Source organism: Rhizobium sp. 007, assembly GCF_015353075.1.
Lineage (GTDB): Bacteria > Pseudomonadota > Alphaproteobacteria > Rhizobiales > Rhizobiaceae > Rhizobium.
Genome location: NZ_CP064188.1, coordinates 568,575 through 681,647, shown reverse-complemented (window position 1 = coordinate 681,647; position 113,073 = coordinate 568,575). Strand labels below are relative to the sequence as shown.

The 113,073-nt window shown below is 59.4% G+C and carries 109 protein-coding genes and 10 pseudogenes (2 of these 119 running past the window's edge); 49 read left to right on the top strand and 70 right to left on the bottom strand.

Annotation, left to right across the window (positions count from 1 at the left end; translation table 11 throughout):
- From ISN39_RS24350 to ISN39_RS24335, 4 genes are all read left to right on the top strand, one after another.
- Positions 1-1,206: the 3' portion of a beta-N-acetylhexosaminidase gene (locus ISN39_RS24350; RefSeq protein ID WP_194730788.1), read on the top strand. Its footprint begins 711 nt before the window's first position; the window shows 1,206 of its 1,917 coding nt (coding positions 712-1,917); its start codon lies beyond the left edge, outside the window; it ends in the stop codon at positions 1,204-1,206.
- Between the two features lie 24 nt (positions 1,207-1,230).
- Positions 1,231-2,667 (top strand): M81 family metallopeptidase, encoded by a 1,437-nt coding sequence (locus tag ISN39_RS24345; RefSeq protein ID WP_194730787.1) that lies wholly within the window; start codon positions 1,231-1,233, stop codon positions 2,665-2,667.
- Between the two features lie 179 nt (positions 2,668-2,846).
- A complete protein-coding gene (locus tag ISN39_RS24340) occupies positions 2,847-3,146 on the top strand; it encodes a hypothetical protein (protein ID WP_194730786.1) in 300 nt (99 codons plus the stop codon).
- Positions 3,143-4,345, top strand: coding sequence for an MFS transporter (locus ISN39_RS24335; protein ID WP_194730785.1), 1,203 nt, complete (start codon positions 3,143-3,145; stop codon positions 4,343-4,345). The genes ISN39_RS24340 and ISN39_RS24335 overlap by 4 nt, the downstream gene beginning before the upstream one ends.
- A 95-nt stretch (positions 4,346-4,440) precedes the next feature.
- Here ISN39_RS24335 and ISN39_RS36710 read toward each other — a convergent pair.
- The 7 genes and pseudogenes from ISN39_RS36710 to ISN39_RS24305 all read right to left on the bottom strand — a co-directional run.
- Positions 4,441-4,638 (bottom strand): annotated as a pseudogene (locus tag ISN39_RS36710) (hypothetical protein); the annotation flags it as partial.
- A gap of 27 nt (positions 4,639-4,665) precedes the next feature.
- On the bottom strand, positions 4,666-5,949 hold the full coding sequence (locus ISN39_RS24330; protein ID WP_194730784.1) for a neutral trehalase: 1,284 nt from the start codon (positions 5,947-5,949) through the stop codon (positions 4,666-4,668).
- Positions 5,950-5,970: 21 nt separating this feature from the next.
- Positions 5,971-7,029 (bottom strand): ABC transporter ATP-binding protein, encoded by a 1,059-nt coding sequence (locus tag ISN39_RS24325; protein WP_194730783.1) that lies wholly within the window; start codon positions 7,027-7,029, stop codon positions 5,971-5,973.
- Between the two features lie 45 nt (positions 7,030-7,074).
- On the bottom strand, positions 7,075-7,905 hold the full coding sequence (locus tag ISN39_RS24320) for a carbohydrate ABC transporter permease (RefSeq protein WP_022718149.1): 831 nt from the start codon (positions 7,903-7,905) through the stop codon (positions 7,075-7,077).
- Positions 7,902-8,753 (bottom strand): sugar ABC transporter permease, encoded by an 852-nt coding sequence (locus ISN39_RS24315; RefSeq protein WP_074072358.1) that lies wholly within the window; start codon positions 8,751-8,753, stop codon positions 7,902-7,904. Before ISN39_RS24315 ends, ISN39_RS24320 begins: the two co-directional genes overlap by 4 nt.
- Positions 8,754-8,815: 62 nt before the next feature.
- Positions 8,816-10,093, bottom strand: coding sequence for an ABC transporter substrate-binding protein (locus tag ISN39_RS24310; RefSeq protein WP_194730782.1), 1,278 nt, complete (start codon positions 10,091-10,093; stop codon positions 8,816-8,818).
- A 24-nt stretch (positions 10,094-10,117) separates the two neighbouring features.
- Positions 10,118-11,128, bottom strand: a complete 1,011-nt coding sequence (locus tag ISN39_RS24305) for a substrate-binding domain-containing protein (RefSeq protein ID WP_194730781.1) — start codon at positions 11,126-11,128, stop codon at positions 10,118-10,120.
- 71 nt (positions 11,129-11,199) lie between these two features.
- Here ISN39_RS24305 and ISN39_RS24300 point away from each other — a divergent pair, with 71 nt between their 5' ends.
- Both ISN39_RS24300 and ISN39_RS37990 read left to right on the top strand, forming a co-directional pair.
- Positions 11,200-11,400, top strand: coding sequence for a hypothetical protein (locus ISN39_RS24300; RefSeq protein WP_194730780.1), 201 nt, complete (start codon positions 11,200-11,202; stop codon positions 11,398-11,400).
- A gap of 115 nt (positions 11,401-11,515) precedes the next feature.
- Positions 11,516-11,908 carry a hypothetical protein gene (locus ISN39_RS37990; RefSeq protein ID WP_348651987.1) on the top strand — a complete coding sequence of 131 codons (393 nt, stop codon included), beginning with the start codon at positions 11,516-11,518 and terminating at the stop codon, positions 11,906-11,908.
- A gap of 54 nt (positions 11,909-11,962) precedes the next feature.
- Here the strand turns inward: ISN39_RS37990 and ISN39_RS24290 are convergent, their stop codons facing one another.
- The 6 genes from ISN39_RS24290 to ISN39_RS24265 form a co-directional block, all read right to left on the bottom strand.
- Complete coding sequence (locus tag ISN39_RS24290; RefSeq protein WP_246763416.1) at positions 11,963-12,823, bottom strand: MBL fold metallo-hydrolase; 861 nt, start codon at positions 12,821-12,823, stop codon at positions 11,963-11,965.
- Between the two features lie 546 nt (positions 12,824-13,369).
- Complete coding sequence (locus ISN39_RS24285) at positions 13,370-13,762, bottom strand: RidA family protein (RefSeq protein ID WP_194731905.1); 393 nt, start codon at positions 13,760-13,762, stop codon at positions 13,370-13,372.
- Between the two features lie 271 nt (positions 13,763-14,033).
- Positions 14,034-15,272 (bottom strand): MFS transporter, encoded by a 1,239-nt coding sequence (locus ISN39_RS24280; protein ID WP_348651986.1) that lies wholly within the window; start codon positions 15,270-15,272, stop codon positions 14,034-14,036.
- 125 nt (positions 15,273-15,397) lie between these two features.
- On the bottom strand, positions 15,398-16,186 hold the full coding sequence (locus ISN39_RS24275) for an SDR family oxidoreductase (protein ID WP_194730777.1): 789 nt from the start codon (positions 16,184-16,186) through the stop codon (positions 15,398-15,400).
- Positions 16,183-17,187 (bottom strand): D-2-hydroxyacid dehydrogenase family protein, encoded by a 1,005-nt coding sequence (locus tag ISN39_RS24270; protein WP_246763415.1) that lies wholly within the window; start codon positions 17,185-17,187, stop codon positions 16,183-16,185. The genes ISN39_RS24275 and ISN39_RS24270 overlap by 4 nt, the downstream gene beginning before the upstream one ends.
- A gap of 4 nt (positions 17,188-17,191) precedes the next feature.
- On the bottom strand, positions 17,192-17,938 hold the full coding sequence (locus tag ISN39_RS24265) for an RraA family protein (protein ID WP_194730776.1): 747 nt from the start codon (positions 17,936-17,938) through the stop codon (positions 17,192-17,194).
- Between the two features lie 154 nt (positions 17,939-18,092).
- On the opposite strand from ISN39_RS24265, the gene ISN39_RS24260 reads away from it, so the two are divergent.
- Entirely contained in the window at positions 18,093-19,034 is a 942-nt protein-coding gene (locus tag ISN39_RS24260; protein ID WP_194730775.1) for a LysR family transcriptional regulator, read from the top strand.
- 94 nt (positions 19,035-19,128) lie between these two features.
- Here ISN39_RS24260 and ISN39_RS24255 read toward each other — a convergent pair whose 3' ends face one another.
- The 3 genes from ISN39_RS24255 to ISN39_RS24245 all read right to left on the bottom strand — a co-directional run bounded on the left by ISN39_RS24255 (position 19,129) and on the right by ISN39_RS24245 (position 20,490).
- Positions 19,129-19,455, bottom strand: a complete 327-nt coding sequence (locus ISN39_RS24255) for a DUF3861 family protein (RefSeq protein WP_194730774.1) — start codon at positions 19,453-19,455, stop codon at positions 19,129-19,131.
- A gap of 110 nt (positions 19,456-19,565) precedes the next feature.
- A complete protein-coding gene (locus ISN39_RS24250; protein ID WP_194730773.1) occupies positions 19,566-19,922 on the bottom strand; it encodes a hypothetical protein in 357 nt (118 codons plus the stop codon).
- Between the two features lie 13 nt (positions 19,923-19,935).
- The gene (locus ISN39_RS24245) at positions 19,936-20,490 is read right to left on the bottom strand and encodes an NAD(P)H-dependent oxidoreductase (protein WP_194730772.1); all 555 of its coding nucleotides are present in this window, start codon (positions 20,488-20,490) and stop codon (positions 19,936-19,938) included.
- Between the two features lie 111 nt (positions 20,491-20,601).
- On the opposite strand from ISN39_RS24245, the gene ISN39_RS24240 reads away from it, so the two are divergent.
- Positions 20,602-21,108 carry a PadR family transcriptional regulator gene (locus ISN39_RS24240; RefSeq protein WP_210388718.1) on the top strand — a complete coding sequence of 169 codons (507 nt, stop codon included), beginning with the start codon at positions 20,602-20,604 and terminating at the stop codon, positions 21,106-21,108.
- Positions 21,109-21,258: 150 nt separating this feature from the next.
- Here ISN39_RS24240 and ISN39_RS37690 read toward each other — a convergent pair whose 3' ends face one another.
- The gene (locus tag ISN39_RS37690) at positions 21,259-21,381 is read right to left on the bottom strand and encodes a hypothetical protein (protein ID WP_281438323.1); all 123 of its coding nucleotides are present in this window, start codon (positions 21,379-21,381) and stop codon (positions 21,259-21,261) included.
- Positions 21,382-21,473: 92 nt separating this feature from the next.
- Here ISN39_RS37690 and ISN39_RS24235 point away from each other — a divergent pair, with 92 nt between their 5' ends.
- Positions 21,474-21,899 (top strand): hypothetical protein, encoded by a 426-nt coding sequence (locus tag ISN39_RS24235; protein ID WP_348651985.1) that lies wholly within the window; start codon positions 21,474-21,476, stop codon positions 21,897-21,899.
- 202 nt (positions 21,900-22,101) lie between these two features.
- Here ISN39_RS24235 and ISN39_RS24230 read toward each other — a convergent pair whose 3' ends face one another.
- The gene (locus tag ISN39_RS24230) at positions 22,102-23,013 is read right to left on the bottom strand and encodes a LysR family transcriptional regulator (protein WP_194730769.1); all 912 of its coding nucleotides are present in this window, start codon (positions 23,011-23,013) and stop codon (positions 22,102-22,104) included.
- 95 nt (positions 23,014-23,108) lie between these two features.
- On the opposite strand from ISN39_RS24230, the pseudogene ISN39_RS24225 reads away from it, so the two are divergent.
- A pseudogene (locus ISN39_RS24225) lies at positions 23,109-23,992 on the top strand (aldo/keto reductase family oxidoreductase).
- Positions 23,993-24,248: 256 nt separating this feature from the next.
- On the opposite strand, the gene ISN39_RS24220 reads toward ISN39_RS24225, so the two are convergent.
- The 9 genes and pseudogenes from ISN39_RS24220 to ISN39_RS37980 form a co-directional block, all read right to left on the bottom strand.
- Positions 24,249-24,701 carry a hypothetical protein gene (locus ISN39_RS24220; protein WP_246763414.1) on the bottom strand — a complete coding sequence of 151 codons (453 nt, stop codon included), beginning with the start codon at positions 24,699-24,701 and terminating at the stop codon, positions 24,249-24,251.
- Positions 24,702-24,951: 250 nt separating this feature from the next.
- The gene (locus ISN39_RS24215; RefSeq protein WP_194730768.1) at positions 24,952-25,857 is read right to left on the bottom strand and encodes a PhnA-like protein; all 906 of its coding nucleotides are present in this window, start codon (positions 25,855-25,857) and stop codon (positions 24,952-24,954) included.
- A 196-nt stretch (positions 25,858-26,053) separates the two neighbouring features.
- On the bottom strand, positions 26,054-27,280 hold the full coding sequence (locus ISN39_RS24210; protein ID WP_194730767.1) for a bifunctional alpha/beta hydrolase/OsmC family protein: 1,227 nt from the start codon (positions 27,278-27,280) through the stop codon (positions 26,054-26,056).
- Between the two features lie 253 nt (positions 27,281-27,533).
- A complete protein-coding gene (gene msrA, locus ISN39_RS24205) occupies positions 27,534-28,040 on the bottom strand; it encodes a peptide-methionine (S)-S-oxide reductase MsrA (protein ID WP_194730766.1) in 507 nt (168 codons plus the stop codon).
- Positions 28,041-28,484: a peptide-methionine (R)-S-oxide reductase MsrB gene (gene msrB / locus ISN39_RS24200; RefSeq protein ID WP_194730765.1), complete on the bottom strand. Its 444-nt coding sequence runs from the start codon at positions 28,482-28,484 to the stop codon at positions 28,041-28,043.
- Positions 28,485-28,597: 113 nt separating this feature from the next.
- On the bottom strand, positions 28,598-29,473 hold the full coding sequence (locus ISN39_RS24195) for a LysR family transcriptional regulator (RefSeq protein ID WP_194730764.1): 876 nt from the start codon (positions 29,471-29,473) through the stop codon (positions 28,598-28,600).
- A 237-nt stretch (positions 29,474-29,710) separates the two neighbouring features.
- Positions 29,711-30,104 (bottom strand): annotated as a pseudogene (locus ISN39_RS36705) (hypothetical protein); the annotation flags it as partial.
- Positions 30,105-30,153: 49 nt separating this feature from the next.
- Positions 30,154-30,525, bottom strand: a complete 372-nt coding sequence (locus ISN39_RS37985; protein ID WP_348651984.1) for a hypothetical protein — start codon at positions 30,523-30,525, stop codon at positions 30,154-30,156.
- A gap of 97 nt (positions 30,526-30,622) precedes the next feature.
- A pseudogene (locus tag ISN39_RS37980) lies at positions 30,623-31,255 on the bottom strand (aldose epimerase family protein); the annotation flags it as partial.
- A 398-nt stretch (positions 31,256-31,653) separates the two neighbouring features.
- On the opposite strand from ISN39_RS37980, the gene ISN39_RS24185 reads away from it, so the two are divergent.
- Positions 31,654-32,400 (top strand): class I SAM-dependent methyltransferase, encoded by a 747-nt coding sequence (locus tag ISN39_RS24185; protein WP_246763413.1) that lies wholly within the window; start codon positions 31,654-31,656, stop codon positions 32,398-32,400.
- A 186-nt stretch (positions 32,401-32,586) separates the two neighbouring features.
- Here ISN39_RS24185 and ISN39_RS24180 read toward each other — a convergent pair whose 3' ends face one another.
- The 3 genes from ISN39_RS24180 to ISN39_RS24170 all read right to left on the bottom strand — a co-directional run bounded on the left by ISN39_RS24180 (position 32,587) and on the right by ISN39_RS24170 (position 35,684).
- Positions 32,587-33,615, bottom strand: a complete 1,029-nt coding sequence (locus tag ISN39_RS24180) for an ionic transporter y4hA (RefSeq protein WP_246763498.1) — start codon at positions 33,613-33,615, stop codon at positions 32,587-32,589.
- 222 nt (positions 33,616-33,837) lie between these two features.
- Positions 33,838-34,254, bottom strand: a complete 417-nt coding sequence (locus ISN39_RS24175) for a DsrE family protein (RefSeq protein WP_194730761.1) — start codon at positions 34,252-34,254, stop codon at positions 33,838-33,840.
- An 89-nt stretch (positions 34,255-34,343) separates the two neighbouring features.
- Positions 34,344-35,684 carry a tetratricopeptide repeat protein gene (locus ISN39_RS24170; protein ID WP_194730760.1) on the bottom strand — a complete coding sequence of 447 codons (1,341 nt, stop codon included), beginning with the start codon at positions 35,682-35,684 and terminating at the stop codon, positions 34,344-34,346.
- A 178-nt stretch (positions 35,685-35,862) separates the two neighbouring features.
- Here ISN39_RS24170 and ISN39_RS24165 point away from each other — a divergent pair, with 178 nt between their 5' ends.
- Both ISN39_RS24165 and ISN39_RS24160 read left to right on the top strand, forming a co-directional pair.
- Entirely contained in the window at positions 35,863-36,810 is a 948-nt protein-coding gene (locus ISN39_RS24165; protein ID WP_194730759.1) for an AraC family transcriptional regulator, read from the top strand.
- 102 nt (positions 36,811-36,912) lie between these two features.
- Positions 36,913-37,128 (top strand): hypothetical protein, encoded by a 216-nt coding sequence (locus ISN39_RS24160; RefSeq protein WP_074072383.1) that lies wholly within the window; start codon positions 36,913-36,915, stop codon positions 37,126-37,128.
- 507 nt (positions 37,129-37,635) lie between these two features.
- On the opposite strand, the gene ISN39_RS24155 is transcribed toward ISN39_RS24160, so the two are convergent.
- Complete coding sequence (locus ISN39_RS24155; RefSeq protein WP_194730758.1) at positions 37,636-38,964, bottom strand: PLP-dependent aminotransferase family protein; 1,329 nt, start codon at positions 38,962-38,964, stop codon at positions 37,636-37,638.
- Positions 38,965-39,068: 104 nt separating this feature from the next.
- Here ISN39_RS24155 and ISN39_RS24150 point away from each other — a divergent pair, with 104 nt between their 5' ends.
- The 8 genes and pseudogenes from ISN39_RS24150 to ISN39_RS24115 all read left to right on the top strand — a co-directional run.
- Positions 39,069-40,058 carry a nitrate ABC transporter substrate-binding protein gene (locus ISN39_RS24150; RefSeq protein WP_194730757.1) on the top strand — a complete coding sequence of 330 codons (990 nt, stop codon included), beginning with the start codon at positions 39,069-39,071 and terminating at the stop codon, positions 40,056-40,058.
- A gap of 36 nt (positions 40,059-40,094) precedes the next feature.
- Entirely contained in the window at positions 40,095-40,985 is an 891-nt protein-coding gene (locus ISN39_RS24145) for an ABC transporter substrate-binding protein (RefSeq protein WP_194730756.1), read from the top strand.
- On the top strand, positions 40,982-41,950 hold the full coding sequence (locus ISN39_RS24140) for an amino acid ABC transporter permease (protein ID WP_194730755.1): 969 nt from the start codon (positions 40,982-40,984) through the stop codon (positions 41,948-41,950). The genes ISN39_RS24145 and ISN39_RS24140 overlap by 4 nt, the downstream gene beginning before the upstream one ends.
- Positions 41,947-42,726 carry an amino acid ABC transporter ATP-binding protein gene (locus ISN39_RS24135; protein WP_194730754.1) on the top strand — a complete coding sequence of 260 codons (780 nt, stop codon included), beginning with the start codon at positions 41,947-41,949 and terminating at the stop codon, positions 42,724-42,726. The genes ISN39_RS24140 and ISN39_RS24135 overlap by 4 nt, the downstream gene beginning before the upstream one ends.
- Positions 42,727-42,812: 86 nt before the next feature.
- Positions 42,813-43,991 (top strand): M20 aminoacylase family protein, encoded by a 1,179-nt coding sequence (locus tag ISN39_RS24130; RefSeq protein WP_194730753.1) that lies wholly within the window; start codon positions 42,813-42,815, stop codon positions 43,989-43,991.
- Positions 43,992-44,149: 158 nt separating this feature from the next.
- Positions 44,150-45,178, top strand: coding sequence for a GH25 family lysozyme (locus ISN39_RS24125; RefSeq protein ID WP_194730752.1), 1,029 nt, complete (start codon positions 44,150-44,152; stop codon positions 45,176-45,178).
- 159 nt (positions 45,179-45,337) lie between these two features.
- On the top strand, positions 45,338-46,249 hold the full coding sequence (locus ISN39_RS24120; RefSeq protein ID WP_194730751.1) for a nucleotidyltransferase and HEPN domain-containing protein: 912 nt from the start codon (positions 45,338-45,340) through the stop codon (positions 46,247-46,249).
- A gap of 415 nt (positions 46,250-46,664) precedes the next feature.
- Positions 46,665-46,908 (top strand): annotated as a pseudogene (locus ISN39_RS24115) (DDE-type integrase/transposase/recombinase); the annotation flags it as partial.
- A gap of 306 nt (positions 46,909-47,214) precedes the next feature.
- Here ISN39_RS24115 and ISN39_RS24110 read toward each other — a convergent pair.
- Positions 47,215-48,234, bottom strand: coding sequence for a serine protease (locus ISN39_RS24110; protein WP_194730750.1), 1,020 nt, complete (start codon positions 48,232-48,234; stop codon positions 47,215-47,217).
- 229 nt (positions 48,235-48,463) lie between these two features.
- Positions 48,464-50,056, bottom strand: coding sequence for a caspase family protein (locus tag ISN39_RS24105; protein WP_246763412.1), 1,593 nt, complete (start codon positions 50,054-50,056; stop codon positions 48,464-48,466).
- Positions 50,057-50,499: 443 nt separating this feature from the next.
- Between ISN39_RS24105 and ISN39_RS24100 the strand changes: the two genes are divergently transcribed.
- Both ISN39_RS24100 and ISN39_RS24095 read left to right on the top strand, forming a co-directional pair.
- Positions 50,500-52,668 (top strand): caspase family protein, encoded by a 2,169-nt coding sequence (locus ISN39_RS24100; RefSeq protein WP_194730749.1) that lies wholly within the window; start codon positions 50,500-50,502, stop codon positions 52,666-52,668.
- Positions 52,669-52,732: 64 nt separating this feature from the next.
- Positions 52,733-53,482, top strand: coding sequence for a hypothetical protein (locus ISN39_RS24095; RefSeq protein WP_194730748.1), 750 nt, complete (start codon positions 52,733-52,735; stop codon positions 53,480-53,482).
- A gap of 558 nt (positions 53,483-54,040) precedes the next feature.
- On the opposite strand, the gene ISN39_RS24090 is transcribed toward ISN39_RS24095, so the two are convergent.
- The 6 genes from ISN39_RS24090 to ISN39_RS24065 form a co-directional block, all read right to left on the bottom strand.
- Positions 54,041-54,388 carry a hypothetical protein gene (locus ISN39_RS24090; RefSeq protein ID WP_194730747.1) on the bottom strand — a complete coding sequence of 116 codons (348 nt, stop codon included), beginning with the start codon at positions 54,386-54,388 and terminating at the stop codon, positions 54,041-54,043.
- Positions 54,389-54,819: 431 nt separating this feature from the next.
- A complete protein-coding gene (locus ISN39_RS24085) occupies positions 54,820-58,080 on the bottom strand; it encodes an error-prone DNA polymerase (protein ID WP_194730746.1) in 3,261 nt (1,086 codons plus the stop codon).
- Positions 58,077-59,591 carry a DNA polymerase Y family protein gene (locus tag ISN39_RS24080; RefSeq protein ID WP_194730745.1) on the bottom strand — a complete coding sequence of 505 codons (1,515 nt, stop codon included), beginning with the start codon at positions 59,589-59,591 and terminating at the stop codon, positions 58,077-58,079. The genes ISN39_RS24085 and ISN39_RS24080 overlap by 4 nt, the downstream gene beginning before the upstream one ends.
- Positions 59,509-60,267: an ImuA family protein gene (locus ISN39_RS24075; RefSeq protein WP_194730744.1), complete on the bottom strand. Its 759-nt coding sequence runs from the start codon at positions 60,265-60,267 to the stop codon at positions 59,509-59,511. The genes ISN39_RS24080 and ISN39_RS24075 overlap by 83 nt, the downstream gene beginning before the upstream one ends.
- Before the next feature lie 812 nt (positions 60,268-61,079).
- On the bottom strand, positions 61,080-61,502 hold the full coding sequence (locus ISN39_RS24070) for a type II toxin-antitoxin system VapC family toxin (protein WP_194730743.1): 423 nt from the start codon (positions 61,500-61,502) through the stop codon (positions 61,080-61,082).
- On the bottom strand, positions 61,499-61,753 hold the full coding sequence (locus ISN39_RS24065) for a type II toxin-antitoxin system Phd/YefM family antitoxin (protein ID WP_194730742.1): 255 nt from the start codon (positions 61,751-61,753) through the stop codon (positions 61,499-61,501). The genes ISN39_RS24070 and ISN39_RS24065 overlap by 4 nt, the downstream gene beginning before the upstream one ends.
- 493 nt (positions 61,754-62,246) lie before the next feature.
- Here ISN39_RS24065 and ISN39_RS24060 point away from each other — a divergent pair, with 493 nt between their 5' ends.
- The gene (locus tag ISN39_RS24060) at positions 62,247-63,092 is read left to right on the top strand and encodes an SHOCT domain-containing protein (RefSeq protein ID WP_194730741.1); all 846 of its coding nucleotides are present in this window, start codon (positions 62,247-62,249) and stop codon (positions 63,090-63,092) included.
- Between the two features lie 151 nt (positions 63,093-63,243).
- On the opposite strand, the pseudogene ISN39_RS24055 reads toward ISN39_RS24060, so the two are convergent.
- The 5 genes and pseudogenes from ISN39_RS24055 to ISN39_RS24035 all read right to left on the bottom strand — a co-directional run.
- Positions 63,244-63,339: pseudogene (locus ISN39_RS24055) on the bottom strand (transglutaminase-like cysteine peptidase); the annotation flags it as partial.
- A gap of 271 nt (positions 63,340-63,610) precedes the next feature.
- Entirely contained in the window at positions 63,611-64,015 is a 405-nt protein-coding gene (locus ISN39_RS24050; RefSeq protein WP_194730740.1) for a type II toxin-antitoxin system VapC family toxin, read from the bottom strand.
- Entirely contained in the window at positions 64,012-64,245 is a 234-nt protein-coding gene (locus ISN39_RS24045) for an AbrB/MazE/SpoVT family DNA-binding domain-containing protein (RefSeq protein WP_194730739.1), read from the bottom strand. The genes ISN39_RS24050 and ISN39_RS24045 overlap by 4 nt, the downstream gene beginning before the upstream one ends.
- 154 nt (positions 64,246-64,399) lie before the next feature.
- Positions 64,400-65,359 (bottom strand): DUF2950 domain-containing protein, encoded by a 960-nt coding sequence (locus ISN39_RS24040; RefSeq protein WP_194730738.1) that lies wholly within the window; start codon positions 65,357-65,359, stop codon positions 64,400-64,402.
- Positions 65,360-65,378: 19 nt separating this feature from the next.
- A pseudogene (locus ISN39_RS24035) lies at positions 65,379-66,733 on the bottom strand (DUF3300 domain-containing protein).
- Positions 66,734-67,123: 390 nt separating this feature from the next.
- On the opposite strand from ISN39_RS24035, the pseudogene ISN39_RS24030 reads away from it, so the two are divergent.
- Together ISN39_RS24030 and ISN39_RS24025 are read left to right on the top strand one after the other, a co-directional pair.
- A pseudogene (locus ISN39_RS24030) lies at positions 67,124-68,754 on the top strand (glucosidase); the annotation flags it as partial.
- 294 nt (positions 68,755-69,048) lie between these two features.
- A complete protein-coding gene (locus tag ISN39_RS24025) occupies positions 69,049-69,465 on the top strand; it encodes a potassium channel family protein (RefSeq protein WP_246763411.1) in 417 nt (138 codons plus the stop codon).
- A gap of 192 nt (positions 69,466-69,657) precedes the next feature.
- On the opposite strand, the gene ISN39_RS36700 is transcribed toward ISN39_RS24025, so the two are convergent.
- A complete protein-coding gene (locus tag ISN39_RS36700) occupies positions 69,658-70,128 on the bottom strand; it encodes a hypothetical protein (protein WP_246763410.1) in 471 nt (156 codons plus the stop codon).
- 193 nt (positions 70,129-70,321) lie between these two features.
- Here ISN39_RS36700 and ISN39_RS36695 point away from each other — a divergent pair, with 193 nt between their 5' ends.
- On the top strand, positions 70,322-70,663 hold the full coding sequence (locus ISN39_RS36695) for an AI-2E family transporter (protein WP_246763409.1): 342 nt from the start codon (positions 70,322-70,324) through the stop codon (positions 70,661-70,663).
- A gap of 320 nt (positions 70,664-70,983) precedes the next feature.
- Here the strand turns inward: ISN39_RS36695 and ISN39_RS24015 are convergent, their stop codons facing one another.
- From ISN39_RS24015 to ISN39_RS24005, 3 genes are all read right to left on the bottom strand, one after another.
- Positions 70,984-72,012 (bottom strand): DUF2955 domain-containing protein, encoded by a 1,029-nt coding sequence (locus ISN39_RS24015; protein ID WP_194730736.1) that lies wholly within the window; start codon positions 72,010-72,012, stop codon positions 70,984-70,986.
- Positions 72,002-73,135, bottom strand: a complete 1,134-nt coding sequence (locus ISN39_RS24010; RefSeq protein ID WP_194730735.1) for an HlyD family secretion protein — start codon at positions 73,133-73,135, stop codon at positions 72,002-72,004. The genes ISN39_RS24015 and ISN39_RS24010 overlap by 11 nt, the downstream gene beginning before the upstream one ends.
- A gap of 80 nt (positions 73,136-73,215) precedes the next feature.
- Positions 73,216-73,497: a hypothetical protein gene (locus ISN39_RS24005; RefSeq protein ID WP_194730734.1), complete on the bottom strand. Its 282-nt coding sequence runs from the start codon at positions 73,495-73,497 to the stop codon at positions 73,216-73,218.
- A gap of 444 nt (positions 73,498-73,941) precedes the next feature.
- Between ISN39_RS24005 and ISN39_RS24000 the strand changes: the two genes are divergently transcribed.
- The 5 genes from ISN39_RS24000 (at position 73,942) to ISN39_RS23980 (ending at position 81,180) form a co-directional block, all read left to right on the top strand.
- On the top strand, positions 73,942-75,201 hold the full coding sequence (locus ISN39_RS24000; protein ID WP_348651983.1) for an alpha/beta hydrolase: 1,260 nt from the start codon (positions 73,942-73,944) through the stop codon (positions 75,199-75,201).
- Positions 75,202-75,252: 51 nt separating this feature from the next.
- Positions 75,253-77,424 (top strand): mechanosensitive ion channel family protein, encoded by a 2,172-nt coding sequence (locus tag ISN39_RS23995; protein ID WP_194730733.1) that lies wholly within the window; start codon positions 75,253-75,255, stop codon positions 77,422-77,424.
- Between the two features lie 63 nt (positions 77,425-77,487).
- Positions 77,488-78,135: a MarC family protein gene (locus ISN39_RS23990; protein WP_194730732.1), complete on the top strand. Its 648-nt coding sequence runs from the start codon at positions 77,488-77,490 to the stop codon at positions 78,133-78,135.
- A gap of 116 nt (positions 78,136-78,251) precedes the next feature.
- Positions 78,252-80,042: an adenylate cyclase gene (locus ISN39_RS23985; protein ID WP_246763407.1), complete on the top strand. Its 1,791-nt coding sequence runs from the start codon at positions 78,252-78,254 to the stop codon at positions 80,040-80,042.
- 976 nt (positions 80,043-81,018) lie between these two features.
- Positions 81,019-81,180 carry a Thivi_2564 family membrane protein gene (locus ISN39_RS23980; protein WP_194730731.1) on the top strand — a complete coding sequence of 54 codons (162 nt, stop codon included), beginning with the start codon at positions 81,019-81,021 and terminating at the stop codon, positions 81,178-81,180.
- 149 nt (positions 81,181-81,329) lie between these two features.
- On the opposite strand, the gene ISN39_RS23975 is transcribed toward ISN39_RS23980, so the two are convergent.
- Together ISN39_RS23975 and ISN39_RS23970 are read right to left on the bottom strand one after the other, a co-directional pair.
- A complete protein-coding gene (locus ISN39_RS23975; RefSeq protein ID WP_194730730.1) occupies positions 81,330-81,731 on the bottom strand; it encodes a pyridoxamine 5'-phosphate oxidase family protein in 402 nt (133 codons plus the stop codon).
- Between the two features lie 788 nt (positions 81,732-82,519).
- Complete coding sequence (locus ISN39_RS23970) at positions 82,520-83,632, bottom strand: AI-2E family transporter (protein WP_194730729.1); 1,113 nt, start codon at positions 83,630-83,632, stop codon at positions 82,520-82,522.
- 361 nt (positions 83,633-83,993) lie between these two features.
- On the opposite strand from ISN39_RS23970, the gene ISN39_RS23965 reads away from it, so the two are divergent.
- Positions 83,994-84,158, top strand: a complete 165-nt coding sequence (locus tag ISN39_RS23965) for a DUF3309 family protein (RefSeq protein WP_194730728.1) — start codon at positions 83,994-83,996, stop codon at positions 84,156-84,158.
- Between the two features lie 48 nt (positions 84,159-84,206).
- Here ISN39_RS23965 and ISN39_RS23960 read toward each other — a convergent pair whose 3' ends face one another.
- The 3 genes from ISN39_RS23960 to ISN39_RS36015 form a co-directional block, all read right to left on the bottom strand.
- Complete coding sequence (locus ISN39_RS23960; RefSeq protein ID WP_194730727.1) at positions 84,207-85,985, bottom strand: SLC13 family permease; 1,779 nt, start codon at positions 85,983-85,985, stop codon at positions 84,207-84,209.
- 167 nt (positions 85,986-86,152) lie between these two features.
- On the bottom strand, positions 86,153-86,698 hold the full coding sequence (locus tag ISN39_RS36690) for a hypothetical protein (RefSeq protein WP_246763406.1): 546 nt from the start codon (positions 86,696-86,698) through the stop codon (positions 86,153-86,155).
- A 231-nt stretch (positions 86,699-86,929) separates the two neighbouring features.
- Positions 86,930-87,121 carry a hypothetical protein gene (locus ISN39_RS36015; protein ID WP_210388717.1) on the bottom strand — a complete coding sequence of 64 codons (192 nt, stop codon included), beginning with the start codon at positions 87,119-87,121 and terminating at the stop codon, positions 86,930-86,932.
- Positions 87,122-87,696: 575 nt separating this feature from the next.
- Between ISN39_RS36015 and ISN39_RS23945 the strand changes: the two genes are divergently transcribed.
- The 3 genes from ISN39_RS23945 (at position 87,697) to ISN39_RS23935 (ending at position 88,401) form a co-directional block, all read left to right on the top strand.
- The gene (locus tag ISN39_RS23945; protein ID WP_194730725.1) at positions 87,697-87,846 is read left to right on the top strand and encodes a hypothetical protein; all 150 of its coding nucleotides are present in this window, start codon (positions 87,697-87,699) and stop codon (positions 87,844-87,846) included.
- Positions 87,847-87,908: 62 nt separating this feature from the next.
- A complete protein-coding gene (locus tag ISN39_RS23940; protein ID WP_194730724.1) occupies positions 87,909-88,091 on the top strand; it encodes a DUF2934 domain-containing protein in 183 nt (60 codons plus the stop codon).
- Positions 88,092-88,206: 115 nt separating this feature from the next.
- A complete protein-coding gene (locus tag ISN39_RS23935; protein WP_194730723.1) occupies positions 88,207-88,401 on the top strand; it encodes a hypothetical protein in 195 nt (64 codons plus the stop codon).
- 126 nt (positions 88,402-88,527) lie between these two features.
- Here the strand turns inward: ISN39_RS23935 and ISN39_RS23930 are convergent, their stop codons facing one another.
- From ISN39_RS23930 to ISN39_RS23920, 3 genes are all read right to left on the bottom strand, one after another.
- A complete protein-coding gene (locus tag ISN39_RS23930; RefSeq protein ID WP_194730722.1) occupies positions 88,528-88,830 on the bottom strand; it encodes a hypothetical protein in 303 nt (100 codons plus the stop codon).
- Between the two features lie 226 nt (positions 88,831-89,056).
- Positions 89,057-89,344 (bottom strand): hypothetical protein, encoded by a 288-nt coding sequence (locus tag ISN39_RS23925; protein WP_194730721.1) that lies wholly within the window; start codon positions 89,342-89,344, stop codon positions 89,057-89,059.
- Between the two features lie 161 nt (positions 89,345-89,505).
- On the bottom strand, positions 89,506-89,808 hold the full coding sequence (locus tag ISN39_RS23920; RefSeq protein ID WP_194730720.1) for a hypothetical protein: 303 nt from the start codon (positions 89,806-89,808) through the stop codon (positions 89,506-89,508).
- 1,026 nt (positions 89,809-90,834) lie between these two features.
- Here ISN39_RS23920 and ISN39_RS23915 point away from each other — a divergent pair.
- Together ISN39_RS23915 and ISN39_RS23910 are read left to right on the top strand one after the other, a co-directional pair.
- The gene (locus ISN39_RS23915) at positions 90,835-91,191 is read left to right on the top strand and encodes a hypothetical protein (protein ID WP_074072450.1); all 357 of its coding nucleotides are present in this window, start codon (positions 90,835-90,837) and stop codon (positions 91,189-91,191) included.
- Positions 91,191-91,385: a hypothetical protein gene (locus ISN39_RS23910; RefSeq protein WP_194730719.1), complete on the top strand. Its 195-nt coding sequence runs from the start codon at positions 91,191-91,193 to the stop codon at positions 91,383-91,385. The genes ISN39_RS23915 and ISN39_RS23910 overlap by 1 nt, the downstream gene beginning before the upstream one ends.
- A gap of 177 nt (positions 91,386-91,562) precedes the next feature.
- Here the strand turns inward: ISN39_RS23910 and ISN39_RS23905 are convergent, their stop codons facing one another.
- Entirely contained in the window at positions 91,563-91,820 is a 258-nt protein-coding gene (locus ISN39_RS23905) for a GAD-like domain-containing protein (protein ID WP_194730718.1), read from the bottom strand.
- Between the two features lie 213 nt (positions 91,821-92,033).
- Here ISN39_RS23905 and ISN39_RS23900 point away from each other — a divergent pair, with 213 nt between their 5' ends.
- Together ISN39_RS23900 and ISN39_RS23895 are read left to right on the top strand one after the other, a co-directional pair.
- On the top strand, positions 92,034-92,507 hold the full coding sequence (locus ISN39_RS23900) for a VOC family protein (protein WP_194730717.1): 474 nt from the start codon (positions 92,034-92,036) through the stop codon (positions 92,505-92,507).
- Positions 92,500-92,742, top strand: a complete 243-nt coding sequence (locus ISN39_RS23895) for a hypothetical protein (RefSeq protein WP_194730716.1) — start codon at positions 92,500-92,502, stop codon at positions 92,740-92,742. The genes ISN39_RS23900 and ISN39_RS23895 overlap by 8 nt, the downstream gene beginning before the upstream one ends.
- Positions 92,743-92,781: 39 nt before the next feature.
- Here the strand turns inward: ISN39_RS23895 and ISN39_RS23890 are convergent, their stop codons facing one another.
- Both ISN39_RS23890 and ISN39_RS23885 read right to left on the bottom strand, forming a co-directional pair.
- The gene (locus ISN39_RS23890; RefSeq protein WP_194730715.1) at positions 92,782-92,967 is read right to left on the bottom strand and encodes a hypothetical protein; all 186 of its coding nucleotides are present in this window, start codon (positions 92,965-92,967) and stop codon (positions 92,782-92,784) included.
- Positions 92,968-93,442: 475 nt separating this feature from the next.
- Complete coding sequence (locus tag ISN39_RS23885; protein ID WP_239603203.1) at positions 93,443-94,717, bottom strand: c-type cytochrome; 1,275 nt, start codon at positions 94,715-94,717, stop codon at positions 93,443-93,445.
- A 383-nt stretch (positions 94,718-95,100) separates the two neighbouring features.
- On the opposite strand from ISN39_RS23885, the gene ISN39_RS23880 reads away from it, so the two are divergent.
- The gene (locus tag ISN39_RS23880) at positions 95,101-96,618 is read left to right on the top strand and encodes an FAD-dependent oxidoreductase (protein ID WP_194730713.1); all 1,518 of its coding nucleotides are present in this window, start codon (positions 95,101-95,103) and stop codon (positions 96,616-96,618) included.
- A gap of 376 nt (positions 96,619-96,994) precedes the next feature.
- Here ISN39_RS23880 and istB read toward each other — a convergent pair whose 3' ends face one another.
- A complete protein-coding gene (gene istB / locus ISN39_RS23875) occupies positions 96,995-97,750 on the bottom strand; it encodes an IS21-like element helper ATPase IstB (RefSeq protein ID WP_194730712.1) in 756 nt (251 codons plus the stop codon).
- Positions 97,751-97,762: 12 nt separating this feature from the next.
- On the bottom strand, positions 97,763-99,298 hold the full coding sequence (gene istA / locus ISN39_RS23870) for an IS21 family transposase (RefSeq protein WP_194730711.1): 1,536 nt from the start codon (positions 99,296-99,298) through the stop codon (positions 97,763-97,765).
- Between istA and ISN39_RS23865 the strand changes: the two genes are divergently transcribed.
- A complete protein-coding gene (locus ISN39_RS23865) occupies positions 99,273-99,560 on the top strand; it encodes a hypothetical protein (protein WP_194730710.1) in 288 nt (95 codons plus the stop codon). The two genes, istA and ISN39_RS23865, sit on opposite strands and share 26 nt — an antisense overlap.
- A 170-nt stretch (positions 99,561-99,730) precedes the next feature.
- On the opposite strand, the gene greA is transcribed toward ISN39_RS23865, so the two are convergent.
- Together greA and ISN39_RS23855 are read right to left on the bottom strand one after the other, a co-directional pair.
- Positions 99,731-100,213, bottom strand: a complete 483-nt coding sequence (gene greA / locus ISN39_RS23860) for a transcription elongation factor GreA (protein ID WP_194730709.1) — start codon at positions 100,211-100,213, stop codon at positions 99,731-99,733.
- Between the two features lie 221 nt (positions 100,214-100,434).
- Positions 100,435-100,704 (bottom strand): hypothetical protein, encoded by a 270-nt coding sequence (locus ISN39_RS23855; RefSeq protein ID WP_246763405.1) that lies wholly within the window; start codon positions 100,702-100,704, stop codon positions 100,435-100,437.
- A gap of 431 nt (positions 100,705-101,135) precedes the next feature.
- Between ISN39_RS23855 and ISN39_RS23850 the strand changes: the two genes are divergently transcribed.
- Entirely contained in the window at positions 101,136-101,393 is a 258-nt protein-coding gene (locus ISN39_RS23850) for a YMGG-like glycine zipper-containing protein (protein ID WP_194730708.1), read from the top strand.
- Here ISN39_RS23850 and ISN39_RS36685 read toward each other — a convergent pair.
- From ISN39_RS36685 to ISN39_RS23835, 4 genes and pseudogenes are all read right to left on the bottom strand, one after another.
- Positions 101,390-101,626, bottom strand: a pseudogene (locus ISN39_RS36685) (hypothetical protein); the annotation flags it as partial. The gene ISN39_RS23850 and the pseudogene ISN39_RS36685 overlap by 4 nt on opposite strands.
- A 36-nt stretch (positions 101,627-101,662) precedes the next feature.
- Positions 101,663-101,782: pseudogene (locus tag ISN39_RS36680) on the bottom strand (LysR family transcriptional regulator); the annotation flags it as partial.
- Between the two features lie 332 nt (positions 101,783-102,114).
- The gene (locus tag ISN39_RS23840) at positions 102,115-102,531 is read right to left on the bottom strand and encodes a cupin domain-containing protein (protein ID WP_194731897.1); all 417 of its coding nucleotides are present in this window, start codon (positions 102,529-102,531) and stop codon (positions 102,115-102,117) included.
- 86 nt (positions 102,532-102,617) lie between these two features.
- Entirely contained in the window at positions 102,618-103,370 is a 753-nt protein-coding gene (locus ISN39_RS23835) for an SDR family oxidoreductase (RefSeq protein WP_194730706.1), read from the bottom strand.
- Positions 103,371-104,058: 688 nt separating this feature from the next.
- Here ISN39_RS23835 and dinB point away from each other — a divergent pair.
- On the top strand, positions 104,059-105,153 hold the full coding sequence (gene dinB / locus ISN39_RS23830; protein ID WP_194731896.1) for a DNA polymerase IV: 1,095 nt from the start codon (positions 104,059-104,061) through the stop codon (positions 105,151-105,153).
- A 103-nt stretch (positions 105,154-105,256) separates the two neighbouring features.
- Here the strand turns inward: dinB and ISN39_RS23825 are convergent, their stop codons facing one another.
- Positions 105,257-105,445: a hypothetical protein gene (locus tag ISN39_RS23825; protein WP_194730705.1), complete on the bottom strand. Its 189-nt coding sequence runs from the start codon at positions 105,443-105,445 to the stop codon at positions 105,257-105,259.
- Between the two features lie 178 nt (positions 105,446-105,623).
- Positions 105,624-106,169, bottom strand: a complete 546-nt coding sequence (locus tag ISN39_RS23820) for a DUF4440 domain-containing protein (protein ID WP_194730704.1) — start codon at positions 106,167-106,169, stop codon at positions 105,624-105,626.
- 108 nt (positions 106,170-106,277) lie between these two features.
- On the opposite strand from ISN39_RS23820, the gene ISN39_RS23815 reads away from it, so the two are divergent.
- Positions 106,278-107,252, top strand: coding sequence for a LysR family transcriptional regulator (locus ISN39_RS23815; protein ID WP_194730703.1), 975 nt, complete (start codon positions 106,278-106,280; stop codon positions 107,250-107,252).
- A gap of 1,101 nt (positions 107,253-108,353) precedes the next feature.
- Here ISN39_RS23815 and ISN39_RS23810 read toward each other — a convergent pair.
- A complete protein-coding gene (locus ISN39_RS23810; protein ID WP_194731895.1) occupies positions 108,354-109,142 on the bottom strand; it encodes a hypothetical protein in 789 nt (262 codons plus the stop codon).
- A gap of 437 nt (positions 109,143-109,579) precedes the next feature.
- On the opposite strand from ISN39_RS23810, the gene ISN39_RS23805 reads away from it, so the two are divergent.
- The 4 genes in view from ISN39_RS23805 to ISN39_RS23790 are tightly spaced (at most 57 nt apart) and all read left to right on the top strand, a layout consistent with a single transcriptional unit that may run on beyond the window.
- Positions 109,580-110,464: a peptidylprolyl isomerase gene (locus ISN39_RS23805; RefSeq protein WP_194730702.1), complete on the top strand. Its 885-nt coding sequence runs from the start codon at positions 109,580-109,582 to the stop codon at positions 110,462-110,464.
- On the top strand, positions 110,461-111,468 hold the full coding sequence (locus ISN39_RS23800; RefSeq protein WP_194730701.1) for a HupE/UreJ family protein: 1,008 nt from the start codon (positions 110,461-110,463) through the stop codon (positions 111,466-111,468). Before ISN39_RS23805 ends, ISN39_RS23800 begins: the two co-directional genes overlap by 4 nt.
- 21 nt (positions 111,469-111,489) lie before the next feature.
- Positions 111,490-112,608 carry a hypothetical protein gene (locus tag ISN39_RS23795; protein ID WP_194730700.1) on the top strand — a complete coding sequence of 373 codons (1,119 nt, stop codon included), beginning with the start codon at positions 111,490-111,492 and terminating at the stop codon, positions 112,606-112,608.
- Between the two features lie 57 nt (positions 112,609-112,665).
- Positions 112,666-113,073, top strand: the start of a protein-coding gene (locus ISN39_RS23790) for a DUF3604 domain-containing protein (protein ID WP_194730699.1). 1,554 nt of this gene lie beyond the right edge of the window; 408 of the gene's 1,962 nt are visible here — the first part of the coding sequence; the start codon lies at positions 112,666-112,668; its stop codon lies beyond the right edge, outside the window.

Sequence of the window (113,073 nt, the reverse complement as noted above, 5' to 3'; positions counted from 1 at the left end):
CGCCAGTATGGCCTGACCTCGCTTGCGCAATTGCTCAACGGGGCGCGCACGACAAAGGGCAGGTTCCGCTTTCCGGTCTCCGGCAGCATCTCCGACAAGCCGCGTTACGGCTGGCGCGGCTGCCATCTCGACGTGTCGCGTCAGTTTTATCCGGTTGCCGACGTCAAGCGGCTGATCGATATCCTTGCCTGGTTCAAGCTCAATATCTTTCATTGGCATCTGACCGACGACGAGGCATGGCGGTTGGAGATCAGGGCCTATCCGCAGCTGACCACCACCGGCGTCCTGCGCGGTCCGAACGAGCCGCTGCTGCCGCAGCTCGGCAATGGCGCTGAGCCCGTCGGCGGCTTCTATTCGCAGGACGATATCCGCGACATCGTCGCCCATGCCCAGGTATTGAATGTAGAAGTCGTGCCGGAGATCGATATTCCGGGTCACAATGCCGCAACGCTGGCCGCTCTGCCGGAACTCACCGATGGCCAGGAGGCACCGGACAGCTATCATTCCGTTCAGGGCTATCCGAACAACGCCTTGAACCCGGCCGTGCCCCTCACCTACGAATTCCTGGAAAAGGTCTTCGACGAGATGGTCGAGCTCTTCCCCTCCTCCTACATTCATGTGGGCGGTGATGAAGTGGCGAACGGTTCATGGCTTGCCTCTCCGCTGGCAAAGAAGCTGATGGCCGAGGAAGGCATTTCCGGCACGTTCGGCCTGCAGTCCTATTTCCTGAAACGGATCAAGGACATGCTGACGGCGCGCGGACGCAAGCTTGCCGGCTGGAACGAGGTGGCGCATGGCGGCGGGGTCGCGGCGAAAGACACGCTGCTGATGGCCTGGGAAAATCCGCAGGTCGGCATCGATCTCGCAAGGGAGGGCTACGACGTCGTCATGACGCCGGGACAGGCCTATTATCTGGACATGGTGCAGGCAGAAGCCTTCCAGGAGCCGGGGGCGAGCTGGGCAGGCACAGTGCCGCCGGCACATACCTATGCCTATGAAGCGGAAGGAGAGTTCCCCGAGGATCTCAAGGACAAGATGAAGGGCGTACAGGCCTGCATCTGGTCCGAACACTTCCTGTCGCGCGGCTACTTCAACCGCCTGGTCTTTCCGCGCCTTCCGGCGATCGCCGAAGCGGCATGGACCCCGAAGGCCAAGAAGGACTGGAACCGCTTTGCGGCCATCGTCCCCCTGAGCCCGGCACTCTAGGCGCGAAACTCCAGGACGGTAGCGATGCGGATTGCGGTCGGCGGAATTCACACGGAATGCAGCACATACTCGCCGGTGCTGATGGCGATCGAGGATTTTCGCGTCATGCGCGGGGCAGATCTCCTCGGTTCCGACTATTTCAACTTTCTGAACGCGGAAGGGGTCGACCACCTCCCGCTTCTCCATGCGCGTGCCATTCCCGGCGGACCGGTGTCGCGTGCCGCCTACGAGGAGTTCAAGACGGAGTTCCTCGACCGGCTGCAGGCGTCCACGCCGCTTGATGGTCTCTATCTCGCCATGCACGGCGCAATGAACGTCGAGGGCATGGATGACGCCGAAGGCGACTGGATATCGGCGGCCCGGGCTGTCGTCGGTCCGGACTGCATCGTCGCTGCGAGCTACGATCTGCATGGCAATGTCAGCCAGAAGATTGTCGACCAGCTCGATATTTTCGCGGCCTACCGCACGGCGCCGCATATCGATGTGCGCGAGACCATGGTGCGAGCCTGGTCGATGCTCGTCGACGCGCTTACGAGCGGGAACCGGCCGGGCGTGGCCTGGGCGCAGGTGCCTGTCCTGTGGCCAGGCGAGCGGACTTCGACTGAGGATGAGCCGGCAAAGAGCCTCTACCTACGGCTTGCGGACTTCGACCGCCGCGACGGCGTTCTCGATGCCAATCTGATGATCGGTTATGTCTGGGCCGACGAGCCGCGGGCGACGGCCTGCGCCGTGGTGACGGCCTCGGACAAAGCTGCTGCCGCAAAAGCCGCGGAGGAGATCGCACTTTCCTATTGGAATGCCCGAAAGGATTTTCGTTTCGGACCGGTCACCGGTCCGCTCGACGACATGCTCGATATCGCAGCAGATACGAAGACTTTGCCGGTCGTGCTTGCGGATTCGGCGGACAATCCGACCGGCGGCGGTGTGGGCGACCGGGCCGATGTCCTAAGCGCGGTTCTTTCCCGCAAGCTCGAAAACACGCTCTTTGCCGGCATCACCGACCGGCCGGCCGTCGAGGCCTGCTTTGCCGCCGGCAGGGGAGCGGTCGTGCCTCTATCAATCGGCGGTAGTCTCGATCCGGCGAGCTTTCCCGTTCGCATCGAGGCCGAGGTGATCCTACTCGACGATCCAGGCTCCGAGGCCGAACGCCAGGCGGTGATCCGGACCAGCGGCGTGACGGTGGTTCTTGCCGCCCGCAGGCGCCCCTATCACAACATCGCGGATTTCGCGCGCCTTGGGCTCGATCCCAGATCGGTTCGGCTGCTTGTCGTAAAATCGGGCTATCTTTCGCCCGAGCTTGCGCCGATTGCCAATCCGAATCTCATGGCACTGACAGAGGGCGTCGTGAACCAGGACATCGAAAGTCTGGCGAGCCATCGCCGAACCCGGCCGATCTTCCCGTTCGACCGCAAATTCGTATACCAACCGCAGGCGCGTCTTTCGGCGCGCTGGCAGGACTGATTATGCCCGGGACGAAGGCCACCATCCGGTAGGGATCTGCACCTTGCGGAACGAGGATATGAGGTTCCTGGCGGGTCGGGCAATCGCCGAGCGTGCGTCAAATGAGATCGCAAACGCGTGCGTTTCGCTGACAACCATCCAGAGCGGCGCACACTGAATCATGCGAGCATAACTGGACAATGCAGCGCAAGGCGAACTGTTCGGAGGAGCTCATGTGCGATGATTATCCTCTGATCGTGGGGACCGCGTCCATCGCCGAGAATTTCGCGGAATTCAGATCAAGGCTCGCTTTGTCGATGTTTGCCGGGCGCGGGCGATCCTCCCGTTCGACCGCAATCTCGATTGCCAGCCGCAGGCGCACTTTTCGGCGCGCCGGCGGGATTGACATTTTGCATCATCAAATCGCGTGGCGGGCGGCGCATTGCCAGAACGCGCGCCGTGTGACCACCACATCGTTCCTTTCGTTGATATCCGCATGAACCGCCTTCTTCCCGATGTCTTTCGCAATCCGGCAATCCGCGTCAGCATGATTGCCATCTTTTTGTTCGGGTTTGCGGGGGCGACAACATCGCCCTATCAATCCGTCGTCGGCATTCGCGAGCTGGGATTGAGCAACGGTCTTTATTCAGCCCTGATCTTTGTGGCCGCGGCCGTCAATGTCCTCGTGAGCATCCTCCTCGGCAACCTTGCCGACCGTCTCGGCGAATATCGTTCGATGATGCTGGTGGCTGCCAGTTTCGGCATTTTCGGCTATGGCGCGATATATATCGTTCCGACCCAAACGAGCTTCATCGCCTGCTCGCTTCTGTTGCTACCGATCTATGGTTCGCTCAACTCCCTGCTTTTTGCCAATGTCCGGGCCGCCACCGCGAAAATGCCCAAAAACGAGGTCAACACCGTCAACTCAGGCGTCCGGGCAATGATCTCGCTGTCGTGGGTGCTGGTACCTGGCATGACAGGTGTGCTGCTTTCCGCGTCGACGAGCATGCTGCCCACCTATCTTTTCGCCTGTCTCTCTTGCATGTTCTGTTTTGCCCTGATCAGCGCATTCCTGCCGCGCCAGAAGGGCACGGACAAAGCAGCAACGCATCATCTCTCTCATCTTGCAGCTCTCGCCGAAGTGGTTTCGCCGAGAATCTTCACGCCCTTGATTGCCGTTGCGCTCATTACGAGCACGCTCCATGTCAACGGGGCGATCCTGCCCTTGATCGTCACCGGAGCGGTTCACGGGACGGTGGCCGATGTCGGCATTCTCGTCGGCATCGTTGCTTTCTTCGAGATCATCTTCATCATCGTCTGGGCGCGACTTCTCAGGCAGATGGGTCAGGTCGCAGCACTGGTGACCGGCACCATCATTTATGCCGCCTACCTGTTGCTGCTCGGCCTTGCTTCAGAGCCCTGGCACGCTTACGCCCTGACAGTCATCAGCGGCATTGGCGCTGCAGCGTTGATCAGCATCCCCATCACCTACCTCCAGGACCTCATTGCAGAGCGGCCAGGTCTCGGCAGCGCCCTGATATCCGTCAACATTTTTCTCAGCGCAGGCGTGAGCGCACTCGTCTTCGCCATCGGCAGTTGCATCACAACCTATTCGGGGACCTCAATTATTGGCGCGCTGTTCGGGCTCGGCGGCATTGGGCTCCTGATATACTGCAGCACCAGACGTCGAGCTGTTTGATGGAGGACTACCGGCCGGATGAAGACGGCAGGCGGCTAAGCCCAAGGATGAGGCGACGGCCGATCTCCCACCAATCTTTCAAAGCCCACAGGTGCGTAGGGATAGCGCTTCATCGAAACGCTCCGCAGGTCAGGAAATCCCAACTCATATACATACCGCAATGATCCGGCCTCCGGATGGCTGGCGATCAGATCATAAGCAGCTTGAAGAGCGTCGATAAAGCCGAGAGCAACCGTTCCAGCTTCGTGTGCAACCGCGACCACGGGCCATGTCGGGCTCCTCCAGCCGGGTATAGGATATCGGGGTTTTGGTGCTGGCTCCTACTGAATTGCGGAACTGTCCGCCTTTTCAAGAGCAATGTAAGCCGCTGCCGTCCATGAGAATCCGAGCCCACCGCATCCTTCGCCGGATTTCGGATCGAAATATTCGGCAAAGCCTTCGGTCTCGATCGCGCTCATCGTCGATTGGCGCAGTTCCTCTGCAAATCCTGCGTGGCCGTTGCGGTGTAATCCGTTGATCAGGAGCCAGTTGATGATCGCCCAGGCCGGACCGCGCCAATAGCGCTTGGCCTCAAAACTCGCGGAAGTAGGCTCGGTCGTCGGGAAGACGACTTTCATGCCCTTGCACCATCTTCGCATTTCGCCGGCTGCAGCGTCGGCTGTCGCCTCATCAAGGTCGAGCGCAAGAAGAGGAATGAAGCCGGCCTGCGTGGCTGCGGCGACATCCTCGCCGGCCAGCAGATCCCGCGAGACGAAACGCGAAAGATGAGAACGCCATTGCGCCTTCAGGGCCTGCCGCGTGCGCTCATTCAGCGCTGCAATCTCATCGGCTTCGCCTCCGCGCCCGAAGACACCTGCAAGATAATGCAGATCTTCGCCGGCCTTCAGCAGGATCGCGCTGGTCTGGATATCCGCGATCTTGAACTCGGCCTTTTGCCATTGCTCGACGGGGTCCCAGCCGCATGCCGCATAGGTATCCAGGAGATGGATGAAGCGGCCATAGTCCTCGTCACGCGGGCGCATTTCCGGGTTCACATGCCCTATGTCTTTTCGCACGACCGGCGTTTCGGTCGTCGTCGGAACACGCGCAAGGGCGATGTCCCAGGCAGGCGAGTTGTCGCTGCCGCTTTCCCAAGGATGCAGCAAGGCGACGAGACCGGTGCCTTCCGGATCACGCGCGCGGTACCACCACCGGTGCCACTTCAAGGCGGCTTCGTAGAGCGTAAGGGTTCGCTCGTTTGCGACAGAGCCGGTGGCGACCGCCGTTTCGTAAATCTTGCGAAGAGCCATCGCGAAGACCGGCGGCTGCGTGATACCGGAGGTCGGAATGACATGGTTCGTGCGCCAGACGTCGGGGCCGGGGAAATAGCTGTCGCTCGGCTGATGGAACACGATATGGGGGATCATGCCATCGGCCCATTGTCCCTCGGCCAGGCGTTCGAGTTCACGATAGGCGCGATCGATGTCGTAGGCGGCAAACCCCATGGCGACGAAGGCCGAATCCCAGTTCCACTGAAAGGGATAAAGCCTGTCGGTCGGTACCGTGTAGCCGCCGCGGTCATTCGCCGCCAAGATCGCCTTGGCTTCATCGATGTATTTCGTCATGCCATTTACTCCAGATATTCGTCAGGCAGCGGCCGCCAGGTAGGCCTTGCCGCTATCGGGTGCGAGCCAAGAAATGCGCGCGGGATCAGGTTTCAGGCCGATGACGTCGCCGCTTGCGACCTTTTCGGCGGCCGGCAGGATGACGCGAACGGGCTGGTTTTCGATCGATCCCGTCAAAAGAAGATGCGAACCCATCGGCTCGGCGACGCGAACGCGCATTTGAAATCCCTCTGACGGCGGCGCAAGCACCACGGCTTCGCCGCGCAGCCCGAGGATGATCTCGGGCCCGGATTCCGGCGGCACCGAAAAGCGCTCGCTGCCCGCGATCACGTGCCCGTCGGTCACGGGCATGCGGATGAAATTCATCGGCGGATTGCCGATGAAGCCGCCGACGAACCGCGTGGCGGGATGATTGTAGATGTCGACGGGATGGCCAACCTGCTCGATCTGGCCGTCGTGCATGACGGCGATCCTGTCCGAAAGGCCCATCGCCTCGGTCTGGTCGTGCGTCACATAGATCGTCGTCGTGCCGGAAGATTGCAGGACCGTCTTCAGTTCCGTGCGCATTTCCAGGCGCAGCAGCGCATCGAGATTGGAAAGCGGCTCATCCATCAACAGGACCTTCGGCTCGACGGCGAGCGCCCGAGCAACGGCTACGCGCTGGCGCTGGCCGCCCGACAGCTTGTTCGGATAGCGGTCGAGATAGGGCTCGATATGCAGAAGAGCTGCCGCTTTTTCCACCTGCTGCCTGACGCGCGCCTCATCGGCCTTTTGCATCCTGAGGCCGAAGGCGACATTTTCAAAGACGGTCATATGCGGGAAGACGGCGTAGTTCTGGAAGACCATGGCAAGGCCGCGGTCCTTCGGCTGAAGCCCGACGACCGAGCGGTCTCCGATCCGAATGTCGCCGGCACTTTCGGATTCAAGACCGGCGATGATGCGCAGCAGCGTCGTCTTTCCGCAGCCAGAGGGGCCGAGAAGTGAAACGAATTCCCCGTCGTTGACTGTCAGCGAGACCTCCTTCAGCGCCTGGAAGGTCCCGAAGTTCTTCCGGATGCGGTCGATGACGATGTTGGCCATGAAACTGTTCCCGTTACTTGGATGACCCGTTACTTGGATGACCCGTTACTTGGATGAAATGCCCCAGATCGCGAAAAGGTAACGCCTGACCGCGAAGATGAAGACCACGGATGGCAGGATGAGCATGAGGCCGCCCGCAAAGCGGTAATGCATCGGGCTTTCCGCCAGCACGGTCAGTAGATAGGCCGTCAGCGTCCGATTTCTGACGGTGAGCACGGACGCGGCGAAAACCTCGTTCCAGGAGATGACGAAGGCAAAGACGGCGGTCGCGGCGATACCTGGAAGGGCGAGCGGAGCGACGATCTTGAAGAATGCCTGGATACGCGAGCACCCGAAGACCCATGCCGCTTCCTCGAGTTCTCTCGGAACGCCAAGAAAGATGCCTTGCGTCACCAGCACGGCGAAAGGCAGAGCAAGGACGGTATGGACGAGCCCGACGCCCGTTACCGTATCGTAGAGGCCGAGACGGATGAAGGAAACGGTGAGCGGCAGAGCAAGGATTGCCAAAGGAAAGGCGCGGGTCAAAAGGACCATGAGCCGGAAGGAATCCTTGCCGTGAAAATTATAGCGTGCCAGCGCATAGCCGGCGGGCGCTCCGAGAAGCAGGGACAGGGCAACCGTGATGGCTGCGGCTCCGAGTGAGTTCAGGAAGGAGCCGAGAACGCCTTCCGTTCTCAGGAAAAGCAGGAAGGGCTCGAAGGAAAGGCCCGTCGGCAGACCGGTCTTCGGCCAGAGGTAGACGGCGCTGCGTCCGCCGAAGGCGCCGAGCGCGATCAGATAGATCGGCACCAGGACCCAGGCGCAAAGGACGGCGATCCCGCTCCAGAGCAGAATGCGGCGGGACGAGACGAAGTTTGCGGCGCGGGTCGTGCTCATGGAAGACGCTCCGGATCGACCTTGATGGCCTTCAGATAGAACATTGTGGCCGCAAGCGAGATGAGCATGATGAGAACCGCGTAGGCTGCGGCAACGCCATAGTTCTGGTTCTGGTTCTGCCAAGTGTAGGCCTCGCCGACGAGCACCGGGAAATTGCGGCCGCCGAGGGCATATACGACGGCAAAAACCTCGAAGGCCAAAACGGTGCGCAGGATGAGCGCCGACTGCAGCGCCGGCCGGATGAGCGGCAAGGTGATGCGGAAGAAGCGCGTCCACGGACCTGCGCCGAAGATTTCTGCCGCTTCCCGGTATTCCTTCGGCACCTGGTTGAGGCCGGCAACGATGACGACCATGACGATCGCCGTTCCCCGCCATATCTCGGCGGCAGCTATGCCGAGAAAAAGTGCGAACGGCGTCTGGTAGGAAAGCCAGCTCGCCTGCCGTTCGATGATGCCGAGGCCGTAAAGGAAGGAATTGAGATAACCGCTGTTCTGCAGGATCGACAACCAGACGAGACCGGCTGCGAGATCCGAAATGCCGAGCGGAATGGTCCAGATCCACAGGATCGTTTCCCGGCCGGCTGCCACTTTCGCGACCATCGTTCCCATGGCGAGCGCAATGACGATCTGCACCGGCACAACGGCAAGCGTCAGAAGAAACGTGTTTTGTACCGAGCGCGTAAAATTGAGATCACCCACCATACGCTGGACATTGGCAAGCGAGGGCGTGCCATTGTCGGAGACGGCAAGCCAGATCGTCTGCACAAGCGGCACGACGAAGAGCAACGCCAGGAACGCCACCGAGGGCAAGATCAGCAGATAGGGGATCCAGGTGCGGTTGTTGGGCATTGGCTTTCGCTTCGTGGCATTTCGAAAAGCGGCCCGGACGCTAGGCGCCCGGGCCGAAAGGCTTATTCGACAGGGCAGGCTCCGTCGCTCTTGGCGTCCGGCGCCCAGCACGGGGCCTTGGTATCGGCCATCAGCTTTGCAAGCGTTGCGCCTTGCGCCTTCAGGACGTCGCCGACGGCTTCGTTCTGCAGGATGATCCGCTGGAAGCTGTCCATATAGACCTTGTTGAACTCGCCGCCCTTGTCGCCGAGGCCGACGGGAAGCAGCGAAATCAGCGCGTCCGGCGCGGTCTGGGTTGCGTTGACGGCAGCCGCGAGCAAGCCTACTCCAGGATCGATATCGGAAGGCAGCTTGGCGTCAAGCGTCGGAAAGAACCCCACCTTCTGCGCTGTCAGCAATTGCGTGTCGAGCATCGTCAGGTGTTCGATGACGGCGATCGCGCCTGCCTTGTCAGGTGCCCCCTTCGGAACGGCGAGGCCGGCGACAACGGGCATGTAACCGCGGCCTTTCGGCCCGGCGGGAGCCGGGAAGACGACATATTGATCAGGCTCGGAGGAGATCGCCTCCTTGAGGCGGGCGACGTGATCCCAGGCGACCATGACTTCGCCGGCAAGCAGCGGCTCCTGCATGAAGTCGTAGTTGGTGGAGTTCGGATTGACGACCGCCCAGAGCTCCTTCAGCTTCTCCCATCCGGCTGCAGCATCAGCACTTTGGAACGGCCGCACGACGCCGCCTGTGAAGGAGGGATAGAAGTAGCCCTGGAAGAAGCGGGACATCAGCCCCTTCGGCCCGGCCGGAAAGCCGATCTGCGGCTGGCCGGTCGCTTCCTGCATCTTCTTTCCCCATTCGATCAGCTGATCGTAGGTGAGCTTGTTCACATCCGCGCCCTGGGGAAGATATTGCAGGGCGTCCTTCCTGGCGGCCATGACATAGGTCGCCTGCATCCAGGGGATATATTGCTGGCTGGACTTGCCGAGCTTGCCGAGATCAAGCAGAGGCTGCGGCATGCCTTTCGAAGCGAGCGTCTTGGCGACGTCGTCGAGCGGCTCAAGGCCGTCCTTGTCGGCAAGCGGCGACAGTTCGCCGTGCAAAGCGCCGACAAGGCTGATCGTGTGCGTTCCGGCCTGGCGCTCGGCCTCCATGCGGACCGCAAATTGCGGCGGCTCTTCGACCACGTAGTCGACCGGGTTCTGGACGCCCTTGAGCAGTTCTTCGCGAACCACGGTCGCTTCTGCGATCGGACGAAGTTGCGTGGACAGGAACACCGTGTCGGCAAGCACCGGCGTTGCGGCCAAAAGGACGGTCGATGCCAGAATTCCGAGTGACGCTAGATGTTTCATTTTCTCCTCCTCTTTGGTTCTTCTCTATGCATTTGGCGGCGCACGCCGATGGCTCTCGCGGTCGACGAATTCGATCGGGTGCAGTTCCTGAAGTTCTTCCGAAGGCTCGCCGGCAATGGCGCGAAGCAGCAGCGAGGCAAAGCTGCGACCCAGGTTCTCGCCCGCCATGCGCATGGTCGAAAGCGGTGGGCTGGTATAGGCACCGGTTGGAAGATCGTCATGGCCGACGATGCTGATCGTCTCGCCGCCCTCAATTTCACGGAGCGCCCGCAAGGCACCGATCGCCATTTCGTCCGTCGCGCAGACGATCGCAGTTGGCCGACGTGGATGGCGCAGCAATTCCAGCGCCGCCAGGTATCCACCCTGCTCGGTCGGTGCGCCTTCGGCGCAAAGTTCGCTCGAAAGGCCGCTTTCTTCCATGGCTGCCTGCCAGCCCATGCAGCGGACATGGGCAAAATAATAGTTCTGGGGGCCGGCAATATGAGCGATCCGGCGATGACCGTCGGCATGAAAGCGAAGGCTTGCCGCTTGAAACCCGGCAAAGCCGTCGCCGTCGAGATAGGGATGCGGCAACACCGACTCGGTCCGGCCGTTGGTGACGAACGGAATGCCCCGCGCCTGCAGGAATTCCACGCGCTCGTCCCTGCGTTTCGTGCGAACGAGCAGCATGGCGTCGACCCTTTGCCCGTCGACGAAACGGCGGCACATGTCGAGTTCGCTCTCGCCGCGCGGCACAGGGGCAATCACGAGATTGAGGCCGGCGGTCGCAAGATGTTCGGCGCAGCCGGAGAGCATATCGAGAAAGTGCGGCGGGCCGATATGGCCCGGATCGCTCGGGAGTGTCACGGCGACAAGTTCGGCACGCTGTTTGCGAAGGCGTCGTGCAGAAGCATTGGGGCGATAACCGGTGAGCGCTGCCGCTTCCCGTACGCGTTCGCGGGTTGCCGGCGAGACGTCCGGATAGCCGTCGAGGGCGCGCGATACCGTGGTGATCGACAGGCCGAGCGACTGGGCCAATTGTTTCAGATTGGACACTGCGTACCCTCCCAGATACAGCGCCAGTATGAACAAAAACGTTTTGGAGATCAAGCCAAAACGTTTTGGAAATGGACAGCTATAAGGACCGCTGGGAGGGCTCGTCGACCGTCAAGCGATGCGGCGCAGTAACGGGTGTCGACATCGCTGCATTCGCAACAGACATGAAGACCAGCTGGCTGCCGGAAGGCGTCGATGAAGAGGTTGATGTCGAAGCAAACGCTCTCTTTCTCAGTCCGCAAGTGGCTTGCTACCCTTTTGCAAATTGCTAGCTCGCACCTTTAGGAAGTGGCGGGGGAAGCGACGTATCCGGTCGGTCACTCAGAAATTTGCAACAAACGCTCCGGGTCGGCGTTAGGTGTATTAAAGGCAACCCCCAGGCGACCCATGGTCTACAAGCGGTACGGTTTAGAGGAGAATTCTGACGGCACGTGGCATGTCATCGACTACCACGAAGGTAGTACCGCAGAGATGCACGGAACGGTTCTCAATCGGTTGCCCCACGATGTCGCGACTGACCTCATGATCATCCTTAATGCCGAAGAAAAGAGAAGGGCCGAGACCGAGCCTCAGCACCCAAAGATTCACCTAATGGCAACTGGGCGTTATAGCCGTCGCAAGAACCTGAACAACTACTGGGCGGTGGTCGATGCAGTGACCGGACAGGCGGTCGTTATCGATGGGGTGGTCATGGATATGCTCACTGAAGAGGATGCCGAGGAGTTGGTCGAGCGTCTGAACCTTAAGGATGAGGAAGGGAAACCGTTTAGTCGTCCCTGACATTGCAGCTGAATAGCCAATCATGAGACGCTCAGATGGGGACTCCTAATCCCGCTAGCTCAATGACACAAACGTGTAGGTCTTGTCGCCGTTGTTGCGCACGTGACCGAGGCCAGGAAACGGGAGGTGTGCGCCTCCGATCAGGTATCGATCCTTCGCAGCATCATCGAAGACACGCCAATGCTCTTGTTCGGCCTCGGCACTGTCGACGTCATATCCGATTGTGACGGCAGGATCGACAAATTGCACTGCGGCGACATGGACGATATCGCCCCAAAGGAGCAGCTTTTCGCCTTTGCTCTCCACTTCATACATCGTATGACCAGGAGTATGCCCGTAGGCCGGCTGGGCTCGAATTCCTGGGATCAGATCGGCACCCCCCTCGAACGTCTTGATCTTGCCCGCTGTCATGTAAGGAGACAATGACGCGATGGCCGCCTCAAAGAAGCGCTTCGCCGCAGCGGGAGCAGCACGCATGTTTTCCTCGCTCAGCCAGTAATCCACGTCGCGCGTGTCGGCGCGAACGACAGCGTTTGGAAAGGCCCGTTGGTTTCCAGACATTAAACCGCCGATGTGATCTGTATGCATATGCGTGAGATAGACCTCGTCCACCTGCTCCGGCCGATAGCCCGCGGCTACAAGATTGCCAAGCAATTTGCCTGTGTGCGGCCCCAGTAGTGTCCCTGCACCCGCATCGACCAGTACCAGCTTGTCGCCCGTGTTCACCAGAAAGGAATTGTGGGAGGTTTCAACCTGCTCTCCAAGAAAGTTGCTTTTCAGGGCATCGGCGATCCGCGCGGTGTCTCCTTGCAACAACTTCGTAGCCGCAAGCAGATTCTTGCCGTCGGAAAGTACTGTGACCTCACAGTCACCAACCATCAAACGAAAGAAGCCCGGGCTGTCACTCTTGATCATTGGAGCATCAGCAAGGAGTGGGCCGGGCACAGCGCATCCAACGCAAATGCACGACGCTATAAGAAGGGAGCGGCGAGTAAGACTGTTCGGTTTGTTCGTCGTCATCTTTTCGTCCTTAGACCGGGGATTGCGAAGAGGCAGGGGAGCATCATTACGCGGGTGCACGACCAAATCCCGAGCCGCGATCATGTTTGCGCAGTCGTAGCGCTCTAGCGAGCGTGAAGGCTCGCACGGCCCATCATCTCCGTCCAATTCACAGTTCAAAGGACCGTTATCATCCCTATCAATAATGCGCTGGATCATTGGCAGCGGAGCGCGGAGCGAAAGGCTTGGCGATCGCCTCGCATGTCTTCTTGGCGTCGCTGAGAGCATGAACGTAGTCCTGGCGTTAGACGTGATGACGACGCCGGCATCGACGAGGGCTCTGTTAGCGGATTGAGTGCAGGCCCTGCCCCTGCTCGACCATGACGTCAAGTCCAGAGCCTCTTTTCAGGCGAGTTTGTGCGACTGGCTTGCCAGCGAGGCAAAAGGCGATCAGAACCGCCATCAATCCGGCTCTTCGATCACGGCCATGAAATCGCATTGAACCAGCGAAGGGCCCTCCACCAGCAGCGGCTGTGAGTGTCGGGCCGGTCGAGTTTCGGGGTCCGGAAACATGCGCACCCATTCCGCATTCAGCGGTTCCCGGTTGTCGCGGTCGCGCAGATAGACGGTCATCTTGATGATGTCTTTGGTGCTGCCTCCGGCAGCCTCGACGATCGTCTTCATATTTGCAAATACGTGGGCGCATTGAGCCGTCAGGTCCTTCGGCATGGTGTGAGTGGCAGGATCCACGCCGTGGATCGCACCGGAGACGATCAGGTTGCCGATGCGACAGGCATTGGGAACGGGATACTTGTGAGCGAGGGATTCGACGGTGACGCTCGTTCTGCGGTTCATGGTTTTGCTTGCTCGTGAGCTATGCTGCACCGCCATGTCGGACGTATTCACTACTGTCGATTGTGTCATCTGCTTTTCCTTTTCTTCTCACTGCTTTGAACACCTGCGTTAGCGAAGAGCGCGCCGTTTTGTCGGGGCTTCCTTTCCAAAAGCCTGCGCGTCGCACGTTGACAGGATCGGGCCTGGCCACGTTGTTCATCTATGCAGGACCGCTGCCTCATTCGATCTCGGGCGCCCGATCGAGGCCGCCTGCGCCTGAATGCGGGAGCGGTTATGGCCTGCCAGGTGCGGGTTGCTCCGTCGGAGTGGCCGCCGCTTCAATCGACCGATCATCCCCGTCGACAGTCTGGCCAAAGCCCGGCTTGAGGCTGATGCCTTTCGTCTCTGGAAGCAGCAGCGTTGCGACGATCCCGATGCTGTAGCCGAGCAGCGCGATCAACCCGATAGCCTCGGCCAAGGTGATCCACTGCGCAAGGACGCCGATGCAGGACACCGCGACGGCACCGGCCGCCTTGCCGAAGTTGTAGGCGAAGCTCTGGCCGCTGCCACGGATGGCAGTGGGGAACAACTCCGTGAAGAAGGGGCCAAGCGCTGCGTAGTTGCCGATCGTGAAGAAGCCGAACGGTATCCCCATCAATATCAGCCCCCAACCTGATAGCGGCAGGAACATATAGGCTATGGTCACCAGCCATGAGCAGACCAGAAACAATTGGAACGTCCGCCGCCGGCCGAGCATGTCGGACAAATAAGCGCTTGCCAGAAAGCCGAAGAACGAACCTCCGGTGACCAGGAAGACATAATATCCCGAGGCACTGGGCGACAGATGCCGGACCGTCTTCATGAACGTCGGCAGCCAGTTTACGATCGCCCCGCCGACACCGATCACGCCGAATGCCAGCAGCGACGCCAGGATGGTGACCGGCAGCATGTTCGGCTGGAAGATCGCCCCAAGCCCCGGGCCGCGGCCAGCAGCATTTATCGCAGCACGAGTCTGCTGGTAGAGCTCCGGCTCCTCGAGCCGGCGACGCAAGTAGAGCACCAAGAACCCAGGCAGCACCCCGATCATCAGCAGCGTCCGCCAGGCGTAGTCCGCGGGGACATGGGCCAGGATCACGCCGGCCAGGATCGCCGCCACGCTCCAGCCGATGCCGAAGCCGCTCTGGACGCAACCGACCGCCTTGCCGCGGTGTTCGGGCCGGATGATTTCACCCATCAGCACCGCGCCTGCGGCCCATTCGCCGCCAAAGCCCAGCCCTTGCAGCACGCGCACGATGATGAGCTGCTCGAAATTCTGGGAGAAGCCCGCCAGGAAGGTAAACAGTGAGAACCATACAATGGTGAACTGCATGACGCGGACGCGGCCGAAGCGGTCCGCCAGGTAGCCACATGCCCAGCCACCCACGGCAGCGGAGAAGAGTGTCGCTGTGGCAAGGTAGCCTGCCTGTGCCGTTGTCATCGCCCAGGCTGCGATGAGCACGGGCAGCACGAAGCTGAAGAGCTGTGCGTCCATTGCGTCGATCGCCCATCCAGCAAAGCATCCCCAGAACGTATTTCGCTCCCGCTTTGTTAACTCACGATACCACTTAAACATTTGGCTCCTCCCAATGTTCGAATTTTCGCCTCCGGCTCGGCCGGTCACACGACGAGCGGCGTCAACCCTCCGTCCATGGTGAGCGAGGCAGCAGTCACGTAGGACGCTCTGGCGCTCGCCAGATAGAGCGCCGCATCCGCCACCTCCTCTGCAGTGGCGTAGCGTCCAAGAGGTATGCGCTGCTGGTTTTGTCGCAGCAGTTCCTCCGGCGGCTTTCCAGTGGCACGCGATTCCGCCTCCAGTGACATTTGCAGCCGGTCGGTCATAGTCGCTCCAGGATTGATGACGTTGACGCGAATGCCCGCGTGTCCCCAAGCCGCAGCGAGACCCGCGGAAGCCAGCATCAGTGCCGCGTTCGCAGCGCCGCCAGGGAGGTGGATCGGCGAGGCGATCTTGCCGCCGGTGCCGATAATGTTGACGATCGCACCCCCTTGCCGCGACACCATCCTCGGCAGGACGTAGTCCATGACGTTCATGTAGGTGAAGAACTTCGCATTCATTGCCACCCGCCACTTGTCCGGCGTCAGTTCACTGGGAGGCACACGAATGGCGCCTCCAGCGGAATTGACCAGCACCGCAATCGGCCCGACCTGCTCTTCGGCCGCTATGACCGCCCGTTCCGCTGCCGACCCGTCGGACAGGTCCGCCGCAAACGGCGTAACGTCGAGACCCTCCTTTGCAAGGGCCGCCTGGGCCGCGGCCAGATTGACCGGATTGCGCGATACGATGACCACGCGGGCGCCTTCCCTGCCGAATGCCCGGGCGCAGGCAAGGCCGATGCCCTTGCTGCCGCCGGTGACCAAAACAACTTTCCCGTCGAGCTCGAGGTTCATTGTGCATGCTCCTGTTTCAGCACATCCGGATTATGGATGTTGATCGCGGAACCATTGGCGAAAGCCACGATCTGATCGAATGCGTTGCCGTAGGCGAATTCAAAATTGTCGCGCTCGACATAGCCGAGATGCGGTGTGCACAACGCGTTCGGCAGATGCAGCAGCGGGTGGGTCGGATCCGTCAGCGGTTCTTGCTCGAACACGTCCACCGCCGCCTTTCCAGGCCGACCGTTGCGCAGCGCTGCGACGAGCGCCCCGGATTTAATCAGCTCCGCGCGGCTGGTATTCACGAGCAGTGCCGTAGGTTTCATCAGAGCAAGCTCCTTGGGACCGATCAGTCCGGTGGTCTCGGCATTCAGGCGCAGATGCAGGCTGAGCACATCCGACTGCTCGAAGAGGGCCTGCGTGCTTTCGGCAACGGGAAACCCTTCTGCCCGCGCCCGGTCCAATGAGCCCTGCCGTCCCCAGATCAGCAACTCCATACCGAACGCTGCGCCGATCCGCGCAACCATCGAGCCGAGCCGGCCGAAGCCATAGATCCCGAGTGTCCGACCGCGCAGCCCGAGCCCGACCGTGCTCTGCCAGGAGCCCTTGCGCAGCGCGGCGCTTTCGAGAGGGATGTTGCGCATTGCCGCGAGGATTAGACCCCAAGTGAACTCCACGGTCGGGTACGAAGGGCGTGGCGTCAAGGCTGAGGAGACGAGGACGCCGCGACGCGTGCATGCGGCGAGATCGATGTGCGGCACGTGACCATTCTGGCTGATCAGCTTGAGGTTAGGAAGTCGGCTGACCAGCGCCTCGTCCACCTTGGTCCGCTCGCGCAGCAGCACCAGCACGTCGGCGGTGGCGAGCCGCTCCGCGAGCGTGTCCACGTCGGCCATGGCGTCGTTCCAGATCGTGACCTCATGACCCTGCAGCTTGCTGAAACAGTCAAGCGTACGAACGACGTCCTGGTAGTCGTCGAGGACGGCGATACGCAGTCTTCTCGTGAAATCAGTCATTGCATCACTCTCTGCTCGGGAGGTCGGCAACCGCCGTGCCGGCGTCGATCGCCGTGCATTTATCCTGTTCAAAGGCAGCCTTCGCCAGCGCCCGTTCCAGCACTTCGGCGGCGCGCGCGATCGGAACGAAGCAAACGCCGGTTTCATCGGCAACGACGATGTCTCCGGGCGAGACGCGAACGCCAGCAATCTGAATGTCGCCATTGATCTCCACGGTTTCTATGCGCCACTTGCCCGTGACCGGAGTGATCTCGGTGGCCCAGAGCGGATAGTCGACGCGACGGGAATGGCCGACGTCACGGATGCCGCCGAAGACGATGGCGCCAGCTTCGCCTTGGCGCTTGCCTGTCTGCGCCGAGATGCCGCCCATGTTGGAGACGCCCGCAACACCGTCAATCACGACGACGTCGCCAGGTAGCGCCAGATTGTGCGCTTCGAATTCGGCCATGCGGTTCACGTGGCCGCGGGCGGTTTCATAGACGTGCTCGCGCTGCATGATGTTGCGCACGGTAAGCGCCGGCCCGACGATGCTTGCGTTTGGCAGGGTCGGCTTGAGAGCCGTGGCTCCGATAGCGCCGGTGATGCCCAACTCGTCCATGACGTCAGCGATGACGCTGGTTGCGTCGGCGATGCGCTTGAACTTCTCGATCAGACCCTGGGGCGGGCGCGGAGTGCGCAGGAGACGAATACGATCGGGGCTGATCTTTCCGGTCAGCTTCGGCAGCAGGTCTCCTGCAGCAGCATCATTCATGAAGAAAATCCTTACAGCATCTGGGCGCAGTCTTCGATTGCAAGCGCGTATTGATACAAAGCTTAGGCGGAACTCTCTTTGCACAGAGTTGCCCAAAAGAACTGGATGGTCCAATTTAGATTCCCAAGGTACCATTATCACCGAGGTGAATAACATGCGGCTCGACCTCAACTTGCTCGTGGTAATCGAAGCCATTATGTTGGAACGAAACGTCACGCGCGCAGCAGCCAGCCTGGCAATGAGCCAACCGGCCGTCAGCAACGCGCTTCGCCGCGCTCGAAAGCTGACGCGCGACCAGTTGTTCCTCAAGGTCGCCGACGGCGTCCAGCCTACATCACGGATGCTGGCGATCTGGCCCGAGCTTCATCATTCGCTGGCGGTGATCCGAGCATCGATCGCACCCGAGAATTTTGATCCGCGCTCGGACCCGACCAGCTTCCGGATTGCGGTTACGGACAGCCTGGCGTCGGAAGCAGTCACCGGCATCGCGTTGAAACTGAGGGCCATGGCCCCTTATGCCCGGGTCGCGTTTACTTTCCACACCAATACCACCTCCCTCGACGGCATCGAGCGCGGTACGCTTGACTGTGCAGTCGGCATGTTTCCAGCGCTTCCACGTGGTATCCATGTGCAGGGTCTTCGTACGGATCACTACGTGTGTGTCATGCGGCGCGAACACGCATTGGAGCGAGGGATGACGCTTGATCAGTTTGTGGCGGCTTCTCACATGCTGGTGACACCGTCGGGAATGGATCTTGGCGCGGTGGATGGCTGGCTGAGCCTTCATGGTCGTACGCGGATGATCGTCACCGTCGTCAACCATTTTGCTGATGCCTTGCGGATCGTCGCGCAAAGCGACCTCCTGACCTGCGTGCCAAGCGGCTTCATCAACGGACCCGACCACAGGTTTGCCGCGCAGCATGAGTTGGTGGTCCGCTCCTTGCCCTTCGAAACCGAGAAGCTGGTCTACAAACTTGTCTGGCATGAACGGTTGCACACTCACCCCGCCCACCAATGGTTTCGGTCGCTCGTTGCCGGGGTTTGCGGAATTCCCGGCGAAACGACGCAGCCAAGCGCCACAACGTCTCCGTCGTGATGCTCAGGAGCGATTCTGGTCGATGGACCCGCCCCTGCCCCGATCCTAGCGCGCTTTAAGCAAAATAGTCAGGCCCAACCATGGGATGCTGCTCCTATCGGTCACGCCGCAAGCACTCGCCGAAGCCGTCCTTTATTAAACTGAGCGCTTTACGCTTCTCAGAAAGCTTTCGAAAATGGGGCCAGAAATCCGCGAAGGCCAATTCCTTGCGATGTTTCAAAACAACCTGTCCAAGAAGCTTCATCCCCACCGCAAGAACGCTTGCTTCGTCGTCAGGAACGATGGCCTTTGTTCTGACAATGTCTGCGATGTCGATGATATCGTCATGACTCACAATGCCGAACTGCAATGTACGGCCTTGTCTCGATCCTTCGCCACTGTCTGCAATGTGCTGAAGTATTACACGGTATTTGTTCGACATCGATTTCGCTTTCGTCCAGAGTTGATTGCACCGACGCGCCGACCTTCGACCTAGATTTCCTTGAGGAGGTCGTTTTTCGAGGCGACGCCTTTTGTCCGACGATGCTGGCTTCAGCGCTGGCAGTACCAGTCGAAAGCAAGCGTCTGATCATCGGACAGATGGTCGTTGAGCTGGCGCTCGATGACCACCATGATCTCGTCGAGCTGCGACACATCGACGGCTTCGATCCAACAGTTTAAGCCCTGAGCGTCTGCTATAAGCGTGACGCGCGCCGGCGCGCTCCATGCTCGTGTCCCGATCTGCGGAGGGAAGACGACAGTGCAGCTGTGTTCGTAAACCAATACCCGGTACCAGCCTTCCCATCGTAACGCGGCATCCTTAAGCAGGCGGCAAGCATTGTCGGTCGAGACGCGGGCCATGGTTAGAATCGCGCAATCCGGCGAAGGCGACGGCTCGGAACCGATCATAGGGTCGATTCTTTCACTTCTTGTGGGAAGTTCGCTCGATCCATCCTTCGAAATCCCTGACCCAGTTCTGCAAGAAGGATCTGGTGCTCTCGTTAGTGATGCTGCCGTCCTCGTCGAACAGCTCGGCCTTCCAAGTCAGATAGATCTCTGGCTGACCCATCACAATCACGTGCGCCGCGTTCAGTACACTCTTCAGCTGACTTTGCCCGACTGCAGTTCCAATGGCGCCAGGAGAGGTCCCCACGACGGCACCTGGCATTCCGGCAAAGGAGTTTTGGCCATAGGGCCGCGTTCCCCAGTCGATGGAGTTCTTCAAAACGGCTGTGAAGGACCGGTTGTACTCTTGTGAAACGAAAAGTACGCCGTCGGCCTGCTCGATCTGTCGTTTCATCCTCGTAATCGAGGTAGGGATATCGTCCCAGAGATCCTCGTTGTACATCGGAACCTCACTGAGCTCGATGAAATCGAATTCGAGCCGATCTTCGGCAAGGCGCGCGAGTGCCTTGGCAAGTCTTCTGTTGATCGAGTCACGCCGGAGTGATCCGACCAGCACGGCGATTTTTTTCATGTTATTTCTCTGCGTTGAATTGGGATGACGGTATGCCGCCGTCCCAACGACGATAATTCATCTTAAGCCTATGTCAAGATATGTCTTAGACAGTCTTTAAAAGAGTGTGATATGCCGAGAACGACAAATAACGACGACTCCCAAGCCGCGAGCAGTCCTCGAAGGATGCTCGATGGCGATGAGCTGGGATTCCTTTTTCTGCTGCTTCTCGACGATGGCGACGCGCGGCACGGCTATGATCTCATCCGAGAAATCAAAACACGGTCTGGGGGCAACTACGCGCCAAGCTCCGGCATCGTCTACCCGCGCCTGGCGCTGATGTCAGACCTTGGCCAGATTGAATCGAGGCAAGCCCAGGAAAAAAGGCGTGCCTATTCGTTGACCCAGACAGGGCGCAGTTTCCTTCATGAGCATCTTGACGAAGCCCAGGGTGTCCTTGCTCGCATCGAGGCGCTGCGCTTCCGAGGCAGCTCCGTCGCCGCAGGACCTGTCGGACGCGCAATGCAGAATCTCAAGACAGCACTCGGCCAGAGGCTAGCGGGGACATCGGATAAGGAATTGCTTCTCAGCGTTGCGGAGATCATTGACGAGGCGGTGCACAAAATTGAAAGGCTGTGACGCCGATGAACAAGTCGCTCGCTCATCTAGCGATGCTGCCCGCGCAAGGCCTCTGCTTAACATCCGCCATCGCGGTCCGCGAGCTCAGTGCGGTGCTGTGTCCCGCGCGAATGAGTTCGCGCAAATTCTTCGACCGTATAGCCGAACAGGTCACCGCGCTGCTTGCTCGTTTGAACTGCCGAGGAAGACGTCCTGCTCCAGCGTGATTAAAAACTGCTTATGACGATCGTGTGGAACAAGTTGATCGGTCGGATGTTCGTCATTTTCAACCATCAGGATTCTGCGTCATGCGAGTATTACCCGCCATCGCCCTAACTTGCGCCACCTGTCTGACTTCGAACGCGTCCGCTTCCGAAGAAGACTTCTTGAAGTCGATCGAAGGGCAGTGGACGGGCGGCGGAGCGGTCCTGACAAAGCTCGGCGGAAGCAAGGTTGATGTCTCGTGCAAAATGCAATCCGATGCCAAATCGTCCAGCTTTTCGATGAACGGCTCATGCCGAGCGTTTGCCGTTGTCACGCGCAGCTTTACCGCGAACGTCAAGGCGTCTGGAGAAGCATATTCCGGCATTTATGTGGGAATATCCGGTAAGCCGTCGAAACTCGAGGGCAGCCGAGACGGGAATACGATTAAATTCGATGTTACCTGGGCCAATACAATCTATGGGGATCGCCAAGCGAAAATGACGATCGAGAAGGTCGGCGAGGACGGTCTTCGAATTCGAACGATCGATCAAGATCCGGCATCTGGGAAGTTGATTGTCACCACTCAATTAGATTTGCGGCGACGTTGAACGGTTATCGTCCGTCTTTTCCGAGAGGCCCTGTGACGAGAGGCCCTGTGACGGCGGCGTCGCTCCTTGGGCCGTCTACGGTGAGCAAACGCCGGCCATTGGTTCAAAGCTCCGCACTGCCTGGCCGGAGTGTTGATCGAGAGCAGCCGGGTAGGCGCGCCGCATGGTCTCAGGCGGCAGGCTCGTAATATGACGTTAAAGGTCAGCGCTGGTCCGCCGATGCCTTGATGAAATCGATGAATGCGCGCAGCGGCGCCGGCACGAGGCGCCGTCCGGGATAATAGAGAAACGGCCCGGAGAAGGCCTGCCACCAGGGTTCAAGGACGGGTTCGAGGGCGCCGCTATTGAAAAAGGGCCGCAGCCAGTCCTCGAACAGTCCCACGATGCCGACGCCGGCAATCGCGGCATCAACGGCAAGATCGACGGCGCCGCCAATCCCCACGGTCAACGGACCTTCCGGATCGACCCGCACGACTTCGCCTTCGCGCTCGAACTCCCACGGCGTCATCATCGCACCGCTCGGAAAGCGACCGCGTATACAGGCATGGTTGAGCAGATCGCGAGGATGATCGGGCCGCCCATGGCGATCAAGGTAAGCCGGAGAAGCAGCGGTGGCGAACCGCTGGACACGAGGCCCGATCGGCACCGCGATCATATCCTGCTCCAGCCGCTCCTCGTAGCGAATACCGGCATCGCATCCGGCCGCCAATACGTCGACGAAGCTCTCCTCGGCGATCACCTCCAGGCGGATGCCAGGATAGGCTGCGAGGAATGGCGGAACGATGCTGGGTAGCACCAGCCGCGCCGCGCTGACCGGCACGTTCAGGCGCAACGAACCCGCCGGCCGATCGCGAAAGCCGTTCACCACGTCGAGGGCCGACTCCACCTCGCTCAACGCCGGGCCGAGCCGCTCCAGCAGGCCGTGACCAGCTTCGGTCAAGACGACGCTGCGTGTCGTACGGTTGAGCAGCCTGACGCCGAGCTGCGCCTCAAGGCGGCGCACCGCCTCGCTCAAGCCCGACGCGCTTGCGCCGCTTGCGCGCGCTGCGTCGCGAAAGCCCTTGGCGCGCGCCACCGCCACGAAAGCACTGAGATCACCTAGATCGACACTCACTGTTCGCCTCTCCGCACAGCCTGTGCAGATTGTATCCGGTTATCGCGCGGATGGCCAACACCTATCTACGCCTTGATCAGATAAGGGGAAAGATCATGACCAGCACCGAAAACCAATCCGAAACCTTCGTCCTCGGCGACCGCACCGTGAAGCGGCTCGGCTACGGCGCCATGCAACTTGCAGGGCCTGGCGTGTTCGGTCCGCCCAAAGACCGTGATGCAGCATTGGCCGTATTGCGCGAAGCAGTGGGGCGCGGGGTCGATCACATCGACACCAGCGACTTTTACGGCCCGCATGTGACCAACCAGCTGATCCGCGAGGCACTCGCGCCCTACGGTGACGATCTCGTCATCGTCACCAAGATCGGGGCCCGACGCGGCGAGAATGGATCCTGGCTCCCGGCCTTATCGCCGGAAGAACTGTCCCAGGCCGTGCATGACAATTTGCGAAATCTCGGTCTCGACGTGTTGGATGTGGTCAACCTTCGGATCATGTTCGACGCCCATGGCCCGGCCGAGGGATCAATCGAGGCGCCGCTCACCGCCCTGGCCGAGCTCCAGCGGCGGGGTCTGGTGCGACATATCGGATTGAGCAACGTCACCCCCACCAAGTCGCAGAAGGACGCCGGATCGCCAAGATCGTTTGCGTGCAGAACCAGTACAATTTAGCGCATCGGAGGGACGATGCCCTGATTGACGATCTTGCCCGCGACGGCATCGCCTATGTGCCGTTCTTTCCGCTCGGCGGGTTCAATCCGCTGCAGTCGTCTATCTTGTCCGACGCCGCTCAACGCCTCGGCGCCACGCCATTGCAGGTCGCTCTCGCCTGGCTGCTTCGTCGGGCGCCGAACATCCTACTGATCCCCGGCACGTCCTCGGTCGCGCATCTGCGCGAGAACCTCGCCGCGGCGGAACTTGATCTGCCGAATGATACGCTTGATGCATTGGACGGCATTGCAGCGAGCGTCAGTTCCCCCTGAAGAGCCGGCGATTCCCTTGCTTCGGGGCGCAGCCGGCCGTCGGCAATCGGGTGGAAAGCTGGCAGCGCGATCGTGGTCGGTAAAGTCCGCTTTTCACTATGAACTCGGTTCAGCCGCACTGCGCTGCAGCAAGTACTTGCTTTGAACGCCACAGCTCCCGCCGTCCCGTTATCGACATGGGACGGTATTGGGGTATCCACACCTTGGATCAGAACAGGAAAAGGCCGCTTATCTCAGGGAGGGAGATCGGAGCGCGTCAGTCCGGCTCCACTGGTCGGATCGTATCGACCGAGACGTCGCCATCAAGGATCCCGCGCGAAACGTCGGTACGATCACGGTCGATCTCGATTACGGTGTAAAGCTTGTCGTCCCGGAAAGCGCTCGCATTAGCTGTCGTCACGTCTTCGGCAGGCGCTGCATCGACCTCCATGAAGTCCAGCTCGCGGCTCGCCGCCATGATCCGTGCGTCGCCTGGCGTCCTCGCCGCCACTACGACAACTCCATGTCCTGGAGAATTGGCCCATCTTGGATCGTTCGGTGCGGCGATCGGTTCGAGACGATAGATGCTGAGTGGTTCCCCAGCGCTGCCGGGCGCGCCCTGCGCGGCCGCGTCAGCGATCTGCGCCTGGCTTTCGACCGAACGCCCGAACGTAGTCGGGCTGCTTGCATTGTTGATCGTGTCGGTACCTGTCTTCGAAACGTTCGACATAACGTCCTCCATAACAAACAATAACGATAGCGGCACCCATCTGTTCCTAACTCCAGAACTCGCAGGGACCTGGGCCGGGACGGCGCTCAAGGCGAAGCTGATCCTTAAGTCCCAGGCGCAGACCAAGTTCGCAGGGCAACAGGAGTGTTAAGGGTCCCGGCCCGCCATGACCGTTTTATTGACCCACGTAAGAGCGCGCTTTCAAATGGGCCGCCCGGTTGAGCGGTCTGTCTACGTGGGGCTGGAATGTTCAGCGCGTCACGTAGACGTCTTCGTCCCGCACGACGTGTGTCGTGCCGACGGCGCCGCCGATCCAAGCCGCGATAGCACCTACGGCTAGAGCGATGAATGCCAGGATCGCTCCCGCCGAGAACGCTGTCGCTGCGGTTTCGGCGGCCTCGGTCGCCTGCTGCTTCGCCTGGGCAACGGCGTCCTTGTACTGCTCCTCGTACTGGGCCACCTGCTGCTTGGCCTGATCGACAGGAATGTTCTGAGCTCGGGCGATGGCGTCGGCAGCGCGATTGCGTGCCTCTTCTGCCTTGGTTTGGTCGCCTGTCAGAACTGCGCGCACGGAGGCGACTGCGGCATCGCGCAGCGCTGCTGGATCGTTGCCGCCACTTGCGTCGCGGATGCTCTGCTCGACGCCGGCCATTGGATCGGTGGCCGTCGCAAGTGCCGGAGCTGCAGTCGTGGCGGCTGTGGCCACCGTGGATCCGGCGCTGGAGACGATGCCGCCCAAACCAGAGAAGACGCCACCGACGAGCGCGCCGACGGATGTGGTCAGAAGATAGACGACAACCAGCGTGGTGACAGCCCACGACGTGACGCCATGAAGAGATCCCGTTGAACGAAGGGGGCGTCCGGACAACCGGCTGGCAATGTAGCCGCCGGCAAAGGATGCGATGAGGCCGCTGACGACGAACCAGATTGCCGTGCTGACCGAGAGCGTTGTCGCACTCGGATTATCACTCGAAGCGGGATCGATGACGGCGGCGCCGAGGCCGGCACCCAGGAGGTTGAGCAAGAGCTGGACCACAAGTGCCACTGCGACGCCGGCGAACACGGCGCCCCAGGAGACCTTGTTGAAGGCTGCGGTGAGGTAGGGGTTATCGTCGCGCGTATGAATGTGCGCCACGGATGAAACGGGTTCGGTCATGAGAGTTTCCTTTTTTCACGCGTTCGTGAAGTGGCAATCAAACTCGCAGACGTGCCCATTGTTCCAGGTGGCTGAACTTCATTGGAGCGTACCTTAGGTCGTCAAGGGACCGAGCGCGCTGGTGCCGCGTTCGATGACGAGGACGCGCGTGCGGGCGTCAGACCCAGCGCGCCCGCGAAGTGCTTGTCGACCTTTCTTATTTCACGATCGTTTTTATCTTCGCCATAGCTTCGAGCGTGCGATGGACCGGGCATTTGTCGGCAATTTCAGCAATCTTGCTGCGAAGCTCCCCGGAGACCTCGCCATCGATGGAAATGACGCGCTCGAAACGATCAATCCTGCCGCTACCGCGGCGTTCCGCTTCGGTGCAGTCCTCGCAGTCCTTGACATGAATTTTGGCATGCGAGACGTCAACGCCGATACGCCCCAGCGTCAGCTTCTTGTGATCGGCATAGATACGCAGCGTCATCGAGGTGCAGGCGCCAAGTGCGATCGACAGGAAATCATAGGGCGATGGCCCGGTATCGAGCCCGCCCAGGTTTCCGGGTTCATCTGCGAAAAGCCGATGGCTGCCCGCCTGAACCGAATTCTGGAACTTGCCTTCGCCCGTTTCCGTCACGCGGACATGTTCGATCACCCCCGTGCCCTGCGGCGTGTCGGCGGCGAGATAACGGGTCAGCCATCCCGATATGACCCGTCCGGCGAAGGCTGCGTCCTCGATGTCAGTGAGCAGGTGATCGGCCTTGTCCAGCGAGATGAAGCTCTTGGGATGTCTGGCCGCGAGGAAGATTTCGTTGGCGTTTTCTATTCCGACCGTCTCATCCAGCGGCGCGTGAAGGATGAGGAGCGGCTTTTTTAGGCTCGCAACCGCATCCTTGATACGGTGTGCACGCGCGTCCTCGACAAATTGCTTTCTGAGAAGGAACGTACGCCCGGCGAGATCGACTTCGGCCGCACCACTTTTTTCGATTTCCTCGAGGCTCGTCCCGAAATTCTTCAACACGTGGCCGACATCGGCTGGCGCACCGATCGTGGCAACGGCGCGCACTTCAGGTATGTTCCTGGCGACGGCCAGCACCGCTGCGCCGCCGAGCGAGTGGCCGATCAGCACTGACGGTGCCCGATAGTGCTGACGAAGATAGTCGGCCGCCGAAAGCAGGTCGGCAACATTGGAGGAGAAATTTGTCGAAGCAAACTCGCCTTCGCTCGATCCCAAACCCGTGAAATCAAAACGCATGACAGCGATACCTTCGCGCGCAAGCTCTGCTGCAATGCGGCGAGCTGCGGCCAAATCCTTGGAGCAGGTGAAGCAATGGGCAAAAAGTGCGTAGGCGCGTAAAGGCCCGTTCGGCATGTCGAGGCGGGCAGCCAGGGTTGCGCCGGAATGGCCGGCAAATTGAAGCCGTTGCGTGTTGAAGGCCATGGGAATGCTCCGTCGCTGTGAGGAAATAAGCATTCTACATCAGCGACGGAGACCGACTACCTAGATGTTCGGTCAGAGCCCAATCTTTGCCTGGATGTTTGTGACAGCGGAGCCCCGGCACTGCCGGCGCTCCTTGGTGGCGGCGTCCAAACTGCACGACGTGCTCCTGTTATGGCCCGGCGTATCCGCCGCACTTTTCAGGATTGGTTCGAAGGGGCTCCGCCAATCTGCCTGGCAGGAGAAAGGCGGCCGGTTACTCGGCCGCCGACCGCCGTGGCAGCACCCAGTTGGCGCGCGGGAAGTGGCAGGTGTAGCCGTTTGGATAGTGCTCCAGGTAATCCTGATGCTCGGGCTCCGCCTGCCAGAAATCTCCCGCCGGCTCGACCTCGGTCACCGCCTTGCCGGGCCAAAGACCCGAAGCGTCGACGTCTGCGATGGTGTCCTCGGCTATTTTCTTCTGCTCGTCGTCAACGTAATAGATCGCCGACCGGTAGGAGGCGCCGACATCGTTGCCCTGCCGGTTTCTTGTCGTCGGATCATGGATCTGGAAGAAAAACTCCAGAATCCGCCTGTAGCTGATCGTCTCGGGATCGAAGATGATCTCGATGCCTTCGGCGTGGGTACCGTGATTTCGGTAGGTCGCGTTCGGCACATCGCCGCCGGTGTAGCCGACGCGGGTCTGAATGACCCCGGGCAGCTTGCGGATCAAGTCCTGCATTCCCCAGAAGCAACCACCAGCCAGAACAGCTTTCTCGGTCATTTAGATATCCTCCACCTGGTTGAGATACGCACCGTAGCCCTCGGCGTCCATTTCGTCGCGCGGAATGAAGCGCAGGGCTGCGGAATTGATGCAGTAACGTAGGCCGCCCTGGTCTTGAGGACCGTCGGGAAAAACGTGTCCGAGGTGGCTGTCGCCATGCGCGGAGCGCACCTCGGTACGGGTCATGCCGTGGGAGCCATCCCGCAGTTCCTTGACGTTTGCCGACACGATCGGCTTGGTGAAGCTCGGCCAGCCGCAGCCGGAATCGAACTTGTCGGCCGAGGCAAACAGCGGCTCGCCGGAAACGATGTCGACATAGATCCCCGACCTCTTGTTGTCATGATAATCCCCTGTAAAGGGGCGTTCGGTGCCGTTTTGCTGGGTCACCCGATATTGCTCGGACGTGAGTTTGCTAACCGCTTCGTCGGTCTTTGCGTAGGTCATTGCCTATCTCCGTTCTCGGATTTGTTGCCTGAATATGGCGAAGGCCCACGGGGATTCCCAATATCAGCTGTGTATAGATTCAATAGCCGTACGATCAGGACAGTTCTGCCCGCTTACGCCCAGTTGTGCCGAGCTGCCATCTGCGCGATCTTGCGGATCTCGAGCGGCGTACCGGAACCGGAGACCGTCACGAATACCAGTTCGCGTTCCAATGATATCCCTTCAACCGGGCGTGTCGCTATGCCCTGCACGACGACGGACCGCTCGGGCATGATGCAGATCGCGCGGCCTTCGGCTACCATTTGCTGGACCCAGTCCTCGCGCTCGGCACTGAAGCGCGGTTGCATGACCGCATCATGGTCCATCAGGTGCTCGGTGATCTCGGTGTGGAACTCGCAGGCCAGCCGGTCGACGTAAGGATAGGCGGCAATTGCCTCGGTACTGACGACATCTTTGCCCGCCAGCGGATGGCTCTGCGCGCAGGCAAGGAGGAATCGCTCGGAAAACAGCGGCACGACGTTGAGCTTGGGGTTGGGACGCGGCGCCCGCGGCAGGATGCAGGCGTGGTACTTGCCCGAGAGCACTTCGTCCGCACTTTCTCCAGCCAACAGCTGATGCATGTTGATCTTTATAGAAGGAAGCTTTCCAAGCGCGTCGTCGAAGAATGCGGCAAAGGCAGCGGGGCCAATGGTTGGGGCAACAGCGATGTCGAGAATACGGCGTCGGCCGAGCACCGTGCTCTCGGAATGCTCGAGCACGTTTCGAAGCGCGAGTTCAATCCGCATGAACTCGGCCTGGACGTCGCGGCCAAGCGCGGTAAGGCGGCTGTCCTTGCCATCGCGATAGATCAGTGGACTGCCCAATTCCTCCTCTAGACGCTGGATTGCTCGAGTGAGACTTGGCTGCGAGACACCACTTCGACGTGCGGCTTCGGTGAAATTCAAGGTTTCCGCCAAATTGAGAAAGTACCTGACCTGATTGATGTCCATGGATCACTTCTTGCGTGGGTTTGACGGGGATTGCCATCAAGGTGGAAGCGAGATGCGCGGGTTTCGAGCTTGCCTAGGAGTGAATACAGATCAGCAATGGTTTGTGCCACTCCTGGAGAGCGCCTGCCCCCGATGAGGTACCCGGTGCAGGCGATTATTTTCCGCGGGGGCAGTGCGATCAGAGCTCTCTTCTATCGGACCAAGAAAGCCATTGCGATGGTCATAGTCGGCCCGCGCTTAGGTGCAACGGCGCAAAGCGCAGTCCGAATTCGTCGACCTCCATGGGCGGAAATGCATCAAGCACCCTTGGAGCGGCCGCGGCGCGAAGCCGAGTTGCGCCTTCGCACGGCTGTTGGAGGTTGCAGTCAGGCGGGTGTGGTAGTAGACCGCTTCCTCGCCCGCCGATTTCAGCGCGCCCTCGACGCTCACGTGCGGAGGCTCCGCCGCACAGACCCACCGGGCGAGGGCGGCAGGCATTCGGTCGGCCACGGACAGGGGATCGTGATCGACGACATTGTAGCCCCGGCTCGGCCGTAAGCGAGGCGATCGCGTCATCGATGTGGACGAACGACCAGACGGCATTTCCTTCGCCGATGGTCGCCGCTTGGCCCGTGCGCACCTGATCCGCGATGGGCTCCGTCCGATCGGTACAGTAACCAGGAATGCACGCACCGGTAGCTCTAGGATTCATCGGTGGTGAATTTGTGCACCGTAGTCGACTTTAGCGTCTCCTGCGGTTTCAGCACCGTCGTCGGAAAGGACGGCTTGTTCGGCGAATCCGGGAAGTGCTGCGTCTCGAGGCAGAAGCCGTCAGTCTGGCGGTATTGCTGACCGGCCGCGCCGACGAGCGTCGAATCGAGGAAGTTGCCGCTGTAGAACTGGATGCCGGGCTCGGTGGTCGATATCTCCATGATCCGGCCCGAACGAGGCTCGTAGACTCGCGCGGCAAGCGAAAGCCCGCTTTCTGACTTGTTCAGCACGAAGTTGTGATCGTATCCGCGGCCATAGACCATCTGTGGGTCGTTTGCGCGGATGCGTGCGCCGATCGGCATCCCTTGGCGGAAGTCGAACGGCGTGCCGGTCACAAGAAGCGAGCTCCCCGGTCGGGATCAAGGTCGCATCGACCGGCGTGTAGCGATCGGCGTTGATCGTGAGGATGTGATCGCCGATCCCGCCCACACCGTCGCCGGCGAGATTGAAGTAGGAGTGACTCGTGAGATTAACCACGGTTGGTTTATCCGTTGTCGCCTCGTAATCGATGCGCAGCTCGTTGTCGTCGGTGAGAGTATAGACGACCTCGACCGCAAGCGTGCCGGGATAGCCTTCCTCGCCATCTTTGCTCGTATAGCTGAGCCGTGCCGCGGTGCCGCTCTCGCTGGTCAACGGCTCGACCGCCCAGACGACCTTGTCGAAGCCTTTCATGCCGCCATGCAGGCTGTTCGGCCCGTTATTGGCGGCGAGCTGGTACTGCGTGCCGTCGAGCGTGAACTTCGCGGCGCCGATGCGATTGCCATAGCGCCCGATCAAGGCGCCGAAATAGGGATTCTTGGACTCGTAGTCGGCGAGTTCCTTGAATCCGAGCACGATGTTACCGAGCTTGCCCCAGCGGTCGGGCACGTTGATCGCCGTTACGATGCCGCCGTAAGCGATGAACTTGACGGACGCGCCCCTGTCGTTGGTCAGCGTGTAGAGATCGACGGCTTTGCCGTCCTGCGTGTTTCCGAATGGGGTCTTGTCCACAGAGCCGGCTCCGGCGCTCGTTCCCGTCAGCAGCACGCCCATGCCAAACAAGGCCGCGCCGAGTACTGATCCGTGCCAAGTACGCGATATGTTGTGATCGACCCACATCATGGTTTCCTCCCCTAATAGGCCTCTTCGCGGCCGACCTCGGGCGAGCCGCCTGAAGAACCAATTGTAAACTCATCCGACTATTAGCGTAAGCGAATACATGCTGTGCGGGCGACCGGAAGCCGCCGCACGTCGCGAAATTCGGGGCGGCAGCGACTGAAACGTCTCCTTCGCGCCAAACGGCGGACTATTGAAGCACGCCGTCAGTATTAGATTGCCCCCGCCTCATAGGCTATCCTAGTGGGCGGACAGAAGCGCATCTCTGACAGATTGTTGAGGATCACATGCCCTCTAATTTCGTCGCCAACGGCGCAGAGGCCTATGAGGCCAGCATGGGCCGCTGGAGCCGGCGGCTCGCAACACCATTCCTCGAATTCGCAGGCGTGCCATCACGAGGGCGCGTCCTTGACGCGGGATGTGGTACCGGCAGTCCAGCCCTGGCCTTGGCAGCGCACCCTGAGCTGGAGGCCATCGAGGCCCTGGACTTCGAGGAGAGTTTTGTGGCAGCCCTGGAATGGCGCGCGACCGATATCAGGATAGAGGCACGACAAGGTGATGTTTGTGCGTTGCCTTACGAAAACGAGACGTTCGATGGTGTCTATTCGCTTTTGGTCCTTCACTTTGTGTCCGATGCGCATCGAGCAGTGCAGGAGATGCGGCGCGTGTTGCGGCCGCGTGCTGCCGCCGCAGCTGCAGTTTGGGCCTGGGGCGGCATGCCGAGTTGGCGATTGTTTTGGGATGTCGTTCTTGCAATTGAGCCAGAAGCGGCCGGGAACGGAGTGCCCACGGCCAGGAGGCCGCTGACAGAGGAAGGTGAGTTACGCTCGGTGTTTGAGGCCGCCGGTTTCACAGGACTTGCCGACACGAAGCTCACGATCGTAATGGACTACACCAGCTTCGACGACTTTTGGTATCCAACGGTCTACGGGCAAGGCGCCTTTGCAGCTTTCTTCGACGCATTGCCGGAAGCAAGGCGTACTCGACTTCGCGACGCGGTGAGAGCTGCCTATCTTGCCGACGGCCCCGACGGCCCTCGTGGCTTTCCGAGCTTTGCTTGGGCGGTCCGAGGTACTGCTTGAAGTATTCCGCACAACGGGCGGCTACATATCTGCGCGAACGGGTTTCGACGCCTGGATTGAGGTGACGGACGTGGGCGGGTGGATGGCTGAGCGGATCGCGCGCCTGAAGCATCATTTTGAAAGACAGCAGTGAAAGGATGTCGCTGAAAAGCCCATGGGCGCGATGTATACGTCGCGTTCGGGGGGCTAAGGCGCGACGGCAAAGAACAAGAACACTGCAAAGACGACCAGGTGCACGATGCCCTGAAGCACCGTGGTCCGGCCCGTACCCAATGTGATCACACTGATGATAAGCGTAAGCACCAGCAGAGTCTGGTCCTTCTCCTCCAGGCCAAGCGCAAGGGGCTGATCAAGCATGATCGAAACCAGCGCAACCACCGGGATGGTCAAGCCAATTGTCGCAAGTGCTGATCCCAGCGCCAGGTTCAGGCTGGTCTGCAACCGGTTGGCCTGCGCTGCTCGAAGCGCCGCCAGACACTCCGGAAGCAACACCACGCCCGCGATGACGATCCCGACTACGGCTTTTGGCATGCCGAGCCAGTTTATTCCTGCCTCCACCGACGGCGTGAGCGCTTTCGCGAGCCCCACTACCACCACGAGCGCGACAAGCAGCAAGGCTGCGCTGGTGGCTGCCGTCCTGTTTGACGGCAACGGAGCATGCGCATCCTCGCTATCAGCCTCGAGCGGCAGGAAGTAGTCGCGGTGCCGCGCGGTCTGGATGAAGATGAACGAGCCATAGAGGACCAACGAAACTGTACCGGCGAAGACAAGTTGCGGTGTGCTGAACATCGGCCCGGCTGCGGTCGCGACGACGTTTGGTACCACCAGCGTCAGGACGGTGAGCGCGGCCAGAACGGCCAAGGCGGCACTCGCCCCCTGGAGCTGAAATCCCTGTTCATGGTGGCGCATGCCCCCCGAAAGCAGGCACAGGCCGACGATGCCGTTCATCACGATCATGACCGCGGCGAACACGGTGTCTCGTGCCAGCCCCGCTTTTTCCGCCGGAGCTCCGATCATCACCGAGACGATCAGGGCCACCTCGATCACCGTGACGGCGATGGCCAGCACCAGAGTGCCAAGCGGCTCGCCGACCCGGTGTGCGACGACCTCGGCGTGGAACACGGCGGCAAAGACGGTGGCGATCAATGCTACTCCAGCAGCCGCAGCAACAAAGCCCCCGAGGCCCGTAAATGGCGTCGCCAACAGGATCGCCAATGCCACTGCAGGCGACACCCATGCCCACCACGGTGTTTGTTCTGCTGCCAAGACGGTGAGGACCCATTGTTCCGCCGATACAGCATACGCATGGAAGGACTCCGTAGGCAACCTCACGTCGCACTCCGAACGCCAGAGTCTGGCTCCGGAGCGAGACATATGGTTCTATAGACGTTCGATGCAGTGCGGTGTGCGCCGAGCCGAAAGGCTCTCTTCACTCATTTAGAAGTATTGACAGTGGTCCGCCTTTATTGCCTTCTCAGTCAGGAACCAGCCTGGGTCAACGATGCCGTCCGCCTCCGCGATAAGGTCTGAATCATGCACCTCGAACGTTTGTGCCGCATAGCGGCAGCCGTAGAGATGCACGTTGCCGGTCCCGGCGAGAAGTTTCAGGAAATCCTCGATCTCGGTCGGCTCGCCGTCCGCGGCCATTCGGGCGCGCAACCATTCTGTCTCATCCCTGTGTCTGTCGTCCACCGAGAGGGAGGCCGCTCCCTTGCTGGTCAGCGCCTTCACCGCCCAGAGCAGAAAGAGCATGTCAACCTTCACGCCGTTGCGGGCCTGAGTGTAGGCAAAGGTCAGCGGCGTGAGGATTTTGTCGTAGGCGTCGTCGCGCACGATGATTGCGAGGTGCTTCATGGTGAAATCTCCAATGGTTGCGGGCCCTTGTCTCGCCCATGACGCGTCCCACCGCCGAATGCAGGACGCAGCCGGACGTGGGTCAAAGGTCAGGCGGCCTTCAGACCCGGCGTTGCGCTTACTCCGGCTCGGGCCAGGAAAGTCCGATTGACTGGGCTGTGGGGCTTCAGTGCTAGGCGCTCATTGGCAAGGGCTTCCGCCAGACCGGTGAGCCCGCCGCGGATGGCCGCCTCGGTCAACGTCCAGTCGATGATGTCACGTTGCGCGTGGCTGCCGCCGAAGCTGTTGGCGATGTAGCGGGCGCCATAGAGGTGGTCGGCCGCGGCCTGGTAATCCCCGCGCCAGAACGCCACGAAGCCTTCGATCAGAGGCACGGCCGTGCGCCGCCCCCATTCGGCGGCGTCAGACCCGTCCGCGCGGTTCTCCCGATAAGCCCGCACGATGCGCTCAACGTCGCTTTCCCGGCCTGTTCCGAGATAGGCCATCACGGCGTGCCAATCGTTGAATGGATAAGTGCGGCCGTCGGCATGGTTTTCCCAGGTGGTCGCCAGTTCCCGCCAGCGCTCGCCCACGTCATGGCCTGAGAGATGCAGGCGCCAGAGGAGCGCCGAGGCATCGACCATGTCGATCGCCAGGGTGCTGCGGCTCTCCCGGATCGGCCCATCGTAGAGCGCGAACACCTCGTCGACCTGCCCGAGATCCAGGTGATAGAGCGAGCGGTGCCACCAATTGTGAACCTTGAAGAAATTGTCATCGCCGGACCAGTGCGGTTCGCGCGCGATCATCCAGCCGATGCCGTCCTCGGCGCGCCCCTGCATCTCCATCACGTGGGCGACCGCATGGTGGGCCCAGCAGTCGAGCGGTTGCAGGTCCACGGCGCGCCGGCCCATCTCCTCGGCCCGGGCGTAGTCACCCGCCTCCTCAAGCCCGAAGGCATGCATGCCGAGCAGGATCGAGCAGCCCGGCATGTCGGGCGACCATTTCGGCAAGACTCGTGCGATACGGTCGCGCAGACCCCGCGCGCTCGCGCGGAAGAAATCCATAAGATGGCCGGACTGGAGCGCCACAAGGTCGTGCGGATAGCGTGCGTTGTGGCGGTCGAGCGCGGTCGCGGCGGCGGTCCAGTGCCCCTCGGTCACCAAGTCCAGCGCGGCGACGTGGGAGACCTCCCGGTCGGAGAGGCGGAGCGTCTTGGCCTTGCAGAGGATGGCCTTCGCCTCACTGGTGGCGTCCGGCTCCGTCGCCAGGCCAAACAGGTGAGCCTTCAGAATATGTGCCATTGCGAAGTCGGGGGCGGCCTTGATGGCATTGTCCAGCAATGCGACGGGATCGCCGCGATAGATGTTAAACGCCTCGACAGCCTCGTCAAAGAATTCCGCGGCCTCAACGGTTGCGCCTGAGAGCGAATTGCCCTGCTTATCCGTAGTCATGTTGGATCTCTCCTCGTTGTGGCACACCGCAAGATGTCTGTTCCGGCAGATGGTCCTGGCCAGCGGCGTTGCTTTCGACTTTGTGGCCCGGGTGTTACATTAGCCTCGCCGAAAGGCAGGTTATATGAGCGAGGCGCCGGTCCGCTTTGCCGATCCGCCGAATCTGCATCGGGTGTGAGTGATGGATTTTATCCTGGACATGTTCCGCACCATGCGGCTCACGGGCGGCATCTTTCTCGATGCCGATTTTACCGCGCCATGGTGCGTAACAGCGAAGGTGGGGCCTGAGGATTGTGCCCCGTTCACACCCGAGCCTCGCCAGATCATTGCCTATCATTACGTGACCGCCGGGCACCTACTGCTCAAGGTCAGCGGGCAGAAACCGATCCCGGTCGAGGGCGGCGAGATCGTCGTCCTGCCGCGCAATGATGACCATGTGATCGGCAGTTCCCTGACGATCCGCCCCATCTCTGCCGAACGCCTGATCCAGCCGAGCCCGGATGGCGGGCTGGCGCGCATCGTTCACGGAGGTGGGGGAGAGCGGACGCACATCTACTGCGGATTCCTGGGCAATGACATGCCGCACAACACTGTCACTGCAATGCTACCGAGTGTCCTCAAGCTCAACGTCGCCGATGGCGCATCCGGAAACTGGATAGAAAGCTCCTTCCGGTTCGCCGCGCAGGAACTTGCCGCGGGTCATGTCAATTCAACAGCGATCCTCGCCAAACTTGCCGAACTTCTGTTCATGGAGGCAGTGCGCCGGTACTTTGCCTCGCAGCCTCCCGGCCGCAACGCCTGGGCAGCGGGAATACACGATCCCATCATCGGACATGCATTGGGCCTCCTGCATGGTCAGATGACCCGACACTGGACCACAGAAGATCTTGCCCGGGAGATCGGCCTGTCCCGCTCTGCATTTGCAGAGCGCTTCACCCGCATCATCGGCGAACCGCCCATGCGCTACCTTGCCCAGCAGAGGCTGGTACAGGCCTCTGTACTGCTTAAGGAAACATCCGATGCCGTCGCGCGCATTGCCTATGCGGTGGGCTACGAGTCCGAGGCCTCGTTCAATCGGGCATTCCGACGGGAATATGGCGTTCCTCCCGCAGCTTGGCGTGGCTAACCCCTTGAAGAAAAGAGGCTGGATCGCGCAAAACGGTCGTGTGGTGCCTTCAAACAACAAAATCATGCTATCGTCCATCCGTTCGACAGAAAGGCACCAATCATGAGCGCTCGGCGAGACTTCACTTACGAGGAATGGAGCAGCCTTTTGCAGCTCTACCGGCATGAGAACGCTGCGTTGGCGGACGAAATTGATCAGAGGTTCGTCGAGCTTGGCGTTATTGAAAGAACGGTCGGCGGAACAAGTCTCAGTGCCGCAGGTAAGCGACTGGTTGAGCACGAGCTTCTGATGGAGCGAAGGAACCGGCTTCAGCGATGACGTGTCAAGCAAGCGTTGGCCGCTTGGTCCGACGGTAGTGGCTTGGAGGCATTGCTCTCAACAACCTCCCGTTCGATAAGCTGAAGGTGTTCTTCGACCAGCATCTCGCAGCCTGATTGGTGACACCTGCTAGGCCCGGGAAGACCGGATCACTCCGGGCTGGCAGGGCATTTCCAGAAAATCACGTCTGGTGGGAGCGCGCCGCATGTCCAGAACGGCCCATTTCGACAAAGAGCCAATCACGAAATGCTTTAACCTTTCGCTGAAGAAATCGCGCGGGGCGGATAGACCACGAAGTACTGGGACGAGGATTTGAGCGCGTGTTTGAACAAGATGTCCAAGATAATCGTCGCCGACCTGGAAGCGGCTTACGCCGGCAAGGTCGGCGCTTTTGGGTAAGAAGAATTGTCGTCATCGGAGCCAGTGCCGGCATAAGTCTCGGCGTGGCAGCACCTCGTGCACGAATGGTTGGAGTCTCCGATCTCGGACACTTATTCAATTCCAGGATCAGCCGGTCGTGCAGGCCAGCGCGATGCCGTCGGCGACCTCGCTGCTACGATCCGAAAGATTGCCCGTTGCCACCCTGATTTGATTGCTGGGCAGGATCGAGAACTTTGCGCCGGGGTGAACTGCGATCCCTCGCGCCGCCAAGGTGACCATCGCAAAAGGCTCCGACGAGACCGGAACCCAGGCGCAGAGGCCTGTTCCACCATCCACCTCTACGCCGCGCTCGCGCAGCGCATTCGTCAGCTCATCGTGGCGCTGCTGATAGATTTTGCGCGCGCGGGTAAGGATTTCGTCGGTTCTAGGATCGCGGAGCAGCCACGCTGCCGCCGCTTGCAGAATCCGGCTGGTCCAGCCGGCGCTGAAGCTCCGATAGGATTGAATCTGCTCCACGATCGCCCGGGAACTCGACAGCACGGCAAGACGCAGGTCCGGACCCAGCGTCTTCGAATAAGACAGGATGTGTATGACGCGGTCCGGATAGTGCCCTCCCAAGGAGTGCTTGGGTGCGCCGGAAATGTCGGCCACGCCATCGTCTTCGATGATCAGCGTGTCGCTCCCCGCCAGAACGTTTCCCAGAGCTTCCAGGCGGGCCTTGCTGACGCTTTGGCCGGTCACCGAGTGAAGCCGCGGCTGAAACAGAAATGCAACGGGGCGATATTTCATGGCCGCTTCGAGCGACGACGGCAGGGGGCCGTCCTTATCGCACTGAACGGGCAGGATGCGCACGCCCAGATCCTCGAGGATATCGAGAAGGCGCATGGCCGTCGGATTTTCGATTGCGACCGAAGCGCCCGGCATCACTAACGCATGCAACAGCGTATAGACGGCGTTGTATCCGCCGTTTGTTGCAAGAAAGGCCTCCGGCTCGTAGGGCCAGTCGCGCCGCACGGCCGCTTCGAGCTCCGGCAGGATACGGCTGCGTTCGTAGCTATTGAGATTTTCCGCCGAGGCGCCGTACGTCAGGGCGTCTGCCAGGGGCGGCAGCAGGCTTACATCCGGGACCGCCGCCGTGAGGTCGAGTACGCCCTCGCCGTAGTTGCCGGAACTTGCAAGCCTCTCGGGCTTGGCAACGAACCGGTCGCCGCTGATCCAGGTGCCGTTGCGGCCGCGCCCGCTGATGATCTTCTGGCGGCGCAGCTCGCTCCAGGCCTCAGAGATCGTCGCGGGGCTGACGCCAAGCGCGAAGGCAAGGTCGCGGATCGCAGGCAGCTTGGTTCCGACGGGAAGCGCGCCTGCCCTGATCAAGGCGCTGGTTTCCAACGCAATTCCGCGAATGGACTTGTCGCTTAACTTTTCGGCAAACCAATCGGCATTTCGTGTTTCGTTCATATTTTGCACCAAGATTAAATGTTCAATAACGTAATAACATTTGATCGAGGCAAATTGAACATTTATTTACAAGCAGAAATGACCATTCTTTGCGAGCGAAATGCATGACTGTAACGATACGGCTGGCCCTGCGCGACTGGGACTACATGACCCCGCTGGTGTTGGGAGAGGTCTCGTCACCCCGCCTCGACGTGAAGGTGGAAAGGGTTGGCACGCTCATCTCCCATATTGGAAAGGACGACGGTCACGACGCAGCGGAAATGTCCTTCAGCCGCTACGCCCAGCTTCGCGCCGACGGCGACGAGACTGTGATCGGCATCCCGAACTTCATCATGCGAGGCTTTCGCCATCGCTGCATCATCACGACGAAGGAGAGCCCGATCACGCAACTGCGTCAGCTTGCCGGAAAGCGGATCGGTGTGACCGGATGGCGCGATTCCGGAAACACCTGGACGCGCGCAGCTTTGCGCCGCGAAGGTGTCGGCGTCGAGGATGCGATGTGGTTTGCCGGCCGGTTGACGGAAGCCCACCCTGTCACCGATCGTCTCGACGGCTTTGGCCGCCCGGGACGCATCGAGGCAGCGCCCGGCGAGCGGCCGATGGTCGAACTCCTGAAAGAGGGCGGGCTGGATGCGGTTTTCACACCCTTCATGCCCGAGGGCTTTTTCGATAAAGATTCGCCGTTCCGCCAGGTGCTTGCAGATTTTCGCGGTGCCGAACGCCAATATTTCGACGACGTCGGCTACGTGCCGGGCATGCATCTCATCGGCGTCAAGGCGACGGTGGCGGCGGAACATCCATGGCTCCTCGAAGAACTCAGCACCTTGATCGATGAATCCAAGCGCGTCTGGACGACGAAGCGCCGCAAATATGCCGACACCACGCCGTGGATGCTCGATGAGCTCTTGAGGGTCTCGGCAGATCTGCCACCGGACTGGGACGAAAGCGGCCTTGATGCCAACCGTGCGATGATTGCCGATTTCGCGCGCGAACTGCACGCGCAGGGCATCCTGCCGCGAGCGCTCACGCCGGCAGAGCTTTTTCCGCTACAGACGTCTTCAGATCGCCCGCAGCTTGCCGCAGCCGAATCCTGAACCTTCATCCATACAAACCAAAAAGGGGAATAAGAAATGCCATTGAAATCCATCACCTCCTTCGCTCTTGCGAGCGCCCTGCTCACTGGAATGGCCATGGCCGAGGATGCAACGCTTCCGAAGCTCACCGTCAACGAGGAACTGCGGGCAAAGCTTCCCGAGGAGATCAAGACCGCCGGCAAGATGATCTCGGTCAACAACGGCTCCTTTCCGCCCTACGAGATTGTCACCGGAACGAAGATGGAAGGAGCGAGCGCCGACCTCACGGACGCGCTCGGCCAGGTGCTCGGCGTTACGATCGAGCACGCAACCGTCGGTGGCCTGCCGGCACTTCTCGCCGGCGTCAATTCCGGCCGCTATCAATTCGCCTTCGGCCCTGTCGGCGACTTCAAGAGCCGCGAAGAGGCCAACGATTTCGTCGACTGGGTGCAGGAATTCGTCGTCTTTGCCGTGCACAAGGGCAATCCGAACGGGATAACCTCGCTGGAGACTGCCTGCGGACAGCGCATTGCCGTCATGGCCGGCGGATCAGCGGAGAAGGTCATCAAGGTCCAGGCCGAAAAGTGCAAGACCGACGGCAAGGAGGCAATCGAGGTTCAATCCTTCACCGACCAGCCGAGCTCGATCCTTGCCGTCAGGTCCAAGCGCTCGGATGCATTCTTCTCCTCCCAGGCTCCCCTCACCTATTTCGTGTCGCAGTCCAATGGCCAGCTCGAGCTGACCGGCGTCGGCCAGAAAAACGGCTTTGAAAATCTCTATCAGGGCGCAGTCGTGCCGAAGGGATCGCCGCTTGGACCCGTGCTGCACGACGGCATGAAAGTTCTGATGGACAACGGCACCTATGCGGCAATCATGAAGAAATGGGGTCTCGAGAACAACATGATCAAAGAGCCGGGCATCAATCTCGGCGGGACATTGCCAAAATGAGCTCCAACAACGACAAAAGCGCATCGCCTTCGGGCGGTGCGGATCCCCGTGACGTCGTCAACGCGCACAAGCCGTTTCCCATCGATCGCCTGGTCCTTTGGACGCTGACACTGGGCATTGCGGCCGATTTTGGCTGGATCGTTGCAAACAACGAGAATTTCGGCTGGCCGGTCGTCGCACAATATTTCTTTGACCCGACGGTCATCAGCGGTCTCTACGTGTCCCTCGGACTGACCGTTGTTGCCATGCTGATCGGCATAGCGCTCGGCCTGCTGCTTGCGATCGCGCGGTTGTCGACGGACCGGCTCGCCCATTCCCTTGCCGGCCTCTTCATCTGGTTCTTCCGCGGCACGCCGCTCCTGGTGCAGCTTATTTTCTGGTACAACCTGTCGACGCTCTTTCCGTCGATTTCGATCACCGTGCCTTTCGGACCGACATTGGCCAGTTGGGACACCAATTCCGTCATCACGCCGATGACGGCGGCAATCGTCGGCCTGGCGCTCAACGAGGCGGCCTACATGGCCGAGATCATCCGCGGCGGCCTTCTCTCGGTCGACAGGGGCCAGGCGGAAACGGCGGAAGCCTTTGGCATGACGCGGGCACGCGCACTGCGCAGGATCATCATCCCGCAGGCGATGCGCTCCATCGTTCCGCCAACCGGCAACCAGCTCATCAGCATGATCAAGGCGACCTCTCTCGTCAGCGTGATCGCCATGGCGGACCTGCTTTATTCGGTCCAGTCGATCTATAACCGCACGTTCGAGATCATTCCGATGCTGCTCGTCGCCGTGGTCTGGTACCTGCTGATCACCTCGATCCTCAACATCGGCCAGGGCTATATCGAGCGCTACTACAGCAGAGGCGACAGACGCTCCGGCAGCGCGGCGAAGCCTGCCGGACAGGCGGGCACGCCGATCGTACCCGATACCCCCTCACCCGTCATCGCACAGGAGGCGAGCCATTGAATGCCCTTGCAACTGTCGAACCGCTCGTCCGTGCACGCAATGTTCACAAATCCTTCGACCAGCTTGAAGTCTTGAAAGGGATCGATCTTGACGTCGCCCCTGGCGAGGTCGTGGTTATCCTCGGGCCTTCCGGCTCGGGCAAATCGACCTTCCTGCGCTGCATCAACCATCTGGAGTCCATCAATCAGGGCTCGATCATGGTCGATGGAGAGCAGATCGGTTATCGATTGCGAAAGGGCCGGCTTGAGAAGCTCTCCAACAATGCAATCGCCGCACAGCGGCGCAAGATCGGCATGGTCTTCCAGCAGTTCAACCTCTATCCGCACATGACCGCGCTCGAAAACATCATCGAGGCGCCGGTTGGCATCCATGGCGAAAGCCGCAAGGCCGCAACGGAAAATGCGCTGATGCTTCTGGAGCGCGTCGGCCTCTCGGAAAAAGCCGGCAGTTATCCGCGCCAGCTTTCCGGCGGCCAGCAGCAGCGCGTGGCGATCGCACGGGCTCTGGCGATCAAGCCGAAGCTGATGCTGTTCGACGAGCCGACCTCCGCACTCGATCCCGAACTCGTCGGTGAGGTCCTTTCCACCATGCGGGACCTGGCAAGCCAGGGATTGACCATGATCGTCGTCACTCACGAGATTGGTTTTGCGCGCGAAGCGGCCGACCGGGTCATCTTCATGGATGGCGGCAAAGTCGTCGAACACGGCAAGCCCGAAGATGTCCTCGGCAATCCGCAGCATCAACGCACGAGAAGCTTTCTCCCGCGCTTCATCTAGCCGGGCAATCTGTACGCTCCGCATTCTGCCCGTGCCGCCAACCGCGGCGCGACCATCCCGTTCATTCTAGCTATCGGAACTGACTGATGACACGCGACAACGCTTTTGCCCGCATCTCCGACTTCGAGCCGCTCAAGGAAGAGCTTGTGGCGACCCGCCGGCATCTTCACGCCAATCCGGAACTGTCGTTCGAAGAGGTCGAGACGGCACGCTTCGTCGCCGAAAAACTGGAATCCTGGGGCTACGAGGTTTTCCGCAATGTCGGCGGCCACGGTGTCGTCGCTCGTCTCAAGGTGGGCAGCAGCCCGCGCAGTATTGCGATCCGCGCCGACATGGATGCCCTTCCGATCCAGGAAGAAACGTACCTGCCTTATGCGAGCCGGGCAGCCGGCAAGATGCATGCATGCGGTCACGACGGCCACACGACGATGCTGCTTGGGGCTGCGGAATATCTGGCGCGCACCCGCCGTTTTGACGGAACGGTCAACCTGATCTTTCAGCCCGCCGAGGAAGCCGGCACCGCAAGCGGTGCTGAAGCGATGATCGCCGACGGATTGTTCGAACGCTTTCCGTGCGATGCGATTTTCGGGCTGCACAATCACCCCGGCGCGCCGGAAGGCACCTGGCTTTTGCGTTCCGGTCCATTGATGGCCGCTGCCGACACGGTAAAAATCACCATCAAGGGAAAGGGCGGCCACGCCTCCAGGCCGCATCTGACGGTGGACCCCGTCGTCATTGCGTGCAATCTCGTCGTCTCTCTGCAGTCGGTCGTTTCGCGCAGCATCGATCCGACGCAGACGGCAGTCGTTACCGTCGGCTCCATCCATGCCGGTGAGGCCTCGAATGTCATTCCGGACATCGCTACGCTTTTGCTGAGTGTCCGGTCCTTCGAACCGGCGATCAGGGACATTCTGGAAGGGAGGATCCGTAGACTGACGGCGAGCGTCGCGGAAGGCTATGGCGCCAGGGCCGAGGTCGACTATCTGCGCGGCCACCCGGTCGTCATAAACTCCGAGAAGGAAACCGAATTTGCCCGAGGCATTGCGGAGGAACTGGTCGGCCCGGACCAGGTCTTAACGTGCCCGCTGATCCCGGGAAGCGAGGATTTTTCCCATTTTCTCGAGCATAAGCCGGGCTGCTTCCTGCGCCTTGGCAACGGTTTGAAGTCGGAGATCCTGCACAGCTCGAAATTCAACTTTGCAGACGAAAACCTCACGGTTGGTGCCGCCATGTGGGCGCGGCTGACAGAGAAATTCTTGGGCTAGAATTCCGTGACGCACTCGCAAGCATGCGCGCGCCGTTAACCTTGGCAATAAAGATTGTATTCAGTCTTTTTTGGTAATTTTCCATTAGCCATTCATGCCAGCCGGTCCCGGCGGCAAGGGATTGGCGTCGGCGGCAGTTGTTTTGCGTACGGGTTCTTATGCGTTTATCGAATGTGACAGCAATCTTTTTTGCGTGCCTGACATTGGCCGGTTGCGCCGCCAATTCTCGTCCTGCGACCGTTCAGGCCGGGCGGCCATCTGAGGAGACGACGGGCTCGGTTACCCAATCAACCGTGCCCGTCCCTGCCGCCAATGTCGGCGACGTTGCCCTGCAGGGCAACCCGCCGCAGGAGACGTTGGCCTGGGCGGGATCGGTGCCGCAGCCGCAGGCGTTCGCGCCGGCTTCAAGAACCGTTGGCGCGCCCATCCCGTCAGACCGGCCGATTGCCATGCTGGCGCCGGAAAAGCCTGAAATGAGGGCAGCTCCGCAGACGCGCTCGCAGATTTACGGCTATGGCTTCCGCGACGCCAAGCCGATCAATTTCGGGTCCATATCGCCCAGAAAGCTTGCCGTGCATGGCGTCGACGTTTCGCGCTGGCAGGCGGAGATCGATTGGGAAAGGCTCCGGAGGCAGGGGGCGAACTTCGCCTATATCAAGGCGACGGACGGCGGCGATCATCTCGATCCGATGTTCAAGAAGAACTGGCGCCGGGCCAAGGAGGCCGGCTTAAAGCGCGGCGCCTATCACTTCTTCTACTGGTGCCGGACGGCCGGCGAACAGGCCGACTGGTTCATCCGCAACGTTCCGAAGGAAGCGGGTGCTCTTCCGCCGGTGATCGACGTCGAGTGGAACGGCGAATCGAGCTGCAAGAGACGGCCTTCGCGCGAGCGGGTGCTCGAAAAAATGCAGGTCTTCATGGACAAGCTTGAGCGGCACTACGGCCAGCGTCCGATCATCTACACGGCGCCTGACTTCTATCGCGACAATCTGAAGGGCGCGTTCCTCGACTATCCCTTCTGGCTGCGCTCGGTGGCCGCTCACCCGTCCAAGGTCTATCCAAAACGGAAGTGGGTTTTCTGGCAGTATTCGGGTTCCGGCCTGTCGCATGGCGTCGATGGCCGGATCGATCTCAACGTCTTCCATGGTGATGAAGACGATTGGCACAACTGGGTGGCGTCACGGTAGCCGCGAGCGAGCGGGCCAGCTTCAGCTTGCTTCTTGGAAAGCAAGGGATTCTCCCGCCCCCACCGTAGCCGTGGCAGACCGCGTCGGCTTGCAAGCCGACGCAATTCCTACAGGTTCCAGTAGTAGACGGCGAATCGTCTTTGGCCTATCGATGGATCCATGCGATCGTCCTTGGAACATCTGCCGGAAGAAAAGCAGCGCGAGCTTGCCCGCGTCGTTGCGATCATCCATGAGGAGTTCGCCGATGCGCTGTCAGGCACGTCGGCCGCCTTCAAGACGCGCGGCCGGATCTTAAAGATCATCCTGTTTGGCTCGCATGCGCGCGGCACTTGGGTCGACGAACCGCACACGATGAAGGGCTACCGCTCCGACTACGACATCCTGGTGTTGGTCAATTCCAAGCAGCTGGCAGAGCCGCAATACTGGGACAAAGCCACCGACCGGCTGATGTGGGAAAAGGACGTGAAGACGCCGGTCGGGCTGATCGTTCATGGTGCCAGGGAGGTGAACAACTTCCTCGCCGACGGCCAGTATTTCTTCGTCGACATCCTGCGAGAGGGTATCGTGCTCTACGAGCTCGACGACCGGCCGTTGGCCGAACCGAGAAAACTCTCCGCCGTCGACACGTATAGGGTGGCAAAGGAGCATTTCGAGAACAAGTTTCCCACAGCACTGAGCTTCCTGGACACCACCCAATATCTGCTCAAGAAAGGCCAACTCGGTCACGCAGCATTCGAACTGCACCAAGCGGTCGAAGCCGCTTACTCATGCTTGCTCCTGACGCTCACCAACTACAGCCCGCCGTCGCACAATCTGAAATTCCTGCGCGGGCTCGCCGAAGACCAGGACCGCCGGCTGATCGACGCCTGGCCGCGCGACCAGCACCGCTATACCGCATGGTACAACATCCTCAACGAAGCCTATGTGAAGGCGCGCTACTCGAGGCACTTCGAGATCACCGAAGACGCGCTTGGCTGGCTGCTTGAGCGGACCGAGCATCTCCATCAAACGGTCGCGGCCATCTGCAACGACTATTTGGCGGAACTGGCGCGGGCAAGCAGTGCCAACTGAAGACCGATCCTCAGACTCGCGCTCGAAATGCGGCGTTACGCAAGGGCCTCAGGGGTTGGAATCCATGGTCCCCAGGCAGGCGCAATTTGTGCCTGTAGCGCTCCATTCCGGCATGATGCCCCCCAAAAATGTGGATATTTTTCAGCTATTTGCGCGCTCTTCGGACCAAGCGACCCCTTCTTAGCTCAGAGCACTTTGCAACCAGAGGCAACACGAAAAACTAGCTGGGGACCCATTTCATCCGAGGCAAGTTCTTCCGTTCTTTGGCCGGAAGCGGACTGACTGCTTTTGGCGGCTTCAGAAGGTAACTGCCTTTCCGTGGAGGAGTCGGTATCAGGTTAAAACACAGGGGATCACCCCGATTGGCAATACGGCGTGGATCAAGATGTCGCGGTCGCCGTCATTGGACGACGGGTCGCTGGACTTCGTGCATGACCAATTTGTCTGCGGAAGACGCTTTCGCGTTCTCAACGTCGTCGACGACGTGACGCGTGAATGCCTGGCGGCGTCCCCGACACCTCGATCTCCGGCCGTCGCGTTGCTCGCGAACTGACAGCGCTGATCGAGCAGCGTGGCAAACCCGGTATGATCGTCTCCGACCACGGCACGGAATTCACCTCGAACGCCATTCTTGCTGGTCGAAGGATCATAAGGTCGAGTGACAGCGAGCTTGATGGCCCCGAAAAAGGTGCGCGAGTTTTCTCATACTGGGTCGCGATGCCCCGAAACTGATAGACCCACGCACTGAAGGGAAGCAAGGGGCAGAAGTTCGGAAACCGACAGGCCGAGAACCGTATCGAGGATGCGGGTCTGGAGCTTGCCGACAATTTTATCGAGGAAGCGCAACGTCAGTCACAGTGTGGCCGAGACGCTGGAAAGCCTCTTGCGCGCTGCCCTTGCCGGTCCAGGCCCGGCAGGTCAATACCTAGTAACCGCTTCGACATCGTACACCTTTGAAGCCCGGGCTAATGTATGCTTTCATTTACCCAATCAGCAACATCCCCGACGTCGGTATAAACACCATAGAGCCCCTCGTGACCACATTGAAGATTTGCATCTGACGGCCCCATCCCCCAACTGACGATCCCAATCTGAATGGTATTGCGGCCGGCACCTGCAATCAACGGCCCGCCACTATCTCCTTGGCAACTGTCTCGCTTGCCATTGGCGACACCCGCACAGATCATAGATTCGTCGAGTGGATCCGCAATATCGCTGATGTTGAACACTTCAGTTGCGCCCGCCGCGGCAGCTTCTTTTTCAGCCTCCTGCTTTAGCAGATTTTTGAGTCCGGCATTGCAAGCATCGTTCGGGACGATACTAATTTCCGCTTGCATAAGGTCTATAGGACTTGCTCCCTCGTCTGTTAGTCCCCAGCCTACGACCGTAGCGTTGCCCCTGCCTTCGGCCGATCCGATTGTGGTCGCAACCGCATCGGATGGCTCAGCCAGTCGGATCAACGCAGCGTCATAGCTCATTGTTTGGGGATCGTAACCCGGATGCATCTTGATCTCGGCCACTTCATGCCTGACACCATCTGTCAGCGTCGTCGCGCCGACAAGTATGGTGATGTCCCGGTTAGCATGAACTTCACCGTCATTATCAACGCAATGAGCCGCAGTGAGTACCCATTGCGAAGCGATAAGGGACCCGCCGCAGAACTGCGCCTGATATTGCGACATTGCACTATCGTCCAAATACTCGCTGCGCATTAACGCAACCTGGAAAGGCCACTCACCCTTTTTTGCAGGAATGCCGCCAATAACCCTGTCCCGCTCCTTTCCTGCCCGTGCCTTCGGAACAGAGTCGTAGGGTGCGTTGTAGGCGACCCGAAATCGTTCCATCGCCTTGTTGACGAACTGAGATTCAGCGGCGCTTGCAACGGACACCGTCGCCACTAATGTAGCGGACAAAGTGATGGATTTGGGCAATGATTTAAGAAAATGGATCCAAGACACAGCGGACGCATGGCGAACGTTCTTCATTCTCCCCTCCCAACCCTGAAAACGCCTAACTGTGCGTGAATTTTAGAAAAAAGAAAAGTTCCCTTCAAAGAAATGGGCGCATCGCCTTGGCTGTACGCATGACGACGAACCCCATACTTGCGCTGCCAGTAATTGCACCCCTGATTCAGCTAAACGTTTGCAACAATGACGCAACCCGCAGTCTCGCCAAGACCGATCGTGCTCAACTCCTTTGCATGCCTTTCCCGGGCTAACTCCAATTGCAGTGCCATTGCATGCCGCGCGCCGCACGGCGGCAGATAAGGCCGCGGCCACAGGAATGCGTGGCCGTCCTGAATGTCCGACCACGGCCCGTGCCGCGCGAGAAGGTCTCACGGGCAGCGATGTGAGCATCGGCCGGGCAGTTGCCGAAGGTCTTTGGGGGAGCGGTCGGCGGAGTGATCGCGTTCTGCAACGTGCGCTTCGCCGGCGCCTTGATCTCGGCGCAGCGGCCGTTTCTCTCCTGCTGGTTCTGGGCGCAAACGAGCGGACAGATCCGCGACTTCTGCGTGCGAAGCCGCTCAAGCACATCGCCTGAAGGCTCAAGTGCCGCAAGCTCGACCTTGCTGCGTCTGGCGAACTGCCCCAGCGCCCGACGGCTGCCGTCACCCCAGAGTCCGTCCTCGTTGCCGGCACCGCAGCCAACGCGGTTCAGTTCCTTCTGGATCGAGCGCACTAGTTCGCGGTCCGGCGCTCCGGCATCGGGGGTCGCGCCGCCCGTACTCGGGGGGGCAAGTGCTGCCAACTTCTTCTCGGCGGTAGACAGATCGACGTCAGCCCTTGCGGGCTGCTGCACGGTTCCAGCGGGCTTCGCCTCAGCGGCGGGCTGCTCCGCTGCTGCCCTTTCAATAATCCGGATTTTTGCCTTCGCCAGTGAGACAAAGAGTCCGTTCGGATATTGCTGCAGATAGGCATCGAAAAAATCCCGGTCAGTCGACGCCTTTATTGTGTCCCAGAAGGCAAGCTCGGCGGCATTGTCCGTTCTGCCGGTATCGGCTATCGCGGGCCCCAGCTTCGCCAGGGGCTTCAGCACTACCTCGCCAGTAAGCGAGGAATTGTCCCAAGGCACCTGTTTTCCATGTGTCGCCTGGAGCACGTCGCGACGAACGTCGATCAATTCACGGGTAATATCCCGGCCGGGCTTGCCAAGGTGACGTAGAAGTGCAGCGGTAAAGGGAGAATTGCGGCCCTCGCCATCGAGCGCCACATTGCCTGGCTGAGTGGCAAAGGCGATGAGAGAGCCGACACCACTTCCAACCTTGGCAAGCCCACGGCCGACCGAGAAAGAGCGTGTTCCCATGGAGCGGGCGAGATTGACCGCCAGCGGATTGTCACGGCAGGCGTCGAGGAACACGAGATTGACGCGCGTCGTGCGTTCCATGGCTGACAGGATCAAGTCCATCGGCACCGCCTCGAATTCCAGGTCGATATACGAAAGAAGCTTCGCATCGACAGGCGCGATATAGTTCTCTCCATTCACCTGCAGACCGTGGCCGGCATAGTAGAATAGAGCGATGTCGGCACCATCGAGGCTGCTGACGAAATCGCTGATCGTGCGCCTGGCGCCGGCGAGATCGAGGTCGCTACCGACGACAACCTCGAAGCCGAGATCCCGCAACTTCGCCGCCATGTCGCCTGCGTCGTTCCCAGGGTTCGGCAACATCGGCACATGCTGATAGGCAGAATTGCCGATGACCAGCGCCACGCGCTTCTCAGCGAGCGCCTGCGAGCACATCAGCACCAAAAGGATCGTCAGGGCGATGCGAAGGCACTGCATGTCATACCCCCCGGCATGCTCGTCCATGCCCTTGAACGTCGCCTGTGCCGCCCCAGCGTTTCCGCCCAGGGGAAGGGTACGACTGATCGCACCCGGCCCTTGTCCGTTTCGAGAAACGACCGCAGGTCTGGTCTATGGATTAACGACCTTGGCTCGTTTTCAATCAATTGCTAAATAGGATTAGGCATGCATATGCATTGTGCTTAGACGTCAGCAGACTTTAGCTATTTTACGACCGCCGTTCTTCTTATGCGGACAGTGCGTTCTCCGCGCAGCCTCGTGGCTGCCATGGCTGAACTGATCGACTCGATCCGTCAGTCACCCAAAGTAGGCATGGTTGATATTCCTTTTCGACGGTGAAGCAATTCACGCATTAGTATACAAATGCGTAGACATTCGCTCCGAAACTAACGAACCACATTTGGTCGCGTAGGGGAGACCACATCGTGCTATCCAGTTCCCTGAGACCCATGCTGTTAGGCGCCGCGAGCTCGGCGCTGTTTGCAACGCTTGTTGTGACGTCTCCTGCTTCCGCTCAAACCAATTACGCGGTCATTGTTGGCGTTACTGAATACCCTAAATTTCCGAAGGCCAATTGGCTTGTGGGCCCAGGGAATGATGCCACATTAGTGCGCGAGTATCTCACGAAGCGATCCCCTGTCCGCTTTGAGCCAACAAATGTTACGCTCTTAGCGGACAATGTGAATGGAGCCGGAGAGCCCACGCGCGCGTCAATCCTCTCAACGCTGGATACTTTGGGGAGGCAGGTTGGCAGTGGTGATTTTGTTTACATCCACTTTTCCGGACATGGCTTCCAGCAACCCTCAGATGACTCGTCCGAAACAGATGGTCTTGATGAGATCTTTCTTCCGAAGGACACCGAACGCTGGGTTGATGAAACCAAGCGGTTGCCCAATGCAATAGTCGATGGCGAGATCGGCCAGAAGCTAGATAGGATACGTGAGAAGGGCGCGTTCATATGGGCTGTATTTGATACATGCAACTCTGGAACAGCTACACGCGCTGCGCCCGTTGACAATGCCAAAATTCGAAAAATTGGGCCGGAGGCGGTGGGTATGCCGCAGCAAGTGTTGCGGGCGAGCGAACGCCAGCGAGCGCTAAAGTTCTGGGAGGCGGAAGAACCAGACGAAGCAACCGCCGATATCCCGCACGCGGGTGGATTGGTTGCCTTCTTTGCCGCACAGTCGAATGAAACTACTCCGGAAATGCCTTTGCCGGAAACGAGATCTCCGATTTTTGGCCTATTCACTTACACTCTGTTCTCGAAGCTGGCTGAGAATCCCAATGTTACGTATCGCCAACTTGCAGATAGTATTCTGCAGTACTATGGGAGCATCAACCGCAACAGCACCACGCCTTTGTTCGAAGGCGATTTAGACGCGTCCGTCTTCGGACACAACCTCGGCAACTTTGTCCCTCAGTGGCCAATCAAATTGGCCAAGGACCATGCGACAGTACAAGCCGGTTTGCTGGATGGTCTGGGAGTTGGAACTCGACTGGCGATCGTTGATAAGCCCGCATCTTTAACCCAGAACGCAATTGGTTTTGTCGAGGTGACGAGCGCCGACAGCTTCTCGAGCCAAGTTGTTTTGTCTTCATCGCAGGTGAAGGATGCTTCTGCCGAAAAAGCTGGCGAGGCTCAGACCACAACGAAAATGATTAGGACACTCCGCGAGATTCCGCCAAGTAGTTATGTCCGCCTCATTGAGCGCGCATACGATTTCACACTCAAGGTAGCGCGACCGGCCGACACTGGCGATTACCCCGACAGTTTTGCGAAAGTCAACGAGTTGCTTGATGCCATTGTCGCCGACGAAACTTCACAGCTTAGCATTGAAATTGTGCAGCCCGGGATGCCCGCTGATCTTCGCTTAGCTGTGTTTGACGAGAGCGGCCTGAGGGGGGCCACTTTGGGTGCGAACCGGCGTCCGGCGCTCTGGTTCCTGCCTGAATCCGGTGAAGCTTCTCTGGACGTTGGGCGAACACCTCCTTCGATCGCGATACAGGGTCACACCCAAAAGACTCTCCGCGATACTATTACTCGATACCTCACAAGCATCTATCGCGCGACAAGTCTATTTAAGATTAGCCAAAGCTCCGATTACACTGCCGACGAAATCCAACTGAAGCTGACGATGAGAGCGAAAGTGACTGGCGAAACGGTAGGAATTACAACCAGCGGCATGACTCTAGCTACGCCAGGCGATATGGTCCGCATGCAGGCAATGAACAAAACTCGCAGCATGGTCGACATGAATATTATTTACATTGGGAGCGACTATTCCATCTCGCATATTCAAAGTGAACGACTTCAACCATCGGCGTCGTTCGATGAGGAGTCTCTTGAATTCACGGAGACAACCTACGGCAATGAATTTATTGTGGCCGTATTTACCGAGGCTCGCCCGCTTACCCGGACGCTGGACCTGAGCTTTCTCGCGCAGAAGGGTTTGCGCTCTGCGATGCGCCCCTCCTCTCCGAAGAACATCGCAGATTTGGTCCAGAGCATGGGTTTCGCGGCGACCGCACGCGCCGCGATACCTGTCAAGGATGCTACAAACGCTAAGCCGCGCGGCTCCATCATGTTGTTTCCGATTCGCACTGTCCCGCCTTCCTAAAGCAAGAGGTGAAGGATAACTGGAGCCAAGCAATTCATCTCAACGCTGCGAATATGAGATGCATATGGATCACGACGAGAAGAAGAGAATAGGCCAGGCCATCCAACGTTACATCGTGGAGAGAAAGCTTAGCAGGGAAGGTTTTGCGCATAAGACAGGCACTTCCCTCAGCAATGTGAACAAAATGGTGACTGGTCTCTTCACCGAAAAGGGTTTGGCCAAAGTTGAAAAAGGCACCGGAGTTCGATTTCGCTCTCGTGTATCGAGTGAGCGCTATGGCAGCTACACGTTTGAGGAAGCGGAGCGCTACCAGGGCACGTTCGAATATCTACGCTACTCGTTTGAGGATGTGGCCACCATTCACTGCTACTCGATGAGGATTGATTGGTCCGAGGAGAATGCATGCCTCCAAATACGGCACAAAGGCATCGCTGAGAGCGAATTCAAGCAATTCGGTTACATCTCCATGCCTAAAAGGGTGCCACACATCTTCATAGTTTCCAACGCCGGCGGGCTTCATAATCTCAACATACTGGGAGTGATGGATTTCACCAGAACCATGCATGGAGGCTTGTACACGATTGGCAGAATCGGCGAACAAGTCTTCGCACCGCGCCTTGTCCCGGTCGCTCTGTGCGGCACCAAAGAGGAAACGGAGACCCGCTACGTGCATCCAAAAGATCAAGATTACGAGCGGTATAAGCGCCTTATCGACACATCATGCGAAGTGGTGACCGCACAAGCGAGTTTGTTGATCAACAATCCCTCTCAAAGCCGTCTGCGGAGCAAGCTTCCGAATCCTCTGTCTCGGTAATTTCGAATTTGTGCTTCTTGCCTGTCGATCTGGAGGTGTAGGTGCAAGTTCCCCTACCTGCGGCTAACAGGCATACAAATGAGCCATACCTTGATCCGCCAAGGTCAACATGTCCGCCATATTCGTTCTGAATGGTTCCGGCACCCACAGTATTCCAACAGCCGCCAACGTGGGGCTGAATAGTGAGGGTCGTTCCGGTGAACTTGAAGTTCGGATATCCCAGACAATAAACGTCGTTGTCAGCAGAGCGGCTTGTTACGCTCAAAGTCCGATCAACGCTCCCATCGCTGAATCTCGAAATGACGAGCGAAAACGTCCTGCGAAGATTGAAGAGCTCGCCCTGCCACTCCCGGGTCCGTTGATATGCCGGCTCATCCCCACGGCTAAACTCCGGCGGCATACCCCCAAAGGGATTTGCGAGTTGCTCCGCTGGATGAGCGTAACACGCTCCTCCGAGGTATCCAGTGGCAAAGGCGCTGAGCAGCCAACGACGACGGTACATCCCCTCCCCCGCCTGCACGAAGAGCGCGATGTACATCGCGCTCTTCGTTTTTTACATCAGTAAGTGACGAAGCGGAAGCCACCGCCACTGTAGCTGGTAAGCTCCACATCGGAGATGTTGCAGACGTACTCGTGGAACACGTGCTCCGAGCCGTCATACGTTACCAACATCACATCGAAGTCGCATTGATGGCCGAGCGGATCTATGTACAGCGAGTCCCCGTATTCCAAGATGCTTGGGCCAAGCAGGCCATCGCTCCACTCCGTGGCAGGGCCGCGGATATAGACTTCGAAAACATCCTCGCCACTGTAGTTATGGAGTTCGAAGCGATTATTGGCGGCCTCGGCCATGCCGGTGGTCAGAAAAGTCACAGCGGCCAGGGTAGCCGCGAGAAGCGTCTTCATGGTATTTGTCCTTGTCTTGAGTTAACCGGGCCGGCGGAGAGGCGTTGTCCAGACTAATCTCTGCCGGCTTGTCTTTGGCTCCGTTTGCCTCTAACAAGCACAAGGTACGAAAGGCTATTTTCAATAGGAAGCGTCATTCCTTTCCCAAATTTCTGACAGGCGCCGGACGGCCCACTGCAATGAGTGAATTGTCCGCCACCAGCACTCATGAAGGCGGGCCGACGCGAATAGCAACCGCATTCTCGCGCGATTAGCGCGCCCGCTTCAAAATCAAAGCCCTTTCAAAGCCTGCTGGAGCGTTTTTCGCGTGGACCACGATACCTCCTACCGTGTCCGCTCTCTCTTGCACGCGCCTGTGGCCAAAATTCCGACACCCGCCAACTATTGCGCCTGCCTCGGCCGCGATAGCAAACCGCCCGGCGCACCTTCGATCAATGGAAGTTCCGCGATTTGATCTTCAGCGTGTCGATGTGCCGATCGGGCTCATAGATATCTCGCGGCGATGCCAAGGGCTCTGGTCGATCCCGCGAATCCGGTGAACCGCTTCCGTGAACGACCCCATCACCGCGACCATGTTGCAACGGAAACGCTCCGCCGCGCTCGCCGAGACCTCCAAGATCCGACGACAGGTCGAACAGCCGCTGAGCGACCAGATGGACGACGTCCCCCTCGCGCTGGATCTTGCCATTGATAGCCAGCATCGTGGCGGACAACACGACCCGCCTCTGTTTCTCAAAGAGGCTCGGCCAAATGACGGCGTTGACGATGCCGGTCTCATCCTCCAGCGTCATGAACATCACGCCCTTGGCCGATCCAGGCCTTTGGCGTACGAGGACCAGTCCCGCCGTCATCAGCCAGCGCCCGTCGCGTTCGGCCGTCGCCTCGGCACAGGTGACAATGCTCCGTTTCCTGAGATCCTCACGAAGGAAGGACACGGGATGCTGTCGCAGGGTCAGACCCGTGTGACTGTAGTCTTCCACGACCTCCATGCCCTGCGTCATCGATTTCAGCGTGACTTCGGGTTCCTGCATTTCCGCAATCGCTTTTTCTTCCCGCTCCGCCGCCGCGGCCCATAGTTCGAGCGGTTCGTCGCGCAACGCCTTGATCGCCCAGAGCGCCTCACGCCGTTCAAGGCCCATCGACGGGAGGAAAGCGTCCGCTTCGGCAAGCTTGACCAGAGAGGCCGTGGGCACGCCTGATCGCCGCCATATGTCGTCGGCCGAGACGAAAAACTGTCCGGCGCGGGACGCGACGATCCTCGCGGCGTCTGCCGTCGCCAAACCCCGCACCATCCGCAATCCAAGTCGAACCGCGCGATGACGCGAACCCGCCCCGTCTTCCAGGGTGCAATCCCAGCGGGACCGATTTACGCAAACGGGCCGGATCTCGATCCCGTGAGCCCTGGCGTCGGCAACGATCTGGGCCGGAGCATAAAAACCCATCGGCTGGGAGTTCAGGAGAGCCGCGCAAAAGGCGTCCGGATGGTGGCGTTTCACCCAACTTGAGGCGTAGGCAATCAGTGCAAAGGACGCCGCATGGCTCTCGGGAAAGCCATAACTGCCGAAACCTTCGAGCTGACTGAAGGTCTTTTCGGCGAACTCCGGCGAATAGCCGTTTTTCACCATGCCGGACACCAGCTTGTCCTTGAACTTCGAAACCCCTCCCGTGTGCTTGAAGGTCGCCATCGCGCGCCGCAGCTGGTCCGCCTCTCCCGCGGTAAAGCCGGCGCAGACCATTGCGACCTTCATCGCGCTCTCCTGAAAAAGCGGCACGCCAAGCGTCTTGCTCAGCACCGCCTCCAGTTCCGGTGTGGGGTATTCGACCTTCTCCCGGCCCTCCCGCCGCCTGAGATACGGATGCACCATGTCGCCCTGGATCGGCCCGGGCCTCACGATCGCCACCTGGATCACCAGGTCGTAGAACGTCCTCGGTTTCAGTCTCGGGAGCATCGACATCTGGGCGCGCGATTCGATCTGGAACGTCCCAAGCGTGTCGGCCTTGCGGATCATCGCGTAGGTCGCCGGGTCCTCCTGCGGAATTGACGCTATGTCCTTGTTGTCTCCTTTGTGTTCGGCCATCAGCGCGAAGGCCTTGGACATGCAGGTCAGCATTCCAAGCGCCAACACGTCGACCTTCATGAAGCGCAGCGCATCGATGTCGTCCTTGTCCCATTCGACGACCTGACGGTCGTCCATCGCCGCCGGCTCGATCGGCACGAGGTCGTCCAGCCTGTCATGGGTCAGCACGAAGCCGCCAGGATGCTGCCCAAGATGCCGGGGCGCACCCATCAACTGCCGCGCAAGGTCGAGGGTCAGGCGCAGGCGGTAGTCCGAGGCGTTGAGATTGTTCTCCTTGAGATGCTTCTCGCTGACGCCGTCCGACCAGCCCCAGACGCCGGATGAAAGCTGGGCGATCATGTCCTCGGGAAGCGAAAGCGCCTTGCCGACGTCGCGCAGCGCACCCTTCGTTCGGTATCGCGTGACCGTGGAGCAGAGTGCTGCCTTGCTCCGGCCGTAGGTCTCGTAAATCCACTGGATGACCTCTTCGCGCCGCTCGTGCTCGAAGTCCACATCGATGTCCGGCGGCTCATTGCGCTCCTGGCTGACGAAGCGCTCGAACAAAAGATCGTTGGTTTCCGGATCGATTGAGGTGATGCCGAGGCAATAGCAGACGGCCGAGTTCGCCGCAGATCCCCTGCCCTGACACAGAATGCCCTTTGAACGCGCGAACCGCACGATGCTGTAGACCGTCAGGAAGTACGGCGCGTATTTCATGGTCCTGATGAGTTCGAGCTCATGCTGGACTGCCCTCCTGACCTTGTCGGGAATGCCCTCGGGATATCGTTCGGCCGCCCCTTCCCAGGCGAACTTCGTAAGGCTCTGCTGGGCGTCGAGACCCGGAACGATCGCCTCCTCGGGATACTGATATTCGAGTTCGCTCAGATCGAAACGGCAGCGGTCGGCGATCTCCCGCGTTCGGGCCAACGCCTCGGGATATTCGGCAAACAGCCGATGCATTTCCTCGGGAGCCTTGAGGAAACGGTCTGCATGCCGCTCGCGCTCGAAGCCGACATCGTCGATCGTTGTCTTGTTGCGAATGCAGGTCACGACGTCCTGTAGCTGGCGGCGGGAAGGCTCGTGAAACAGCACGTCGTTGGTGACAACTGTCCGAACTTTGAATCGGGTCGCCAAGGTCGAAATACCATGGAGGCGCAGCCTGTCGTTCGGCCGACGCCGGAGACAGAGGCTGACATAGGCACGGTCATCGAAGAGCTCGGCGAGCTTGCGCAACTGCATGCCGCAGGTCTCGTCTGCCTCGTCCGGAACGAGGACTGCAATGAGGCCATCGGCGTACTGGGCGACATCCGAGAAATCGAGAACGCAGTTTCCCTTGCCGCCCCGCGATTTTCCGAGCGACAGCAGACGGCAGAGCCGCGAGTAAGCCGGACGATCTGTCGGGTAAACGAGGATCGACATGCCGTCCGAAAGATCCAGCCGGCATCCGACAACGAGCCGCACGCCGGTTGTCTTCGCCGCCTCCCAGGCACGCACGATTCCTGCCAGAGTATTGCGATCAACGACGCCGAGCGCATCGATACCGAGGACCGCGGCTGTGGCAAAGAGTTCCTCGGCGGAACTGGCGCCTCGCAGGAAGGAGAAATGCGTCGTGACCTGGAACTCGGCGTATCTCATCCGAACACTCCATGGAGGAACCATCGATGGGAGCCGGTCTCCGCATCGACACCGTCGCCGGCCCGAAAGATCCAGTATCGTTCGCCCACCTCGTCTTCGACGACGAAGTAATCCCGAACCGCGGACATCTCCGTGGGGCGAAGCCACCATTCGCCGAAGATGCGTTCTGGACCGTCGGCGCGTTTTACGCGTCGCCGCTTGCCGCGCCAGGTGAAGACGGCAGGTGGCTGGTCGGGAAGCAAGGCGATCACCTCGATCCGCTCGGGCGTCGAAAGCAGACGTGACGGCCTGGGCCACTTCGCCGCCCAGTTCTCTCCGGTTTCATCTGCCGTCGGACTGATCTTCCTGACGGACCTTTCCGGAACGTCGGAAGCAACGGGGGCGACGCGATAGAGACGCTGGCCGCGATTGCCGAGGATATCGACCAATGGCGTCACGTCGACGACCGTCTCCTCGATCAACGAGGAGGCGATTTGCTTCTCCTCCAGCGGTTCGACCATAACGGCAACGAGCGCCATCTTCTCGATTCCGAAGCCAGGATCGATCTTCTCTATGCGGTCGCAGAGGAGTTTCGAAAGACGGGCGGGCTCGCGGACAGGCTTGGCGAGGCCCGCCCTCAGACATTGCATGATGTTGTCCACGCGATGAATGATCAGGTCGCATCGGCGCACGCCAAGCCCTCGCTCCTCCAGTCTGGCCGTCAATTGAACGACGAGGCGGCGCGTGTATTTTGCGATGGTTTCGGCCGCGCCGATCGGTTCGGAGAAATTGCGGGATACCTCGACCAGGTCCGGCGTACGGATCGGGTCAATCGGTTCGGCGATCCGGCCAAACATCTGGTCGAGGCGACGGCCGGGTTCCGGACCAAAGCGAAGCGTCAGGGGTGCGCGCGGCATTGCCGAGAGCTGGCCGACGGTATCAACACCGAGCACCCGCAGACCCTGGACCATTTCCGATGGCAGCCTGAGACAGTGGATCGGCAGTTCGGTTACTGCCTTGGCAACCGCTCCAACGGGGACGACGGTCGTTTCGTCCGAAGTCAGCCTCGCAAGCGCGTGGGCCGCACCCCAGGTATCGGCTACGGCTGCCTTCGCTGACAATCCCTTCGCCCGCAGTCTGTTCACCAGACCGCTGACGAGGAGGGCTTCGCCGCCCTGCAGATGATCCGCCCCCTCGGTGTCCATCACGAAGCCATCTGTCCCGTCCACGGCGACCACCGGTGTGTACTGCCGGAGCGCCCAAAGGGCGAGGCGCTCGAGCGCGGCGGCGTCCTCGCCAGGAGCCGCGTCAACCATGACCAGATCGGCGACCATCGCCTGAGCCTTGCTGGCGGGCATGCCGATTCTTAGACCGAGCTTTGACGCATTGCAGTCGGCGGCAGAAATCCATCGCTTGGAGCCGCTCTTCGAGATGACGACGAGCGGGCATTCAGCTGGCACGGCTTCTGCTCCATGCCGTCTGATCCGATCCGTGGCCAGACGCGGGAAGTAGACAGATACGACCCTTGGCATCGCAGGCTCCTATTTCAAACTCAGCACACTCGCCCGCCTTCACACGCATCAATTCCGCCAGCCATCGCGCCCGGCCGACACCGGCAACGGGAAGCGGTTCGGACGGCAAGACGCTCACGCGCCATCTCGTTGTTGCAGCGGTGGGCTGGCCGTAGTCCGAGGCTTCTGTCTGCCGCCGCCAGCGCCGGAGCGCTATACCCATCGTGCCGGTCTTTTCGGCTGCCAGCTGGAGACGGCGCGAGACTGTCATGGGAAGACGTACGAGCTCGCCGACCACCGCTCCAAGGCCACCGAAACCGAGGCCTTCTTCCATTGAAGCCAACACATCCTCTTCCCGGTCGGCCTCGCAGAAGATCACCCGGTCGGCATGCAGCCCCGCCTGAGATATGGCCGGAAAAAACAGGTCGGGCCTTGTCAGGCACCACAGGATTTTACCCTTTGTGCGGGCGGCGATTCCCGCCGCAAACAGCGCTGCGGCCGCTCCATCGACAGTCCCTGTCCCGCCGCCGGCGACCTCATGCAATGCTCCGTATGAAAGGCCACCGCCCGGAAGGTGTCCATCGATTTCGGCCACCCCGAACGGCAGGACGACCTTGCGGCGGCTAGCCGTTCCTTCGAGATGCTGAATACGGCCTCGAAGCTCGGAGAGGGTAAGGTTCGCGCGCGGCTGCGCCATCTGTGGCCTTCGTCAAAAGCAGGTTTCCATCCCGTTTAAAAGCGAGAATGTTCCTCTTTTGTTCCTATGCGAAAAGCGAGTCAATCGGCATGTTTCGGATGGCATCTCAGCTCAAGCGTCCTCCACAGCATGAAAACTCGTGATCCATTAGAGAAATCAATGCGGTACAGGGAGCCTGTCCACAGCGGTCGAAAATGTCATCGATGAGAAAAGATTCCTGCGGCGGCGCAACTTTGAGTGAGCGGTCACGGGCAAGGTGAATAAAAGCCAGACCTGTCGCCTAGCCCTAGCGTGTCGCCACCCAGTTTGGACCGAAGCCCGCCGCGGACGTCAACAATTCCAGGCCGACGACCATTAATTCTTCATCGACGCCTGCGCGAGTGCATCGTGCTCTACGAACTCGACGACTGGCCGCTGGCTGAACCAAGAGCTCTCTGCGGATAATGCGTATAGGGTGGCGAAGGAGCATTTCGCACTGAACCTTGAAGCCCGCAGGGTCGGCACGCGCGGAAGCCAGTACCGTCTTAATTCGCCGCTTCGGTAAAGATAGGAATGCGAAGTAGCTCACCGGATAAGCATGCCTAACCGAGGCCTCACTGACGTCATATGCCTTGGCAGCGGCGCGGATGCCGCCATCCTGTCTCGCAGCGGCAGCAACAGCGGTTGGGACGCTCGAAGCCAGTATCTACTGGCTACTAAAAGAACGAGCAGGATCTGCAATCACGTTAAGCCGACATCCGCCTAGCCATCAGATAAGCGGTTTCCTATCAGAACCGAACTCGACCGTCTTGAGAACGGGATGGAATATTCTATCAACCCTGCCAAGGATCGACTATGACCACGCCAGTGCCCTCGAAGTCCCTGACATTGCGCGTCACGACGGTCATGCCGTGAACCAGAGCGGTCGCGGCAATGAGCGCATCGGCCTCGTTGCGCCTGTCAGGAATATGCAAATGCGCGCAGCGTGTCGCGATCGCGTCATCTATCGGCAGGATACGGCCTGCGAATTCCGGGCGCACATGATTGTCGAGCCATGAACGCAAGCGAGCGCCCTGCGCCGCGTCCCGGCGCTGCACACCGAGTATACCCCGTTCAAGTTCAAGGATGGTGATCGCCGAAATGTAAAAACTGACTGCATCTTCCGCGTCGATCCACGCCACCACATTGGCATCGGCCTTACCGTCACCAATCTTGCGCAGTTCGGAGACGACATTGGTATCGAGCAGATAGATCAAGATAGATCGACCCCGCGCGGCGTAATCTCAACGCGAGGCGGATCAAATTCGATTCCCGAAAGGCCCGGCATTGCGAGAGCATCGACGAGGCTGCGGTGCTTGCCGGTCAGGCGCTCGAACTCGTCATAGGTCATCAGCACATGGGAAGGCTTTCCCCGATCCGTGATGATAACCGGGCCCTTTATGGCAGCCTTCTTGGCTTTGCTGACGTCGTGGTTCAACTCGCGGCTGGAAAGGGTTGTGATGTTCATGGCACGCTCCCATGTAGGTATTTACCTACATATAGCAATTGAGGATGGAAAGACAAGTCTGGACCGTTCAAGGTGGACGTCCCAGGCCGTGCGTTAGGTTGAACCCGACGCCGAATAGTGCCGGGACTGTCGACCTAGATCTGTTTTGACGATGCGACCGCATCTATCGATTTGTTGCGACCGGTCGCAGAGTTTTTCATCTCGACGTCCGCAGTAATCGCGGCGGTCGGGAGATTGTACGAAGATGGCGTGACTTTGCCCGCAGTCGTGGCACTCCGGCATCTGAGGTCAAGATTATGGAAGCAGTTTTCGAACGCGGCGATATCGGCGCATGAGCCTACGCCGACGATGTGATGGTAGAACCGGCGCGATATCTTGTGACATTTGCCACCTAGTTCCGTATTGTTCTGATGTCGTGGAGAGCTTCTTGACTTCGTTGCGAGGCTCGGCCTTGCGGCGTGCACGCTTTCTTCATAAGGCAAGGGCGATCACGATGAGACAACTCAGTGAAGAGGGTCGAAGGACCCTGGAGGGGATTGCACAGCGGTACGGGGTCAGCCTTGGCGCGGTCGAGCACCTTCTGATGGCGATTATCGCCGGGCAGGCGACACAGGCTCAGTTCAACCATCCTGATCTCGGTGGCATGGGGCAATGGTCACAGGGCGGCATGATCATGGTCGGCGACATGTTCAACCATGCTCTGAAGGCGAACGTGGCCGGGATTTGTTCCGAGCTTGCGGCCCTGGTGCGCAGCACGGATTTGCTGGACCCGCAGAGGTCGCACCAGTCCCAATACCAAGATCAGGGCGGCGGCGTCAGTCTGTTCGTGCCTGGGGCGTTGTCGGCCGGCAACTGGTGGCCCGAGGAGCTCGGGCATCCTGCCTCGACCGGGGCGCAGAATGACCTGCGCTATGCCTTTTTCCCAACAACCCGACGACTGGCGATCGATGTCGGCGGCCGGGTTACGGTCTATGACACGAAGGACCATCGCATTGGCGGTTTCTCGCAACAGCAAACCAGCGACCAGTCGCTGGCCTTTACGTCTCAGCATGGGCTCGTGAAAATCTCGGAACTGGATGTGGTCCGTCAGGACGGCAAGGAACCGGCGGGCACGTCGGCTACCGGACCATCTGCCGCGACCATTGCGCCATCGATATTCGCATCGTCCGCGCCGGAATCCACCGAGCCACAACAAGCGGCGCGTCCAGCGCCGGAGGCGCGTCGGTCCGATGAGGACATCTTCGACAAGATCGAACGCCTCGCGGCTCTTCATGCAAAAGGTATTCTCACAGATCAGGAGTTCGAAGCGAAGAAATCAGAGTTGCTCAGCCGACTATAGCATCCGACGAACAGCGGCTTGCCGGACGCAGACCAGTTGATGGCTTTCCATCGAGCCCGGATAATCACCGTGCGGGCCGCCTGCAAACGTTCGTCGCGGATCTTTACCCATCGATCGGATTGTGGTGGCTTTGGCGTCTCAGAAACACCTACGGTGCCGCGTGCCAAGGTTTGATCTCATCTGCGAGATCATCAAGAATGAAATCGCCTTCGCTGGTGGAAAGCGTCAGGACGGCGTGTCCTTCACCTCAGGAAATGCAGCATGTCAGCCTCTGGCTCTTTATTCTGCCATGTCCCGCGCAAGGCGCAAAGATTAGGAATGTCGCTCGACATGTTCATGAAAGCACTCACTGCCGACCCTCACCGGTGAAATAAGTTCAAATCCTTTTCCGCGTTTCGGGGCCCTCAATTCGTAGTCTGAATGCCAAACTTTGCACGCAGATCTGAACCCGGAGTTTTGTAACCACATCAGGTGACGCGGACACGGCGCGATACAACATCCACTGCAAATCTTTCTGGCTACGCGTGCGTCGTAATCAGCGTCACTGACGGAAAATATGTGCGGTAGCGGCCAAGGTTGCGGGTGAGCAACGGAAGCTGACTAACCGCTGCATGGGCACCTATGAGAAAGTCCGGCAATACGCCAGTTTTTGATCCTCCGGCGCGGCGATACTGCGTAAATATCTTGCCGGCAAGGAAAAGGGCGGCTCGCGGCATTGCAGTCATTTCAAGCCCAGCCTCATCGAGGAATGCCTCGAGTTCTTCGATACGATCGTATCGCACCGCGAGCTCGGCGTATACGGTATCGTTAATCAGTAAAGGCCCATCGAGGCTCGCCGCTTCAAGTTGCGCAATCGACCAATCCGCCCACTCCGGATCATCGGTGACAACGTCCAGGAGGATATTGGTATCGACGAGGGTCAAGTTTCGCCACGTGTCAGTGCCATGATGGCATCGGTGCTGAGCCCTTTGCCCGCATGACCTCGCAACTTCGCAAACCGGCTCACAGGCTGCTTCTTGTCCGCCCGCACCACGACAATGCTGCCATCGGCGGCGCGGCGAAAATCAACCTTGCTCCCAGGAACGATTCCCAACAGATCGCGGACGGGCTTTGGAATGGTCACCTGCCCCTTTGCTGTCACTGTCGTCGTCATTTGCGCCCCTCGGTAATACCTGATGTTCAGAAGGTATTACTTTGCGAGCGTGGAGTCAACGAAATTGGATGCGGTTCCCTGCTTTGGAAAAAATTCAACCGTCCGGAACACTCCTCGACCGCCGACGAGGCGGCAATCACGGTAGCCGCCGCGTTCAGTCCGCAGTCACCTCCCAGTTGTCATCCGGATTGAAGGTCTTGATGCCGGCCGCCGTTTTTTCGGTTTGCCGACCGAGATCGGCCTGGTAGACCGTGCCGTTCGCGTTCACCAGGAATGTATGCACACCGGTTTCGCCGTAGCGGATCGGCCAGGCGATGAGCGCGAATCCTGCGATCATGTTGCCGTTGATGATATAATCGAACTTGCCACCGGCGATGTTCGGCCCCTGACTGTCGATGATCCTGTAACGATAGCCGTAGTAGCCCTCGCCGGCCTTCGCCTTGTCCAGGGCCGCGTTGTCTTCGAGGGCGTTGCCCGCCGGGCTGTCACCCTCGCCAAGATCGGACGACCAGTAGAGGCCATCCGTTCTACCGTCGCTGCTGATCAGTTTCTGGGCATACTCCAGCACGCCGTCCCCGTCGCGGTCTGCGGAAGAATATTCCTCTTGGGCGCCGACATAGGCGCGCATCGTGACGATGGTCTGCAGTTCGTTTTCGCCGACGCGACGATTGATGATCTCCTCGAAGCCGGCATAGGTGTCGAAGCTCCATTTGCCGTCGTCGCCCTTCACGATCGGGAACGGCAGCGGCCATAGCTTGTCGCCGACCTCGATGATCTTGCGGCCATCGACGTCCTTCAGGACGGTCTTCTTCCTGGCGCCCTCCCGGATTTGTGCATAGGTCTCCATCACCCCTTCGCCCGCCTTCGCTTTCGTTGCATCGATACCCAGCAGCATGGCGAACTTGTCGAAGTCATCTGCCGCCAGGGCAGCCTTGAAGGCGTCGACGGCCTGTTCCGGCGTCTGGAATACGGGCGGATCGCTCTGCGAGGCGAAGCCCGAGATGACGGTCGCGTCGGATGGTTCTGCTGCAGATGTTGAAGCCGGATAGATGGCGAGAGCCGAAACAGCGGCGAACACCGAACCCAGAAGGATGTTTCTCACTGACTTGGTCATGACTGTCCTCTTCTTCCGGTTACCGACGGCGTCCGCCGCCTCGGCGGATTTCTCCACGACCGCCACCGCGACTGCCTCCGGCCATGGCCTGTCTGCCGCGGTTGGACTGCATCTGGGAGCGCCTGCCACTGTCGACCTGACCGAGCGCGGATGGCTTTCTTGGCCGGCTGTCGATGCGGGCCGCAGGCTTGGGCTTTGCAACCGGACGTTTGGCGTTGACTGTGGGCTTGACGTTGGCGGCAGCCCTCTTCGCCCGTGCTTCGGGCCGGCGGTTCTGCGCGGCAGGCGCCGCCTTCCTGCCCGCGGGCGCCGCTGCGATGTTCCCTGCTTTGTTGCGGGCCGCACCTATCCTCTCCGCATCGATCTTGCTCTTGCGGACGTCATTGACACTGACTTTGCCTGCCTCATTGCGGATCGTGCCGGCACGATCGCTCACTCTTGCGCCGACCCTGTTGTTGGCGTTCGCTTCGATATTGGTCCTGAAGGCGCTGCGGTCCATCTTGTCGAACTGGGCGGCGTCGAACCTGATCTTGCTCCTGTCGACGTTTTTCCAGTCGACGTCGTTGATATTCACCTTGCCGTTGATGTTGTTGAAGCAATTGTTGCAGTCGATATCGACGTCGCCGTTCCAGCGCCCGCCCCATACGCCCCAACGGTTCCAGTCGATGGCGGCAGCCCAGACCGCCCCCGTCACCACCCCCGCAAAAAAGGTCGCGGTCGGATAGTAGTAGTTCGGATACGGGTCGGAATAGTAGCCGATGGGCGCGACACGTAGCCTGGTTCATACAACATCTCCGGAGCGTACTGTGGAACGTAGACCTTTTCCGGACTGGCGGAGACGATCACGACGTTGTCGTTTTCCTGGGTGACCTTGATCTTGTCGTCGGTCTTGATGATGCCGTCGGCGACTGCCTTGTCGCGCAGTTGCTGTATGGCGATCAGAACGTCCTTCTGCTGGTAGGAGAGCGCCTCTCCAAGTGACTGCGTCCAGTCCAGATCTTCGCTCATCATCGCCACGATCTGAGGATAGTTCAGCAAGGACACGATGCTGCCGCCCCACGTCGTCTTCGGCTTGAGCTTGGGCTGCTTCTTGATGGCTTCGAGAAACCGGGCGGCTTCCACGATCTGCAGCGGATAAAGCGAGGCCGATGTGACGAGCGCGACCAGCTCGTCCGGATAGAGCGCGATCCGCGACACCAGGATTTCCAACTCGTCTTCGCTCAGGGGCGCCGGAGCGTCGTCTTCTGCGGCGACTGGATTGGATGCGGCCGGCTCCTGAGCGGTTGCGGTCAGGAGCGGATGTGGAGAAAAGGGGATTCCTGCGAAAGGCAGAAACAGGCCCGTGGCGAGTAATAATGCGCGAGATCTAGCCATCTCAATCCTCCTTGTGCTCAGACATGATTGCAGGCTGTCGATGACTATCTCTTCGCTCGCGCCGCAACCTCCTCCGAGCAGGAAGAAGTGATAGTCATCGGCCAAGCATCGTTGGCTCTAAGTTCTACAGCAAAGACTGCTCCAGGCGTAGTCGCAGGAGTGATCTGGGATGTATGTTACAGTAACACACTTACGGAAGCAGGGTTGAGCGCGCAGACTGGGGCCAACCGCGTGAAGGATCTCTCTTTTTGCGATTTGGGAAGAATAGATGGCGCCGCCATACTTCCTTTCGTTCGGTCAAGCCGCCTGATCACGAAGTCATGGTGATGGAATACCGCCTTTTTTGAACGCGATACGCCACGCCAATATCAGTGACCGCGAGGGCGCGTAATGAATGCCGAAACCCAGCGCCTCAAGGAGGCGCGAGACGGAAAAGCCGAGTGGAAGAAATGGGGTCCCTATCTGGCTGAGCGGCAGTGGGGAACCGTTCGCGAGGACTACAGCGAGGGCGGCCGCGCATGGGACTACTTCACCCATGACCAGGCTCGGTCGCGCGCCTATCGCTGGGGCGAAGACGGTCTGGCGGGCATCAGCGACAGCAAACAGCGGCTGTGCTTCGCGCTGGCTCTGTGGAACGGCCGTGACCCCATCCTGAAGGAGCGGCTGTTCGGCCTCACCAACAGCGAGGGCAATCACGGCGAGGATGTGAAGGAGTACTACTTCTACCTGGATTCGACGCCGACCCACTCGTACATGAAGTATCTCTACAAGTATCCTCAAGCCGCCTACCCCTACGACGACCTGGTGAAGACAAACGGCCGGCGCGGGAGAGACGACCTCGAATACGAACTGATCGACACCGGCGTGTTCGACGCTGATCGCTACTTCGACGTCTTTGTCGAATATGCCAAAGCGGCGCCCGAGGACATCCTCGTCGAGATCACGGTGGCCAATCGCGGCCCGGAAGCGGCCACGCTGCACGTGCTGCCGACGTTATGGTTCAGGAATAGATGGTCTTGGGGCGAAGAGCGCCGAAAACCAATCCTGGAACGGGTGGAGCGAAAGGACGCCTCGAGCGCGATCGCGGCCAAGGTCGAACCTCGACAGGTGGAAGGGGAAGCGGTTGGAGTTCGGCCGCCGGAAGCGGACGCCACACGATATCTATATTGCGATGGCTCGCCAGCGCTGCTGTTCACGGAGAACGAGACAAACAAGGAGCGTCTATTCGGCGTTCCAAGCGCCACCCCGTTCGTCAAGGACGGGATCGACAGCTTCGTCGTGCATGGCCGTACCGACGCCGTGAACCCGCAACAGATCGGAACCAAGGCCGGGGCGCATTACGTCGTCACCGTGGACGCCGGGCAGTCGCAGCGCTGCGGCTGCGGCTCAGCGACGTGCCGCCGCCTGCGAGATCCAAGAATGTCCGAGAAATGTTCGGTCATTCGTTCGACGACGCCATGCAGGCGCGTCGGCGGGAAGCCGACGAGTTCTACGCCGCGATCACGCCGCCATCGATGACCAAAGACGCGGCCAACGTCATGCGCCAGGCTCTGGCAGGCATGATGTGGGGCAAGCAGTTCTACCTCTACGACGTGAACCGATGGCTGGACGAACATGGCACGGATCCCTTCGATCCGAAGCGGCGGACCGGACAGCGTAACGACGGCTGGCACCATATGTACAATGCCGACATCACCTCCATGCCCGACAAGTGGGAGTATCCCTGGTACGCGGCCTGGGACCTGGCATTCCAGGTGATCGCCCTGACGATGGTCGATCCCGACTTCGGCAAGGATCAGATCGATCTGATGCTGCGCGAAGCCTACATGCATCCGAACGGGCAGATTCCTGCGTACAAGTGGAACTTCGGCGACGTCAACCCGCCCGTCCACGCATGGGCGACCATCTTCACCTACCGTCTGGAGGAGGCAAGGTCAGGCAAAGGCGACGTCGCCTGGCTTCAGAGGTCCTTCCAGAAACTGCTTCTAAACTTCACCTGGTGGGTCAATCGCAAGGACCGGTCGTCGGATCGACGATCTATGTCGACGGCGGGATGACGTTGTATCCCGGTTTCGAAACCGGCGGGTAGACACGTTAGATGCTACCGTCCGAGGGGATGGTTCCGCCCGGAGGCCGGGTGTTTTCTCAATAGCTGTATCGGGCCACGATGCAGCGGGACCAGCGAGCGACCGGGAAAGGCTTGGAGAGAGCCTTGATTTCGTTGTGACGAGCGTTGCACATGCAGAACGCCTGCTTTGTGATCGGCTCGCAAGGAGTGTGCGGCAATGTTAGTACAAATTCTCATGGCGACTGTCATGGTGCTCGCCACGATCATCATTCACGGCGGAGCAGTCATGCTGCTATTTCGTATGGGACGGAGGGCCATTACCCATACGCACAAACTGCCGGCATACGTCCGCTTGACCATCAGTTCGTTTTTTGTCGTCGGTTTCATCATGGCTCATATGATCGAGATCATGCTGTGGGCGACGGCTTACCGGTTGGCAGGCGAATTGCAGGATTTCGAGCAAGCCACCTATTTCTCTGCGATTACCTACGCAACGATCGGCTATGGCGATATCACGTTGTCAAGGGAATGGCGCCTTGCCAGCGCTATCGAGGGCGTAAACGGGATCCTGCTGTTTGGATGGACGACGGCGTTTCTGTTCAAGGTCTCAGAATTGCTGTGGTTCTCCAAGGGCGCGCAACATCAAGACACCGCTCAACCTTGACGCACATTGCCCCCGATCCATGGCTCCGTATGCAAAGGCAAACTGATATAACTATGCGCGGCTGTCCATATTCGAGAAGGCTTCGACTTTTGAACCAGATTGATGGAGGCACTTATGCAAGAAACGCGCAGTGATAGCGGTCAGCGCCAGCGCATCATCGAGACAGCTCTGGCATTGTTGCTTGTGTCAGTTTTAATAGCCGCGACTTTCTGGGTGTTGCTTCCTTTTGTCGGCGTCCTGACCTATGCGGTGATCCTTGCGACAGCCACAGCGGGGCTGTTCGATCGAATGGTTGCCCTGCTGAACGGCAGGCGTCGCCTGGCGGCGGTGATGTTCGGCGCAGTCGCCGCGACCATCACCATCCTGCCGTTGATCTATCTCTGTTCCTCCGTTGCCGACCATCTGGGTGTCGCCGAAGCGTGGTTGAGCGCGGCCAGCAGTCACGGAATTCCCAACCTGCCCGAATGGATTGCCGGCCTGCCGCTGCTCGGAAAGAAGGTGGCGGCGGCATGGCAGGAATTGCAGAGGGATGGTCTGGTCTTGCTGCAACGGTACCAGTCCCAGCTCGCCGCTGCGGGACGCTGGCTCCTCAATCTCGGCGCGGGTCTCCTGGTCGCTGTCCTCGAAATTTTCCTGGGCGTCATAGTGGCCGCCATGTTTCATGCCTCGCGCATCCCGTTGCTGCGCTACGTTTCCGCCATTATCGAACACATAGTCGGCCCGAAAGGAACCGAACTGCTAGGTGCCGCCGGGAAGGCCATAAGGGGCGTTGCTATCGGCGTGATTGGCACGGCGCTGATCGAGGGTACTGGCCTGGATCGGCTTCACAATCGCCGGCGTTCCGGGTGCAATTGCCTTGGCCGCAGTAACGTTCTTCCTGGCCGTTATTCAACTGGGACCGCTTCTGGTTTGGCTTCCGGTGGCGATCTGGCTGGCCTCCGAAGGGCAGACGGGCTGGGCGATCTTCATCGCCGTCTGGGGCGTTGTTGCGCTGATTGGAACAGACAATATCGTCAAGCCTATGCTGATCGCACGCAGTGGCCAGTTACCGCTGCTGGTGCTGTTCATCGGCGTGATCGGCGGGTTGGCGGCCTGGGGTTTCACAGGCATGTTCATCGGCGCAACGACGCTCGCCATCCTTTGGACCGTGCTGCAGGTTTGGCTAGGCACGCGTGAAGATGGGATCGCAGACGCGTGAATCTCCAACGCTTGCTTGTCGAAACGCAACCGGGCGTCAGGGCTGCAAATCGTAACACTGCGCCCTGCGGCTGCCGGTCTGGCAGGTCGGCGAGAAATGGAGCCGATAATGCCCCTGCCTCATGCACTCGGTGAACGCTTTCGGATCCGGCGGATCCTTCCAAAGGTGTGTGAGCTCGCAGTGCTTGCGGACGTCGACGAAGTTCTCGGTTCTCTCGACGGCGCCTACGGAAGCCGCCGAAGAGATTGCGGCCACGAACATCGCGCAGCTCACGGCCGCCGATTTCGTCAAAATGAACGTACTCCTGCGCGACGCCCGCGTCATGCCGCAATCCCCTTCGAGTTGCTGGTGCGCGGCCAAAGGATCGCGGCGAACAGCAAGGCGTAGATCAAGGCTGCCGCGACATAGACGATGCGGGTGGCGAAGGATTCTGCGGCGCTCCCCGGAAGGGGCGAGACCCCCAGACCGAAGAGGATCAGGAAGGTCGTCAAAGCGCCTGCGAATACCGCGGCGTCCTTCGACCGTCCAGCAGCGCGTCCTCCCAACAAAAGGGCGACGATGAGAACGATAAGAAAGATCGAAAGCAGGCTTGGCCGCAACGTCAGCGCCGCGTAGGCGACCGATGCGAGCACTCCCCCGAAGAGATTGACGAGCACGAGTCCGACCGCCGCCCGGCTGCTTGCCGCGACGTCGAGCTGCCCGAGCAGGGACGCCACCGTTATGGGAATGACTGCCGCGGCGGTTAGGTTGTCGCTCGTCAGGCAGATTACGACGGAGGTCAGAAGTATCCCCGTATTCGCCAGCGCCCGAAGCAGAGCTGGTGGCCGTTCACCGGACGAGACGGCCTCGAAGGTCTGCCCAAGGGGTTCAGGGAAGATCGCATATGCCAGCCACATCAGGATCGTTCCTGACAATACCCCTGTGACCAGGATGGACAGGATGGAATTGGCGAGGTCCTTGTTCAGGATGCCAAGCAGGGGGACGATGATCGCAACGACGAGCACGAGAAAGACGGCCGGCCCGCCCTTCCCCGCCGACTGCGCGACGAAGCAGGCAAAATAGGTCAGTCCCAGCAGGAGAAGGAAAGGAGCCGGCCGTTCGCCGAGGAGGCTGGTCAGCATCATCATCGCGATCCCAGTAATGAGGATCACCATCGCAGCGCCGACCGTTTTTCCAAACGGCATCGGTCGCGAGCTGCCGAGCAGGAACTGTGCTGCAAAGAGCGGACCGAGGAACGGCACGATAGCCCCCGCATACACTGCGACCGTGAAACCGATCGAGACCGCGAACGCGACGCGCAGGCCCTTGCGCTTCTGCTCCTCGATCGCGGTAGTCCGGTCAGTTGACATAGGTCAGAACCGACATGATGCGGATCCAGAGCGATCCCCACGCATTGGTGACCGGGTTGTCACCGGTGTAGATCACAACGGTCGCCTGCGAGCCGTAGCGCACCCCGCCCTTGGGCCGGGCGTCCTCCTCGATGTTGAGGCGGACTGGAAACCGCTGCGCTTCCTGCACCCATCCGCTGTCGTTCCTGATTGTCGGCAGTCCGGTGTTGGGATCCGTGGTTCCCTGCGAGACACCAAACCCGACGCTTTCGACCTCGGCTGGAAACAGTTTTCCTGGAAGTGCGTCGAAGAGGATCTCCGCCCTGTTGCCGGCAGCCACCTTCTCGAGGCTGTTCTCCTTGAATGCCGCGTTGATCCAGATGGTGCCGACATCGATGAAGGTCATGGCCGGCTGGCCGGCCGAGACGACCTTGCCAATGGTGAGCTGAAGGTTCGTGACAACGCCCGCCGAAGGCGCTCGCACGGTCGTCCGCACGAGGTCGAGCCTAGCCTTTTCCAGTCCGGCAAGGGCTGCGCGGAGCTGGGGGTTGTCGTTTCCGGCTGGGCCGAGCTCTTCCCTGGCCTTGGCAAGGTCGGCCTGCGCCCCCGAAACGGAAGCCTCCGCCTGGTCATAGGCGGACTTGGTCGCATCGAACCTGGCCTTGGAAAAGACGCCGCGCTTCACGAGCTCGGACGCCCGCGCGAACTGGTCGCGGAGATTGTCCCGGTCAGCCTCAATCTGAACGAGCTTGGCTTGGGCGGCGTCGACTGTCGCAGTTGACGCCCCGATCGACTGGCCGACGCTTGCGAGCGCCGCCTCGGCCTCGGCGACCGCAAGCTCGTAGCGCTCGGGATCGATACGGAAGAGAACCTGGTTGGCGTCCACCCGCGAATTGTCGGCGACGCCCACTTCCACGACCCGGCCCGTGACTTCGGGCGCGATGCCGACGACATAGGCTTGAACCTGAGCTTGTGAGGTCGACGGCGTCCGCCGCTCCATGAAGATGGAGAGGACGAACAGGACCAGCGCCAGAAGGGCGACGACGAGCGCGATCCTGCGCAATGGGTTCTGGGGCGCAGGAGAACTCGCAGGCTCGTGTGAAGGCTCGTGTAAGGTCTCGGTCTCGGACAGCACAGTATTCATCCTTCGAATGCGAGAGTTCTATGGGTATCTGAAGGTCTTGGTCTGCAACGATGTCGGCGGCCTCGGGCTCGTCGCCCTGTTCACCGGGAAGGGCGCGCGGATGGCGGACGAAGCGGGAGCACCGTCGCGTTGTCGAGCGCGTCTTCGATCTCCTTCCCAAGTCCGGCAACCAACTCTTGGTATTCCGCACTACGCTCATCGCGGTTCGGGTCTTCCGACACGCGCCATTTGGCCAGTTCCATCTGGGCTTCCGCAAAATCCCGGCAGATCTCGCAGAACACGTCGTCCCGTGATGCAAGTTCTTCGATCGCCTTGGCTCTGATCGGAAACTGCAGCCTGACAGCCGCCACGCCCTCATCCATCGTCGACTCCATTTCACGACACTTGAGACCGTGCCGATCGAACGTGCTTCAAGGCTTCATGTTCGTGGATGAACCGGGGTTCGTGGAGTATGTTACTGTATCATACACGCCGACGACGGCGCCGCCCGATCTTGATGCGGGCCGATTTCTTGCCGAACAGGCCTCGGCGGGCCGACGGCGGCTCTGCTTGCCGTCAGAGTCAAAGACCGAAGGGAGGCGCACACTTGCGACTGATCGCGGTGCCGGGAAACGTCCCGCGGCCGGTGTAACATACCCGATGCTACGGGTAAGCCCTCTCGTGTTCGCATAGCTTTTTTTCGGGCCGGGGGTCGTCCGCTTCTGCATGAAGCGGCGATCTCGGTCATGGCGCAACGGCCGCGGGGAACAGTGGTGAGCAGAGCGAACAAAGTTGTCGACCCCACTCGCGCGAGACTTCCTCGCGGTTTGAAAACGATTCTTGTAATCGCCGCGCTGGCGGCGGCGGGAGGTTGCGGCGGCCACCCGAAGAACGTGCTCATCCCCGTTGCCGACAGCGCGCCGAAATCGACCAAGATCGACATGCTGGTTACGACCACACGCAGTCGTTCCACAATTCGCGGTGAGATGTTCACGGGCGAGCGCGCCCTTGCCCCTGCGTTCGCGGACATCACCGTATCCATCCCGCCTGCGAGCGTCCGAAAGGTCGGGGAGGTTGCATGGCCCAAGAGGCTTCCATCCAATCCGGCGACCGATTTCGCGACCTTGAAGGCCGAGGAGATCACACGCGATGACGCCAAGAAATGGCTGAGTGCATCGGTCAGGAAGAGCCGCGACGGCAGCGTCCTGGTGTTCATCCACGGCTTCAACAACCGTTTCGAAGATTCCGTCTACCGCTTCGCCCAGATCGTCCAGGATTCCGGCGTCCATAGCGCGCCGGTGCTGGTGACATGGCCGTCGCGCGGCAGTCTGCTGGCCTATGGTTACGACCGCGAGAGCACCAACTACACGCGCAACGCACTGGAGACGCTCTTCCAGTACCTCGCGAAGGATCCGGAAGTGAAGGAAGTCTCCATCCTCGCACATTCCATGGGGAACTGGCTGGCGCTGGAAGCGCTGCGGCAGATGGCGATCCGCAACGGCCGGCTCCCCGCCAAGTTCGAAAACGTGATGCTGGCCTCGCCCGACGTGGACGTCGATGTCTTCCGCCAGCAGATCGCCGACATGGGCAAGCAGCATCCGAAGTTCACATTGTTCGTCTCGCGCGACGACCGTGCGCTTGCGGTCTCCCGCAGGGTGTGGGGCGACGTCGCCAGGCTCGGCGCCATCGACCCCGAGCAGTCCCCTTTCAAGAAGGAGCTGGCCGACAGCCAGATCACGGTGATCGACCTCACCAAGGTCAAGGCGGGGGACCGCCTCAACCATGGCAAGTTTGCGGAATCTCCCGAGGTCGTTCAGCTTATCGGAGCGCGCATCTCCGACGGGCAGACGCTGACCGACAGCAAGGTTGGTCTCGGAGACAAGATCCTTGCAGCAACGACGAGCACCGCCGCCGCGGCAGGCAGCGCGGCGGGGCTGATACTGGCCGCCCCGGTCGCAGTCGTCGATGCGGACACAAGAGACAACTACGCAAGCCAGGTGAGCGGCCTCACGGGTCCGACAGGAACCAAGCGAAAGCCGGCAGCCTGCACGGTCGGCTTGCGCTCACAGGAGGCGTGCGCGCGCTAGATGCAGATGTTGGCGTCACGTGCATCTTCTTCATTCAGATCAGGATCTACAATGGACGTACTTTTGAAATTCGCGTCGCTTCGAACGCTTCTCTCTGCGGCGGCGCTCACGGTTGCTCTTGTGACGGGTGTTTCCCCTGCCGCGGCGCAGAGCGAGACGACCGCACAGCCACGGCCCGAAAGCGTTCAGCGGTTCATTGGAATGTTCTCCGATCCGGACGTTCAGACCTTCCTGCAGCAGCAGGCTGCAGCGGCCAAGGCCGCAGCCGAGCCTGCCGCGGAGAGCGCGGGGACCGGCGTTTCATTCTCCGAGTTCTCAACACGTTTTCGCGCTCACGCTGCCAGTCTTCTAGGTGCCGTGCAAACCTTTCCTTCTGAGACCATGCGCGGGGCGACCGTTCTCGAACGCGAGGTTCAGGCGAGTGGCGGCACCCGGCCCATCTTTCTGGTAGCGGCCTTCGTTGCCGTGGGGCTGGCCACACAATGGCTTTTCTGGTGGATCAGCGCCGGATGGCGTCAATGGATGGCGCGCGCACCCTTTGCCACCGTTTCGGAGAGAGTAGTCGCGGTAAGCGCAAGATTGCTGTGGGCCGTGTGCTACGTTCTCTCGTTCGGCCTCGGCAGTATCGGCTTCTTCCTTCTTTTCGAGTGGCCCCCGCTCGTCCGGGAGATCGTCGTCGGTTACCTGTTTGCCGTCGTGGTCTTCCGCATCGCGAGCGTCCTCTTCGACGTGCTTCTGGCTCCTCGCGTCGCGACAGACCTCTCACCGGAGCGATATCGGGTCGTGCCAGTTACGGACGAGGCCGCCGCTCACTGGGCAAAACGCCTGGGCTATCTCGTGGGGTGGTATGCCTTTGGCTGGGTGACGATCCGGCTGCTTGGAACGCTCGGCTTCTCTGTTCCTGCGCGGCAACTCGTTGCCTATTCGCTTGGCCTGGTGCTACTCGTTATCGGCATCGAAGCTGTCTGGCGACGCCCTTCCGGGCTCTCCCATATGGCACCGCCCAGTCGGCTCGGTCTGCGCGCGAGGAACTGGCTCTGGACCGCCTACTTCATCGGAGTCTGGCTCCTGTGGGTGGTCGGGGCGATGAAGCTATTCTGGATTGCCCTGGTCTGCGCTGGCCTGCCTGGTGCGATCGCGCTCACTAAGGCGGCCGTCAACAACCTCCTGCGGTCCTCTGCCGTTGAAGAGGATGGCGACAAGAGAAGCACGGTCGTCTCGGTGATCATCGAGCGCGGCATCCGGGCGGGCTTGATCGTCGGCGCGATCGTTCTCCTCGCGGACGTTCTGGAGATCGAGCTTACGCGAATGACAATGCAAGATTCTCCTGCATTGCGCCTCGTGCGTGGAATATTGAGCGCCGGCATTATCCTCCTGGTCGTCGACCTCGCCTGGAACGTCGTGAAGGTGCTCATCGATCGCAAGCTCGGAGACACGCAAACGGTCCTCGAAGTCGGGAGCGAGCAGGAACGTCGCCGCACGCGCATGAGGACCTTGCTGCCCATCCTGCGTAACTTCCTGATGATCCTATTCGTCGCGATCGCCATCATGATGGCGTTGTCGTCGCTCGGGGTAGAGATCGGACCACTGATCGCCGGAGCCGGCGTCGTTGGCGTCGCGATCGGCTTCGGCGCGCAGACGGTGGTGAAGGACATCATCAGCGGCATGTTCTACCTGCTCGACGACGCCTTCCGGATCGGAGAATATATACAGAGCGGCAGCTACAAGGGCACCGTCGAGTCCTTCAGCTTACGGTCGGTCAAGCTCAGACATCATCGTGGTGCAGTCTACATCGTCCCCTTCAGCGAACTCGGGGCCATCCAGAACATGAGCCGCGACTGGGTAATCGAAAAGATGACGATTACCGTGACCTACGACGCCGACATTGAGAAGGCCCGCAAGATCATCAAGAAGATCGGGCTGGAGCTATTCGAAGATCCCGAGTTCAAGGCGACCACAATCGAGCCGCTGAAGATGCAGGGCATCGACAGCCTCGGTGACTCCGGCCTTCTTCTGCGAATGAAGGTCATGACGCTCCCCGGAGAGCAGTTCACGCTGAAGCGCCGCGCTCTGCGCATGATCCATCAGGCATTCAACGAGAACGGGATCAAGATCGCGGTGCCGACCGTGCAGGTCTCGGGCGGAAAGGACGACGACATTGCCGCGGCGGCGCAGCAAACGCTTGCGAAACACAACGCTGCAAACGCCGCTGGAACGGCCTGAGCGAGCGGCCACAGCAGGCCCTTGAACAGAATTCGATCCTTCGGGTATTGAAAGGAGACTTCCATGGATTTCACAGTTATCGACGCTCCGCTTGTCGGAAAGCTTCTGCTCCTGCTCCTGATCGGCATGGGGCCGAAGATCGCGCTGGTTCCCTTCCTCGAAAAGACCCACGCGTTCGACGCAGAAACCAAGGTGCGCATCGCTCGCCAGATGGTTCTGATCGCATTGGTCACGGCTCTCATTCTGTTCGCGACCGGCGCGCTGCTGATGCGCCTTCTCCACATCACGGGTGGCGCCGTGGCCGTGGCCGGCGGGATCATCCTCGCGCTTATCGCGATCAAGATGGCATCCGGACCGACGGAAAAGCCGCATGACGAAATTGAGGTGCCGGTCGATCCGGAGAAGCTCGCCGTGTTTCCGCTTGCCGTCCCCTACCTGCTCAATCCGGTCGGCATCACGGTCATCATCCTCGCCTCGGGCGAAGTGGTCTCGATCGCCAGCGCAGCACTGGTTGTCGTATTGATCCTGGTCGTCGCTGCGTTCGACTATCTGGTGTTCACCAACATCGACAAGCTCGCCAAGCGGATGAAACCAGCCAGCATGGTGGTCTCGGAGGTCGTCTTCGGTATCCTGCTGACCGCGGTGGCAATACAGTTGATAGTGAGCGGCCTTGGCAGTCTCGGGATAATCGCTCCACCAGCCGCGCATTGACGGCCGTGGACGAAGACACGTTCCGGGTGTAGGTTCTCTTTCCGCGCATGCGTGGCATGGCAGCTCAGGGGCATCGGTAGCGCCATGCCACGCCGACAGCGTCGACGGAGGGGACCGTGACAGCAGCGACGACGAACGAACTGCCTTGTGTCGACGAAATCCGGACGCAGCTCGAACGCATCGTGTCGAGCCCGGAGTTTCCAGGGGTCGGACGCGCCGCGGCATTCCTGCGATATGTGGTCGAGGAGACGCTTGCCGGGCGGGGCGGCCGCATCAAAGGCTATTCGATCGCCATCGAAGTGTTCGGCCGCGACGAGACGTTCACTCAGGACGACCCCGTCGTCCGCATCGAAGCCGGCCGTCTGCGCAGATCGCTCGAGCGCTACTATCTGGTCGGCGGCAGGAACGATCCCGTCAAGATCGACGTGCCCAAGGGCGGATACGTGCCGTCGTTTTCGTGGAATACCGTACCTGCCGAGCACATCGAGACCGTGCCCGCTCCCACTTCGACTCCTCGTTCGAGCGAGCCGTGGTGGCGGGCTAGGCGCGCCGTGCTTGCATGCGTTGGCGCGGCACTGGCCGCCTCCGGTTACTTGGCTGCCGGCAGCCTGGCCACGTATCCCCCACCACGGTCCGCGGGCGGTATGTTTCCGGATCGGCCCACTCTTGTTGTGGCGCCATTCGCCAATCTCGGCGACCGATCCGAGGCACAGCTCTACACCATCGGACTCACCGAAGAGCTGCTGACGGCGCTTCCTCGTTTCAAGGAGATCAAGGTCTTCGGCCGCGAGACGTCGAAGTCGCTTCCCTCGGACGTCGACGCCTCGCGGGTCCGGGACGAACTCGGCGCACGATATCTTCTGGCCGGCGGCGTCCGGGCGTCGGGTGACCGCCTCCGGGTCACGGCGCGCCTTCTCGACACGTCGGACAACGAGATCGTCTGGTCGCAGGACTACGACAACGATTTGGGATCGGGCGACCTCTTCGCCATCCAGACGGACGTCGCACGCAGGGTCGCGACGACGATCGCGCAGCCCTACGGAGTGATGGCGCAGGTCGATGCAGCCAATCCGCCGCCTGACGATCCAGGCACCTACGAATGCACCCTACGCTTCTATGCCTACCGGTCGGAACTGAGCACCGAGGCACATGCGGACGTCCGGGACTGCCTCGAAACCGCCGTCGCGCGCTACCCGACCTATGCGACCTCGTGGGCGATGCTGTCGATCATCTACCTTGACGAGGACCGCTTCAAATTCAACTCCGAGCGCGGGTCGGAGGCGCCGATGCAGCGCGCGCTTAGAGCGGCCAGGCGCGCGACACAGCTCGATGCGAGCAACACGCGTGCTCTTCAAGCGCTGATGATGGCGCTTTTCTTCAACAGAGAGCTGGCGGATGCAATGCGGGTCGGCGAACAGGCGCTTGTCACGAACCCCAACGACACCGAGCTCATGGGCGAGTTCGGCACGCGACTGGCGATGGGTGGTCAGTGGGAGCGGGGAGCCGCACTACTTGACCAGGCGATCGCCCTCAATCCGGGCGGGGGCGGCTACTATCACGGCACGCGCGCTCTCGCCGCCTACATGCTTCGCGACTACCCAACCGCGGTCAGCGAGATCGAGCGGGCCGACCTGCAGAAGTTCCCGCTTTATCATGCAGTCGCCGCAGTCATCTATGCCGAGGTCGGCATGATGGACGACGCCCGGCGCGAGGGCGAGGCGTTCGTCCGGATGCGACCGGACTTCTTGCCGAACATCGTGGCGGAACTCGAGATGCGTAATCTCCAGCCGGACGACACCGCCCGTCTTGTCGCCGGATTGCGCAAGGCGGGCATGCCGGTCCCGCAAGATGTCGCGGACACGGGTGCAGGGATTGGTGGCGCAACCTCGGATCTGCAGCCTCGCTGACCCGCCGGGCGAACGTCCGGCATACCAGTAACATACCCGATGCGACACGCACGTGCCCGCCTCATCCGAAAATCTCCTCTCTCGTGCCGCTGCTTTGTGCTTTTGCGATGGGACAAAGGACGATCCGATGATTAATTCCGCCCACAAAGCAGTGCGCCTGACGGTGTCGGCGGCATTCGTGCTCTCCGCCGTGGCGAGTTCGACCTCCCGCGAGGGCCGGCGAAAAGGAGGCAAAGGATCTCGCGAAGGCGATGTTCGACCATCTCGACGCCCAAAGGCCATATCATTCAAGATTGATCATCCGGTACTCTTCGCGAGACAAGGAATCCTTCAGTTACCGGCAGCGCGCCGCTGCACGAGGAACCGTCGGAACTTCGGTCTGCTTCCGCCGGTAGATGGGCGGCGTGCCACGTCTTCGCCAGCCGCATTGATGTCGAGGTCAAGGTCTCAAACCGCCTGGTGTAGGATGATCCTCCAGTCGCGGTTTCCGCCTGCCTTGCGGGCAAGGGTATTTTCCAGAGTCTCGGCGTCGGCCTGGCGCCGTTCTTGGCACTGCGAAAGGGCCGACGAGCTCTATCCGCTCTATGCCTATCATCCGTCGCGCCATCTGCCACCGGCGAAGGTTAGGGCCTTTTTAGATTTCATCCAGGAAATCGGTCAAGATGAAGCCCCTCCATTCTATCAATGAGGCTCATTGAGGCGCGCAGTCATTGCCAACCTATAGAACGGTTGGCGAGCTCGGCACGCCAGGCATTATGATTTCCATCGACGCGGACACCTAGGGCCTGGTTGGCGGAGATTTGAGTGTAACGACGAAGATAGAGGCCTCTCCTTCGGAAATATTGGCCGAAAATTGTTTCTGGATGGGCGAATGGATCGGGTCGCTGTGCCCCCAGCCACGCCGCCCTTCCCTTTACAGAACTCAGCCATATTTACACGTTTACTGCCGGAAGCTGTCGTTCAAAGGACCTGGGGCATGTCCATCATAATCAGCATCCTGATCACGGTCCTTGTCATCGCCCTGGTGCTGTACCTCGTGCAAAAACTTCCGATTGACTCGACGATGAAGCAGGTGGCTCAGATCGCCGTTGTAGTCGTCGGCATCGTCTCGTTGCTAAGCTCTCTGGACGTATTCTGATCAGCGCACGGGGCTTGCCGCAACTCGACTCGGCCGACGCCCCCGGCCGGGGAGTTGCTCCCGACCCTTTTCCGCCTCTACGGTCAGACTCCCGGCGATCCGCAGGCACTTCGGTTGAGGCATTCCCTGACTAGCAGCTTTACAAAGAACTAGTTCGCAAGCGCTTCACGGCCCGTCACTTTGTCCATGCTGATGGCAAAAAAAATGGGAAGATATCCCGATGGCTTCTCCTCCGCGCCCCAGTTAAGGGCACCTGGTTCCCACCAATCATTGTACACGTTCAGTATACCCCATGCGTGTTTCTTCTCGGCGTCTTCGTGGAATTCGCGGTACCTGCCCTCAATGACTACGCATCTCCATCGGTGCTGATCAGCGAAATGCTCGATCTCGATGCATACAAACGGGTTGCTTCGCATGAATTCAATCTTTCTTCCCGGCATCGAAAAGCTGAAAATTTGCTCCTCTGCTCGGACATAATATATCGGCACAACATAAGGTTGATTGTCACGGCAACATCCGAGCCGGGCCACGCGGTGCTCGGAGATGAGCATGCTGCATTCACTGGATGGCATCTCGCGCAATCTCATTGGTTCGGTCGGGCTCCGTGCCGATGCTTGCGAATAACCGCAATCTATCCTTCATTTTACCATGGAAATCGGGACCGTACGAGCGGGTGGCATAAAACGTCGGTTTCGTGCGTGTGGCCCGGTTCCTTCGGAGGTGATCATTGATTGCAATTCCCTCGGATGGACCCATACTATGACTAAGGCCGAAAGATTTGCGCGGACGCCTCATGGTCCCGCGGTGTCCCGCCGAGGTGCCCCAACTAAAGGAGGACAGCATGTCTTCCACCTTGCCTCAGCAATACCTTACCTCACTCAATCGTAAGCTGTTGAAGCGTTGCGCTTGACACAACAGGACTCTTCGACGTCGATAGCGCTTGGCATCAAGAAAAAAGGCAGATGCGGCGACCTATCTCATCACCGCTTTCCAAACTGGCATTTATTCGGGGGCGGCGCTTGTAGCCTCGCTTATGCAACGGATCGAGGTGCTCTTCTTGTCTTCTTGTCTTCTTGTCTTCTTGTCTTCTTGTCTTCTTCGATCACCCAACCGCCTCAAAATGAGGCGGCGCCACTGCGTTTAGGCAACGCCCAACTCGCAATTTGATCAAGTGATCAAGTTGACAACAAATTCTCGCCGGCGGGGGCAAGAGATCGTATTGTTGGCAGCCAACCGGTGCTAATCAGCCGCGGGAGGGAGCGGCGCGGAGCGTAATGCCGGAACCGTTTGCGAAGATCAGCCGAGCCCGCCCCCTTTTCTGAAGCGAAAACCCGTCAACTCAATCCCTTGTATCGGCTTCCAAGTGGTCAGCCGCAAGGGAAGTCGGTGCCGATTGCATACGCTCTTCGAGTTCCGCTGCCACCCACTCGAGAAAGAGGTTATAGGCCACCGCCAGTAGGGTTGGTCCGAGAAAAAGCCCGATGAATCCAAAAGCCAGTACGCCGCCGACGAGCCCGAATAGACCGAGCAGCACGGGCAGATTGATGTTCTGGCTGAGCAGATATGGTCTAAGGAAGTTGTCAATACTGCTGACGAGAAGCAGGCCCCATGCAGCGATGAAGATCCCCCACCAAACCGATCCCTGCATGAGAAGCCAGAGCGCAACCGGCCCCCACACGAACGGTGGCCCTGCGGGCACAAACGAAAGCAAAAACGTCAGACCGCCAAGCAATAGCGATTGCGACACACCGGCGATCCAGAAGCCGATGCCGGCCAAGAGACCTTGGGCGAGGGCCGTTCCGATCATTCCGTAAACGACACCATTCACGGTCATGCCAATGACCGTCAGCAACCTTCTAGCGCGAGTGCCGGCAATACGCTCACCGATTTGACGCATGAAACTGATCATGCGCCGGCCGTGCAGGAACAGGAAAAAAGTGATGAATATACTTAGCCCAAGTTCGATTAGGCCGATGCCGAAAGCTGCACCGCCAGCAAGAGCAATATCGGTGACAGGCCCCGTCAGCTTCTTGAGCTCGAGGATAAAGGCAGGAGCGTCATGCGCAAAGTTTTCCCAGTAAGCGGCCACACTCTCGCCGACGATCGGAAGGCCTCTCACCCAGATTGGGGGCGCGGAGGGCCCCTGCTCGAGGACGCGCGTAATTCCCGCCGCCAGGTTCTTTATATCGTCGGCGAGCGCCGTCACGAGGAACGCAAGCGGTGCGGCTACAACAAAGACCACCAGCACCGTCATAGCTGCGGCGGCAGCCGCCCGGTTACCTCCGACAGCACGTTCACATCGGCGGTAGATGGGCCATGTCGAAAAACATATCACCGCAGCCCACATTATTGCCGACAGGAAAGGCCAAAGGACGAGAGCGCAACCAATCGACAGCAGCACAAGCGCGCCGATACCCAGAAGCTGCTCGACCAGTCTGCTTAGAGGAATCATGACTCCCCCTCCGGTTCCTTGCGATTTCTACTCCATCGGCAAGCATGACACTCATCGACATTCGCAACTGCCTCGCTGTCACGCACGGACATCAAGTGAGGCAGATCGCGTCGCTATCGCACAGCAGACCGCTGCTTCGCAGCGGCGGCAACGGGCAGCCCGCTTTACGCGTCAGCCGATTGTAGAAACTACACCACTTAATAATATAGTGTATATTATTACATGATGCATTAATCCTCATTCGATAAACTTGCTGATCAATCTTTCAAGAGAGACGAGATAAGACAGCGGTCAAGCTCAATTTCGGCGAGGGCAGCATTTCGTCGAGACGAAATAGAACTAGATTCAAGTGGAGAAAGTCATGACATTGGGGATGATACTTCTAATTATTCTTATAGTATTTCTGTTGGGCGGGTTTAGTGGTCGATTCGGAGGTTATGGCTACGGTTATGGGCACGGCGGCATCGGTGTCCTCGGCATCGTGGCGATTATACTGTTCATTCTGATCCTTACGGGCAGGCTTTAGGCCGACGCCACGGTGCATCTGAATGGGAATTGAAGCGACGCTTGCGCGCTAAACTGGCGGCCAAAACAACAGGATCAGAGGCACGCCCAGCAAGACCACAATGAACGAGAGCGGCAGTCCCAGTTTCCAATAGTCGCCGAAGCGATAACCGCCGGGGCCGAGCACCAATGTGTTGCACTGGTGTCCGACAGGCGTGAGAAAATCGCAGGCCGCACCCACCGCTACGGCCATCAGAAAGGCGTCCGGACTGTAGCCAAGGCGTTGCGCAAGGGTAACCGCGATCGGGGCGACTACGAGAACCGTGGCTGCATTGTTCAAAAACGGCGTTGCGGCCATTGCGACCACCATGATCATTGCAAGGGCACCGTAAAGGGGCAAGGCGCTAGCAAGCTGAGCGAGGCCGCCGGCGATAAGGTCGGCACCACCGGTGGTACGGATCGACTCGCTCACGGGAATGAGGGCCCCGAGCATTATCAGGATGGGCCAGTCGATGGCCTCATAAGCTTCCCGAAGAGAAAGCGAGCCGAGCAGTACCGTCAGGACAGCAGCCGTAAAGAAAGCTGTGGCAACGGGCAGCAGGCCAAATGCCGTCAGCGCCATGGCACCAGCCAGGACCACCACCGGAACCAAACCCCTTCGCGGATTCCCCAGGCGGATCTCACGTCCCGCCAAGGGAAGAAGACCGAGTTCCATCAGCTTGGTCGGGAGAAGCACGAGATCGCCCTTCAAAACGAGAACGTCGCCTGGTCTTAGCGCGATGTCGCGCAAACGTTCGGTGAAGCGCTTGCTGCTCCGGCTCACTGCGAGCAGATTGATGTTGAAGCGCTCATGCAGCGCCAGACGCTTGGCGGTTTGCCCGATCAAAACCGATTTTGGGCCGATCACGACTTCAATTCCGGCGATCTCCTCGTCGACTCCTTTTGCTTGCGTGGAGCGGTTGTGCCCCTCCAGTTCCAGACGCGCACGCCTGATGCCTCGCTCGAGCGCCTGAGGGTCTCCCTCCAACAGAACGATATCGCCCTGACAAAGGATGAGGTCCGGCAGTGATATCATGCGCTCGACCTGATTGCGGACAAGCCCGGTGACAAGGACCTCCTCGTCCAACAAGGCCGACAGGTGCCTGATCGACTTGCCGTTAACGGACGAAGTCGCAGTGACGCGAGCCTCTGTCATGTAGTCCTTGATGTTCAGCGCTTTCTCCATTGTCGGGGCCGCCTCCCTGTCTCGCGGGAGCAGCCGATAGCCAAAGGCCAGAAAAACCACTCCCGCTGCGGCAATACCAGCGCCGACAGGAGTGAAATCAAACATGTTGAAAGGGTGGCCCGTGAGTTCCTCGCGCATCTGCGATACGACAATATTTGGCGACGTGCCGACGAGGGTAATGAGCCCGCCAAGCAACGAGCCGAACGCCATCGGCATGAGAAAAGACGAAGGGGACGCTTTCGACCGGCGCGCCATCTGAAATGCGACGGGGATCATCATCGACAATGCGCCGATGTTCTTGATGAAGATGGACAGGACCGTGACGGCTCCTACGAGAATAACGACCTGGCCCTGCAAGGAGGTCACCTTGGGCCCGACCCGATGAAGGAACGCCTCTATGACACCACTGCGTTCGATTGCGGCGCTTACGACCAGCGCGCTCGCTACGATGATGACAATGTCGTCACCGAAACCGGAGAATGCTGCCTTATGCGGCACGATGCCGGTGAAAACCGCCGCAAGAAGTGCGAGAACTGCGATGAGGTCGTAGCGAAACCGTCCCCATATGAAAGCGACCATTAGTCCGATCAGAATGGCAAAGGCGAAAGCCTGATCTTGTGTCATGGATGCCGTCCAGACCGACCCCTCCAAATACCGAGCCCATATTACGCGCCTGGAGGAGCTAATGTCAGGAAAACTGACAAGCCAAAGGCGCTGCCCCGAGCGTCAGTTAGAACGCTTTCCAGACAGCATGGCCGAAAACCGTGCTATGATGAGCCATGAAAAAGCGCTCAGCACTTGAAGCAGCAAAGCAGCGGGTCACCGATGATCGAATCCAGATCGCGGTCCAGGAGGCCGAAATTGCCGGGGGCGTTCTCAGGGGCGAGCCTACGTCTTTGGCTCGCGAACAGCTCGTCAGCTTTTTGCAAACGCTCCGATTTCACGTCTTTGCGTGCGACCTGATGAAAGCAAAGATAAGCGCAGATCAAAACCTGCCCCCCGCTCGGGGAAATGAATTCTACGAAACTTCGTAAAACGACGAGCAGCTGCATAAATTCATTTGCGTTTCCGCTTCCTCGGCGCAATGTCGCCCCTTCGGCGGCCATAGCACGGGCGCTGCCGGTTAAGGGCCTCCACACCCTAGCCCCGTCATGGTGCATGTCCATCTGTTGTGGTGGTGCCAGGTGGTTTATCTGGGCAATCGTCGCGCCACTCGCAACATTCTCGTTTGTCTTGATTTGCCGCAGCCTTTCATAAGGCGGCATATCCCACTCTACGTCAATTTGGCGAAAGAAGAATGAAAAATGATCAATGACTGGCTGGCGGACAAAGTCCAAGAAAGCGTAGCGCTGCCGCTGTTTGAAAACTGTAGCGCGGGATTTGAGCAGGAGGCAGATATGTTACGCGACCAAGCACTGGCGGAAGAATATTCGATCCAGACCCTTACGGCGACATGCGGAGGAGAAATCGACGTCTATTTGAAGGAGCGACAGAACGCTGGGATTAGGCAAGGATTAGGCAAGAGAGTGAGAAGGACCTGTAGCCAACGATGAGGTTTGGCGAAAAAGTCAAGTCGGTGAATAGTTTCGCGTTTTAACCGTCGCCGCACGCAGCCTGACCCGCTCTTCATTTTCCAATCGCAGGGCTTTCAGATGGGCGGTCTTGGCCATTCTTGCCTTCATCTCGGCTCGAATGATGATCGCCGAAACGCGGTGCGTTTCCTCCGCTATCGTGGGCGGCTTTCCGGCGGCGTGTTTCATCGGACGCATGCCCGATGTGCCGCAGGGTAGTATAGCTCGCGACCGGGGACATGCCATGCGGATATCCGGCCTGGCCGTGACCTTATCGTCCAGCAGCTCCGACTTTGATTTTTCATTCCAGTCGTCGAATGCAATTCTCAGGCTTTCAAGGTCGTAAGATGAATGTCTATTGTTATGATCGAAACGGTCAGGAAAGGACATGACCTTCTCCCCAATGCTTGGGGCGGGAGCGTAGCGCTCTCAAGCGGCAGTGCCCTTTTCAACGGCTGCCGACAATACGCACCCTATGCTCTTCTACCGGGAACGCAACGAAATCATTTGTCCTTCGAGGGGAACAATAACCTACGCGCCTTGTTTACCGGGTGGACTGCGGAGGCGGAATGGTCCCACCCTGTTACAGCGCAAGCCCTTGTCCTGCACGGTCCACCATTTCCCCGAGCTCGCCACTTAAATCTTGCATGGGGCAACCAGCAGAACGAGCCGTTCATGATCAATTTCCATGCCGCAAACGAGGTCTTTTGACCACACGCGGCTATTCGATGTTCCTCATCGTAGCCACGCTCAAGGAGGCTAACATGCCATCCACCGCGCTCCGTTCTTATCGTGAAAACACGGTTCGCCTGATCCGGGAAACTAACTTCCGCTCGGTTGCGACATACTTTGCGGTTCTCGTCGCGATGTTCATCTCGGTCGCCGTCCTGGGGCATTTGCTGCTCAGGACGTGAGCTAAACGTGTGTCACAAACCTCGCCGATGCGTGACAGAAGCGACCAGGAAAGGATAGCGCTATGCAGAAATCCAAGGAAGAACAAGTACAAGCCCGCGCTTACGCTATATGGGAAAGGGAAGGCTGCCCTGAAGGAAAAGACCGCGAAAATTGGGAGCTCGCCATAAAGGAGATGGAAGGGCAATCCCCTCCCCAAGTGGAAAAAGGCCCATGGCGGACGCCGCAAGAAAACGCGGCCAGTTAACTGCGCTTTCGCGTAGTCGCGACGCGTATCGCCAGTAGGCGATTGTGAAGGTTTGTACGCGGTTCCGCTTGCGAAAGCTCTGGCTTCTACGATGCTCCCACAATGAGGAACAGACATGATAGAAAACGCCGAAAACGCGCTTATTGCGAATGTGTTTGCATTTCCGGTGACCGACTGCCGCGTGCGGGTCGAAGCTGCGATGTTGGAAATGATCGGGCGGCTAGAGAGTACGGGCTTGTCACCTAACGATATCGCTCTCGTGCTTGCGGATGCATCCGAAGACTACGTCATGTTCTTAGCCCAAGTCTAAATCGGCGCCCCACTCACAGTTACCTGAGTATCCACGGCAGTTCGGCGCGTAGTGTGAGGTCGCGTCTCCTTCCGAGAATGTTGCGCGGCAAAAAGGCTCTGTCGCTCATTGCCTTTGGATGTGGGCTTAATGGATCGCGCCAGATGGCTGCGCCGGAAGCCCTTGGATCGCAAAGCGATGGAAACGTGGGGCTCCGAGCATAACAGCCTCTTTCTTAGGCTTACCGAAATGTCGTTCGAGCTGGATAGTCAGTTCGGCTGGACTGGTCGTTCCCTCTTGAAAGAGGCCGATCAGAAGCCGGGCTGCGATGGGGAAGGGTCGAGGCTGCTCAAAGAGAACGTCGTCCGTATAGCCAGCATCCTTCAGCACCCCCTGAAGTAAGTTGAGGTCGTCGCTCGTCATATATTTAATGGATGTTTCGGAAGACATGACATCCTCCTTTCGGTCGGGGCAAAGGGTTTGGGGACCCTCAAACAGCAGCGCCCGTAATGATTACTGCTGGAAGCTTAGACCATGCGCCCTCGGAGTAGACAAAGCAAATAATATCTCTCGAGGATGCTCATATACGACGGCAGCATCAGTCTCCTCGACGGACGAGATGCACGCCTCCTCGGCGCGGTTCCGTGACAAGTCACGAAAGATCTGTGTTCCCTACTTAGACGCGATCTTCGGTCGCCCGTGGTCGTGCGGCTTGCTGGTCTTTCAGCAGCGCCGCATCGATTTCCGCTCGCGTGACTTGCAAATGCTGCCTCTTGAGCGAAGGCGTTTCAATCGACGGAATTTCCAGATGAGCGGCTAATGTCCTGTAAGCGGCAAAGGACAGTTCCTCGATCCGCTCTTCGTCGACCGTTAGCCGATACGTCCCGGCTGCCAGTGGCATAACGAGAGATTCGATGAGGAACGAATGATCGAACCTGATCTCGGTTTCAGTTGTTCTGTTCATGGCAGACTCCGTCTGGTTTGATGCTGAGGCGACAGGCGTTTGCCGCGCAGCCAGGCGATCTTTCGGTCCCGGTCAGCTTTCTCTTCATGCGTTTATGGCCCTGACGCGATCTGGTCCGGATCGGACAGCCCTTTGTGGTCGCTGCGCCAGGTCACCGCAGGTCACCTTCGGTTCCCCGCAGCTTTCGAGGCTGCCGCCGGGCGCGCGCTGGTTGCGCCGCCTTCGTTCTCCCACGAGGCCAGTGCATCCGGGTCTGAGCTTTGCCTGCGCCGAAGGGAGGGCGGGTAGCTCTGCGAAGGTATCGTGCCGGCCTCAATGCGGCGGATGATCACGACTTCCTCGTGACGCTCCGGGCCCTCGTCGGCTTGCATGTCCGATGTCGCATAATTGGCTCGCTTCAAAATTCGCTGCAGCGTCGAGCCCTCGATAGCTGCAGTTTCACCGACGTAAAGAATGGTTACCACAGCCAGCCCCCCGAAATCAGAAACAAGATGAAGGCGAAGCTGAGCGCGACCAGAATTCTGATTGCAACGTGTTCAAAGGAATAATCATGATGGAACATGGAAGACATCACGTCCTCCTTTGATTGGGGCGAAGGATTTTAACCCTTTTGCGGCAGCGCCCGCTTCAAATGCTGCCGACAGAAATACTGTGCGCTTTGATTAGGTTTTAAGCAAGGCATATCGCCGCAATAGAAATAAAAACATTCTACAAGTTCCTGTGATATGGTGCGCACATTGGAATATTATTGCGAGGAGACGCTTCAATGAAAGCTATTTTTCCAGACATGACCGGACGACAAGTGGCGATATTTCTGATCGAGACATCGCTCGTAATGGCAGGACTGATCGTAATCCTTATCGTAGGGATACCCATGCTTTAGAGTGACAGTCGATCACGGCTTGGATGCCGCCATGCGAAGGCAGATCAGGATAATTCAGCGGCTGGTGAGGTCTACCGCAGAAGCAATCGCCCGACCTTTAAGAAGAAGTCGCGGCTCCACAAAGACCCTGGAATACGCGTTTTTCTGTTTTCCTAAGGAAACCCAAGCAAGCTTAAACTTCACCTGTAGCCTCCGACGCAGCACCAGGAATGACGCCGGGTTCCATTCAGTTCCTCTTTTGCTCCAACCGCGAACATGCCCGCTGGCTTTGAGCGTCGCCCGCGTCGGCGACGGCAGTCTATCTATATGCCCTGAATACTCACCTGAACCGCGCATTCCCGCGGAGCCGGCCGTCCTGGGCCTGGGCTGAACCCAAATCGGCTCGAACCTGGAGAACATGCCGTATTCACGCACCGGCAACGGGGAGAAACTCCAGAAGTGCCGACTGGCCAGAACCTTGTTCTTAAGGTCGATCAGCCGTCTCGGTAGCTCGATTCTTTCGGCGCACATCCAAAGATGTGTTGACTCTTATCACGATGAGAACATAATAGGAACAAACGGCGGCGCGACCGCCCGTTGCAACAAATTGTGTAAGGGGAGAACGATCATGCCCCGGCAGCCGATCAAGAGAGAATTGGAACAAGGTACCTATTGGACGCCGCCTTGCGAAGTCGCCCTTTCTGAAGCGCATCCACGATTGCTCAACGCGCTGAAAACCGGCTCGGGATTGGATCGCAAACGCCTCTTCGTGGCAGGCGCCTACGATATGGCCCTCGGTTCGCCGATGGGTCAGTTCGAGGTCGCCATAGATTGCGAAAGCGGGCTTTCCTGCGGCGTCTTCAGAACCATGCGTAGCTCGGAAGATGTTTCGGGAAAACCTGTGTGGTTTACCTCTGACGGCGATCCGGACAACGCGGTCGAGACGGTTCTTCGCAGCGCCAAGGCGGAAGGGCTAGTTCCCTGATGCGGCCTGTCACAAGGGAAGACACCGACTATGAAGTCGAGGCCGCTCTCGCCTTTCACGACGACGACGCCAAGGCGACGATCGCGACACTGTTGGCCGATAATCATCATTTGAGGCTGCAGCTCGCATTGGCGGAAAGCGCCCTAAGCCGTGGCTTGGTCCGTGGCTGGCGTCCGCGTTTCGACCGGGACTGACATGCCGGAAATGAACGACATGCGAAAGTTGTCTCGTTGGAGGCTGCAGCACGCTGCAGATGCTGGGCAGCTCTTGATGATTACCTGCCCTACTGCAAGGAAATGGCAGACGGCAAATACCGTGCCGCGCCCGAAAACCAGCATGGTGCTTGCGGTCGGCAGCGGCGCGGCGCCGATTCAAGAGAGCTGGCGCTCAACTTTGATAATCGGGGCGTATTTGTCGGGATCGTCGAACTGGAAATATCCGTCCAATATGATCCCGGTCCCGTTCTGCTGCCAGAACTCGATCATCGCATCTGGAACTCTGCCGCAAAAGCGCTCGGGATGGGGAGGAGGAACGGCTCCTCCGCCTTGTGGAACACCGAAATCCTTGACGATCGAAGCAAGCCCAACTTGATAGTCTTCGCGACACCTCCAGTTAGAAGGCAGATACACCGCGCAGCCCCATGCAAAAGCAGCACTCTTGCTTCCAGCTCTCAACGACCGCAATTGGCGCGTTCCGCCGTTCAGTCCAAAGCGGCAACCACGTCAAGGTTAGCGCCCTTTACGATCGACACTTCCGAGGATGGCGAAAAACAGTTGGTTCCCTATTTCCGAGCGTAGCGGATGAGGAAAGGCCGGATTGCTTCAAAGCGAAAGGAACACGCAATGGCTAAGAATACGATTTGCCTCTGGTTCGACAAGGACGCCGAGGCTGCCGCTCGCTTTTACTCCGAGATCTTTCCCGACAGCATGGTGAGTGCCGTGCACCGTGCACCCGGTGACTACCCGGCGGGCAGAGAGGGCGGTGTGTTGACGGTCGAATTCACAGTTGCGGGCATTCCTTGCCTCGGCCTCAACGGGGGGCCGGTATTCAAGCACAACGAAGCCTTCTCGTTCCAGATCGCCACCGACGACCAGGAGGAGACCGACCGCTACTGGAATGCCATCGTCGAAAATGGCGGCGAGGAGAGCGCGTGCGGCTGGTGCAAGGACAAGTGGGGCATTTCCTGGCAAATCACCCCCCGCGTATTGACTGACGCGCTGGCGGCTGGCGGTGACGAAGCAAAGCGCGCGTTTGAGGCCATGATGACGATGAGAAAAATCGACGTCGCCGCTATCGAGGCGGCGCGGCGTGCTTGACGCTCCGTCCGCGTCTTGTGGCCACCAGGTCGAGGCGCAGGTCGGCCGCTTTTTCATCGCTGCTCTCGAAACGGACGTTGCAGGAACTGCCGAGATTGATGCGCAGCGCTCCGTCCGGCGCAAAGGCGAGTTCGCCTCCCGTGCTCGCCCCGGCGAACAGGTCGTCGATGCCCGCTTCGAGCTAGCCGTGCATCCGCATTCACGTTGCCCGCCATCACCCCATGAACGGAGCTAGGAACATACGGCTATCTCGAAGAGCGGTGCCGTGGAAGCGTCAAGGTCGGAGGCCACCAAGCGGTGGTTTGAAGCGCCCTCCTTTTCCTCGGGTCGCGTCACCGTCATCTGCAACCACAATCATGCGTGCGTTGCCGATGTTGCGGGCAAAAACGCTGCCTTCAAAGCCATCGTGCACCTTGAGCCGCTTCAGGATCTCCTCGCTGGTGGTTTGGCCTGAAAACATTTGTTTCTACGCTGGAGAACAGCAAGATGCTCGCCAGCAATGCGGCTGGCGTGATCATATCTACCGTCCTGCTCACCGGGTGCGTCCATCTTGGGTCGCACTTCTTCAAGCCGGCCGCGGCTCGTGGAAGCGGCACCAGCCATTGGGGCTGATTTCACCTGCAACGATCTCACATGCATTTGGCTTGAGGAAATGGGTGCATCCGCCGCACCGACGCCCCTTATTCGGCGAATTCTGGTAGCGCGCCACAGACTTAGGGGTCGTTCCAGCGCCGCGTGCGCCAGGCTGACCCGTCATGCAAGAAGAAAGCGCACCTGCACCGGTAACCGCGACGCCGGCCATCGTCACTGTCAAGAATTTCCGTCGGGATACCGCTTGGCTTGAGCGACCTTGGCTTTTGCCCTCCGGACCACGATCCTTTTTCATGATCTTGCCTCCCTATTATCGAATAGCTGTCAACGTTGTCGAACAGCGGTCAGATCGACTTCAGGTACTCGATCAGATCGCTCCTCTCCTCATCGGTGAGATCGAGTTTGAGGTGACGGTCGTAGTGCCTGACGACGTCCTCGAGCGTCGCGAACCGACCGTCATGGTAGAATCCGCCCTTATGGATCTTTTCCGTGTTCCAAAGGGCCCGCAACGACGCAGTCCGGTAGCGCTCGTCCGGAGATCGCATTGCCTGGAAATCATCGATTCCGATCTCGTCTGCCGTATGCAGGTTCCAGCCAGGCTCCGTGAAGAGCGGCGGCACATGGCAAGTGGCGCACTTGGCCTTATCGTTGAAAAGGGCCTTTCCCTTCTCCGCCGCTGCGCTGTCAAAGGAGCCCTTAGGAGGCACTGGGGTTGGCAATGAAAGCTGATAGAAGTGAAGCGCCGGCAGTTTGGCGGTTATCCGGTCTTCCTTGTCCTGCTTGTGGCCCTGTTTCGTCCTGGCGGCGACTGGATACTTCTCCGCATCGTCAAGGCGCGGGTCGTAGAACACACCTTTGCCATGCATTTCAAGATTGCCGACATAGGCGTTCCAGTAGCTGACAGTGCCCCAGGCTCCGGTCCAAGTATGGTTGTTCACACCTGCCAATCCGAATGCCGGGGGATTGAGCGTGGCGGACGTCTTTCCGTCCGGTCGGAAGGCCTTTCCGTCGAGGTTCAGTTCAGCATCGAACTTTCCCGGCCCCCACGCCTCGATCGCCTTCTTCACCTCGGTTTCGGAAATCTGCAGCATCTCGGTGAACGCGCTCAGGTCCGGCGCGAGCGCGACGATCGCGCCAATGTTCAGGTCGCGATTAGGCCAGCCGTCCAGTCTCGCACCGATGCCTGGCGCGTAGGCATCGTCGACGGTCGAGTGGCACACGGCGCACTGAATCCCCACGGACGTGAGGGTCTTGCCATCGGTGTCAAAGAACCCGGTTACGCCGACAACGGCGTTGGCCTTGAGCAGGACAAGGGTGCTGGTCGGATCGGCAAGATCAACCTCGCCTCTATTCAGCGCTCCGGCTACGTCTTTGGGGATAGCGTTTACGTCGACTTTCAACCCGAGCTCGAGCGCCTTTTTCGGGCTGAGACCAGGCCCTTTGCCGCCCAGCTTTTCGCCAGCGATCGCCTCATGAAGCTTCAGCTTGCCTCCCCAAAAGTCCTCGCTGCCGAACGTATCGTAGCGAAAGGTTTCGCGGCCCTCCTCCAGATAGCGCCTCGCCTGCTCCGTCGCGGCCGCGTCGAAATCCTTCCCCCGCATCGAGCTATTGCCGCTCATTTGAGCAGCGGCTGGGATCAAAGTCGAAGGGAGAAGAACGGAAAAAAGTATCACGTTAAGGAAGCTTCGAGGCATATCACGTCCCTCCCCGCGGTCGATCTCTCGACGCGCGACATCCTATCTACGACAAAGGAAAATCCCACTATACATTAAAGTTTACTAATATACAAAGCTTCACCTCACTTGCAGTGGCATTTCGGGAAGGTTGGGGAACTGCGCGAAGGCTGGAAAGTGATTGCGCGTTGTCGGGATACACCGTCTGCGATGGGATCCGCAGGGCCGGATTCCGCCTGAGTGATCCCAAGATCCGCCGGGCAAGGTTCGGGGGAACTTTTGCGTTCTTTCTCCTATTTAGCAGGTGTAGGTTTTTGGAGAAGTCGGCCATGAATGTCAGCGATGAAAGAACCGTCTCTTTATGGGCGCCGATCAAAGTCGCGCCTGACGCCGTTCCGCTCCCCCACGATGACCAAGTCGATGTCGTCGTTGTCGGCTCGGGAATTGCCGGCTTGTCAGTGGCCTACGAGCTCGCACTCGCTGGGAAGAAAGTGGCCGTCATCGATCGCGGCCAGATCGGAAGCGGCATGACTGCCCGCACGACCGCGCATCTGACATCGGTATGCGACGACTATTTTTCCGAACTCATTGGTCTGCGGGGGCGTGAGCTGGCGCGGCTCTTCCACGAGAGCCAATCTGCCGCGATCGATCGCATCGAAGCGATTCAGGAGACAGAGGCTATCGCGTGCGATTTCAGACGCGTCGATGGGTTTCTGTTTCCGTCGTCAGCGCAGGAAGCTGATCTCGAGCGCGAACTCGATGCCGCACTGCAAATCGGCGTCGCGGTCGAAAGGACCACTGGCTTGCCGTTTGCGGGGTTCTCCGCGGCACCCGCCCTTCGCTATGCCCGTCAGGCGACATTCCACCCGCTCAAATATCTCCGCGGGCTGGCCGTCGGCGTCCGCGCCCGAGGCAGCGTCCTTTACCGGGACACAGTGGTCGAAAAGGTCGAGGAAACTGACGGCGGTGTCCGCGTCGCGACAGCCTCGGGCTTTGTCGTCACTGGAAAATGGGCTGTCGTGGCGACCAATTCGCCGATCAATGACCGCGTCGCCCTCCACACCAAACAAGCGCCCTACCGAACCTATGCGATGTCCTTCGAGATCGGGCGCGGTGTTATCCCGGATGGGCTCTACTGGGATACTGAAGACCCTTACCACTACGTGCGTCTGCAGCCGGGCGACGGCGAAGCGGACTTTCTCGTCGTCGGCGGCGAAGACCATAAGACTGGCGCGGCCGACGACGGCCACGAGCGGTTCGCAGCCTTGACGTCGTGGACCAGACGTCTAGTGCCCGATCTTGGCGTCGAGACCCATCGATGGTCCGGGCAGGTGATGGAGACAATCGATTACGCCGGTTTCATTGGTCGCAATCCGGGCAACGAGCGGGTGTTCGTGGTGACTGGTGATTCCGGCGAAGGCATGACCCATGGAGTGGTGGCTGCTCTGCTGATCCGAGATCTCATTCTCAATGGCACCAGCCATTGGCGGGAACTTTACGAGCCATCCCGCAAGACCCCAAAGGCGATCGGTGACTACCTCGTGGAGAACGCGACAGCGATCAAGAATTTCGTCGAGTATATCGCGCCTGGAGAAATTGGTTCCCTTGACAAGCTGCGGCCGGGAGAAGGTGCCATCGTCCGCGTGGGCCTCACCAAGATCGCCGCATTCCGGGACGAAGACGGCACGCTCTACAAACGTTCGGCGTCTTGCACGCACATAGGCTGCCACGTGCACTGGAACTCCCTCGAGCGCTGCTGGGATTGCCCCTGCCACGGTTCGCAATTTGCCGTCGATGGTACCGCCCTGAACGGACCGGCTGTGTCTCCCTTGGCTGATCTCCAATAGGTCATTACGGCGCGGACGGATTTCATCCTCGAGATGACGGGACGCCGCGTCGTTGGTCTGCGTACGCTTGAAATTGATGTGCAATAGGACCTGCATTCCGGTGAATGCCATCCCACCCCATTTGTAGCGATAGAGCAAATGCCAAAATTGGCTCAGGATCGGCCACTTCCCGTGGTCGCCGCAGCCATGCGTGAAGGTATGATCAACAATCTCACCGATCCCAGGCGTGCGTATTCCGATGAAGCCGGCCATCGATTCCGATTTGAAGCCGGCCAGTCATTCCGATTTCATTCCGGCCAGCATTCCGATTTGAAGCCGGCCATTTTCCGGACTGATCCTGGGTCTCGTTGATGTTTGGGTTGGGTTTCGTTTCAGGTCAAGCTTGGAGTGTATCGGACGGTATTGGTGGTCGCTGTTTTCGCATGCTCTCGCCAGTGAGATCGATGCGATAGGCGTTGTGAACGAGGCGGTCCAAGATGGCATCTGCCAGGGTCGGGTTTGCGATGATCTCGTACCAGCGATCCAAGGGCACCTGACTGGTGATGATCGTCGAGCGACGCTCGTAGCGATCTTCGATGATCTCAAGGAGATCGCGGCGCTGATCATCGTTGAGTTTTTCCGGGCCCCAATCGTCGAGAATGAGAAGGTCGGTCTTGGCGAGAGATTTGAGGATCCTGCCGTATCGCCCGTCACCTCTTGCAAGCGCGAGCGTGGCGAACAGCCGGGGAACCCGGTGGTATGCGACGGAGAAATCCTCCCGACATGCCTTGTGGCCGAGTGCGCAGGCAAGCCAGCTTTTGCCAACACCGGCTGGCCCGGTGACAAGAAGACTGTGATGCTTTCTGATCCAGTCGCAGCCGGCAAGCGCCATGAACAGATTGCGGTCGAGGCCGCGTGCAGCGCGGAAATCGGCATTCTCGATCTGTGCATCGTGACGCAGCTTTGCAGCCCTGGCGCGGGCCTCGAAACGCTTCTGGCGGCGCATGGTAGCCTCGCGTTCGAGCAGTATGGCAAGCCATTCTCCGTGCTCGAGGCCGCGCGCTTCGGATTGCGCATCGAGTTCCTGGAAGGCCGTGGCCATGCCGTAAAGGCCGAGTTCACGCAGCATGTCGATAGTAGGATTGATCAGCATAGGTTTGTCTCCTCAATGAAAGTAATCAGGACCACGCAGATTGGCGTGATCGATAATGGCAGTTGGTTCGGTGGAATGGCGTGCGGCCTTGTGATTGGCGATGAGCGAGGCGATGCTCTTGCAGTTCAGGCCACCGATCTCGACGGCGCGGGCTGACACGGCCTCGGCCCGATCGCGTGTGATATCGCGAAACAGGCGCAGGATGCCCAGGCATGTTCGGAAGCCCTGTTCGGGATGCGGACGGCTGGCGAGAACAGCGATGACCAAACCTTCGGTCTGGGGACCGATGGATGCGGCCCAGCGCCGAAAGCGATCCGGTGTCCACTCAGCATATCGCCGGTGGGAACTGGGCATATGATCCGGATCAGTTCCATGGTGAGGGCCGCCATACCGGCGCTGATGCACGGCAATGCGCTTGCCGCGGTGGAAGATCTCGATGGTGCGTGCCGTAGCCCTCAGATCGACCTGCTGGCGAATGAGGTTGTGCGGCACGGAATAAAAGAAGGTCTTGAACTCGACGTGGTAATCCGTCGACACGCGGACCAAACGCCATTCGGCGAATTCGTAGTCTTCGCCCGGAAGGCTGGCGAGTGCGGGACGCTCGACACTCTCAAACAGCTGCCGGCGACTGACGCCCAGCCGGCGCATGACGTGGTCGTTGATGCGATCGAGTGCCTGGCCAATGGCGGCATTGGCTTCAGCAAGCGAGAAGAAGGTCTGATTGCGCAGACGCCCCAGAATGCATGACTGGGCGAAACGGACGCCGTTCTCGACTTTCGATTTGTCCTTCGGCCGTCGCGGCCGTGCCGGAAGAACACCAACGGCGTAGTGGGATGCCATCATGCCGTAGCTGCGATTGATCTCGGGATCGTAGAAGCTGGCGCGGCTGACGCCCGACTTCAGATTGTCAGGGACGATCAGTCGGGGAACGCCCCCGAAGAAACGGAACATCCGGACATGCGAGCCAATCCAGTCGGGGAGTGTTTGCGTCCAGGTCGCTTCGGCATAGGTGAAACTGGAGGCACCGAGCACTGCCACGAAGATCTCCGCCTCGCGGATCTCACCGGTCTTGCGATCAACGATCGGGATCTTCTTGCCGGAATAGTCAACGAAGACCTTGTCGCCGGCCGCATGCTCCTGGCGCATCGTCGGCGAAAGTCGCTGTTCGAAGCTACGAAAGAGTTCGCAGAAGCGGCTGTAGCCGTATCCTTCGGGGTGCGACCCACGATACTCCTCCCAGAGAATGAGCAAGGTGACGCCTGGCTTTTTGAGCTCGACGGCAAGATCGGCCCAGTTCGGTTCGGTGCGTCGTCTCGTGCCCTGTTTGATGCCGTTGCGAGCGAAGAGTTTGTTCTCGAGCGCATCGTCAGTGAGTTCGCCCGGCAAGGGCCAGCTCAATCCAATTGCTGCTGCGCGCTGAAGGTTATCCTGCACCGTACTTCGTGCAATTCCCAATACGACCGCAATCTCGCGGGAACTGGTCCCGCTTCCGGCAAGCCGCAGCATTTGTCGTAACTGTCTCATGGTCAGCCTTCTCTTTGCCGGCATCAAAATCTCCACGTTTATCGTGGGGCATTTGATGCCAAAGTTGCTGACCCAGGGGGAATGTTCAGTGCCGAAAACTGGCCGGTCTTTGATTGGAATGGTGGCCGGCTTCAAATCGGAATGGTGGCCGGTCTTTGATCGGAATGGCGGCCGGCTTCACGTCGGAATCCGCACCCAGGCGGCCACCGACTTCATGCACGCTTTCCTGCGCAGCGCCGTTCTGCGACTTGGGCAATTCAGAAATTTTCCGTTCTTTGGTCTATGAGCGAGGGCCTTCGGCGCGTTTTCCCGTCGCCCGGCCTCATTGCTTGGCAGGAAGGTTCGGCGTATCGGAATGGTGCTTCTTGGCCTTAGGCTCGCTTCTTAGAAGAAACTGTCGCTCCAGCCAGTAGCTAGCTGTCCCTTGCGATTGGACATTGGGAGGGCGTAACTTCTCTAGGAGATGGCAAGGATCTCAAGCTCTTGATCACCTACATTGACTATGTCTCCAATAGATTTGCCCATTAGAGACGTTCCTACAGGGGATGCGAAGGAAATTGACCCGGACTTCGGATCAGCTTCATCTTCTCCAACGAGGCGATATTTCTGCACGCGCCCGTCGTCGCGACGGAAGGTTACCGTGCTCCCGAACGCAACAATGTCAAATGAAGCAGGGTCAGGGACCACCTGCGCCGTGCGAATTCTTTCGCTAAAGTAACGCATGTCACGCAAGGGGATTGCTGCCTGCCGCCGCCGTTCATTCACGTCTTCGATTGTACTTGCGGCATCGTAGGCTTCACGAGCTTTTTGGCGCTGCAAATCCAAGCCCTTCAATCCCGCTTCAGTAACCAGGTTCGGGTGAGGCGAAATCGGACGGTCGGGCAGCAGAGTTTCCGAAGCCGTTTCGGCACTTTCTTCCTTGGTGAACGCGGTGCTCAATCTCAGCCTCCATTTAGACTGGCCAACGACATCGGCGATCCGTCACATGCGCAGATCGATTTTATTTCGATTTTTCGATGGTCGCGAGCAGATAAGATACCTCTATCGTGGTCCGACGACGAGAGGATTCTTGCCGGATTGTCATATTCCGCATTACGCCGCCCGAAACGGACATCGCGCGGCCCGTAAATAGCGACGCTTTCTGAATGGCAGGAGGCTCATTACCGGGTCGCTGCTCCGGCTCGCGCTGTCACGATCCCGATTGAAGCCAAAAGCTGCACCCTGGAGGGGTCGGCCAAGGCAGCCAGCGCCTCACGCAACAAAGGCTCGGCCGCCACTTGCAGGACGGGGTTCTCGCGAATGAGCTTTCCGAGCGGCCCAACTTTCAGGAGCACCCAGGTCATTGCGTCGAGATCGCCGCTCGATACCTTTTCATCGTGCGACTGGATGGTAATCTCCCGAAATCCGGCCGCCTCAAGAATGCGGCGCACGTGTTCGGGGTATGTCCGTCGCCGGATCTTTGTCCCGCGCCATTCCGTAACGCAGCGATGAGATTAGGAATTTCCCCTCGGCCAACCACTCCCCAACAGGGCGAGAGACAATTATCGGGGCGCCGGAACGCGTACTTCGCTCCATTCTGATGGAAATTGAATGATAAACTAAGACCAAAGTCCAGCCACTTTCAGGCTTCGGTCCAATGTTCTTTGCCGCAAGCTTGATCCATGTTGTGGGCGGCCTGACGCGCACGGATTCGGTAAGCCGCGCGAAAGGTTAAGGGCTTTCCCGGCCCGCCGCTGGGAAGGCCCCCTTTTTTGCAGGGACGCCGGCATCTCCTGGCTCGGCCTTGGATTCTGGACTTCCATGGATGCTCGGGCTATCTGCTTTCTGTCGTTCGAAAAATTGAATTTAGGAAGCAACCAAAATGATGAAAAAAATCGTTCTTGTCAGTGCATTGGTAGGTACCTTGGCATCCTGTACAGCGACCGAACAAGGGACCGCGATCGGCGCCGGATCCGGCGCCATCATCGGTGGTGTCGTCACCAATAGTTGGGGCGGTGCTGCTGTTGGTGCTGTGGCAGGCGGGCTGGTCGGCGCTTTGATCGGACGCTCGACGGAGCACCGTGGCTACTGCATCTATCGTGATCGCTATGGTCGCCGCTATGAGGCCCGTTGCCGTTAAAGCGGGCATCCGCCGAGAAACTTCCTGGCCTGATAAGAAAATAGCCGTCTCCTTTCTAATAAGGGGACGGTTTTCCACTCGGCGTGACGCTCCCGGCCCGCGATGTCGGGCAAGGAGGGTGGTCTTCGGTATGATCCGGCCTGGCTCCCCTCAGGGACAGCTTCGGCTATTGAGTTCGGCAGCCGGCACGGCGTCTCGATCAGGCCAAGCAGGGGCAATGCGACGATGAAGAAGGCGATATAACAAAGCCTCGCGGAGCCGCTGCCGGCCATTGATTGGTAAAGCCAATCGGAAAACGTCTGGGTGGCCACGCGTGTACCAGCGCTCTGAAGCAGCGTGTCGTAAGTCAACAGAGCACCGAAATAAGATCCGGTTTCGTCGGTGATCATATGACAACATCCTCTGTGGTTCTGGGTCTCGGGCCGCTCACCTTGGGTTTCCAAGACACCCCGCGCCTAGGCAGTCGTGAGGGATGCCTCGAGTGTTTCGCTGAATGTCAGGCGAGCCTACCTGTGCCTGGTGTGCAAACCATTTGAGCAACAACTCTTATGGTGTCGGTAAGGCATCACTGGAGTGATCGCGGCGGATGTTACGCTCCCCTCCGGCTTGCTTGCCGTACTGAGAAAAACGACAGCGACCCACGTCTTACAATTGCCAGCCCCTAAACAGTCGATCCGACCGCCGAAGATGTGGCGATCGGTGTATCCTCGCCCTCTCACATTTATTGGTGATACGGAAGAACGAGCTCCTTTGCGTCCGTATCCACGACGAACACTGCGAGGAGACGCATAGGTTCAGTTTTGCTGGCGTTTTCACTCACTCCGTGACGGTCTCCCGGAAATTCCGAAAAACTCTCGCCGGCCCGGTAGGTTTTGATCGGGCCGTCGTTAACCTGACTTTTCATGGCCCCTTCGAGGACCGTTGCATAGATAAATGCCGAATTGGGATGCGTATGTGCAGCCGATGACCCACCAGGGCCGTATTCGACCAAGACACCTTTGATGCTTTTGCCAGGAACATTCGGTAACTCGTGTTCGTACACCAGAGTGACCTTCGCCTCGTTGTGAGCGTCACCCGCAAAGGAGGCCATCGTTGATGAAAGGGCAAAGGCTGCAGTGAGTAATAATCTTCTGATCATCTTGGTGTTTCCTTCGGTTTTATCTACATCAAGCAGGGTTGTGGCCAGATCGCCTATCCACTGCCGACGGATCATGCGCTGACTTGTCATGCCTGCTGGGATTGACGGAACCAATCTTCGAAGCCGATCTTGCCGAGACGAGCCTCACCCAAAGGCACAAGCGACTGGTCATTCAGCTCGGCGCCGAAGTAACGGGCATGGACATCCGCCTCAATCGTTCGCGGATCGTTCATTGCTTTTAGGTAGCGGCCGACGAACTCGCTCAAACGAACACGCTCCGGACCTGCGATTTCGAGTGTCCCGTTCACAGGCCGACCGAGCGCGACGTCCGTCATCGTATCGGCCACGTCGTCAGATGCGATCGGCTGAACGTAAGCCGGGGAGAGATGAACGATCGTACCGACGGTGCTGGAATCGGCGATACCCTTCAGGAATTCCATGAACTGGGTGGACTGCACGATCGAGTAAGGGATCGGCGAGGCCTTGATGAGCTTTTCTTGAGCCAGTTTGCCACGGAAGTAGCCGCTCTCCTGGAGACGCTCTGTACCTACGACCGAAAGCGCGATGTGGTGCTTCACACCAGCCTTGGCTTCCGCTGCGAGCAGGTTTTTGCCGGCCGTCTCGAAGAACTCGAGTACGGCCTTGTCTTCAAACGAGGGCGAATTGGCCAGGTCAACGACCACTTCGGCTCCAGCGAGCGCCTCCGGCAGGCCTTCTCCCGTCAGCGTGTTGACGCCTGAATTCGGCGAAGCTGCGAGCACTTCGTGGCCTCTGGCACGCAAGCGTGTGACGGTCTTTGACCCAATGAGGCCGGTACCACCGATGACGACTATTTTCATAGTATTCCTCCCTTCTGGGACCCTAAGGGTCTGGTGTTTCACTTGATTGCGAACGCCAAGGCCGCGATCGTTCATAGACTAAGGCTTGGACGGCTATGATCAGGTCGCGGCCGAGCTTGGGTCTGGGATCCATTGGATCGCTGCCGACAATGGGCGGAAAGCTCGGACCTTTCTATCATGCGTGAGGTTTAACCCCCTTAATCATCGGGTATAGTGGAGCAGACCCGAAGTTTAGAATGAACCATTCAGAAGGCTCTGCAATCCTCCGGTTCTTCATTTCGCCGAAAATTCCGACGAGATTGCCAACGCATCGATGTCCGGCGCGGTCGCATGATCGGCTCGCCCGGGCGTGAAGAATGCGCCTCGTCTACAAATATGCCAATGAGCTCGGCCGGTCCGATCGCGCAAACGGGTGATCTCAGGATATGGGGTCAGCGAGACACTCCGGCGCCGGCGTCACTGACAGCGCGCAGTTATTCGTCCTACACTTAGCTGATATCGTCCTTCTCTTAACGAGCAGACTTGAATGTGAACGCCAGATGCTGGAAGTTTCGTCCGAGGAATTCTGAGTCGATGACCAACGCATGTCCAATGCCTGCAACATCGCAATGAGCCGGCGGGCCGGCCCTGCTTTCGCACCGGTCATCTATCACATCATCGTCAATACGGAGCCGGCGATCGACCCATGATGACTGCCGCTGACGATAACCTGCGGCCGGAGCGTCCGCGCAAGATTATCCATATCGACATGGATGCCTTCTCCGTGGAGCAACGGGACAATCCGGACCTTCGCGGCATGCCCGTCGCCGTCGGCGGTTCGGCGGCGCGAGGCGTGGTCGCAGCCCGTAGCTACGAAGCCCGCAAATTCGGCGTCCACTCCGCAATGCCCTCGATCACGGCCAAACGGAAATGCCCGGGCCTGATTTTCGTGAAGCCGCGCTTCGACGTTTACAAGGCGGTCTCGCTGCAAATCCGTGAAATCTTCGCCGAATACACCCCTATCATCGAGCCCCTGTCGCTCGACGAGGCCTACCTCGATGTGACTGAGAATTTGAAGGGCATGGAGATCGCAACGGAGATCGCGGAAGCGATTCGCGCGAAGATCAAGGCAGTGACCAGCCTGACGGCCTCGGCCGGCGTCAGCTACAACAAGTTCCTTGCGAAGATGGCATCCGACCAGCGCAAACCCGACGGACTGTTCGTGATCACCCCGAAGAACGGTCCCTCGTTTGTCGAGGGGCTGCCGGTCAAGAAGTTCCATGGGGTTGGACCGGCAACGGCCGAGAAGATGCGCCGTCTCGGCATTGAAACAGGCGCTGACCTCCGCAGCAAAGACGTAGAGTTCCTGCTCGAACATTTCGGAAAGTCAGGACCATACTTTTACGGCATCGCGCGGGGCATCGACCAAAGACAAGTTAAACCGGACCGGGTCCGCAAATCGGTCGGGGCGGAAGATACTTTTCCTGAGGACATTCGTGCCTATGAGCTTGCTCGCAACGGCGTCCAACCGCTGATCGAAAAGATCTGGGGTTACTGTGAGGCAAACGGAATCGCCGCAAAAACGGTGACTTTAAAAGTGAAATACTCCGACTTCACGCAAATTACCCGCAGCAAGACAGGGCCCGCCCCGCTTGCATCAATTGCCGAACTCGAGCGAACAATGGATCTGTTGCTTCCATCGATCTTTCCCGTACGGAAGGGCATTCGGCTTCTCGGCGTTACGCTGGCTTCGCTCGTACTCAAGACACCGGCGGAGCAGCCACAGCTTTCCCTTGCCTTTTAGGCAATGCAATCGCTCGAACACACCGGCTTTCCCGCACCATGAGGGCGCAGGCTAAAGCCTGTTTTTGCAAAGAGCATACTGATTTACGAAAAAGCCGATCTGCTCAGAGGCGCTGTTTTTTCCCCGCGCTCTTGCCGTCGGAGCTTTTCGAGCGTTCCTCAAAGCGTTCTGCCCCCTTTGCAAGATCAGAACCCTTTTGGGCTTCGACTTTCTTTTCCTCTTTTGCGGTGCTTTTTCTCAGTCCGCGTGCGGCTTGCTTTCCCTTTTCTGTCGGGGCTTGCTCGATACCCATTGTGTTTCCTCCGCGTCTTGCTGCCGCAAGTTCAACGGTTAAATTCTGACTTCGTTCCACCGCGCTCCCTTGGCTAACTCATGCGACTGCACGCTAAGAGCGGCACTGGAGGGATGAGCCGCCTTGCCCGCCAGATCCAGCGCGAAAAAGCCAGCATCGGAGCTATAAGCGTGGATCGTTATGGCGCTTCGCCGCGAGCAAGCGCGGCTGCCTGTTCCAGGCTGACGCCGTTGACAAGAGGATCGGCATGTCGATGTGCCAACCGCCATTCGACGCCTTCGCGGCGGTAGACCAATGTAACACGCAGCGGCCAATCCTGGGATGGCAGGCCGCCGACCTCGACATGGCATCGTTCGATGATCACAAGAACCGCAATGTCGACTGAACCGTAGGTTTCGACCACTTCCTGCTCGAACGTGCCGTTCCTGAAGAAGCGGCCGACCGCCTCCCAGCGTTCATCCGTCATCTGCGAACCGCGCGTGGGTGTGCCGCCGAATGGAGACATCAGCACATAGTCGTCCGTGTGAGGGTTCAGCGCACGGTATCCGTCGATGTCGCCGCGCATGAGCGCGGCGTTCGCTTCCGCGGATTGTCGGATAAGCTCTGCGATCGCCTCACCGGGACCGCAGCCTTCACCACCCTTAAGGGAAGCGCTCGTGGCGATTTGCGAGAATGCGGGGCCGATGCCTTTTGCGTCGAGAATGGGACGTCGCGTGGCTGACATGCAGTTCACTCCTGTCTGTTTCCACCAGTGCGGGGCAACCGTATGCCGCCTCGCCTGCTCAGGAGAGCACTTCAAGGATACTGAATCTAATGATATTATTTCACCAATATGCTGAACCTAATTGACCTATCGCGCACGGACCTCAACCTTCTCGTCCTCTTCGAGGTCGTGCTGGACGAACGGCATGTCGGTCGGGCCGCCGATCGGCTGAACCTCTCGCCTTCGGCGGTCAGCCACGGACTCGGCCGACTGCGCCGGCTTTTGAACGACCCGCTATTTCTTAGAACGCCCAAGGGTGTCGTGCCGACGGCGCGCGCGGTAGAGCTTTCGGCGCCGATCGCGGAGGTCTTGGCCCGGGTGAGGAGCGTCATTTCGACGGCTGAACCGTTCGATCCCGCGAGCTCCGCGCGCCGGTTCACGATCGGGGCTCCTGACGGCGTCTCGGCGGTGTTCCTGCCCTCGCTTCTCGACGAACTGCGGCGTACCGCGCCCAATATCGACCTCGGCGTGCGTCAATTGCTTCCCGTTCCGGGAGAAACTTCGCCCGAGCGCGCATGGCGCAACGCCTTTGCTGATCTGGAGGTTCGCGCGATGGACATCGCGGTCGTCCCCTCTGAGTACATCCCGACGCGCTTTCATTCACGCGTCCTCTATGAGGAGGATTTTGTCGTCGCAATGCGCGCCGGACACCCGTTCGCAATTGATCCTACTCCGGAGCGATATTGCGAGATGCAGCATCTGGTGGTCTCACTCACCGGCGATCCTCATGGCTTCGTCGATGAAGCTTTGGCGAAGCAAGGCTATTCACGGCGCGTTGCACTGACGGTTCCGAATTTTATGTTCGCGCTCGCTGCCATTGCCGGGACCGACCTGATCTCTGCACTGCCAAGGCGGTTTGTCGCGATCCATGCGGCACACTTCGGAGTCGTCACTGTCGAAGCCCCTCTGCCACTCCCGCGCTTCCGGCTCAATGCTGTCGCGCCCAAAGTCGCGATGATGGATGCCGGCCTGGCGTGGCTTTTCGGGATTCTTGGAAAAGCGCAGTCGTCCGCATCGGAGCAGGATAGGCATCCACCTCGATGAATTCCAATATCGTAAGGTTCGAGACCTCCGGGCCTAAAAGGCGGCCTTAAACTTCGGCCAGCTGGCGCAGACTGTGGGACATCCGAAAAAGTATAGTAGTTTCGTTGAGGTTCGGAAGTCTTTGCTCTTGGCCGTTCAGGCAGCGCTAAAAGGACCGATAGAGTCAACCAAAAGGCGTACCAAAGCGAACTGAAAGGCAACCAAGAGCGAACCAAAAGGGACAGCTTTTTAGTCCATACTAATTGACCTAATGTGTTCCGTGGGCGCCATTCTGGCGTGTTCATTAGGCGCAGCTAACCGTCTAACTTTCACGCCATGGGAGGGATACGGGCAAAGGGGCAGACATGGCAGACATTCAATCTACGAGCGTTGGTGGCGTCACTCTCCGGAAGGACTGGCTATCGGTCATATCCATTCTTTTCGCTGCGGGCTCTATCGCTCTTTCCTTGTGGGGGCATGGCAGGAACGAGCCGGGTGAGGGTAACGCGGTCCTATCGATCGCGCCTAAGACGTCGATAAGCGCACCATGACGGGAGCCGCAGAACCGGTCTTCTCTTACTGCCGCCTTACTGGCTCCTCTTTCTGGCGCAGGCATCCGTGATGACAGCAACTATGGGTAAGGGCGCAAACCACTTTGGTTAACCCCTACCCTATCCAATTGATTTCGTCTCACCTTCGCACGCTCTGGGACGGTGACGAATGGCGGTGTTCTTAGATTTGCGTCCGGATTGCAGAGTTTCTGCGTCACCCTGCTTTGCGGCAGGAACCTTGAAGGAACATGGGGGTGCAACTACCATGACAAGAGCACCGACCTCTCGGGAATCTACCGAGACTACATTGCCTAGCCCTTGTTGAACGCAATCCAGGGCTCAGCACGCGAACGTGACAACCACGCTGGTCTAGGCCGCAGAACTCACGGATAGCTCTGCCCCACTCCTTATGACACGAACTTCGGATTCAGGTGACCAGGGCGTGGATTCATGAACCTATGAGTTCGCGCCCTAGTCGAGTGCGGCCCTAACAGCGATCAGTCGTCCCAGACGGCCGGTACCCAACGAAAGAAGTGTCCAATTCTTCTGGCGGCGACCCCGTGGGCGCAGCTTAGAAGCGGAATGCTACGCCCAGAATCGGACCCTGCTCGACGACGTCGAAGACGAAGCCATCGTTGTCGTAATTCACGCCCAGCGCACGGTAGCCCGCGACTGCCGAGATCGCATCATTGAATTTGTAGCCGACCCCCAAGGCCACGTCCCAGTCAACGTCGGCGCCGCCTCCACCGACGAGCCCCCATCCGGTGAGATAGATTTCCGGTGTGAAGAAATAGTTGCCCCTGATGCCGACGACGGCATCGGCCCAGGTCGCATTGTCGTTCGCTTCGATCCCGCCGAGGAGGCCGCCGTTGAATGAGATGGTTGTGTCGACCGACCACACTTTGATCCCGCCGACGACGTCTAGGTGCCCTGTTTGATCTTCGAGAACCGAGTAGCCCACACCCACAAGGCCCGAGAACACCTTCGACGTCACGTCGACGCTGTCGGCCAGGATGCCGTTTCGGGTGTTCCCGTCTGCTCCGAGCTTGGTGTAGATAATGTCGCCGAAAATGCTGAACCGCTCGTACCGGGCTTCACCCGCCCCCATGAAGGCGAAGTCCAGGTTCTTCAAGATGTCGCCAAAGTCAGCGTCCACCTGAACTTCCGGCAATCCGAACTGCCCGATGTCGCCGGAAATCCCGGCGCCCCAGAAGTAAGGCGCGACGGTGAACGTCCATCCGCTAGGGCTTTCGATCGCTTTGGCTTCCGGCGCTAGCGGCGTGATGTCCGCCGTGCGGCCGGGAGATGCGATTCCTAAGCCCGCGCACAGAATGGCCGTACATACCAAAGTAGCCTTCATGATCATCCCTCACTCATCGGCGATGGACTTGCCCCTGGATGTCCAGCCGAGATTCCCCTACGACACAAGCTGCCCGAATATCAGTAAAATGCTAAGTAACTTACTGTTACATCGGTCGTAAAAAATTGCACTGTGCGACCAATGCAGCTCTTGGTAGCTTGATAAACATCAAGGGCGCCAGCTTTCGGGTGCCGGTCGGCTGCTGTCGCTGTTTTTGCTGTTTTTCAACATGGCGAGCTGTGGTCGATAGGTCGCGTTATTCATTTCTCCCACGAACCCTCCGCTCATCGAAGCCCCCGTGCTGCGGTTCGTCGTCGTTGGGGACTATCGTCTTGCCAAACACAGCAAACCGTATCAGTATTTCAGCGGTTTCGAATATTCTTGATCCTGCCTTTGACAATGCCTCGTGAGCAATCCTGCATCTGAAGGGATGTCCCGTGAACCTCCTCAGGGAACCACTGCTCCACTTCGTCGTCGGAGGAGCGTTGTTGTTTGCCGGATACGCATGGCTGGACCGCGACGAGACCGATGCCAGCGGCCTCGAACCGGTCCGGATTGGTGAAGGCGAGGTACGGTGGTTGAAGGAGACCTGGGCCAACCAGTGGCTTCGCGCACCGAGTACTCAGGAGCTGCAAGAGCTTGTCGCCGATCTCGTGTCCGAGGAGCTGCTCGCCCGCGAGGCGCGGGAAATGAGCCTTGACAGGAACGACACGGTCGTGCGCCGCCGTCTGGCACAAAAGCTGAAGTTCATAGTCGAGGATACCTCGGCTCTCATCGAGCCAAAGGAAGCAGAGCTTCGGCAATTCTATGAGGCCAACGCCGCCCGCTTCCAAAAGGGCGCGCGGGTGTCTTTCACGCAAATCTTCTTCAACCCGGCGCTGCGCAACGACGCCTCCTCGGATGCAAAGGCGGCGCTTGTGGAGCTAAAGAGCGCGCGCGATACCGAGCTTGCGGCGATGCTTGGCGACAGATTGTTGCTTGACGCCGAAGTCCGCGATGCAGACGAGCAGGCAGTATCCGGCATGTTCGGGCCGGATTTTGCGCGGGCGGTTTTCGCCCTCAAGCCCGGAATGTGGAGCGAGCCGGTCAAATCTGGATACGGCTTTCATCTCGTCTCGATAGCTGACAGCAGCGCCGGGAGGCAGCCCCCCTTTGAGGAGGTTCGCGATGAGGTCCTGCAGGAATGGCGACGTGAGAAAGAAAAAGGCGCAAATCGGGACTACATTGCTCGACTTCGCGAGAAGTACGGAGTCGTGCTCGATGATAGCGTGAAGGAACTGCTCGGTGCGGACCGTGTCGCTGACATGGCGGCAGCACCATGAGGCGGATCTGGAACTACAGCGCAGTGTTAGTGCTGTTGACACTCAGCATTGGCCTTCTGTCGCTGGTCGCTGCCTCCGCACATGAAGTACGTCCCGCCTACCTCGAACTCCGCGAGGAGATGCCCAACGAGTTCAGCGTTCTACTTAAGACGCCGATGCGTGGCGACGCAAGGCTGGCGCTTTCTGCGGTATTCTCGGGCAAGATTGAGAACATCACGCCGATCGTCTCGCGCCCGACTGGCAACGCCATGGTTCAGACCTGGCGCATGCGGACGATCGAGCCGCTCCAGGGCCAAAAGGTCTTGATCGACGGGCTACGGAGCACCATGACAGACGCGCTGGTGAGGGTCGAGTTTGCCGGGGGCGGGCCATGGGTCGCGCGGCTAACGCCCGGCGCGCCGGAAGCCACCATTCCTGTGGCACAAACCCGCGGGATGGTGGCCGCCACTTACCTCACGCTCGGGATTGAGCACATTCTGCTTGGATTCGATCACCTGCTATTCGTGCTTGCCCTTCTCATCATCACGCAAGGGAACTGGCTGCTCGTAAAGACCGTCACTTCATTTACGGTTGCCCATAGCATCACGCTGGCGCTGGCGACGCTCGGCTTTGTTCATGTACCCTCGCCGCCTGTGGAGGCCGTGATCGCATTGTCGATCGCCTTTGTCGCGGTCGAGATCGTTCACGTTCGACAGGGGCGCAGACGTCTTTCTGCCCGAGCACCTTGGCTGGTGGCCTTCGCCTTCGGGCTTCTCCATGGCTTCGGCTTTGCCGGTTCCCTGAGTGAGATTGGATTACCAGTGGGACAGATTCCATTGGCGCTGCTTTTCTTCAACGTCGGGGTGGAGATCGGTCAGCTTCTTTTCATCGGAGCGGTGCTTGCACTTGTCGCGCTCATCCGATTGGCCAAGCGGCCTTTGCCTGCCTGGCTTAACCTCGTGCCGCCATACGCCATCGGCACGATCGCTATGTTCTGGGTCATCGAAAGGGTCGCGGCGTTCTAAGATCATCAGGGGGGATGGCACATGGACACCTCATTCGCGTTAGTTGCAGCTCGCGGGCCAATGAGCGCCATCCTGGCCTGGCTGATGCCCATGATTGCTGCTGCGTTCCTCGTCGTTCCGACGCCCGCTCACGCCTGCGTGCTCTGCTTGCCCTATCCCCAAGAGACGAATGCCGATCAGGTCATTGGAAGTGGTACGGCGGTTTTTGCCGGCGAGAATCCGGCAAAGCCTTTCTCCTACGTGGTCCAGGAAACATTCAAGGGACACTACGACGGCAGCGCAATCCCTCTGTTCCTCGATTCGATGACAGGCCGCGCCCTCAGGCTCAATTCGACGCTTCGGGTCATTCTCGTTCAAAACCGCCCCGACGGAATCTGGAGGGCCTTAGGGCTGGCGGGCAGCGAGTATCAAGGTGTTATGCGCCAACTCGCCGATTGGGATGCGGGCTCGAAGACGCCAGCCGAACGCGCGATATTCTTCGCCCCTTACCTTCGGCACGAAGATCGCAGGCTCGCGGAGCTGGCTTTTCTGGAGGTTGGGCGCGCGCCTTACGCAACGCTGCGCAATCTCAAAACAAATGTGGGGCGAGATGAAGTTTATCGGATCGTCAACGACTTCTTTCATGTCGAATGGCATGGGCTCTACATCCTCATGCTCGGCACGTCTGACCGACCGGACGACATCGCCTTCGTGCGCGCAAAACTGAAGACCGCGGCGAAGTATGGGCTGACGACCAATCTCGCTGCTTATGCCACCGCGCTCATCGAGATGACGGGCGCGAACGGAGTGACGCGGCTTGCGGAAGAATATTTCGTTAAACCGGGCCGAAGTGACAGTGAGTTGCTCGAAATTGTGAAGGCGCTGTCGGTACAGGGAACAGGCGGGGCAGTCGAATTGCAGCCATCGATCATCGATGCATATGGACGTTTGCTGGCGGTTCATCCCGAGCTTGCCGGCTATGTCGCAAATGATCTGTTCGCCTGGAAAGTGACGCGTTTCGTGCCCCGACTGCGTGAAATCTTCAATGCTGGCGTCGGGCTCGACGAAGCATCGCATTTTGCAGTCGCCGCATACCTTTCAAGGGCCGATGAAGGCGGGAGCTTCGAGGGTGGGCTCGCTCCGCCCGATGATTTCCGATGAGCATTTCCAGGGAACAATTGGCTTGGGATGCACCAACCGAATAATATGGAGGAAACAATGAAAACCTATCACCTATTGCTGCTTGCTTCGGCCGCCATCCTTGTCGGAGCCCTGACAGGCATTTCACCCGCCGTGTCGCAGGACGACACGCCAGCCCTCGATTCTGGAACTCTCAACAAGGATGCCGCCGACCAGCTCTATCCGACCAAGCGGCCCTACTCGCCCTATGCGGGCCGAAAGTTCCCGACGCGGCCGCTTTTCGGCGACACGCATCTGCATACGTCCTTCTCTATGGACGCGGGCGCCTTTGGCGCCCGGCTGGGACCAAGGGACGCCTATCGCTTCGCCAGGGGCGAGGAGGTCACATCGTCCACTGGCCAGCCCGCAAAGCTGTCGCGACCGCTCGATTTCCTCGTCGTTGCCGATCATTCCGACAATATGGGCTTCTTCCCCGACCTGTTTGCC

Coding starts and splice junctions, on each gene's coding strand:
- ISN39_RS24345 (WP_194730787.1), top strand. CDS start 1,231: ATGCGGATTGCGGTCGGCGGAATTCACACGGAATGCAGCACATACTCG.
- ISN39_RS24340 (WP_194730786.1), top strand. CDS start 2,847: ATGCAGCGCAAGGCGAACTGTTCGGAGGAGCTCATGTGCGATGATTAT.
- ISN39_RS24335 (WP_194730785.1), top strand. CDS start 3,143: ATGAACCGCCTTCTTCCCGATGTCTTTCGCAATCCGGCAATCCGCGTC.
- ISN39_RS24330 (WP_194730784.1), bottom strand. CDS start 5,949: ATGACGAAATACATCGATGAAGCCAAGGCGATCTTGGCGGCGAATGAC.
- ISN39_RS24325 (WP_194730783.1), bottom strand. CDS start 7,029: ATGGCCAACATCGTCATCGACCGCATCCGGAAGAACTTCGGGACCTTC.
- ISN39_RS24320 (WP_022718149.1), bottom strand. CDS start 7,905: ATGAGCACGACCCGCGCCGCAAACTTCGTCTCGTCCCGCCGCATTCTG.
- ISN39_RS24315 (WP_074072358.1), bottom strand. CDS start 8,753: ATGCCCAACAACCGCACCTGGATCCCCTATCTGCTGATCTTGCCCTCG.
- ISN39_RS24310 (WP_194730782.1), bottom strand. CDS start 10,093: ATGAAACATCTAGCGTCACTCGGAATTCTGGCATCGACCGTCCTTTTG.
- ISN39_RS24300 (WP_194730780.1), top strand. CDS start 11,200: ATGGACAGCTATAAGGACCGCTGGGAGGGCTCGTCGACCGTCAAGCGA.
- ISN39_RS37990 (WP_348651987.1), top strand. CDS start 11,516: ATGGTCTACAAGCGGTACGGTTTAGAGGAGAATTCTGACGGCACGTGG.
- ISN39_RS24290 (WP_246763416.1), bottom strand. CDS start 12,823: ATGATCAAGAGTGACAGCCCGGGCTTCTTTCGTTTGATGGTTGGTGAC.
- ISN39_RS24285 (WP_194731905.1), bottom strand. CDS start 13,762: ATGAACCGCAGAACGAGCGTCACCGTCGAATCCCTCGCTCACAAGTAT.
- ISN39_RS24280 (WP_348651986.1), bottom strand. CDS start 15,272: ATGGACGCACAGCTCTTCAGCTTCGTGCTGCCCGTGCTCATCGCAGCC.
- ISN39_RS24275 (WP_194730777.1), bottom strand. CDS start 16,186: ATGAACCTCGAGCTCGACGGGAAAGTTGTTTTGGTCACCGGCGGCAGC.
- ISN39_RS24270 (WP_246763415.1), bottom strand. CDS start 17,187: ATGACTGATTTCACGAGAAGACTGCGTATCGCCGTCCTCGACGACTAC.
- ISN39_RS24265 (WP_194730776.1), bottom strand. CDS start 17,938: ATGAATGATGCTGCTGCAGGAGACCTGCTGCCGAAGCTGACCGGAAAG.
- ISN39_RS24260 (WP_194730775.1), top strand. CDS start 18,093: ATGCGGCTCGACCTCAACTTGCTCGTGGTAATCGAAGCCATTATGTTG.
- ISN39_RS24255 (WP_194730774.1), bottom strand. CDS start 19,455: ATGTCGAACAAATACCGTGTAATACTTCAGCACATTGCAGACAGTGGC.
- ISN39_RS24250 (WP_194730773.1), bottom strand. CDS start 19,922: ATGATCGGTTCCGAGCCGTCGCCTTCGCCGGATTGCGCGATTCTAACC.
- ISN39_RS24245 (WP_194730772.1), bottom strand. CDS start 20,490: ATGAAAAAAATCGCCGTGCTGGTCGGATCACTCCGGCGTGACTCGATC.
- ISN39_RS24240 (WP_210388718.1), top strand. CDS start 20,602: ATGCCGAGAACGACAAATAACGACGACTCCCAAGCCGCGAGCAGTCCT.
- ISN39_RS37690 (WP_281438323.1), bottom strand. CDS start 21,381: ATGGTTGAAAATGACGAACATCCGACCGATCAACTTGTTCCACACGAT.
- ISN39_RS24220 (WP_246763414.1), bottom strand. CDS start 24,701: ATGTCGAACGTTTCGAAGACAGGTACCGACACGATCAACAATGCAAGC.
- ISN39_RS24215 (WP_194730768.1), bottom strand. CDS start 25,857: ATGACCGAACCCGTTTCATCCGTGGCGCACATTCATACGCGCGACGAT.
- ISN39_RS24210 (WP_194730767.1), bottom strand. CDS start 27,280: ATGGCCTTCAACACGCAACGGCTTCAATTTGCCGGCCATTCCGGCGCA.
- msrA (WP_194730766.1), bottom strand. CDS start 28,040: ATGACCGAGAAAGCTGTTCTGGCTGGTGGTTGCTTCTGGGGAATGCAG.
- msrB (WP_194730765.1), bottom strand. CDS start 28,484: ATGACCTACGCAAAGACCGACGAAGCGGTTAGCAAACTCACGTCCGAG.
- ISN39_RS24195 (WP_194730764.1), bottom strand. CDS start 29,473: ATGGACATCAATCAGGTCAGGTACTTTCTCAATTTGGCGGAAACCTTG.
- ISN39_RS37985 (WP_348651984.1), bottom strand. CDS start 30,525: ATGCCGATCGGCGCACGCATCCGCGCAAACGACCCACAGATGGTCTAT.
- ISN39_RS24185 (WP_246763413.1), top strand. CDS start 31,654: ATGGGCCGCTGGAGCCGGCGGCTCGCAACACCATTCCTCGAATTCGCA.
- ISN39_RS24175 (WP_194730761.1), bottom strand. CDS start 34,254: ATGAAGCACCTCGCAATCATCGTGCGCGACGACGCCTACGACAAAATC.
- ISN39_RS24170 (WP_194730760.1), bottom strand. CDS start 35,684: ATGACTACGGATAAGCAGGGCAATTCGCTCTCAGGCGCAACCGTTGAG.
- ISN39_RS24160 (WP_074072383.1), top strand. CDS start 36,913: ATGAGCGCTCGGCGAGACTTCACTTACGAGGAATGGAGCAGCCTTTTG.
- ISN39_RS24155 (WP_194730758.1), bottom strand. CDS start 38,964: ATGAACGAAACACGAAATGCCGATTGGTTTGCCGAAAAGTTAAGCGAC.
- ISN39_RS24150 (WP_194730757.1), top strand. CDS start 39,069: ATGACTGTAACGATACGGCTGGCCCTGCGCGACTGGGACTACATGACC.
- ISN39_RS24145 (WP_194730756.1), top strand. CDS start 40,095: ATGCCATTGAAATCCATCACCTCCTTCGCTCTTGCGAGCGCCCTGCTC.
- ISN39_RS24140 (WP_194730755.1), top strand. CDS start 40,982: ATGAGCTCCAACAACGACAAAAGCGCATCGCCTTCGGGCGGTGCGGAT.
- ISN39_RS24130 (WP_194730753.1), top strand. CDS start 42,813: ATGACACGCGACAACGCTTTTGCCCGCATCTCCGACTTCGAGCCGCTC.
- ISN39_RS24125 (WP_194730752.1), top strand. CDS start 44,150: ATGCGTTTATCGAATGTGACAGCAATCTTTTTTGCGTGCCTGACATTG.
- ISN39_RS24120 (WP_194730751.1), top strand. CDS start 45,338: ATGCGATCGTCCTTGGAACATCTGCCGGAAGAAAAGCAGCGCGAGCTT.
- ISN39_RS24110 (WP_194730750.1), bottom strand. CDS start 48,234: ATGAAGAACGTTCGCCATGCGTCCGCTGTGTCTTGGATCCATTTTCTT.
- ISN39_RS24105 (WP_246763412.1), bottom strand. CDS start 50,056: ATGGACGAGCATGCCGGGGGGTATGACATGCAGTGCCTTCGCATCGCC.
- ISN39_RS24100 (WP_194730749.1), top strand. CDS start 50,500: ATGCTGTTAGGCGCCGCGAGCTCGGCGCTGTTTGCAACGCTTGTTGTG.
- ISN39_RS24095 (WP_194730748.1), top strand. CDS start 52,733: ATGGATCACGACGAGAAGAAGAGAATAGGCCAGGCCATCCAACGTTAC.
- ISN39_RS24090 (WP_194730747.1), bottom strand. CDS start 54,388: ATGAAGACGCTTCTCGCGGCTACCCTGGCCGCTGTGACTTTTCTGACC.
- ISN39_RS24085 (WP_194730746.1), bottom strand. CDS start 58,080: ATGAGATACGCCGAGTTCCAGGTCACGACGCATTTCTCCTTCCTGCGA.
- ISN39_RS24080 (WP_194730745.1), bottom strand. CDS start 59,591: ATGCCAAGGGTCGTATCTGTCTACTTCCCGCGTCTGGCCACGGATCGG.
- ISN39_RS24075 (WP_194730744.1), bottom strand. CDS start 60,267: ATGGCGCAGCCGCGCGCGAACCTTACCCTCTCCGAGCTTCGAGGCCGT.
- ISN39_RS24065 (WP_194730742.1), bottom strand. CDS start 61,753: ATGAACATCACAACCCTTTCCAGCCGCGAGTTGAACCACGACGTCAGC.
- ISN39_RS24060 (WP_194730741.1), top strand. CDS start 62,247: ATGAGACAACTCAGTGAAGAGGGTCGAAGGACCCTGGAGGGGATTGCA.
- ISN39_RS24045 (WP_194730739.1), bottom strand. CDS start 64,245: ATGACGACGACAGTGACAGCAAAGGGGCAGGTGACCATTCCAAAGCCC.
- ISN39_RS24040 (WP_194730738.1), bottom strand. CDS start 65,359: ATGACCAAGTCAGTGAGAAACATCCTTCTGGGTTCGGTGTTCGCCGCT.
- ISN39_RS24025 (WP_246763411.1), top strand. CDS start 69,049: ATGGTGCTCGCCACGATCATCATTCACGGCGGAGCAGTCATGCTGCTA.
- ISN39_RS36700 (WP_246763410.1), bottom strand. CDS start 70,128: ATGAAACATGGCGGCCACTATGACGCCCAGGAAAATTTCGAGGACAGC.
- ISN39_RS24015 (WP_194730736.1), bottom strand. CDS start 72,012: ATGTCAACTGACCGGACTACCGCGATCGAGGAGCAGAAGCGCAAGGGC.
- ISN39_RS24010 (WP_194730735.1), bottom strand. CDS start 73,135: ATGAATACTGTGCTGTCCGAGACCGAGACCTTACACGAGCCTTCACAC.
- ISN39_RS24005 (WP_194730734.1), bottom strand. CDS start 73,497: ATGGATGAGGGCGTGGCGGCTGTCAGGCTGCAGTTTCCGATCAGAGCC.
- ISN39_RS23995 (WP_194730733.1), top strand. CDS start 75,253: ATGGACGTACTTTTGAAATTCGCGTCGCTTCGAACGCTTCTCTCTGCG.
- ISN39_RS23990 (WP_194730732.1), top strand. CDS start 77,488: ATGGATTTCACAGTTATCGACGCTCCGCTTGTCGGAAAGCTTCTGCTC.
- ISN39_RS23980 (WP_194730731.1), top strand. CDS start 81,019: ATGTCCATCATAATCAGCATCCTGATCACGGTCCTTGTCATCGCCCTG.
- ISN39_RS23975 (WP_194730730.1), bottom strand. CDS start 81,731: ATGCTCATCTCCGAGCACCGCGTGGCCCGGCTCGGATGTTGCCGTGAC.
- ISN39_RS23970 (WP_194730729.1), bottom strand. CDS start 83,632: ATGATTCCTCTAAGCAGACTGGTCGAGCAGCTTCTGGGTATCGGCGCG.
- ISN39_RS23965 (WP_194730728.1), top strand. CDS start 83,994: ATGACATTGGGGATGATACTTCTAATTATTCTTATAGTATTTCTGTTG.
- ISN39_RS23960 (WP_194730727.1), bottom strand. CDS start 85,985: ATGACACAAGATCAGGCTTTCGCCTTTGCCATTCTGATCGGACTAATG.
- ISN39_RS36015 (WP_210388717.1), bottom strand. CDS start 87,121: ATGAAACACGCCGCCGGAAAGCCGCCCACGATAGCGGAGGAAACGCAC.
- ISN39_RS23945 (WP_194730725.1), top strand. CDS start 87,697: ATGCCATCCACCGCGCTCCGTTCTTATCGTGAAAACACGGTTCGCCTG.
- ISN39_RS23940 (WP_194730724.1), top strand. CDS start 87,909: ATGCAGAAATCCAAGGAAGAACAAGTACAAGCCCGCGCTTACGCTATA.
- ISN39_RS23935 (WP_194730723.1), top strand. CDS start 88,207: ATGATAGAAAACGCCGAAAACGCGCTTATTGCGAATGTGTTTGCATTT.
- ISN39_RS23930 (WP_194730722.1), bottom strand. CDS start 88,830: ATGTCTTCCGAAACATCCATTAAATATATGACGAGCGACGACCTCAAC.
- ISN39_RS23925 (WP_194730721.1), bottom strand. CDS start 89,344: ATGAACAGAACAACTGAAACCGAGATCAGGTTCGATCATTCGTTCCTC.
- ISN39_RS23915 (WP_074072450.1), top strand. CDS start 90,835: ATGCCCCGGCAGCCGATCAAGAGAGAATTGGAACAAGGTACCTATTGG.
- ISN39_RS23910 (WP_194730719.1), top strand. CDS start 91,191: ATGCGGCCTGTCACAAGGGAAGACACCGACTATGAAGTCGAGGCCGCT.
- ISN39_RS23900 (WP_194730717.1), top strand. CDS start 92,034: ATGGCTAAGAATACGATTTGCCTCTGGTTCGACAAGGACGCCGAGGCT.
- ISN39_RS23890 (WP_194730715.1), bottom strand. CDS start 92,967: ATGTTTTCAGGCCAAACCACCAGCGAGGAGATCCTGAAGCGGCTCAAG.
- ISN39_RS23885 (WP_239603203.1), bottom strand. CDS start 94,717: ATGAGCGGCAATAGCTCGATGCGGGGGAAGGATTTCGACGCGGCCGCG.
- ISN39_RS23880 (WP_194730713.1), top strand. CDS start 95,101: ATGAATGTCAGCGATGAAAGAACCGTCTCTTTATGGGCGCCGATCAAA.
- istB (WP_194730712.1), bottom strand. CDS start 97,750: ATGCTGATCAATCCTACTATCGACATGCTGCGTGAACTCGGCCTTTAC.
- ISN39_RS23865 (WP_194730710.1), top strand. CDS start 99,273: ATGGTCAGCCTTCTCTTTGCCGGCATCAAAATCTCCACGTTTATCGTG.
- istA (WP_194730711.1), bottom strand. CDS start 99,298: ATGCCGGCAAAGAGAAGGCTGACCATGAGACAGTTACGACAAATGCTG.
- ISN39_RS23850 (WP_194730708.1), top strand. CDS start 101,136: ATGATGAAAAAAATCGTTCTTGTCAGTGCATTGGTAGGTACCTTGGCA.
- ISN39_RS23840 (WP_194731897.1), bottom strand. CDS start 102,531: ATGATCAGAAGATTATTACTCACTGCAGCCTTTGCCCTTTCATCAACG.
- ISN39_RS23835 (WP_194730706.1), bottom strand. CDS start 103,370: ATGAAAATAGTCGTCATCGGTGGTACCGGCCTCATTGGGTCAAAGACC.
- dinB (WP_194731896.1), top strand. CDS start 104,059: ATGACTGCCGCTGACGATAACCTGCGGCCGGAGCGTCCGCGCAAGATT.
- ISN39_RS23825 (WP_194730705.1), bottom strand. CDS start 105,445: ATGGGTATCGAGCAAGCCCCGACAGAAAAGGGAAAGCAAGCCGCACGC.
- ISN39_RS23820 (WP_194730704.1), bottom strand. CDS start 106,169: ATGTCAGCCACGCGACGTCCCATTCTCGACGCAAAAGGCATCGGCCCC.
- ISN39_RS23815 (WP_194730703.1), top strand. CDS start 106,278: ATGCTGAACCTAATTGACCTATCGCGCACGGACCTCAACCTTCTCGTC.
- ISN39_RS23810 (WP_194731895.1), bottom strand. CDS start 109,142: ATGAAGGCTACTTTGGTATGTACGGCCATTCTGTGCGCGGGCTTAGGA.
- ISN39_RS23800 (WP_194730701.1), top strand. CDS start 110,461: ATGAGGCGGATCTGGAACTACAGCGCAGTGTTAGTGCTGTTGACACTC.
- ISN39_RS23795 (WP_194730700.1), top strand. CDS start 111,490: ATGGACACCTCATTCGCGTTAGTTGCAGCTCGCGGGCCAATGAGCGCC.